Origin of the sequence: Nocardioides sp. zg-1230, assembly GCF_013155335.1 — a bacterium.
Lineage (GTDB): Bacteria > Actinomycetota > Actinomycetes > Propionibacteriales > Nocardioidaceae > Nocardioides.
On sequence record NZ_JABJQZ010000002.1, the window covers coordinates 395816 to 508455 of the forward strand.

Consider the following 112640-nt stretch of genomic DNA (forward strand, 5'->3'; position numbering starts at 1 on the left):
TGGCCGCGCCCGTCGAGCAGGCGTGGGACGCGCTGCTCGACCCGGCCGTGCTGGTCCGGACGATCCCGGGCTGCGAGCGCCTCGAGGCGACCGGTGAGAACGCCTACGCCATGACGGTCACCGCGGGCGTCGCCTCGATCAAGGGCACGTACGCCGGCTCCTGCGTGCTCACCGACCTCGTCGAGCACGAGTCGCTGGTGATGAAGCTCGACGGCGCCGGCGCCCCCGGCACGATCGGGGCCACCGTCAACGTGCGGTTCCTCGACGAGGGCTCCTCCACCAAGGTGTCGTACGACGCCGACGCGGTGGTGGGCGGGATGATCGGCGGCGTCGGACAGCGGATGCTCACGAGCGTGTCGCGTCGCATGGCCGGTGAGTTCTTCGGCAACGTCGACGCGGCCATCGCCGGTGGCCCGGCGGCGGCCCCTGCCGAGGCTGCGGCGGCGGGTGCGCCGGCCGTGGCACCCGCCGGTGGCCCGGTCACCGCCGGGCAGGTCTTCACCGCCCCGGCTCCCGCGCCGGCGGCCGCATCGCGCCAGGACTTCCTCACCGGCGTCGCCGTCGGCGCCGGGCTCGTGGTCCTCGGCGTCGTCGTGGGCGGGATCTTCGGGCGCCGCCGATGACGGTCGTCACGGTCGACTCCACGGCCCGCGCCCAGGCCGCCGCCGTACGGTCCGGGGAGATCTCTGCGAGCGAGCTCCTCGAGCTGCACCTCGACCGGATCGAGGAGCGCAACCCCGAGCTCAACGCGATCGTCTCCCTCGACGCCGAGCGCGCCCGGGCCTGGGCGGCCGTCGCCGACCAGGCGCAGGCCTCGGGCGAGGAGGTCGGCCCGCTGCACGGGCTGCCCTTCGCGGTGAAGGACACCCACGCGCTCAAGGGCTGGCGCACGACCTACGGCTCGCCGATCTTCGCCGACGCCGTCGCCGACCACGACGACCTGCTCGTCGAGCGCGTCCGCGCGGCCAGCGCGGTCTTCATCGGCAAGACCAACGTCCCGGAGTTCGCGGCCGGCTCCCACACGTTCAACACCGTCTTCGGCGTCACCCGCAACCCGGTCGACCCGACGCGCTCGGCGGGCGGGTCCAGCGGGGGAGCGGCGTGCGCGCTGGCGTCGGGCATGGTGCCGCTCGCCGACGGCTCCGACATGGGCGGGTCCCTGCGCAACCCGGCGTCGTTCTGCGGCGTCGTCGGCATGCGGCCCTCGCTCGGCCGGGTGCCGGAGTGGCCGCTCTACAACCAGTGGGAGAGCACGTCGGTCGGCGGGCCGATGGCCCGCAACGTCGGCGACCTCGCGCTCCTGCTGTCGGTGATCGCCGGTCCCGACCCGCGCGCCCCGCAGGCCCTCGGCGACCCCGGTTCCTCCTTCGCGCCGCCGCTGACGCCCGCCCCGCCGGCCGGTCTCCGGGTCGCCTGCTCGGTCGACCTCGGCGGCGCGCTGGTGGTCGACCACGAGGTCGCGGACGTCGTACGCGCGACAGCGGCGCGGCTCTCCGACGCGGGTGCGTCGGTGGCCGAGACCCACCCCGACCTCTCGCTGGCCGACGACACCTTCCGGACGCTCCGCGCGTGGCACTTCCAGGCCAAGCTCGGTCGGCTCCTCGCGGAGCACCCGTCGTCGTTCAAGGCCTCGCTCGAGGCCAACATCCGGGCCGGTGAGCCGCTGACCGGTGCCGACGTGGCCCGCGCCTACACGCAGCGCACCTCACTGTCGGAGACCATGCGGCTGTTCTTCGGCGACCACGACGTGCTGCTGCTCCCGACCTCGCAGGTGCCGCCCTTCCCGGTGGAGCAGGAGTTCCCCGAGACGATCAACGGGCAGGAGATGCCCGACTACCTCGCCTGGATGCGCTCGGCGTACTTCATCACCGTCACCGGGTGTCCCGCGATCTCCGTCCCCGCGGGCCGCACCGCCGACGGGCTGCCTGTGGGCGTCCAGCTGGTCGCCCGTCACGGCGCCGACCGTCGGCTGCTCGAGGTCGCGGCCGCCGTCGAGGACCTGCTCGCCTCGTGACGAGGTGTGCACAGACTGTGGACAAGGGTGTGCACGACGTCCGCTGAGCTGGGGATGAACGACCCCCGCCTGTGCACGACGCGCCGGAACCCGAAGTATGTCCAGATCGGGGCCGAAAGACCCTTGTGACCTGGGACTCCGCGGGCGTAGAACTGGTCCTACGCAGCCCCGCAAGGGGAGGCGGGATGGCTCCGACGACGAGTCCGTACGACGCGAACCGGTACGCCGGGGAACGTCGCAGGCACCAGGTGATGGGTGGCTGGGACGCAGCAGGAGGAGCGATCGACCGGAAGCATCACAGGACCGGTCACCTCCGAGGACCTGGACGCTTCGGCGACCTGATCCTCACCAGAAGGGCCCTTGACGCTCATACCGTCGAGGGCCCTTCGCCTGTTCCGACTCCCGGCAGGTGTTGCCGAGCAATCGACGATCCGTCGGCAGACCTTGCCGTGGTCACCGCGGTGGCGGGATCGGTTGAATCGTCCCCATGAGCGCGCGGCGGATCAGGATCGGCATCGACACCGGAGGCACGTTCACCGACGTGGTCGCCCTCGACGAGGACACGGGGGAGCTGGTCACCACCAAGACCCCCAGCACGCCGGGCAACCCGGCCGACGGCTTCATCGCCGGCATCGAGAAGATCCTCGGGATCGTCGGCGGCGACGGTGGCGACATCACCGCCGTCTCGCACGGCACGACCGTGGCGACCAACAAGCTCCTCGAGGGCAAGGTCGAGGCGCTCGGCTTCATCACGACCGAGGGCTACGAGTTCATGCTCGAGATCGCCCGCCAGTCGGTGCCCGACGGCTACGGCAACTCCTACTTCTGGGTCAAGCCCGACCGCATCGTGCCGGCCGACCGGGTCCGCACCGTCGGCGGTCGTCTCGATTTCACCGGCTCCGAGATCCGGCCCTTCGACGAGGACCAGGCCGTCGCCGCGGCCCGGTGGTTCAAGGACCAGGGGATCACCACGATCGGCGTCTGCCTGCTCCACGCCTACGCCAACGACGAGCACGAGCTGCGGATGCGCGAGATCCTGCGCCGCGAGCACCCCGACGCCGTCGTGTCCATCTCGAGCGAGGTGCTGCGCGAGTACCGCGAGTACGAGCGCTCCATGACCACGCTGGTCGACGCGGCCGTGAAGCCCAACGTCAGCCGCTACGTCACCAGCATCTCCGACCGCCTGGTCAACTTCACCGGCAACGAGATCCCGTTCTACGTGATGAAGTCCAACGGCGGCGTGCTGTCGGCCGACGAGGTCGTGCACCAGCCCATCACCACCGTGCTCTCCGGTCCGGCCGCTGGCGCGCTCGGTGCGGCGCTGATCGCCAAGGTCGCCGGCTTCCCGAAGATCCTCACCTGCGACGGCGGCGGCACCTCGACCGACGTGTCCGTCGTCCTCGACGGCGAGCCGACCCTCACCACCGAGGGCACGGTCGGCGCCTACCCGAGCAAGATCCCGATGATCGACGTGGTCACTGTCGGCGCGGGCGGCGGCTCGATCGCCTGGCTCTCGCCCGAGGGCACGCTCAAGGTCGGCCCGCACTCGGCGGGCGCCGACCCGGGCCCACTCTGCTACGCCAAGGGCGGCACCCAGCCGACCATCACCGACGCCCACGTCACCCTCGGCCGGATCCCTCCTCACCTCCTCGGCGGTGAGATCCCGCTCGACGTGGAGGCCGCCCGGGCGGGCATCGCCGACCTCGCCGACCAGCTCGGCCTCGACTTCGAGCGCTGCGCCACCGGCATCCTCGAGATCTCGGCGTGGAACCAGGCCAACGCGCTCCGCCAGGTCAGCGTCAAGCGCGGCCTCGACGTCCGCGACTTCATGCTGACGACCTTCGGCGGCTCCGGCTCGCTGCTGGCCTGCCGGCTCGTCGACATCCTCGACCTCGCGGGCGTCGTCGTACCCCCCAACCCGGGCAACGTGAGTGCCTTCGGGCTGCTGACCGTCGACGTGAAGAACGACTACGTGCAGACGCACGTCGCCAAGGAGTCGGCGCTCGACCACGCGGCCGTGCAGGCCGTCCTCGACGACCTCACCGACCGGGCCCGCGCTGCCCTGGCCAAGGAGGGCTTCGCGCCCGAGGACCACCGCTTCCAGCGCACCATCGACGTCCGCTACGTCGGCCAGGCCTTCGAGGTGCGGGTCGCAGCGCCCGAAGGCACCGTCGACGACGCGTACGTCGCCCAGGTCGCCGAGACGTTCCACGCCGAGCACCGCCAGCTCTACGGCTACGACTTCCGCGGCGACGCCACCCAGCAGGTCGAGTGGGTCAACCTCCGTGTGACCGGCATCGGCCCGATCACCCGGCCGGAGATCCCGACCCTCGACAAGGCCGAGGGCGACGCCCTCGAGCGCGCCGTCCGCAGCCGCCGCGAGGTCTGCTTCGACGCCGAGCACGGCTACGTCGACACGCCCGTCATCTGGCGCAGCGACCTCGGCGCCGGCGACGCCTTCAGCGGCCCGGCCATCGTCGAGGAGTTCGGCTCGACCATCCCCGTCCACCCCGGCTTCGAGGTCGTGGTCGACGACTGGGCCAACCTCGTGATCCGGAAGGAGTCGGCCCGATGAGCACCTCGACGACCGACGTCAGCACCCGCGCCGTGGACCCGGCGTACGTCACCGCGAAGCCGGTCAACCCGGCCGGCCTGCCGACCGCCTACGAGCACGGCGGCCGCCTCACGGCTGAGGGCACGACGGTCGACCCGATCCTGGTCGAGATCGTCCAGGGCACGCTGGCCAGCGTCGAGATGGAGGTTGAGACCGCGATCGGTCGCACCAGCCGCTCGCCGATGATCCGCGACGCCCACGACTTCCGCGCCGGCATCCACGACCGGCAGCTGCGCAAGCTGACCGGCCGTTCCTACAGCGCGCTCGTGCACCCGATCGTGCGCGACTACCCGATCGAGGAGATGCGCGAGGGCGACGTCTTCTTCCACAACGACGTCTACGAGTCGGAGGGCGGCATCGGTCACCTGCCCGACCTGTGCGTCACCGTGCCGGTCTTCCACGACGGCGAGGTCGTTGCGTTCGTGCAGGCCTTCGGCCACCACGACGACATCGGCGGCGCGGTCCCCGGCTCGATGCCGAGCAACGCGACCACCGTGTACGAGGAGGGGCTGGCGGTCCCGCCGATCAAGCTCTGGGACGCGGGCGTGCCGAACAGGTCGGCGCTGCGGATCATGACCCGCAACTCGCGGATGCCCGACAGCCTCGCCGCCGACCTCGACGCCGAGTGCTCGGCCTGCCTGATGGGGGCGCGGCGCCTGGGCGAGCTGTTCGAGCGCTACGGCCGCGACGCCATCGAGGCGTCGTTCGACGCGATCCTCGACGCGACCACCGAGACCTACCGGCGCGAGATCCTGTCGAAGATCCCCGACGGCACCTACGTCTGGGAGGACTACGCCGAGCACGACGGCGTCGACGAGCCGCAGCTGCACACCCAGCGGATCACGCTCACCAAGGTGAGCGACGCCCCGGCCGACCCCGAGAACGGCCGTCCGGCCGGGCCGCGGCTGATCATCGACTTCACCGGCACGAGCGCCCAGGCCAAGGGGCCGATCAACCACTGCGGCGACTACGTCGGCGGCAACTTCCTCAAGAAGTGGCTCGCGCCCATCCTGCGCAACCTCGCCGACACCCCCGAGCGGATGGCGGAGCTCGACGTCAACGAGGGCATCGTGCCGCTCATCGAGATGCGCTTCCCCGAGAAGGGCACGCTGCTCACGCCGATCCACCCGGGCCCGACCAACGCCCGCACGTTCGTCATCCTGCGACTGCTCGGCGTGCTCGCCGGCGTCGTGGCCAAGGCGGTCGACGGCAAGATGCCGGCCGACCAGGAGACCATCCGCTACACCGGCGTCTACGGGAAGGACCTCGACGGGAACGACTACCTCATGCGCGAGGTGCTCGGCGGCGGCTCGGGCGGGCGCTACTACGCCGACGGCGAGGACACCATCCACGTCGTCCCCGACTCCCGCAACCTGCCGACCGAGTTCACCGAGTCGCGTTTCCCCTTCATCGTGGAGCGCCTCGGGCTGGCCCAGGACTCCGGCGGCGCGGGCGAGTACCGCGGCGGCCTCGGCTACGAGAAGCACATCCGGATGCTCAAGGACGCGCACTTCATGTCCATCGCCGACCGCTCGATCCTCGCCTGCTGGGGCGTGCGCGGCGGCAAGGCCGGCTCGCCGTTCCAGGTCGTCATCGACCCGGGCGGCCCCGACGAGCGCGAGGTCGACGCCCTCGCCGACGCCGAGGTCATCAAGGCCGGCCAGGTCGTCCGGATCCGTACGACAGGTGGTGGCGGCTGGGGCGACCCGCTGGCCCGCGACCCCGAGCTCGTCGTGCGCGACGTCGTGTGGCGCAAGGTCTCGGCCGAGGCCGCGCTGCGTGACTACGGCGTCGTGCTGACCGGCTCTGCCGACTCGGGCGACCTGGGCTTCGACGCGACGTCGACCGAGGCCGAGCGTGCCGGGCGCGCGGCGTGGAGCAAGGACGACGACGCCTTCTTCGACCGCGGTCCTGGCTACGCCTCGCTCGCCGACGGCGCAGCGTCCGCCGAGGTCGACCGGATCTGAGGCGTGTCGGTGCGGCGCGTCGCAGTGATCGGTGGCCACGGCAAGACCGGGCGCGCCGTCTGCGACGCGCTCGCCGCACGCGGGATCGAGGCCCGGCCGCTGGGACGCAACGACTGGCAGGACCTCGCGTCGGCCGTGGCCGGGTGCGAGGCGGCGTACGTCATCGCACCCAACCTGCACCCTGACGAGCCGTCCTACGTCACGTCGGCGCTGGCCGCACTGACCGAGGCCGGCGCCGGCCGGGTCGTCTACCACTCGGTGGCCTCGCCCTACGTGCCCGCCATGCCGCACCACGTCGGCAAGGCCGTGAGCGAGGACCTGGTCCGGCGCAGCGGGCTGGACTGGACGATCCTCCAGCCCGGCGCCTACCTGCAGAACTTCGACCTCACCGGTCCGCTCGACCTGCCCTACTCCCCGGACGTGCCGTTCGGCTTCCTCGACCTCGCCGACCTGGGCCGGGCCGCGGCCGCCGTCCTCACCGAGGACGGGCACAGCGGAGCGACGTACGAGCTCGCGACGAGGGTCGCGACCGGCCGCGAGCTGGCGGCGGAGGCGGGGGTGCCGGTGCAGCAGGTCGGCGACCCTGGCACCCATCCCTGGCTCAGCGCGATGTTCGCCTACTACGACGAGCACGGACTGCCCGTGGGCACGCGCGTGCTGGAGGCGCTGCTCGGGCGACGCGGTGTCATCATCGGCAGGTGACCGATCAGCAGACGTACGCCGACCTGGGTGCCGCGGCCTGGCGCTGGGTGCTCGACCAGGTCCGGTGGGACGACGGGCCGTGGATCCCCGTGTCCGTGCCCCACGAGGGTGGGCCGCCCGAGGAGCGCGACGGGATGCACAGCGGCATCGGCGGGCTGGCCCACGTGCTCGCGGAGATACGCCAGTCCCGCGACTGGACCGACGAGGAGGCCGTGCTCGCCGACGGGATCGCGGTGCGGATCCGGGAGGGGCTCCTCACGCAGCCGCTCGCCACCTACTTCGACGGTGCGGCGAGCGACCTCGGCGTGCTCAGCGCCCTGGGTGCCGACGGGAGTGACGTCGCGATCGCACGGCTGGCCGAGCTGGCTGCCGACGACGGGTGGGAGCAGCCCTACCTCGTCGCGCCGACCTACCCGCCGCACACCCGCATCAACGACGTCACGCTCGGGACGGCCGGAGCTCTGCTCGCCGCGACCTGGGCGCACCGGCACGGCATCGCCGGCGCCGAGGCACTGGCCCACCACGCCGCAGACATCCTCCTCGCCGAGGGGGAGCCGACCCCGGCCGGCACCGACTGGCCGTACGTACCTGAGCGCTTCCGGGGCGACGTACCGTTCGACCGTCGCCGCGACATGCCCAACTGGTCGCACGGCCTCGCCGGGATCGCAGGCGCCCTCGCGGTGGCCGGCAGCGAGATCGGACGGCCCGACCTCGTCGAGGCCGCGCGCAGCGGTGCCGAGCACCTCGTCACGCTGGGCGACCTCAGTGGCGACGGCTTCGTGGTGCCGGTCGCCTTCCCTCCCGCGCCGGGCCTCGAGGAGCGGACCTACACCTGGTGCCACGGCCCGACGGGCACCTCGTTCCTTTTCACCGCCCTCGAGCACGCCGGCGTCGAGGAGGTCGCCGGCGAGACCCCCGCCCAGTGGCACCGCCGCTGCCTGCACGCCGTCCGCACCTCGGGAGTCCCCGAGCGTCGCCACCCGGGCTTCTGGGACAACGACGGTCGCTGTTGCGGCACCGCCGGCGTCGGCGACGTGTTCCTCGACGCCTGGCAGCGGCTGGGCATCGAGGACGACCTCGCCTTCGCGCAGGTCCTGGGCGACGCGCTCGTCGATCGCGCGATCGTGGAGGGTGACCGCGCGTGCTGGCGCTTCACCGAGCACCGCAACGACGACCCGCTCCTTCCGCCGGGCGTCGGCTGGATGCAGGGCGCCGCCGGCATCGCGGCCTACCTCCTGCGGCTCTCGCGCGTGCTGCGCGAGGGGCGTACGACGCCCGCCGTGGCGCGGCTCGACACTTGGTGGAACCTCCCCTGAACCTCACGATCCTGCAACGACCGTTGCCCAGGACAGGTGGCGCCCGGATGCTTCGGGGATGAACCGGGGGATCGGGCTCGTCCTGCTGCTCGCAGCCGTGCTGTCGGGCTGCGGAGACCGCGAGAGCGGCGACAGGGAAAGGGGCGCCGAGCCGCCACCGCCCGCCGCCTCGCCGACGGCGATGCTGCCGGCCGACGGCCCGGTGCGCGCAATCGCCACGGTGCTGGACGAGGGCGCCGGCCCGGTCCTCTGCCTCGGCGGGGTCATGACGTCGCTGCCGCCCACGAGGTGGCCGCGAGGCTGCCCGACTACGCCCTCTCGTGGGGCGACCAGACGATCAACCCGAGGTGGGACGAGGCGCAGGGCCTCGACGGCGGCGGCGAGTCGGCGCTCGAGGTCGAGCGTGCGATGAACGACCCCCGCCACACCGTCCTCAACGTCGCTGTGACCGACGACCTGGTCCGGGCCGAGCAGGCCATACGGGAGGTCTGGGGCGGCGCCCTGTGCGTGACGCGCTTCGCGAACACCGAGGACCGGCTTCGCGAGGTCGCCGACGCGCTCGGCGACCTGCCGGGCGGCCTCGGTCGCGGCTACGGCACCATCAGCAACACCGTCGAGATCTCCGTCGTTCACGACGACGGGTCCATCCAGGCGTGGGCCGACGAGGAGTTCGGTGCCGGCGTGGTCACAGTCACCTCGGCGCTGCGGCGGGTCGAGAAGTGAGCCGCGCCCTCGGCTTCGGATCGGTGGCAACGGCCTACGAGCGCTATCGGCCCGGATACCCGCCGGAGCTCGTCGACGCCGTGCTCGAGTACGCCGGGCGTCCCGTCGCCACGGCGCTCGAGATCGGCGCCGGCACCGGCAAGGCGACACGCGCCTTCGCGGCGCACGCCATCGAGATCACCGCGACGGATCCCGACGAGGCGATGCTCGCCGTGCTGCGTAGGCATGTCCCGGGGGTGACGACGGTTCGCGGCGCCTTCGGTGACCTGCCGCTCACCACGACGTACGACCTCGTCTACGCCGCGGCGGCCATGCACTGGACGCGCCCGGAGGGCCGGTGGGAGCGGGTCGCCGCCCTCCTCGTGCCAGGTGGCGTCTTCGCATCGCTCGGCGGGCCGCTCGACCTCGCCGATCCCGACCTGGCCGCCAAGGTCGCGGGGGCCCGGGCGCCGTACCTCGCCAGCGACGACATCCCGTCGCCCGACGGCACGCCGGAGGACAGTCCGATGCGGTGGCCCGGCACCGAGCTGACTGCGTCTCCGCTGTTCACGGACGTGCGCCAGGTCGAGCTGCCGAGCCCGACCGTCTTGTCGAGGAACGACTACGTAGGCCTGCTGTCGACCATCTCCGCCTGGCTCGAGCTCCCGCCGACCGTGCGGGAGGCCGCGCTGGAGGCGGTCCGCGACGTGCTGCCTGAGCAGGTCGATCTGCGCCGTGACCTCACGCTTCACCTCGCCCGGGTCGTCGGCGATCCCTGACAGCTGCACTGCGGCAGTCGCGCGCCGGACCGCGGGCGTCATCCGAACCGCTGGGCATGGGTGTGGGTTGGTATGACGCTGCGCCCGCCGGCCGACGGGTGGAACCTGCCCCGAGCCTGACAGTGGTCAGGCGCGAGCCCGCCGGTCGCGCTCGAGGTAGAGCTCCTGGTCCAGCGGCGCACGCCCCGACTCCCGGGGCGCCCGGCGAGCCCCTGCCCGAGCCTTGAGCCCGTGCAGCATCCCGCGGGACATGACGACGTCGGAGGGCACGATGGTGGCGACGTAGAGCGCGGTGAGCCACCCGGGACTCGTGCGCCCGCGGACCCGGAGGTGCACGCGGGTGGCGCGACCCGGCAGCGCGGTCAGGTGGATCGTCCAGGTCCACGTGATGTGCGCCCCGCGGCGCACCGCCCACCCTGGCGGCACGTGGGTCACCGACCCCAGCACGAGCAGCTCAGGCGGCTCCACCTGGGCCACGCGGAAGTGCGCGGTCCCGGGCCGGCCGTCCGGTACGACGTCGCCGACCTGCAGGTCGCGGACCAGGCGCGGGTCGAGCCGGTCGAGGCTCGCCCAGCTGTCCGGGAACAGCAGCCGGTCGACCCAGGTGGGCGTGTACCACCCCCCGAGGTGCCAGCCCATCTGGGTCAGCCAGGGCCAGACCTCCTCCCGGTCGGCCGCCACGGTGATCGCATGGTCCATCACCATCTGGGGGTGGACGACGAGGTCGTCGCCCGGGAGCCGGGCGGCGCGCTCCTCCGCCGTGGACCCGGCCCGTCGGCCGAGGACCTGGAGCGCCGCTCCGGCAGCCAGGAGTGCCGCGCCCGCACCCACGAGGCGGTCGAGCACCGTGATCACGCTCCCTCCGGGTCGGTCCCCTCGGACCGAGCCTCGACCGCACCCGGCCCACCGCGACAGGGCCGCACGGCTCGACGGCGTGGGACCAATTGCCCCGGCCCCGCCAGTGCGTCAGGGCTCGATCAGGCCCGCCCGGATGGCATAGCGCGTCAGCTCCACCCGGTCGCGCATCCCGAGCTTGCCGAGGATGTTGGCCCGGTGGCCCTCGACGGTCTTGAGCGCGATGTGCAGCTCCTTGGCGATCTCGCGCGAGGACCGGCCCTCGGCGATCAGCTTGATCACCTGGTCCTCGCGGGCGGTCAGCACCGACGTAGGTACCCGTTCGCCGCGGCGCAGCCGGTCGAGGTAGTCGCGCACGAGGGTGCCCTCCGCGCCGGGGTAGAGGAACGTCTCCCCGCGCATCGCCGCACGGCAGGCGCCGACGAGGTCCTCGTCGGCGACGGACTTGAGGACGTAGCCGCTCGCGCCGGCCTTGAGGGCGCCGAAGAAGTACTGCTCGTTGTCGTGCATCGAGAGCATCAGGATCTTCGGCGGGTTGCGCCGCCGGCCGATCTCGGACGCCGCCTGCAGGCCGGTCATCCGCGGCATCGCGATGTCGAGGACGACGAGGTCGACCACGGTGTCACGCACCCGCTCGACGGCCTCGGCCCCGTCGGCCGCCTCGGCAACGACCGACAGGTCGGGCTCCTGCTCGAGGATGAGACGTACGCCGCGGCGCACCAGGGTGTGGTCGTCGGCGAGGAGGATCCGGATCACGCGACGACCTCCCCGGTGGTGGCGACGGGCACCTTGAGCCGCACCGTGGTGCCGTGCCGCGGCTGGCTGATCACCGACAGCTCGGCCTGCACGAGGGCCGCACGCTCGCGCATGCCCATCAGCCCCGACCCCTCGGCCAGGCCGGTGAAGCCGCGGCCGTCGTCGCGCACCTCCAGCACGACGTGGGACCCGAGCCGCTGCAGGGACAGCTCGACCGCGCGCGCGTCGGCGTGCCGGGCCGCGTTGGTGAGCGCCTCCTGCGCCACCCGGTAGACGACCACCTCGGCCTCCGGGCTCAGCGCCGGCAGCCCGGGTGCGAACGAGCGCCGCACCGACGCGGAGCTGCGGTCCGAGAACTCGGTCGCCAGCGCGGCCAGGGCGCTCGCCAGGCCCAGGTCCTCCAGGACGCCGGGACGCAGGCGCCGCGCCACCCGCCGTACGTCGTCGAGGCCGGTGCGGGCACTCTCCCGCACGGCCGCCAGCTCGGGCACCATCGCGGCAGGGGCCTGCGACTCCAGCTGCTTGAGGCCCAGCAGGACGACCGTCAGGCTCTGCCCCACCTCGTCGTGCAGCTCCTGCGCGATGCGGTGCCGCTCGGCCTCCTGCGCGGCCAGCGCGCGGGCGTCGCCGGTGCGCCGCTCCTCGGCGAGGCGGTCGAGGAGGCCGTTGACGCTGCGGGCGATGCCGAGCACCGGGCCGGCCCCCTCCTCGGGGAGCTCGGTCGGCTCGAGGTGCTCGATGTCCTCGAGCCGCGCGATCAGCCGGTGCAGCGGCGCCAGCGCCCAGCGGATGAGGAGGGCGTTGGTCAGGATCATCACCACCAGCCCGACACCGATGACGAGGAACTCCGAGGACACCGCGTCGGCGGAGACCCGGGCGGGGGAGAGGAGCAGCAGCAGCGCCGCGACCACGAGCACGACGCCGTTGATCAGGCAGATCGTCCAGAACAGCGGGAGGTGGCTGGGCAGACGCATGCCGACCACCTTCCCATCCCGAGCCCCACCGGAGCCCACCAGATGGGGTCGGGCACCCATGGTCGCGACCGCCCGCTCCGCGAAGACTCGGGGCATGCCACCGCCCGACGAGAACACCGCCGTCGACCCGACCGGGGCCGCCTGGGTGGTGTGGCTGGTGATCGTCGGTCCGGCGCTGCTGTTCGCGACGTTCACGTGCGTACGCCGCGTGGCGCCCGGGGAGCTCGTCCTCGTGCTGCGACGCGGCGAGGTGGTGCGCGTGCGCCGCAACGGGTTCGTCGCCCGCTGGCCCGGGCTGGAGCGGTTCGAGGCGGTGTCGACGGATCCGCGCGTCCTGCCGCTCGTGGTGCGCTCCCGCACGAGCGACGGCGTCCGTGTGGTGGCCCTCGCCGACCTGACGGTGCAGGTGCGCGACGTCCAGCCGGGCTCGGCGTACACCCCGGCGACGCAGGCCGCGCGGCTGGCCGAGGACACCGTCGCCCGGGCCGTCGAGCAGCTCGAGGTGGAGTCCCTCGTCGACGACCTCGAGGCGCTCGAGACCCGTTGGCCGGCCGAGCTCACCCGCCTGCTCCCGCTCGGCACCGAGGCCACCGCGCTGTCGGTCCTCGAGGTCGAGGCCCAGTTGACGGGTGGTGCTGCATGAACGACACCCCCCACCTGCTCGAGGTCGCGGTGTCGGTGGCCCTGATCGCCACCGCGATCGGCTTCGCCGTCGGGCTGGCGATCGGGCGCGGACGCCAGCCCCGCTGGCAGGAGAAGGGCAGCTTCGTCCACAAGGTCTCGATCGGCTTCGCGACCCTCGACCGGCTCGACGCGGTGCTGCTGCGCTTCAAGGTCGAGCCCGCGTCACGGCTCTCGGGCGTCGAGGTCGGCGAGCTGCGGCTGCCGTCCGGGTCGGGGGTCGCCATCCTCGCGCGCGGGAAGGAGGTGCTCGTCCCCGACGCCCGCACCGTGCTGCGCTGCGGCGACCAGGTGCTGGTCGTCGCCGCCCTCGGCCAGGTCGCGCAGGTGGAGGACCGGCTGCGGTCGGTCAGCCGCTACGGCCGGCTCGCCAGCTGGGCCGAGGAGATGGACGACCCCGCGGGCTCGGCGCGGGCGTTCGGCGTCCGCAGGCGGGGCAAGGTCGGCGTCGCGTGATCCTCACCTCGGCGGCCCTGGCGATCTTCATCGTCGCCTACGCGCTGATCGCGACCGAGCGCGTCCATCGCGTCGCTGCGGCGCTCGGCGGCGTGGCCGGCATGGTCGTCATCGGCCTCGTCGACGCGCGTACGGCGTTCTTCGACGAGCACACCGGCGTCGACTGGAACGTGATCTTCCTGCTCTTCGGGATGATGATCATCGTCGGCGTGCTCAAGCAGACCGGGCTCTTCGAGTTCCTCGCGCTGTGGGCGGCCAAGAAGTCGGGCGGCCACCCCTACAAGCTGCTCGTGCTGCTGGTGCTGGTCGGCGCCGCCGTGGCGCCGATCCTCGACAACGTCACCTGCGTGCTGCTCGTCGCCCCGGTCACCCTGTCGGTCTGCCGGCGGCTCCAGCTGCCGTCGGCGCCGTACCTGATCTCGCTCATCCTGGCCTCCAACATCGGCGGGATGTCGACGCTGATCGGCGACCCGCCCAACATCATCATCGCGAGCCGGGCCGGGCTGACGTTCACGGACTTCCTCGTCCACTCGCTCCCGCTGACGATCATCCTGCTCGTCCTCTTCGTGGTCATGGCGCGCTGGCTGTTCCGCAAGGACATGACGGTGATGGGCAACGTCCACGGCCTCGACGACCTCCGCCCCGTCGACGCGATCACCAACGTCCGGATGCTGCGCCGCTCGCTCCTCGTGCTGCTGCTCGTCATGGTCGCCTTCAGCCTCCACTCCGTCATGCACCTCGACCCGTCGGTGGTGGCGATGATGGGAGCCGGCGCGATGGTGCTGGTCTCGCGCACCGAGCCCGAGGAGTTCCTCGAGGAGGTCGAGTGGGCCACCCTCGCCTTCTTCATGGCGCTCTTCGTGCTCGTCGGTGCGCTCGTCCAGGTGGGCGTCATCGGTGCGGTGAGCGAGTGGGCCGCCGAGGCGATGGGGGAGCGCCAGCTGCTCGGTGCGACAGCGCTGCTGTTCGGCTCCGCGATCGTGGGCGCCTTCGTCGACAACATCCCCTACACGACCGCCACGGTCCCCGTCGTCGAGGAGATGGTCGCCGGGACCGGGGCGTCCGGTGCCGACAGCCCGCTGTGGTGGGCCTTCGTGTTCGGGGCCGACCTCGGCGGCAACACCACCGCCGTCGCAGCCGGCGCCAACGTGGTCGTGCTCGGCATCGCGGCCAAGGCGGGGGAGCCGATCAGCTTCTGGGGGTTCACCAGGTACGGCGTCGTGGTCACCGTGATGACGCTCCTGGTCGCCTGGGCCTACGTCTACCTGCGCTACTTCGCCTGGGTCTGAGGGGCGCCGTGCCGCACGTGCGGCGGACCTGGCCCTCGATCCGCTACCTGGCGGGCCACATCCGCCGCACGTGCGCCACAGAGGACGCCACTACGGCACGAGCCCGGCGAGCCGCTCGATCTCGTCGACGACGCTCGTCTTTCCGGAGCACGAGACACCCTCGACGAGGTTGTTGCGCACGCCCACGCACCCAGTATCAACTGTTGCCAGCGAATCGCTGAGTCGTTGGTCGAATCTGCCGTGGGGAGCGTGTGAGCGGCGACACTAGGTTTGCGCCATGAGGGTCCTGCTCGCACTCGGTGGCAACGCCATGACGAACGCCGACGGCCGGGCGCGCCCGGAGGACCAGATCGAGGCGGCGCAGGTCGCGATGGCGGCCGTCGCCGGACTCCTCGAGCACGACCACGACGTCGTCATCACCCACGGCAACGGCCCCCAGGTCGGCAACCTGCTGGTGAAGAACGAGCTCGCCGCGGGCGTCGTACCCCCTGTCCCGCTCGACTGGTGCGGCGCCCAGACGCAGGCCACCCTCGGCTTCGTCCTGATGGACGCCCTCGACCGCGAGCTCGCCGCCCGGGGGATCGAGCGGCGCAGCGCCGCGCTCGTCACCCGCACGCTCGTCGACGCCGACGACGACGGGTTCACCCATCCCACCAAGCCGATCGGTCGCCACCTTCCCGAGGCCGAGGCCAGGGTGCTCGTCGACCACGGCGAGACGTGGGAGGACCGCGGCGAGAAGGGCTGGCGCCGCGTCGTCGCCTCGCCCGAGCCGCGGGAGATCCTCGACGCCCCCGCTGTCCTGGCGCTCATCGAGGCCGGCTTCGTCGTGGTGGCCAACGGCGGTGGCGGCATCCCGCACGTACGCCGTCCCGACGGGTCGCTCGCCGGCGTCGAGGCCGTCATCGACAAGGACCTCGGCGCCGCCCTGCTCGCCCGCACCACCGGGGCGGAGGTGCTCGTCATCGCCACCGACGTGCCCAACGCCGTGATCCGCTGGGGCGAGCCCGACGCCGAGCCGCTCGGCCGGGTCAGCGTCGCGGACCTGCGCGCCCACGCCGCCGACGGCCACTTCGCGTCCGGCTCGATGGGGCCCAAGGTCGACGCGGTCTGCCGCTTCGTCGAGGCCACTGGCGGCACGGGCGTCATCACCAGCCTCGACCAGATCACCGCGGCCGTCGCCGGCGAGGCCGGCACCGTCGTCGTACCCACCTGACCGCAACGAAAGGAAGCACCGCATGCCCTCCGCCATCGAGGTCCGCAAGGTCCCCATCCACTCCGTGGCCGACGCCTCCGAGCTGACGAAGCTCGTCGACGAGGGCGTCATCGCCGCCGACCGCGTCTTCGCGATCATCGGCAAGACCGAGGGCAACGGCGGTGTCAACGACTACACCCGCATCATCGCCGACCGAGCCTTCCGCGAGGCGCTGGTCGCCAAGGGCGCCGACCCGGAGCAGGTCAAGGGCATCCCGATCGTGTGGTCCGGCGGCACCGACGGCGTCATCAGCCCCCACGCCACGATCTTCGCGACCACCGACGTCCCCGAGGACGACCCGTCGCGCGAGGAGCTGCGGCTGACGGCCGGCTTCGCGATGAGCGAGGCCATCCTGCCCGAGGAGATCGGCTACACCGCGATGATCGAGAAGGTCGCCGCGGGCGTGAAGGTCGCCATGGAGCGCGCCGGCATCACCGACCCCGCCGACGTGCACTACGTGCAGACCAAGACGCCGCTGCTGACCATCCACACCATCCGCGACGCCAAGTCGCGCGGCAAGAAGGTGTGGACCGAGCACACCCACGAGTCGATGGACCTCTCCAACGGCGTCACCGGGCTCGGCATCGCCGTCGCGCTCGGTGAGATCGACATGCCCACCGACGCCGACGTGATGCACAACCGCGAGCTCTACTCCTCGGTGGCGTCGTGCTCCTCGGGCGTCGAGCTCGACCAGGCCCAGATCGTCGTGGTCGGCAACGCGAAGGGTGTGGGCGGTCGCTACCGCATCGGTCACTCGGTGATGAAGGACGCCCTCGACGCCGACGGCATCTGGGAGGCCATCCGCTCCGCCGGTCTCGACCTGCCCGAGCGGCCGCGCACCAGCGACCTCGACGGCAAGCTCGTCAACGTCTTCCTCAAGTGCGAGGCCAGCCAGGACGGCATGGTGCGGGGCAGGCGCAACGCGATGCTCGACGACTCCGACGTGCACTGGCACCGCCAGATCAAGTCGTGCGTCGGTGGCGTCACCGCTGCCGTCACCGGCGACCCGGCCGTCTTCGTCTCGGTCTCCGCGGCCCACCAGGGCCCCGAGGGTGGCGGCCCGGTCGCCGCGATCGTCGACCTCGGCTGAGGTTTCTCCACATCCTCGCGCGGGGCCGGCAGGCGACTGTCGGTCCCGCGTGATGGGGTGTCTTCTGTGAGTACGACGCCTCGCTACCGGCTGGTGGCCCCCGACCGCTCGGTCGTGGTGCCCGAGCTCGACGAGCACCAGCAGCGGGTGGTCGACCACGAGGGCGGCCCGCTCCTCGTGCTCGCCGGACCGGGCACGGGCAAGACGACGACGCTGGTCGAGGCGATCGTCGACCGCATCGAACAGCGCGGGGCCTCACCCGACGCCGTCCTCGCGCTGACCTTCTCCCGCAAGGCCGCCGAGCAGCTGCGCGACCGGGTCACCGCCCGCGTCGCGCGCACGACCGCGGCGGCGTCGTGCTCGACCTTCCACTCCTTCGCCTACGCCCTGGTCAGGAAGTACGCACCGGCCGAGCTCTACGAGGGCGCCATCCGCCTGCTGTCCGCGCCCGAGGCCGACGTCGTCCTGCGCGAGCTGCTGCGCGACAACCCCGAGTCGGTCGTGTGGCCCGAGCCGCTGCGCCGGGCCGCCGGCACCCGGGGCTTCGTGCGCGAGGTCCAGGCCGTCCTGGCCCGCGCCCGGGAGAAGGGCCTCGACCCGTCCGGGCTGCGCGCCCTCGGGATCGAGCACGACCTCCCGGAGCTGGTGGCCGCCGGCCTCTTCCTCGAGCAGTACCTCACCGTCCTCGACAACCTCGGCGCCACCGACTACTCCGACCTGATCCGCCGGGCCGTGATCGAGGCCGAGACCCACCGCGACGAGCTGCGGGCGCGCTGGCAGCACGTGTTCGTCGATGAATACCAGGACACCGACCCCGGCCAGGTGGCCCTGCTCCGCGCGCTGGCCGGTGACGGACGCGACCTGACCGTGGTGGGTGACCCGCACCAGTCCATCTACGGCTTCCGCGGTGCGGACGTGCGCGGCATCCTCGACTTCCCGGCGAGCTTCCCGACCGTCACCGGTGCCCCGGCCCCGGTCGTGGTGCTGCAGCGCACCCGCCGGTTCGGCCCGCGGATCCTGCTGGCCGCCGGGCGCGTGGCCCACCGGCTGACCCTCACCGGCAGCATCGACGCCGCGGCGCGGGACGCGTTCCTCTCGCCCGAGGCCGTCGCCGGCCCGCAGGGCGACGGCCGCGTCGAGGTCGTCACCTACGACACCGAGCGCGCCGAGGCCGAGCGGCTCGCCGACCTGCTGCGGCGCGCCCACCTCGAGGACGGCATCGCATGGGACCGGATGGCGGTCCTGGTCCGCTCCGGCCGCACGAGCATCCCGCCGCTGCGCCGCGCCCTGGCCGCCGCTGGTGTCCCCGTCGAGGTCGCGTCCGACGACCTGCCCCTGGTCCGTGACCCGGCGGTGGTGCCCCTGCTCGACGGACTGCGCGCCGTGGTCAACCTCGACAACGACGACCCCGACTCGCCCGACTTCCTCGACCCGGGCCGCGTCGAGTCGCTGCTGCTGTCGCCGCTCGGCGGGCTCGACGCGTCCGACCTGCGCGCCCTGGTGCGCCGCCTCCGCACCCGCGAGAAGGACGTCGCCGACCCGTCTGTGCGGCGCACGTCGCGCGAGCTGCTGCGCCTCGCGGTCGTCGAGCCCGACTTCCTCGACGGGCTCGAGGGCCCCGACGTCCAACGCGCCGGCGCCCTCGCCGAGCTGCTGCGCGGGGGAGCCCGGATGCTCGCGGAGCGGGCGGGCGTCGAGGACGTGCTCTGGCACCTGTGGTCCGGCACCGCCTGGCCCCAGCGGCTGCGCCGCCAGGTCGACATGGGAGGCGCGAGCACCCGCCGGGCCCACCGCGACCTCGACGCGATCGTGGCGCTCTTCGACCTCGCCTCGCGCGCGGTCGACCAGCGCGACCACGTCGGGGTCGCCGCGTTCTTCGCCAGCGTCGTCGCCCAGCAGCTGCCTGCCGACACGCTCGCCGAGCAGGGCGTGCGCGGTGCGGCGGTGCGGCTCCTCACGGCCCACCGCTCCAAGGGCCTGGAGTGGGACCTCGTCGTGGTCGCACACGTGCAGCAGGAGGGCTGGCCCGACCTGCGCCGTCGTACGACCCTCCTCGGCGCCGACCGCATCGGCGTCGACGCCGCCGGGCACCCCGACCTCGTCCCGCCCGTGACCACGCGGGCGCTGCTCATGGAGGAGCGGCGCCTCTTCTACGTCGCCTGCACCCGCGCCCGCCGTCGCCTCGTCGTGAGCGCCGTCCGATCGCCGGACGACGACGGGGAGCAGCCGTCGCGGTTCCTCGAGGAGCTCGGCGTCACCGTCGACCACCAGGACGGCCGGCCGCCGCGACCGCTGTCGCTGGGCGGGCTCGTGGCCGAGCTGCGCCGCACGGCCGCCGACCCGGGCGCCACACCGGCGCTGCGCGAGGCGGCCGCTCGCCGCCTCGCCGCGCTGGCCGCCGAGGAGGTCAGCGGACGCCAGCTCGTGCCGGCCGCCGACCCGTCGACGTGGTGGGGCACCCGCAGCGCCAGCCGGTCCGTCCAGCCGATCCGCGACCCCGACCGGCCCGTGCCGATCTCGGCCAGCATGCTCGAGTCGATCCTCGTCTGCCCCGCCCAGTGGTTCTTCGAGCGGGAGGCAGGCGGGGTCTCCGCGGTCCACCAGTCGGCCAACCTCGGGCAGGTCCTCCACGCCCTCGCCGAGCGGGTCGCCGTCGGCGACCTGCCCGCCGAGGTGGAGGCGCTCATGGCCGAGGTCGAGGCCGTGTGGGACCGGCTCGCCTTCCGCACGCCGTGGTCGCGGCAGCGCGAGCTCGCCCGCATCCGCAAGGCCGTCGCCCGCTTCGTCCGCTGGCACCTCGACAACCCGCGCGAGTTCCTCGGCGCCGAGCAGCGCTTCCAGAGCGTGGTCGACGTCGACGGTCGGCCGGTCCTGCTCACCGGCTTCGCCGACCGCCTCGAGATCGACGACGACGGCCGGGTGGTCGTCGTCGACTTCAAGAGCGCCCGCAGCGCGCCCACAGGGCCGTCGGTCGCGGGCAACCTGCAGCTCGCGCTCTACCAGTACGCCGTCGACACCGGGGCCGTCGACGAGTCGGCCGGGCGGTCCGTCGCCTCCGGTGGTGCCGAGCTGGTGCAGCTCGGCATCGACGACGACTCCGCCGTCGCCAAGGTGCAGCCCCAGCCGCCGCACACCGAGGCCGGGCCCGAGCGCGTCACCCTCCGCGCCGGCCTCGCCCGGGCAGCCGACCTCGTCCGCGACGAGACCTTTCCCGCCACGACCGGCCCCCACTGCCGCGACTGCCCCTTCACGGCCATCTGCCCGGCCCGGGGCGCAGGGAGCGTGACCGTCCAGTGAGCCAGCTCCCCGCACCGGTTCGCCTCGACTCGCCCGAGGACCTCCGCGTCCTCATGGGCGCCAAGCACCCCGCCAGCGACGAGCAGTGGGCCGCGATCACCTCGCCCCTGCGGCCCACGGTCGTCGTCGCGGGCGCCGGCAGCGGCAAGACCACGCTGATGGCGCAGCGCGTCGTCTGGCTCGTGGCGACCGGCAAGGTCCGCCCCGAGGAGGTCCTCGGCCTCACCTTCACCACCAAGGCGGCGGCCGAGCTGCGCCAGCGGGTCACCGCCGCCCTCGGTGCTGCGGGCCTGCTCGACCGGTCCGTGGTCGCCGAGGGGGAGGACGTGCTCGAGCCGACGGTCGCGACCTACCACGCCTACGCCGCCAACCTGCTGACCGACCACGGGCTCCGCATCGGCCACGAGCCCGACACCCGCGTCGTCTCCGACGCGTCGCGCTACCAGCTCGGAGCCCGGGTGATCGAACGGTTCACCGGCCACATCGAGCTGCTCACCGACCACCCCGCGACCGCCATCCAGAACCTCCTGGCCCTCGACGGCGCGATGAGCGAGCACCTCGTCGACCCCGACGACCTGCGCCGCGTCGACGAGGAGGCCAGGCGCGGGTTCGAGCGCGCCCTGGCGGAGGAACAGGCCGGCAAGGCCCGCAAGACCTACCTCGAGCCGCCCGCCAAGGCCATCAACGCCATCGACCGGCGTGCCGAGCTGCTGCAGCTCGTCACCGGCTACCGCCGGCTCAAGGCCGACCTCGGGCTGATGGACTTCGGCGACCAGATCGCCCTCGCCGCCCGCCTGGTCGAGGAGCAGCCCGAGGTGGGCGAGCTCGAGCGGGCGCGCTTCAAGGTCGTCCTGCTGGACGAGTACCAGGACACCTCGGTCGCCCAGGCCACGATGCTCGCCCGGCTGTTCTCCGGGCCCGACCCCGACCACGGGCTCGGCCACCCGGTCATGGCGGTGGGCGACCCCAACCAGGCGATCTACGGCTGGCGCGGCGCGTCGGTGTCCAACATCCTCAACTTCGCCGACACCTTCCCCGCAGCCGACGGCGAGCCGGCGCGACTGCCGCTGACGGTCAACCGGCGCTCCGACCGCCGCATCCTCGACGTCGCCAACCGGCTCGCCGAGCCGCTGCTCGCCGCCTACGGCGACAAGGTCGCGCGGCTGCGGGCGGCCGACGGAGCCGCGGAGGGGCACGTCGAGGCCCACGTGTTCGAGCGCGCGGCCGACGAGCTCGCGTGGCTCGCGACCGAGGTGCAGCGGGTCCACGACGCCGGCACCACCTGGGCCGAGATCGGCGTCCTCAGCCGCGACAACGCGCAGGGCGAGGAGGTCTACGACGCCCTCACCGCCGCCGGGATCCCGGTCGAGATCGTGGGACTGTCCGGCCTGATCCGGCTGCCCGAGGTCGCGGAAGTGGTCGCGACGCTGACGCTCATGCACGACGTCACGGCCAACTCCTCGATGCTCACCCTGCTGACCGGGCCACGGTGGGCGATCGGCCCGCGCGACCTGCGCCTGCTGGCCGAGCGCGCTGCGGAGATCGCCGGCGTGCGCGGGCGCAAGGAGGCCGCGTCGATCGCCGACCAGCTGCTGCAGATCGCCGACGGCATCGACTCCTCCGAGCTCCCGGCCCTCAGCGACGCCGTGGAGTCCCCGGGGGAGGCCGCCTACTCGGCGGAGGCGCTCGACCGCTTCGGGCTGCTGGCGGCCGAGCTGCGTCGCCTGCGCGCCCACGTCGGCGACCCGCTCCTCGACGTCGTACGCCGCATCATCGACACGACCGGCGTCGACGTCGAGCTCGCCTCCGCGACGTCACAGGCCGCCGCCGCCCGCCGCGACAACCTCGACCTGTTCGTCAAGGCGGTCGCGGAGTTCCAGTCCGTCGACGGTGACGTGACCCTGCCGGCGCTGCTGGCCTACCTGACCGCGGAGGACGACCAGGGCAACGGCCTCGACGTCGCCACCCCGACCGCCGCCGACTCGGTCAAGCTCCTGACGGTCCACCGGGCGAAGGGCCTCGAGTGGTCGTCGGTGTTCTGCGTCGGCGTGGGGGAGACCCGCTTCCCGAGCAACCGCTCGCGCACGCTGTGGACCTCGTCGCCGGCTGTGCTCCCGGCCCCGCTGCGCGGTGACCGGGCCGACCAGCCCCAGCTCGCGGGCCACGACAAGCTCGCGCTCGACGCCTACCGCGCGGCGACCAAGGCCCACGACGCGGAGGAGGAGCTCCGGCTCGGCTACGTCGCCTACACCCGCGCCGCCCACCACCTGTCGGTGACGTCCTACGTCTGGGGGCAGCGCGCGACGCCGTTCGGGCCGTCGGACTACCAGCGGGTGGTGCGCGACCAGCTCGAGGAGTGGGGCCAGCCCGTCGAGCGGTGGCTCGAGAAGCCGCCGCCGAAGTCGCCCAACCCCAACGACGACGTCGACACCTCGCGCCCGTGGCCGGTGCCCGGCACCGGCGAGGAGACCCGGCGGCGGCTGGCCGCTGCCGAGCTCGTACGCTCCGTCGACCCCACCGCCCCTGACGAGGGCCTCGACATGGTCGAGGCCGCCCGGGTCGCCGAGTGGGACGACGACCTGGCCCAGCTGCTCGTGGAGGCTCGCGCCGAGCGGGCCACGACCGTCGACCTCGCGCTTCCCGACAGCCTGTCCGTCACCGCGCTGGCCCGGCTGCGCGAGGACCCCGAGGCGTTCGCCCGCGACCTCGCCCGACCCATGCCGCGCCCGCCGGCGCCTGCGGCCCGCTTCGGCACCGCGTTCCACGCCTGGATCGAGCACCGGTTCGGCCAGCAGGCGCTCATCGAGCCCGACGAGCTGCCCGGCCGCGCCGACGCGGGCATCGACGACGAGGCCGACCTCGGCGAGATCGTGAAGCGCTTCGAGGACGGACCCTTCGGCGACCGGGCGCCCCACGCCGTCGAGGCCCCCTTCGCCCTCGTCCTCGGTGGCCAGGTGGTCCGCGGCCGGATCGACGCCGTCTACGCCGAGTCGTCCGAGTCCGGCGACGGCTACCTCGTCATCGACTGGAAGACCAGCCGCCACGAGACCGCCGACCCGCTCCAGCTCGCGCTCTACCGCCTCGCCTGGTCCGAGCTCACCGGCACGCCCCTCGAGCGGGTCCGCGCGGCGTTCCACTACGTCCGCTCCGGGCGCACCGTCGAGCCGGCAGACCTTCCCGGCCGCGCCGAGCTGGAGGGGCTGCTCGACCTCTGACCGCTCCGAGCGGTGGCCCACCCACCTTCCGGGCGCGCGAAGTGTGGGTGGACCACCGCCCACCGGGCGGTGGGTGAGACACCTTTTCGACGCCCGGAACCTGCGTCACTCCACCGCCCAGCGAGGCGGCGGACTGCCACCGCGCGGGCGTACGTCGGCTCAGCGGAGGGCAGCGGTGAGCGCGATCTCGACCATCTCGCCGAAGGTCTGCTCGCGCTCCTGGGACGTGGTCTCCTCGCCGGTGACGATGTGGTCGGAGACGGTGCAGATCGCGAGCGCCTTGCGGCGGTGCTTCGCGGCGAGGGTGTAGAGCGCGCTGGCCTCCATCTCGACACCGAGCACGCCGTACTTCACCATCTCGCCCAGCAGCTCGGGGCGGGAGGGGTAGAAGGAGTCGCTGGAGAAGAGGAGGCCGACGTGGAAGGGCGACCCGCCGTCGCGAGCCTCGGCAGCCTCGACCGCACCGCGCAGCAGCCCGAAGTCGGCCACCGGGGCGTAGTCGATGCCGTGGAAGGTGATCCGGTTCATCGAGGAGTCGGTGCAGGCACCCGAGGCGATGATCACGTCGCGGATCCCGACGTCGTCGGTGACCGCGCCGCAGGAGCCGACGCGGATGATCGACTCGACGTCGTAGTGGGTGAACAGCTCGTTGACGTAGATCGCCATCGACGGCTGGCCCATCCCGGACCCCTGGACGGACACCGGGTGGCCGTTCCAGGTGCCGGTGAAGCCGTACATCCCGCGCACGTCGCTGTAGCAGCGCGCGTCGTCGAGGAACGTCTCGGCGATCCACCGCGCCCGCAGCGGGTCGCCGGGCAGCAGGACGGTGGGGGCGATGTCGCCGGGCTGGGCGCCGATGTGGGTGCTCACGGCGCCCAGCCTAGGGACACGGAGCGGTCAGCCTGCGTTGGCCACGACCTCGTTGGGCGTGTGCGGCAGGTCGAGCGCCTTCGTCACGCGCGCGCGGTCGAGGTCCACGACGTGCACGCGGTCGCGACGCGGGTCGGTGACGTACGCCGTGGAGCCGACGACGTGGAGCGCCGGACGGGGCTGCTGCCAGTCGAGCGGCTCGCGCCACCGGTCGACGACCTCGATCGTGTCGACGCGCTCACCGGTGCCGGGGTCGAGGACGTGGATCGCGCCGTCGGTCCCGAGGACGAGCGCCTCGCCCTCCGGGCCGCGCCCGAGCGAGCGGAAGCTGTAGCTGGTGCCGAGGTCGACCAGGCGCAGCGAGGCGTTGCGGGTGTCGATGAGGGAGACCCGGGTCGGCCGCTCGAGCTCGGCGTCGGGGTCGGTCTTGTAGTCGCCGAGCAGCACGGGCGAGACCTCGGAGCCCGCCTGGTTGCCGATCCGTCCGTAGGCGTCGGGGCTGCTGACCTTCGTGATGTCGCGCCCGTCGACGACGACCGCACCGTCCTCGCAGCCGAAGACTGCGGCGTCCTCGGCGAAGGCCTCGCCGTGCACGCCGGGGCACTCGTCGGTCTCGGCGAGCACCGCTCCGGAGGGGCTCATGAGGCGTACGCCGGAGCGCGACTCCTCGTCACCGACCGTCATCAACAGGTTGCGGTCGACGAGCCGCACGGCCACGCCGTGATGCGCCTCGTCGGTCGCCTGCGTGGTGACCTCCGGCGAGCCGACGGCCAGGTCATCGGGGTCCAGCACGGTGATGGTGCCGGTGCCGTCGTCGAAGAGCGTGGTGATGCCGTTGTGCGCCACGACGTGCCCGGCCTCCGCGGCCTCGAGGAGCACGCCGCCGGCGGGGGAGACGCGGACGAAGCCCTCCATCGGCTCGTCGGCGACCACCTCCCCGCTGGTCACGTCGACGACCATCACGCCCCCGTCGTGGGTGACGGCGAGGCGCGGGGTGGCGGAGGCGACCTCGGTCCCCGCCGACTCGGCGGTGTCGGCGGTGTCGGCGGTGCCGCCGGAGCCGGCGGCATCTGGTTCGTCGGACGAGGAACGGGTGTCGGTGGCGGTGCCGCAGGACGAGGCCCCCAGCACGACGAGGGTGGCGAGCAGGACGCGGAGACGTGGAGTTTTCATGAGAATCATTCTCATCGCACTTGAGAATGATTGTCAAAGAGGTACGGCGCTAGCCTGACGCGGTGAGCCCCGAACGCCTCCTGCCGCACGTCGCCCTGTCCCTGCACGCGCACAACCGGATGGGCCTGCGGCGCACCGACGAGGTCTGGCTCGCCGAGCAGATGTCCGACCCGGCGACGCGCGTCCTGGTCGTGGCGGGGAACCGGCTGCGCCCGGTCGACGGCGCCGTGCAGTGGGTCGGCCCCGGCGAGGCTCCGGACGGAACCCTCGTGCTGCTGGGGGACAGCGACGGCGTGGTCCACGTGGCCGTCCTCGTCCCTCCGGGCGATGCCCCGGGCGAGCCGGACGAGTGGGTGCCGCTGCGCTCGGTCCTGACGCTCCTCGCCGACGGCACGCCCCAGCAGGCGCCGCTCGTGATGCACGCCATCGGCCTGGCCGAGTGGCACCACGCCACCAGGTTCTGCCCCCGGTGCGGCGGCACGCTGGCCAGTCGCGCCGCCGGTCACGAGCTGCGCTGCACGCAGTGCGACCGCGCCCAGTTCCCGCGCACCGACCCGGCCGTGATCATGGCGATCACGCACGGCGAGGGTGACGACGAGGCGATCCTGCTCGGTCGCAACAGCGCGTGGCCCGCCGGCCGCTGGTCCACCCTCGCCGGCTTCTGCGAGCCGGGCGAGACCCTCGAGGACGCCGTACGCCGTGAGGTGCACGAGGAGGTCGCCGTCCGGGTCGGCGAGGTCACCTACTTCGGCAGCCAGCCCTGGCCGCTCCCGGCCAGCCTGATGCTGGGGTTCACCGGGCGGGCGTTGACGACCGACATCGACGTCGACGGGGCGGAGATCGAGGAGGCGCGTTGGTGGACGCGCACGGACTTCGACGCCGCCGGCCGTTCCGGAGAGCTCGTCGTGCCCCGCGGCATCTCGATCTCGTCCTCGCTCATCGAGAGCTGGTTCGGGCGCCCGCTCGACGGCCCCGGCTGGGGCTGAGGTCGACGCCGGTCAGGCGCAGTTGTCGCAGATGCCCGTGGCGGGCAGCGCGAGGAAGCAGGTCGGGCACAGCTTGTCGACCCGGTCGCTGGCGGCGACACGCGGGCGTGAGGTCGTCGCACGGGTGGTGGTCGTCCGCGGCGTACGAGGCGCGGTCGAGCGCGTGCCCGGCACCCGCTGGGGAGCCGGCGGCGAGTCGTCGCGGATGTCGAAGCCCAGCCGGACGAGGTGCTTGCTCGCGCCGGCCGAGCCGCCCGGGATGTCGGCGGGGGTGAGGGTGCGCCCGGTGGCCAGGCCGTGGGCGATGCCGGCGATGGCCGCGGCGTCGTACTCCTTGCCGTGGTGCAGGAGCACGTGCGTCGAGACGCCGCCGCGCACGAGCATGTAGTTCGCCCCACCCGCCGCGTCCCAGGTCTCCATCGCGGTCAGGACGTGGTCGCGGTCGATCGAGTTCAGCAGTGACACGACGTCAGGCTAACCCCGACGCGGACCGGGCTCCACGCCAGCATCACGAGAGCGCGGCCAGCTTCTCCTTGACCTGCCCCACCGACGGGTTCGTCAGCGTGCTGCCGTCGGAGAAGAGGAGGGTCGGCACGGTCTGGTTGCCACCGTTGGCCTGCTCGACGGTGAACGCGGCGTCTGGCTCCTGCTCGATGTCGACGATCGAGAACTCGATGCCCTCGCGGTCGAGCTGGCTCTTGAGACGGTGGCAGTAGCCGCACCACGGGGTGCTGAACATCGTGAAGGTCATGGGTGGGAGTGTCCCCTCCGGCGTCTAGGGTTCAACGGCGAGGGTGGTCGACACCCTCCACCGATCCCAACCACGACGTCGCAGGAGTTGTTCCGTTGCTCGAAGCGCTCGACCCCGAGCAGCGACAGGTCGCCGAGGCGCTGCGCGGACCGGTGCGCGTCCTCGCCGGCGCCGGGACCGGCAAGACCCGCGCGGTCACGCACCGCATCGCGCACGGCGTGGCCCAAGGGGTCTACGCGCCGACCGAGGTCTTGGCCCTGTCCTTCACCACCCGTGCGGCCGGTGAGATGCGCGAGCGCCTGCGTGCGCTCGGGGCGCCCGGCGTGCAGGCGCGGACCTTCCACTCCGCGGCGCTGCGCCAGCTGCGCTTCTTCTGGCCGCGTGTCCACCAGCGCGAGCTCCCCGAGCTCGTGGAGTCCAAGCTCGGCATGCTCGCGCTCGCAGCGCGGCGCCAGCGGCTCGGCGTCGACCAGGCCACGCTGCGCGACCTCGCCAGCGAGATCGAGTGGGCCAAGGTCTCCAACGCCGGCCCCGACACCTACGCCGCGATAGCCCGGGCCCGCGGCCGCACGGTGTCGGGCCTCGACCCCGAGGTGGTGGCCCGCGCGTTCGACGCCTACGAGGAGGTCAAGCGCGGCCAGGGCCGGATGGACATGGAGGACGTGCTCCTCCTCGGTGCCGGTCTCCTCGCCGACAACGAGGCGGTGGCCGCCCAGGTCCGCCGCCAGTACAAGTGGTTCGTCGTCGACGAGTTCCAGGACGTCTCCCCGCTCCAGCACGCCCTGCTCGACCTGTGGCTGGGCGGGCGCGACGAGCTGTGCGTCGTCGGCGACCCGGCCCAGACGATCTACTCGTTCGCCGGCGCCGACGCCCGCTACCTCCGCCAGTTCACCCAGCGCTTTCCGTCGGCCACGAGCGTCGAGCTGGTCCGCAACTACCGCTCGACCCCGGAGGTCGTCTCCGCGGCCAACCGGCTGCTCGACGGCACCCCCAGCAAGGGCGTCGACCTGGTCGCCCAGCGGCCGTCCGGCGCCCGCATCACGTGGCGCGAGGCCACCGACGAGGTCGCCGAGGCCGACGCGGTCGCCGACCGGGTGGCCGCGCTGCGGGCCTCCGGGACGCCCGCCAGCCGGATGGCCGTCCTGCTGCGCATCAATGCGCAGTCCGAGCGCTTCGAAGAGGCCCTGGCGGCGCGCGGGCTCCCCTACGTCGTACGCGGTGCCGCGCGGTTCTTCGACCGCCCCGAGGTGCGGCAGGCGATCACTCTCGTCCGCGGTGCCGCGCGCTCGGGCGAGGCGTCGGGCCCGGTGTCGGAGGCCGTGGTGGCCGTGCTGTCGCAGATGGGCCACTCCACCGATCCGCCCGAGGGCAGGGGAGAGGTCCGCAACCGGTGGGAGTCCCTGCAGGCGCTGGTCGACCTCGCCGCCGACTTCGGCCGCGAGCGTCCCGACGCGGGTGTCGGGGACTTCGTCGACGACCTCGACCGCCGGGCCAGCGAGCAGCACGCGCCCGTGGCCGACGCCGTCACCCTGGCCACCATCCACTCGGCCAAGGGCCTGGAGTGGGACGCCGTCTTCGTGGCCGGCATGCACGACAAGATGATGCCCATCTCCCAGGCGCAGACGCCCGCCGAGGTCGAGGAGGAGCGCCGCCTCCTCTACGTCGCGATGACCCGCGCGCGTGACGAGCTCAGCGTGTCGTGGGCGACCGCGCGGGAGCCGGGCGGTCGGTCGACCCGGGGCAGCTCGCCCTTCCTCGTGCCGTTGCTCGACGGCGTGCCCGGTGTGTCCGGGCAGCGCCGCGAGCGCACCCGGCGCAACCGAGCCGCCATGCACTGCCGTGAGTGCGGCAAGGCCCTGTCGACGTCGGTGGAGAAGAAGACCGGTCGCTGCGCCGACTGCCCGGCCTCCTACGACGAGGCACTCTTCGAGCGGCTGCGTGAGTGGCGGCTGGCCCGCTCCGCGGAGGACAGCGTGCCGGCGTTCGTCGTCTTCACCGACGCGACGCTCCAGCTCATCGCCGAGCACGTCCCCACCGACGAGAAGGGGTTGCGGGCGATCAGCGGCGTCGGCCCGAGCAAGATCGCCAAGTACGGCGACGAGGTCCTCGCGCTGGTCGCCGAGGCGGGCGCCTGAACGGGTGCCGCACGAGCTCGGGAAGGGCTCCGGAAAAGAAATCTCGGTAATACCCATTAAATGGTTTGCCCCTGACGATGTGAGGGGTCTAACGTTCCCTCCAACAACCCACGCGCATGGGATCCCTGACAAGGATCCGCGCCCGACGCCCCGAAGGAGGTGGCCCCCATGGAGAACTACACGAAGACCACGACGGCTTGGACGCCGTCCTTCGGCATGCCCGCTGCCGGCCACCGCTGCGCCACTGATGTGCGCGTCCTCGGTGTCGATGTCGCAGCTGCGCTCCAGGGGACCGCTGTGTCCATCGAGCGCGTCAAGGGCGTCTTCCCGGGTCTCCCAGCCTGGAGTCCACCGACGAGTTGAGAAGACTCGCATCGGCAGCCTCCAGGCCGCGGAACCCGAAACCCGGGATCCGCGGCCTTTCTGTTTGTCCCAAGCGTCATCAACCCGCGATCAGGTCAACGAGTAGGAGGTGAACACATGACCATCAGCGTTCTCGACCGCAACCGAGCTGCCGACCAGACCGAGATGGAGCCCCAGGCCCCGCTCGGAGCCCTGCACGACGCAGCTGCCGGAGTGAATGAGGAGCTGCTGCCCTGCCGCGTCAACGACGCAGAGCTGTGGTTTGCCGAGTCCCCCGCGGACGTGGAGCACGCCAAGGCCCTCTGCATCGACTGCCCGGTGCGGGCGCTGTGCCTCGACGGAGCCCTCGAACGGCGTGAGCCGTGGGGCGTCTGGGGAGGCGAGCTCTTCCTCCAGGGCGTGGTGATCCCGCGCAAGCGGCCGCGAGGCCGGCCCCGCAAGTCCGAACAGGTCGCCGCTCAGGCCGGCCAGAACCAGAAGGACGGGGCAGCCGCGTAAGGCGTCACCGCTCAGTCACCTCCGAGGAAACACAAGGAACACCACCACTCATGAAGACCTACCGAAACGGACGACACGACATGAATCTCATGCATGAAGAACTCGCACGCGCGCAAATGACCGCGCGCCTGGGAGAGGCGCACGAACTGCGACGCGGCCGCCAGCTGGTCCTGGCCCGTCGTATGAGCCGCAAGGCCGAGCAGGCCGCGCAGCAGGCGCGTCTCGCCCTCGCTCGCGTGATCTGACAGGTTCCGAGGCCGACCCGGCCGAGGGACGCAATCTCGCCCTGATCGCGGGTGAGCACACCAGGTGAGCCGGTACGTCGTCACGGTGACGACGTACCGGCTCACTGCCATTTCCCTGCCGTGCGCGCGGCGCCCGCGGACGGGCTGCGGAGGGTAGCCTCGAGACGTGACCGACCTCGTGACGTGCGACTTCTGCGGCACCCAGGCCCCGGAGGGGGAGACCCTCACGTGGACGACCGCGGTCGAGAACGGCCGGCGGCGCGCCTTCTGCGACACCTGCTCCCGCACCCACCTGCGCGCGATGGAGAGCAAGCTCGACAGCGAGTGGTGGTGAGCTCCCCGTCGGAACGAGCCGCGCTCACCCCGCGTCGGTCGCGGTCTCGAACCAGGTGCACCCGCAGTAGGGGTGACGCTTCCAGCGTCGTGCGACGGGCAGCGGCTCGTGGTCGACGCGCCACGACGTGAGCCACGTGTGCGGCACCTCGCCCCGCGACCACGCACCGAGGTCCCGGGCGACCGTGCCCGCGCCCACCGCCAGGAGCGGGCGGGGTACCGCGCCCGCCGGCGCCGGGCCGCCCTCGTCGAGCACGCCGGCAGCCACGCACCGCGCGCACGGACCGACCCCGGGCGCGACCCACGGGCCGACCTCGACGGCGTAGGGCTGGACGCTCACCAGGACATGGGGCAGCGAGTCGACGCACCAGGCGTCGACGGCCGCCGAGACCAGGCGGCCGGGAGCCACCGCGACGCCGACGGGGGCCGTCGGGTCGACGACGACACCGGCGACGGCCAGCGTCGCGACGACGGCGTCGGCCCACGCGTCAGGGCAGTCGAGCTGCGCTCGGACGCGAGCGGCGTACGGCGACGGGGTGGGACGGACGGTGGGACGGACGGGCACCCCGCGACGGTGCCACGGCGGCGCCCCGTGTGGGCCGTCGTCCACAGACCCCACGCGCTGGGAAATGCAGCAGCGGCGTCACCCGAGGGTGACGCCGCCGCTATGAGCTCAAGTGGTGAGGCTCAGGCCTTGCCGAGGATGCGGTTCAGGTTGGTGCCGCAGACCGGGCAGACGCCCTTGGCCATCTTGGTGCCCTTGTCGTTGACCTTGATCTCGCCCTCCGCCTCGCGCTTCTCCTTGCACTTGACGCAGTAGAACTCACCGCTCCAGGTCTCCGCCATGACGGCCTCCTTGCTTGTTTTCCTTGGTCGTCGCGACGGGGAGTCTCTCGGGGAAGCCCGCCGGGGTGAGCTGGCGGTTGCCAGCGCTCCGTCGACGACCCTACGCCACGCGTGGCCCACGCTCACGCACCACACGCGCTGAGCGTGAATCCGGGTCCTTCTACGCTCAGCCGGATCAGTACCCTCGGGCCATGCCAGAGACCTCCGCCGACCGTCCCCACCTGCGCCTCGAGTGCCCCTCCGAGGGGGTCGTCCTGCTGACCCTCGACAACCCCGCGATGCGCAACGCGATGAGCGACGAGATGACCTCGTCGTGGGTCGCGGCCATCGACGAGCTCGCCGCCGACCGGTCCGTGCGTGCGGTCGTGGTCACGGGGGAGGGGAGCGCCTTCTGCTCGGGCGGCAACACCTCGTGGATCGCCAGCGAGCCCGACGCGACCGTCGACCACCTGCGCTCGCGGATGCTGCCGTTCTACCGCGCCTGGTTGTCGATCCGGCGCCTCGAGGTGCCGACCATCGCGGCCGTCAACGGCGCCGCCATCGGGGCCGGCCTGTGCCTCGCGCTCGCCTGCGACATCCGCTACGCCGCGGACGGCGCCAAGCTGGGCGTGCCCTTCAACAAGCTCGGCATGCACGCCGGGATGGCCGGCACCTGGCTGCTGCCCCAGGTGGTGGGCGCCGCCCACGCGCGCGACCTGCTGCTCACCGGTCGCGTCGTGGAGGCCGAGGAGGCGCTGCGGCTCGGTCTCGTCTCGCGCGTCATGGACCCCGGGGTGTTCCTCGACGAGGTGCTCGAGACGGCGGCCGGCATCGCGGCCACCGCTCCCATCGCGGCGCGCCTGACCAAGGTCGCGCTCGCCGACGGCGGCCACGCCGACTTCGAGTCCGCGCTGCAGTGGGAGGCGCTCGCCCAGCCGATGACGCTCGCGACCGCAGACCTGCAGGAGGGCATCGCGGCGGCCAAGGACAAGAGGGCGCCGCAGTTCCGCGGCCGCTGAGCCCGGCTGAGCCCGGGACTGGACGAAGAAGGGGCCCCGCAGCCTCCGACGCCTGCCTTCCCCAGCCGGCGTCGAGGAGCCGTGGGGCCCTTCTGGTCGCAACGCTAGGGCCGGCCACGTGCGCGGTCAACGGATCGGTGTCCACCCCTGTGGACAGGCCTGTGGAGACGGTGTGCACCGCGCCCCCGCGGCCGTGGAGGGGGCCACCGGGGATGGGGACGACCCTGTGCGCGACACGCCCGGCGCGGGCGCCGTACTGTGCGGGTGACCAGCGGTTTCACCGGTGACCGGGCTGTGGAGGAGAAACAGTGGGCGAGGAGTCGACGGCGGGCACCCCTCGCGGTCCCGTGGCGACGCTGAGGCGCATCGCGTTCCTGATGGAGCGCCAGCGGGAGGAGACCCGCCGGATCGAGGCCTTCCGCAAGGCGGCGCGCACGATCCTGCCGTTGCCCGAGGAGGAGGTACGCCGTCGGGCCGCCGACGGCACGCTCACCGAGCTACCCGGCATCGGCCCCAGCACCGCGGCCGTCATCACCGACGCGTGCAACGGCGTGGTGCCCGAGCGCCTGGTCAGGCTGGAGGGCACCGCCGGGCCCCTGGCCCGGGGTGGGGAGGAGCTGCGCGCCCGGCTGCGCGGCGACCTGCACTCGCACTCCGACTGGTCCGACGGCGGCTCCCCGCTCGAGGAGATGGCGATGACGGCGATGGAGCTGGGGCACGACTACCTCGTGCTCACCGACCACAGCCCGCGCCTGAGGGTGGCCAACGGGCTCAGCGCCGAGCGCCTGGCGCGCCAGCTCGGCGTCGTGGACGCCGTCAACGAGCACCTCGAGGGGTCGTTCACCCTGCTGAAGGGGATCGAGGTGGACATCCTCGACGACGGGTCGCTCGACCAGACCCCGGAGATGCTCGACCGGCTGGACGTCCGCGTCGCGTCGGTCCACTCCAAGCTCAAGATGGAGGCCGCCTCGATGACGAGGCGGATGGTCGCGGCGGTCCGCAACCCGCACACCAACGTCCTCGGCCACTGCACCGGTCGCCTGGTGACCGGCAACCGGGGCGTGCGACCGCAGAGCCAGTTCGACGCGAGGGCGGTCTTCACCGCGTGCGCGGAGGAGGGGGTGGCGGTCGAGATCAACTCGCGACCCGAGCGGCGCGACCCGCCCACGAAGCTGCTCGAGCTCGCCCGCGACCTCGGTTGCCTGTTCGCGATCGACTCCGACGCCCATGCGCCCGGCCAGCTCGACATGCTCGACCACGGCGCCGCCCGGGCCACCGAGGTCGGGATCGACCCCGACCGGATCGTCACCACCTGGGAGCGCGACCGGCTGCTGGAATGGGCCTCGGCGCGGCTCTGAGGGCGGCCCTGAGTGCGGCTCCGCCAGCGCGCCCACCCCTCGGTGTGGGTGGTGGGCGTTAGGTTCGGCACATGAGCACCCCGGCCATCCCGCCCGACGTGGAGGTGCGCCGCTCGCGCCGCCGACGTCGTACGGTCTCGGCCTACCGTGACGGCGACCGCATCGTCGTGCTGATCCCGGCCACCATGAGCAAGCGCGACGAGGCGACGTGGGTCGCCGACATGGTGGCCCGCATCGAGCGGCAGGAGAGGCGCCGGCTGCGCTCCGACGACGACCTCGTCGCCCGCGCGGCCAAGCTCAACGACCTCTACTTCGGTGGCCTCGCGGTCCCGGCCTCGGTGCGCTGGGTGACCAACCAGAACGCCCGCTGGGGGTCGTGCACCCCGGGCGAGGGCACCATCCGGCTCAGCAACCGCCTCCAGAAGGTGCCCGGCTGGGTCGTCGACTACGTCCTCGTCCACGAGCTGGCCCACCTGCTCGAGGCGGGCCACACGCCGGCCTTCTGGGCGTGGGTCGACCGCTACCCCCGGGCGGAGAAGGCCAAGGGCTACCTCGAGGGCTACTCCGCGGCCGCGCGGCTGGAGCCGCCGCCCGGCGTCGAGGACGACTGAGCCGACCGCACCCGCGCGACGGCGGCGTCGATGAGGACGTACATGTCGTCGAAGGTCGCCGGCAGGTCGTCGACCGGCCACCACCGCACGTCGAGCGACTCCTCGCTGGTCGCGTGGTAGGCGTCGGGGTCGGCCGTGGCGAGGAACCGTACGTCGAGGTGGTGCACCGTGCCGCGCTCGGAGCAGAACTCGACGGCGTGCGCGTCGAGGGAGAGCGGCTCGTCGTCGAAGTCGAACGACGACAGGCCCGACTCCTCGACCAGCTCGCGTCGCGCGCCATCCGCGAGCGACGCGTCATCCGGCTCGAGGTGTCCGCCGAAGGCCAGCCACGCGTCGGCCTTGCGGTGGTGGTTCAGCAGCACGGCACCGCCGTCGGGCGACACGACGATCGCGCCTGCGGTGAGGTGGTCGGGGAAGCACGCCTTGGCCAGCCCGTCGGCGTGCTGGGCGAGGTGCGCCAGGTAGCGCTCGCGCAGCTCCGCCTGGGCGCGGGTCGGCGCGACCCAGTCCGACAGCGCCGCGACGGCGTTCGCGTGGAGGGTCACTCGCTGGGGCGGGTGCCGCTGTCGCCGCCGTCGAGCAGGTCGCGCAGCCCGGCGTCGAACTCCTCCTCGGAGAGCTCGCCGGGCGTCACCGAGTCCTCCCGGAAGCCGAGCGGGTCGTCAAGGTCGCTGGCCGTGGGGAGCAGGTGCGGGGACATCCAGACGCCGTCGCGGGCCTCGGTGCCCTGACGGGTGCGTAGTGAGCCCCACAGGGTGGAGGCGTCGCGCAGCCGACGGGGCCGCAGCTCGAGCCCGACGAGGGTGGCGAAGGTCTGCTCGGCCGGGCCACCCGCGGCGCGCCGGCGTCGTACGGTCTCCTGCAGCTTGGCGGCGGCCGGCATCCGCTCGGCCGTGGCCTGGCTGACGACCTCGTCGACCCAGCCCTCCACGAGCGCCAGGGTGACCTCGAGCTTCTCGAGCGCCGCCTTCTGGGCCGCCGACGGCTCGGGGTCGAACAGCCCGCCTGCCAAGGCGTCCTGCATCGCCTCGGGGTTGGTCATGTCGACCTCGCGCAGCTTGGTCTCCATGCCGGAGGTGTCGAAGTCCATGCCGGCGCCGTACTCCGAGACCGCCCCGATGAGGTGGTCGCGCAGCCACGGCACGCCGGCGAACAGGCGCTGGTGGGCGGCCTCGCGGAGCGCAAGGTAGAGCAGCACGTCGTCGGCGGAGACGTCGGGCAGCTCCTCGGCGAAGGCCGCGACGTTGGTGGGGAGCAGGGCGGCTTTGCCGATGGGCCCGAGGGGCAGGCCGATGTCGGAGGCGCTGAGCACGTCACCGGCGAGCGCGCCGAGGCCGCTGCCGACCTGCGAGGCGACCATGGCGCCGCTGGCCTTGCCGAGCATCGCCATGAGGGGGCCGGCGAGCTGCTTCATCTCCTCGGGCATCGCCTGGCCCAGGGCCTGCGTGGCGGAGCCGGCGATCGGCTCGACCAGCACCTTCCACACCGGGATCGTCTCCACGATCCACTCCGCCCGCGACCACGCGGCCGTGGTCGTCACGCCCGACGGGAACCCGGTCGTCGTGTCGAGCCAGTGGTCGGCCAGGCGTACGGCGTCGGCGACCGCGCCCGACTGGGCTGGGCTGATCGTGGGGTCGGGCTCCTGGGCGGCGGCGCGGCGGGCCAGGTCGGTGACCGTCTCCCAGTTCACCGGGCCGTCGTGCGGCGCGAACAGCGACTGCATCTGGGCCATCAGCGCGTTGAGGTCGGGCATACCGCCACCGGCGCCGAAGCCGCCCATCTGGGAGAAGATCTGCTCGAACGGGGTGCCCTTGAACGGGTTGTTGTCGTCGGGGCCCTGACCCGACGATCCGGGACCTCCGGGGGTGTCACTCATGGCGTCCACGGTACTCACCGCGCCCAGCAGTGGCACGCCTAGACTCGGCGCGTGAGCGACCCCACGTCCGATCCCGTGCGCCTCGTCGACATCCGCGACACCCCGCTCGACGTCAGCGAGGTCCTCGACGCGCTCGGTGACGCCGGCGCCGGCGGCCTCACCCTCTTCGTGGGACAGGTGCGTGACCACGACTCCGGAAAGGGCGTCACGGCGCTCGACTACTCCGCGCACCCGACCGCGCTGGCCCGGCTCGAGGACGTCTGCCGCCGGGTGGCGCAGGACCACGACGTCAGGGGGGTGGCGGCGGTGCACCGGGTCGGTGAGCTGCGCATCGGCGACCTCGCGGTCGTCGTGGCGACGACCGCGGCGCACCGCGGCGACGCCTTCGCCGCCTCGCGGGACCTGATCGACACGCTCAAGGCCGAGGTGCCGATCTGGAAGCACCAGGTCTTCGACGACCGGACCGAGGAGTGGGTCGGCACGCCGTAGGGCCTCCCCGCCGAGGACTGCCGCGGCCCCTACTCTCGTCGCGTGGAGATCCTGCTGTGGCTCGTGCCCTCGGGCGTCGTCGCGCTCGTCGCGATGGCGTGGGTGTCGTGGGCCGGTCGTGACGGTCGTGGCGAGGTCGACCGCGACGTCGCCGTCGAGCGCCTCGGCAAGGCGATCGCCAAGGAGCTGCCGGCCGGCACGCGACGTACGTCGGCACCGGTGCGCGACCGCAGCACCGGCATCGCCGTCCGGCCCAGCCACGGGGCGGGCCCGGGCGCCGGCACCACCCGCCGCGCCTCCTGATCGACGGCTCGTTGCCGCGCAGTTGCTGCCGTTTGAGAGAGTTGCGCGCATGAGTCAGCGGACCAGGGCGGGACTGCTCGCACTGTGCCTCCTGGCCGTGCTGTGGGCGACGGCCGCGTTCGTGCCGTTGCCCTACGTCACCTACTACCCCGGTCCGACCGTCGACATACTCGCCGAGGACGACGGCCAGGAGATCGTCCGGGTCAGCGGACACGACGCCTTCTACGACGACGGCGAGCTGCGGATGACGACCGTCTACGTCAGCACCCCGCAGGAGGACGTGAGCCTCCCCGAGCTCCTGCGCGCCTATCTCGACCCCGACGCCGCCGTCTGGCCGCGGTCCTCGATCTACGCACCCGAGGAGACCGACGAGTCGAGCGACCGCCAGTCCGAGGCCGCCATGGTCTCCTCCCAGGACACCGCGGTCGCCGCCGCGCTCACCCAGCTCGGCGAGGAGGTCGAGCCGCTCGTGGAGGTCCTCGACGTGACCCCCGGGCTGCCCGCCGACGGCAAGCTGGAGGTGCGCGACGTGCTCCTCCGCGTCGGCGGCACGCCGGTCACCGACGCCCAGGACGTCGTCGACGCCGTCGATGCCGCGTCCCCCGGCGAGCCGATCGCGTTCGTCGTACGCCGTGGGGACGAGGAGGTCGAGGTCGACGTGACCCCCGAGGACGTCGACGGCGACCTGCGCATCGGCATCACCCCCGGAATGGGCTTCGACTTCCCCTTCGAGGTCAGCGTCGACATCGCCGACAACATCGGCGGTCCCAGCGCCGGACTGATGATGTCGCTCGCCATCTACGACACCCTCACCCCGGGTTCCCTGACCGGAGGCGCCGACATCGCCGGCACTGGCACGATCACGCCGGCCGGGAAGGTCGGCCCGATCGGAGGCATCCAGCAGAAGATCGCCGCCGCCCGCGACGCCGGGGCCGAGCTGTTCCTCGTCCCTGCCGACAACTGCGACGGCATCGGGGGAGTGGACCCCGGCGACATGCGGCTGGCGAAGGCCACGACGATGGACGGTGCCGTGAAGACCCTGGACGACTGGGTCGCCGACCCCGACGCCGACCTCCCCAGCTGCGAGGAGACCGCCTCATGACGAGCCCCACCGACCCGACCCCCGACGGCGTGCCTGACCCGAGCGCGCCCGACGCGCTCCCGGAGGACCCGGCCCTCGCCGCCGCCGTCCTCGAGATCGAGGCGCACGTCGCCCAGGACGGGTGGGACCAGCCGGCCCGGCTCTACGCCCTCGTCGACACCGCGACGCTCGTCGCCCAGGAGCCCGCGCTGGCGGCCGCCATGGCGATCGACGGTCCCGGCGACGACGGGTCGTTCACGCCCATCGAGCAGGACGGCCTGCCGCCCGGGCAGGTGCTCGAGGACGCGCTGACGACCATCGCGTGGCCCGACAGCGTCGCCGGGTGCGCGGCCGTCATCGAGCGGCTCGTGCTCCCGCCCGACGTCGACGACGAGATCCCCGACGACCCCACGGCGGCCGAGCTGTTCGCGCGCGAGCACCCCGAGCGCCAGGAGGTGCGAATGGTCGCCGGCGTGACGCGCGCCGGGGCGTCGTACTGCGCCCTCCGGCTGCGAGCCCACGACGACGAGCAGTCGGTGGTCAACGGCACCGAGCTCGTCCCCGGGCTCCTCGACCTCCTCCACGCGACGCTGCACGACCACCTGCACGACCTCGCGCACGACACCCAGCCCCACCCCGACGAGAACCACTGAGGCCATGAGCAATCCCTTCGACCGACCCAGCGGACCCACCGGACCCGACGGCCCCCAGCGGCCGGGTGGTCCCGGTGGCACGGGCGGCGCCCGCCCCGCGAGCACCTCCCGCCGACCTGGTGCCCTCGTCATCACCGCGATCGTCCTGGTCCTGGCCTTCATGCTGCTGAGCGCGTTCGCGTCGTTCTGGACCGAGCGGCTGTGGTTCGGCTCGGTGGGCTACCAGGAGGTCTTCACCACCCTCCTCCTCACCCGCATCGGCCTGTTCTTCGTCTTCGCCGGGCTGATGGCCGCCGTCGTCGCGGTGACGATGGCGATGGCCTACCGCTACCGGCCGGTCCTGTGGCCCGGGATGCCGGGGATGCCCGACGACGGGATGGACCGCTACCGACAGCTGCTCGCACCTCGCATGGGCTGGGTCATCGGCGGTGCGGCCGCGGTGATGGGTCTCTTCGCCGGCGCGTCGGCCTCGGGGCAATGGCGCAGCTACTCCCTGTGGCGGCACAGCCAGGACTTCGGCACCACCGACCCCTACTTCGGCAAGGACGTGGGCTTCTACGTCTTCGACCTGCCGTTCTGGCACTACATCGTCGACTTCGTGATGGCCCTGGCGGTCGTCGGCCTCATCGCCTCGCTGGTGATGAACTACCTCTTCGGCGGCATCCGGCTCTCGGCCCGTCCCGGGGAGCGGCTCACCAGCGCCGCGCAGATCCAGGTGTCCGCGCTGCTGGCGCTCTTCGTGCTGGCCAAGGCGGTGGACTACTGGCTCGACCGCTTCGACCTGGTGACCAACTCCGGCTCGATCTTCACCGGCATGGGCTACACCGACGACAAGGCGGTCCTGCCCGCCAAGGAGATCCTCGCCGGCATCGCGATCGTCTGCGCGCTGCTCTTCCTCGCCAACATCTGGCGCCGGACCTGGCTGCTCCCGTCGGTCGGCGTCGCCCTCTTCGCGCTCTCCGCGATCATCCTCGGACTGATCGTGCCGACGCTCGTCCAGGCGATCCGGGTCAACCCCAACGTGCCGGACCGCGAGGGCCCCTACATCAAGGCCAACATCGACGCGACGCGCGCGGCCTACCAGCTCGACCAGATCGACGTGCGCAACGTCGGCGCGGCCGTCGACGGTGCGGGTGAGCTCGACACGCTGGACGGCATGACCGACGGCATCCCGCTGGTGGACCCGCAGATCGTCAGCGAGATCTTCGAGCAGCAGCAGCAGGTCCGTGCCTACTACTCCGTGCCCAACGTGCTCGACGTCGACCGCTACGAGATCGACGGCACCGACCGGGCCGTGGTGCTCGGCGTCCGCGAGCTCGACCAGAGCGGCCTCGCCGAGAACGACCAGAACTGGTCCAACCTCCACACCGCCTACACGCACGGCAACGGCGTCATCGCGGCCTTCGCCAACCAGCGGCCCGAGGACGACTCCACCCAGCAGACCGGCATCCAGTGGGCCGAGGGAGCGGAGGCCGACGAGGACACCCTGAGCCGCGTCGCCGGCGAGGACGGTTACGAGACGCGGGTCTACTTCGGTGAGCAGAGCCCGACCTACAGCATCGTCGGCCAGCGCCCCGGCGGCGCGCCGGTCGAGTTCGACCTGCCTCAGGGAGACCGCAGCGAGGAGGACGTCGCGACGACGTACGACGGTGAGGCGGGCGTGCCGATCGGCAACGTCTTCAGCCAGCTGCTCTACGCCGTGCGCTTCAGCGAGCCCAACCTGATCCTGTCGAGCCGCGTGCACGAGAACTCGAAGATCCTCTACGACCGCAACCCCCGCACGATGGTGGAGAAGGTCGCCCCGTGGCTGACCGTGGACTCCGACCCCTACCCGGCCGTCGTCGACGGGCGGATCCAGTGGATCCTCGACGGCTACACCGTCACCGACAAGTACCCCCTGTCACAGCGCGAGTCGCTCGAGGAGATGACCGACGACTCCCTGCAGGAGAACACCGGTTTCCAGACCCTGCCGACCGACGAGATCAACTACCTCCGCAACTCGGTCAAGGCCACGGTCGACGCCTACGACGGCACGGTGACCCTCTACGAGTGGGACGAGGAGGACCCGATCCTCCAGGCCTGGACGGAGGTCTTCCCCGACACCGTCCAGCCCAAGGACCAGATCCCCGACGCGCTCATCGAGCACCTGCGTTACCCCGAGGACCTGTTCAAGGCCCAGCGCTTCCAGTTCCAGCGCTACCACGAGACGTCGGCGTCGGCGTGGTTCGAGGGCTCGAGCCGCTGGGAGGTGCCCAGCGACCCGCAACGCACCACGCGCCTGCAGCCGCCCTACCGCCTGTTCACCGACACCGGGGAGGGCGAGACGTGGTCGTTGACCTCGGTCTACGTGCCGCGCGACAAGGAGAACAACCTGGCGGCCTACATGGCGGTCAACAGCGACGCCACCACTGACGACTACGGCAAGGTCTCGGTGCTGCAGCTGCCCAACGAGCCCACGGGCGGACCCCTGCAGATCGCCAACACGTTCGCGACCAACGAGGACGTCAGCGCAGCCCTGCTGCCCTACACGACCGGTGACGCCAACCGGGTGCCCGGCAACCTGCTGACCGTGCCGATCGGCAACGAGTTCATGTACGTCCAGCCGGTCTACACCCGCCGCGACGGCGAGTCGAACTTCCCGATCCTGCGCTTCGTGCTGGTCTCCTACCAGAACAGGGTGGGCATCGGCACGACCCTCGTGGGCGCGATCGAGGACGCCCTGACCTCCGACGCCTCGACGGACGGGTCGTCCGAGGAGCCGACGGAGGAGCCGACCGAGTCGCCGACCGAGGAACCGACCGAGTCGCCCGGCTCGCAGCCGACCCAGGAGCCCGGTGGGGAGACCGACGTCGCCGAGCTGCTGCGCCAGGCCGACGCGAAGTTCGCCGAGGCCGACGAGGCCCAGCAGGCCGGCGACACCGTGCGCTGGGCTCGCCTGATGGAGGAGGGGCGCGAACTCATCCGGCAGGCCGTGCGCCAGATCGGCTGACCCCCGATTTGGGCTCGGCCCACCACCCCTGTAATGTTCTGTTCACCGACGCGGGGTGGAGCAGCTCGGTAGCTCGCTGGGCTCATAACCCAGAGGTCGCAGGTTCAAATCCTGCCCCCGCTACTCAAGAATCAAAAGATTCGCACCTTGGCCCCCACATCTTGTGGGGGCCAAGCGCATTTCAGCCCACATCTAGTGGCCCGATGCGCCTATCCGGGGTCGATTGTCGGCTTGATTGTTTCTCGAATGACCTAGGTGACCCTGGTCGCACCAGGTGCATCCCCCGTTCGATCCACGCGTGTACTGCACCGCCTTGCGTCCCCGATCGAGGGCGATCGGGGGCATCCGGGGGCGTCGAGGGACGACTCCTGAAGAAAGTTGAGCCCGGCTGGTGGCGGGGATTGCCGGACCCTGATCGCCTCGGACGGTCCTGCGACATGACCCCCATGACGCCCGGCGACACGCCGGCCACCTACAGCCCCGACACCACCCTCACCCTCAGCGAGATCGCCGACCTCACCGGCCGCGACCTCAAGACCATCAAGACCTGGAACGACTCCGGCAAGGGCCGCTGGCCCAACGCCACCCAGGACGAAACCGGCCGCAAGACCTGGCGCGTCCCGGTCCGCGACCTCGTCGCCACCGACGTCCTCGACGCCTCCCAGATCGAGCAGGTCGCGAACGAGCTCGCCGCCCGGCGCGAGTCCAAGGAGACCAAGGCCCTCCGCGAGCAGGTCATCCGCCTCGAGGAGAAGCTCACCGCCGCGGCGGCCCTCGCCGATGAGCGCGCCAACACCATCGCCCTCCTCAAGAGCCTGGTCCGCAAGGGCGGTGCAGCATGAGCCGCAAGCTGACCGGTTCCAAGAAGCAGACCGACGGCGGCTGGACCGCCAGCCTCCCGATTCGCCGCGGCGCCACCAAGCGCCGGACCTACACCTTCACCACCGAAGAGGCCGTCGACCGCTGGATCGCCGCCGGCATCGCCGCCATCGAGAGCGACACCGACCTCCCCACCCCCGGGGCCGAGGGACGCGTCGCGAACAAGCGCACCCAGAAGACCGGGACCGACTTCCGCGCCATGGCCGACCGGTGGCACGCCGAGCGCTACGAGGAGCTGCGGCGCGGCAAGCACGACCGCGCCACCTCGACCCTCGGCCACATCAAGCGCATCGCCGCCTTCATGAACGAGCGCGGCCTCGTGCTCGAGACCATGGTGCGTGACGAGGTGAAGGCGTTGCAGGCGACCCTCACCCGGTCGAACACCGACATCACGGTCCGCGTCCCGGACGGCGTCGACCCGACCCAGCTGGTCACCATGGCCGAGGCCCTCGAGCTCCCCAAGATGGCATCCAAGTCGACGCTGAAGCGCCGCAAGGCCGAAGGCAAGCTCGTTCCCGTCGACCCGTCTTCCGCGGTGCACCGCTTCCTCGTCTCCGATCTCTACAACGAGGACATCCTCGGCCCCGGCGGCGAGCTCCGCCGAGGACCGCGCACCAACGGCAGCCTCTCCCAGGACGTCGCCAAGGACGTCATGTGGGCCTTCGAGGAAATCTGCAAGTACGCCCTGGACCACGGCGTCGACGTCCCGCAGGACCGCAGCAGCCTCGCCATGCACATCACCGACAAGGCGCCCAGCGCTGAGCGCCAGCCCGTCAGTCTCACGCGCTGCGCCGACATCGCCTCGCGGTTGCACGTCGTGCACCAGCTCGCCCTGTGGGTCATGCGCATCCTCGGGCTGCGCATCAGCGAGGCCTACGGCATCCGCGTCTACGACGTGCTCGACCAGGGGCCGGGCCAGTACGGCGCCGTCGCGGTCAAGACGCAGGGCGGCAAGAAGTTCACCCAGATCGCCCCGGACGGCACCAAGGTCACCAGCGACGACAAGGACGAGCTCAAGACCAAGAACTCCAAGCGCGCGCTCGTCGTCCCGCCCGCCCTCATGGACTTCATCCGCCTCGTCGTCGCTGTCTTCCACACCGACGCCGACGGCGTGATCCGCCAGGACGCTCGCCTCATCCCCGGCCTCAACCGCCGAGACGCCGGCGGCCAGGCTGCCTTCCGCACCGCCCTGGCGGATGCTGCCGAGGCCGCCCGCGTCGACTGCACGCCTGAGGAGGAGGTGATCGACGAGGTCTTCTCCTGCACGCCCCACGACATGCGACGGACCATCCTGTCCGACCTCGATCGCCTCAAGGTGAAGGGCACCCACACGCGGCGATTCGCCGGCCACCTCGCCGGCACCGCCGTCCTCCACCGCAGCTACCTCCTCGACGACCCGAAGCTCCGCCCCGCGCGGAAGATCGCCGTCCTCATCCAGAAGGAGCTCACCACCAACCTCCCGGTCGGACTCGTCATCCCCACCACCGTCCGCTGCACCACCGGCAACCAGAAGTTCCTCGCGTTGGACGGTCCGCGCATCGACGCCGAGCTCGCCGAGCGTGGCTCCCTCGTCCTCACGACGGACGAGGGCGGGGAGCCGCTCCTCGGGACCGTCGAGGCTGCCGATCTCTGGGACGTCACGCCCAAGACGGCGCGTCTCTGGATGGCCGAGGGTCGAGTGCCGTCAGTCCCGTGCGGCGGTCGTGGCAAGGGGCAGGAGCGGCGGGTGCGTCTCTGCGACGCCATGGCACTGCGCCAGCGGCTCAGCACCCAGATCACGCTCGTCCGGCTCGCCGATGAGGTCCAGACGACCTACCACACCGTGTACCAGTTCGTCCGCGCGAAGGGGCTCGAGCTCGAGGCCTGGGGCGAGCGCGACTTCATCGTCCCGCCCGCAACTGCCGCCCTCCTGCGCGAGCACTACGCACACCAGGCAGAACTGCACCGCCGCGCCGTGCCCTACTCCAAGGCAGCGAAGGAGCTCGGTACGACGGTGGCTGCGGTCGAGCACCTCGTGGAGGACGGGACGTTGGACAAGGACGAGCGCGCCTACGACGGTCGTCGCATGGTCACCCGCGAGAGCCTCGCCGGGGCCACCCAGCAGCCGGTTCGCCGTCCCACTCCGACGGTCCGCGACGACCTGATGACGTGGGCCGAGGTGTCGGCCGCAACCGGACTGGCGAGCGCGGACATCGACGCACTCGTTGCTGACGGAATGCTGGTGCGCGTGCAGCACCAGCGGCGACGCCACGTGACTCGGGTCAGCGTGCTGAGGTATCTCGCCGAGCACGACCCGTCACGCCTCGCGCTGGCCGTCTGACGGGTCCAAGCTCGATACCCCTCCCTCCACGCGACCGATGAGGCGGTCCGGCTCGCGTGGAGGTCGTGGGTGCCGCCGTCAGCGTGACTCTTTGCTGCGCAGGGCGTGGCCAACGGCACCCGGAACAAGGTGCCTACGACCCTTGACTACATACCCCCTAGGGGTATGGTTGAGGACATGAACGCGCACGTGCACGAACCGGACACCGCTACGACGCACCAGATCACGGACCCGGTGTGCGGAATGAGCGTCGACCCGACCGCGACAGAGCACACGCTCACGCACGACGGACGGGAGTTCTACTTCTGCTCGGCGAGCTGCAAGGACAAGTTCCAGGCCACGCCCGACCGGTACGCAAGCCACGACCAGCACGACCAGCACGACCACGCCGGGAACGCTCACGATCGCGGCGGACACGCTGCGACGGCCAGCGGCACTGCCCCACCCACGCCCGGCGACGGGGAGGCTGTGGAGTACACGTGCCCGATGCACCCCGAGATCCGTCGACCCGGCCCCGGGGCGTGCCCCATCTGCGGCATGGCGCTCGAGCCGGTCGTGGTCACGGTCGACTCCGGCCCGTCGCCGGAGCTGCGCGACATGACCCGCCGCTTCTGGTTCGGCGTCGCGCTCTCCATCCCCGTCGTCATCCTCGGCATGGGCCGCGACCTCGTCGAACCGCTGCACGACGCCGTGTCCGCCACGACGTCCGCGTGGATCCAACTCGTCCTGGCCACACCGGTGGTCCTGTGGGCCGGGTGGCCGTTCTTCACCCGCGGCTGGGCGTCGGTACGCACCATGAGGCTGAACATGTTCACGCTCATCGCGATGGGCACCGGCGTCGCCTGGCTGTTCTCCGTCGTCGCAACGTTGGCCCCGGGCATCTTCCCCGCGGCGTTCCGCGAAGACGGCGCAGTCGACGTGTACTTCGAGGCGGCCGCCGTCATCACCACCCTCGTCCTCCTGGGTCAGGTGCTGGAGCTTCGCGCCCGTGAGGCGACCTCTGGTGCCATCAAGGCGCTTCTCGACCTGTCCCCGAAGACCGCCAGGCGGGTGCGTGACGACGGCACAGAGGAGGAGGTCACTCTCGACCAGGTTCAGCTCGGCGACCTGCTCCGCGTCCGCCCCGGCGAGAAAGTTCCCGTCGACGGCGTCGTCGAGGAAGGGAAGTCCGCGGTCGACGAGTCGCTGGTCACTGGCGAGTCCATGCCCGTGACGAAGGAGCCGGGCGACAACGCGATCGGCGGCACCCTCAACTCCACCGGGGCGCTCCTCGTGCGCGCCAGCGCGGTCGGTCGAGACACCATGCTCGCCCGCATCGTGCAGATGGTCGCTGAAGCGCAGCGCTCCCGTGCGCCCATCCAGCGCACCGTCGACAAGGTGTCCGCGGTGTTCGTGCCGGCCGTCATCGGCATCGCCGTGCTCGCGTTCATCATCTGGGCCCTCGTGGGCCCCGACCCGAAGCTCGCCCACGCGCTGGTCGTCGCGGTCAGCGTCCTCATCATCGCCTGCCCGTGTGCGCTCGGCCTGGCCACGCCCATGTCCATCATGGTCGGGGTCGGCCGGGGCGCCCAGATGGGTGTCCTCATCAAGAACGCCGAGGCGCTCGAGCGGATGGAGAAGGTCGACACAGTCGTCGTCGACAAGACCGGGACGCTTACCGAGGGCAAGCCGGCGGTCGTCGCGGTCGAACTCGCAGACGGGTTCAGCAACCTGAGCGCCGCGGAGCTGCTGCGGCTCGCAGCCGCGGTGGAGAACGCCTCTGAGCACCCGCTCGCGCGTGCCATCGTCGACAAGGCCCAGGCCGACAGTGCCGGCGGCTCGAGGGCGAGCGGGGCGCGGCTGCCCGAGGTGGCTGACTTCGACGCCCCGGCCGGCAAGGGCGTCCTCGGGACCGTCGAGGGCCGCAAGGTACTCATCGGCACCGCGGGGTTCCTCACCAGTCAGGGCATCGACCCCGCAGGACTGGCCGAGACGGCGGACCGGCTGCGCCGTACGGGGGCGACCGCGGTTCTCGTCGCCGTCGACGGCACCCCCGCGGGTGTCATCGGCATCGCCGACCAGGTCAAGGAGACGACCCCGGCTGCTCTGGCGGCGCTGCGCAAGGAGGGCATCGAGGTCATCATGCTCACCGGCGACAACCAGGTCACCGCTCAGGCTGTCGCCGCCGAGCTCGGCATCGACCGAGTCGAAGCCGAGGTGCTGCCCGACCACAAGGCCGACGTCGTCAACAAGCTCCGTGCTGAGGGCCGCGTGGTCGCGTTCGCCGGCGATGGCGTCAACGACGCTCCGGCGTTGGCCGCTGCGGATGTGGGCCTGGCGATGGGCACCGGCACGGACGTCGCGATGGAGTCTGCCGGCGTCACGCTGCTGCGCGGCGACCTCAACGGCATCGCCCACGCCCGCCAGCTCTCCCACGCCGTCATGGGGAACGTTCGTATCGGAATTCTCGCCGCCTTCGGCTACAACACCGTCGGCATCCCCATCGCCGCCGGTGTGCTCTACCCGGTGTTCGGGTGGCTGCTGTCGCCGGTCATCGCCGCGGCCGCGATGGCGTTGTCGTCGGTCAGCGTCATCATCAACGCGCTCCGGCTGCGGACCCAGAAACTGGCGTGAGACCAGCGGCTCCGTACCATCGAGAACGATGAAGCCAGTGCCTTCCACCGCCGTCAGCACCCGTAGGCGAGTCCTACGGGCGCTGACTGCTGGGCGCGGCGCCCGCCGCCCCTGGCTGCCCGCCCTCGTGGCGGCCCTGGTCGTCGGCATCCTCGGCATGCACGCCCTGGCCAGCCACGGCGCCCCGTCCGCCGCCGCGGCTCCTGCAAGCACGATGGCCGCGATGAGCACGCCGGCAGGCCACGACGCGGCGATGGCAGCAGGGACATCCGACGCCAGTCACCACCACGCCGCCGCTGCCGCACACACCGCGATGGCGGCCGCCGGCACCAGTGTGAACGGTGACTTCGGCTCGGGACACGGCTCAGGACACGGGATGGCCGGCATGGTCATGCTGTGCGTCGTCATGCTCGCCGCGGCGGCGCTCACGCTGCTGGTGGTGCTCGCCGCGCGACTCTTCCGACCGCTGCTGCCGGCCGCGTTCATGCCCGCCGCTGTGCGTGAGCGGGCGTTGCAGTGGGTGCGTGGCACCGGCCCGCCCTACGAGTGGCAGTTCTCCGTCATCAGGTGCTGACAGGTCCTGCGACCGCCCGCCACCGCTGAGCTCGACCGCGACTGCCTCGCGCGTTCGACAGCAGCGTTCCGGCCGGGTGACGCCTCCGCCTGCCTCCAACACCCCACTGACTACCTGAGACCAGGAGAACTTCCCATGCACAAGACCAAGACCCGCACGCGTGCGCTCACCGCGCTCGCGCTCACCCTTGTCCTCGGCGCCGGCCTCACCGCCTGCGGCGACGACACCTCGGACGCGGCCGGCCAGGCCGAGGTCAGCACGACCGAGCACAACGACGCCGACGTCACTTTCGCCAGCGACATGATGACCCACCACGCGCAAGCGCTCTCGATGGTCGACCTGACCCTCAACCGCCCCCTCGACCCGGAGGTTCAGGGGCTGGCCGAGGACATCCGAGAAGCGCAGGGCCCCGAGATCGAGACGATGGCCGACTGGCTCACCGAGTGGGGCGAGGACGTGCCGGAGACGATGCGCGACCACGTCAACGGTGGCCACGACATGGACGACATGTCCGACAACATGGACGACATGGGCCACGACGACATGCCCGGGATGATGACCGCGGACGACATCGACGACCTGGAGAACTCCGCCGACGGCGAGTTCCAGGACATGTGGCTCGAGATGATGATCGAGCACCACGAGGGCGCGGTCGAGATGGCGCAGACCGAGCAGGCCGAGGGCAAGTTCAAGGACGCCGTCGACCTCGCCGGTCAGGTCATCGAGACGCAGACGGCCCAGATCGACACCATGAAGGAGCTCCTCAGCTCCTGAGCTCGAGCGCAGGCGGACGCCATCGGCTCCTCGGTGACGTCCGCCCGCGCGCCTCCCCCGTCCCGCATACCGGCCGAGACCGGACGCGTCCCCCTCTCTTGGAAAGTAGAGCGTCGTGAAGACCCCCACCCCCATCGTGCTTGCGGCCGTCGTCACGACGGCCCTCACGTTGACCCTCGCCGGATGCAACAACGAGCCAGCCACCACCAGCGACACCAGTCCGACCGGCGCGAGCGGTTCGACCTCGTCCAGTACCGCCGCGGCGGCGCCCGACGACGCCTCTCTCCCGCCGTGGCCCGCCCCGGCCGACGTGCCCGCCCGCGTCGCCGCCGCCGGCCTCGACCTCGGCCCGATGGGGACCGCCGAGCACTACCACCCCCACCTGGCCGTCACCATTGACGGCCAGCCGGTACCCGTGCCGCCCAACATCGGCGTCGACCCGAACACCGGCGCCATGTCCGCGGTCCACACTCACGAGGGTGACGGCACCATCCACATCGAGGCCCACACGGTCGGTGAGAAGTTCACCCTCGGCCAGCTGTTCACCCAGTGGGGCGTGACCCTCACACCCACCCAGGTCGGCGGCGTGAAGGCAAAGGGTGACGCGAAGGTGACCGTCACCAGCAACGGCACCCCGGTCGCCGGAGACCCGGCCGACCTGCGGCTCGAGCCCGACCAGCAGATCGAGCTCACTCTCGGGTGAGTTCGCCGGCACGATGAAGCGTCTGGGGTAGCGGCCCACCGGTTCGACCTCTGGCCGGCGTGTTGTGGACCAGCCGGTCCTGCTGTCGGGCGCGCTGACAGGATGCGCCTGCTGGCGAGGGGAGACGATGTGGACTGGCAGCGGGACCTGGTGGGGCTGGTGGCCGGCTTCGTGCTCGCCACGGTGACCACGCCAGTGGGTGTGTCCGGCGCAGTGTTCCTGCTCCCGGTGCAGCTCTCGGTGCTTCACGTGCCGAACCCGCGGGTGACCCCGACGAACCTGCTCTTCAACGTCATCTCCGGACCCGGCGGATTGGCGCGCTACCGCCGGCGCGGGCAGTTCGACCGCGCGCTCACGCGCCAACTGCTGGCCGGCTCGGTGCCCGGGGTGGTGCTCGGGGCGCTCATCCGCGTGTACGTGGTCGCGGACCCGGACGTGTTCCGGGCGCTGGCGGCGGCGGTGCTCGCCCCGGTCGGGCTGTTCATCTTGCGCAAGCCCGCACCAGGCTCGATCGAGCGGCGGCTGTCCCCGAGGACGGTACGTGTGCTGGCGTTCGTCATCGGGGTCGTGGGCGGCATCTACGGCATCGGCGGCGGCTCCGTCCTCGGCCCCATCCTGGTCGGCACCGGCATGGCGGTGGCCACCGTGGCACCGGTGGCGTTGCTCTCAACCTGGGTGACGTCCTTGGTCGGGGTGGTGACGTACGCGGTCATCGCTTTGGATGCGACCGGCCCGGTGGCGCCGGACTGGTCGTTGGGCGTGGCGACGGGTCTCGGTGGGCTGGCCGGCGGGTGGGTCGGAGCCTCGCTCCAGCCCCACATCCCCGAACGGGCGTTGAGAACGCTGCTCGGGGTGATGGCGCTGGCGCTGGCGGTGCTCTACCTGGTGCAGGTCGTACTCGGCTGACCCAGGCGGCGTGGGCCAGTTGTCGTCGTCCACGGTCGGCAGCACCCGCGAGAAGCTGAACCGGCGTCAAGGCGGGACGAAAGACCCTACCCCCGGGGGGTATGCGGGGCGACCATGGGAGCAAGAGCTGAACCCGTGAGGAGCCCGCCATGGCCGCAACAGAAAGCACCCGAGACGCGACCCGCCCGACTAGCGCGGCAGCGCACGAGTGCCACCTGCCATCCGACGCGTCCGCCGGTACGCCCCTACCTGCTACCCGCGGCTACGCCGGCAGGCGTGAGGACTACCTGGTGCGGCTGCGTCGCATCGAGGGCCAGGTCCGCGGCGTGCAGAAGATGGTCGCCGACGACCGCTGGTGCCCGGACGTGGTCAACCAGCTCGCCGCCGTGACCCGAGCGACCGAAGAGGTCGCCGCCGGGCTGCTCGACGACCACGTGCGCCACTGCGTCCTCGAAGCCGCCCGCCAGTCCGGTGACGCCGGACAGGCCCGCATGGACGAGGTCGCCGCCGCCATCCGCCAGGTCATCCGCCTCTGAACCCACCCCACGCGCTCACCCACGAGCCACCCGTTCACCCACCCACGAGAAGGAGCAGAACGATGAACACCAACATGACCCGGACCCCGAACCTCGGGCTGTTCGCGGTCGCAGCCGCCATCGCCGTCGTCGGCGCACTGTGGGTCGGCGTCCCCGCCGGCACCCTCGCCGTCGTCGGCATCGCCCTCATCTGCCCGCTGATGATGATGGTGATGATGGGCGGAATGATGGGGATGCACCACGGCGGCAGCAACGACAGCAGCACGCCGTCCCACGACCGCTCCGACGACCAGCACCCTCAGGACCGCTGAGGTCGTCATGACCGCCCACGCCACACCTCACCCCGCCGGCCACACCGCATCTGCGGCGGCTGGCCGGCCGCTGATGACCGCGTCCGGTGTCGAGAAGTCGTACCGGCGCGGCATCTGGCCGGCCCGTCACGCCCAGGCGGTCCTCAAAGGCGCGAACCTCGAGCTGCTGCCAGGTGAGGTGGTCGGCCTGGTTGGGGAGAACGGGTCGGGGAAGTCCACACTGATGAAGGTCCTCTTCGGCGAGCTCGCCCCGGACGCCGGCACCGTGGAGCACGTCGGACGGCTCGGCTACTGCCCCCAGGAGCCGGTCGTGTACGAGCGCCTGACGTGCGATGAGCACTTCGAGCTGTTCGGGCACGCCTACCGGATGAACCCGGCCGACGAGCACACGTCGCGTCGCCGGCTCTACGAGACCCTCGGGTTCACCCGCTACGCTGGCACGCGCGCGGACCAGCTCTCCGGCGGCACCTTGTCGAAGCTCAACCTGGGGCTGGCGCTGCTCGCCGACCCCGAAGTGCTGCTCCTCGACGAGCCGTACGCCGGGTTCGACTTCGACACCTACCTGCGGTTCTGGGACCTGGTTGCCGAACGCCGGGCCGCAGGCCGAAGCGTGCTCATCATCAGCCACTTCGTCGTCGACGAGCACCGCTTCGACCGCATCGTCCAGCTGCACGACGGCACCACCCACGACCGACCACCGCACGACCGTCCGTCTGAGTGAGCACCCGATGAGCACCGTCGACACCTCCGTTCGCGTCCCCATCGGCGGCGGACTGCTGGTGCGCCGCTTCCTCGTCGAGGCAGCCCGCAACCGGGTGACCCTCGGCCTGCTCGTCGTCGTCCCGGTCGTGTTCGTCGCCATCGTGGGGGGTGTCATCACCGATGCCGGCGAGCTCCTGGGCGGCCAGGGTGGACCTCAGGCCGAGACGACCACGGCCGGCTGGACGGCCGGGTTCGTTGCCGCGGTCGCGATGTACTTCCAGGTCCGCTCCGCCCGCGCCGCCGACCAGCGCCTCGTCCTGGCGGGACTACCCGCGGCACGCCTGGTCCTGGCACGCATGACGACCGGAGCCGCGCTCGCGGTGGTGGCCGCCACCGCGTCCTACCTGACGCTCGTGGTCCGCGTCGGTGGCCTCGACCACCCCGCCCGAGTCGCCGCGGCCACCGTGATGTTCGCGGTCATCTACCTGGCCCTCGGCGCCCTCATCGGCGCCCTGGTGGCCAACCCGGTCAACGGCACGGTGCTCGTCTTGTTCGTCTGGCTCGTCGACGTCGTCTTCGGGCCTGCGTTCCGGCCCGCCGACACCCTCGTGTCCAAGGTCTTCCCGACCCACTACCTGAGCCTGTGGATGATGGACGAGCCGTCCGGTCACGCGGGCCGGCCCGGCGATCTGGGCTGGGCGCTCATCTGGACCCTCGTCGCCGTCGCACTCAGCTGGATGGTCGTCGCGGCCACCAGCCGCACCGCGCGGACCCACGCCCGCACCAGCTCGAGCTCGGCCCGCGGCCAGCTCGCCGTGGGCACCCAGATGGGCCTGCGTGAAATCAGCCGAAACCGGGTGCTGTGGGCGCTCATGGTCGCTGTCCCGGGCCTCTTCGTCGCCCTGTCCGCCTTCACCACGCCCGAGGGCTACGAAACGATGATGGTCCGCGAAGCCGGCCGGACCGTGGCCGCGACGTTCTGGTTCCCTGACACCCACCCCGGCCTGATGGCGCCCATCTCGGTCGGAGCGCTGGCTGCCGTCGTGGGGCTGTTCACCGCGCTCGGTGCACGCGCCGCCGACCGACGGCTCGCCCTGGCGGGGTTCCATCCGGTCAGCCTGCTCACGTCGCGACTCCTTGTCGTGGCCGTGCTGGCCCTCGTCGTCACCGCCGCCTCACTAACGGTCACCGCGCTGTTCTTCGAACCCGGCCAGTGGGGCCCGTACGTGCTGGCCAACCTGCTCATCGCGTCCACCTACGCCCTCGTCGGCGTCCTGGTCGGCTGGCTCTTCGGCCGCGTCGGCGGCGTGCTGGTCGCGTTCCTCCTCCCGTTCCTCGACCTCGCGATCGAGCAGAGTCCCATGTTGAACCCCGACCTCTCCACCCTCGCGCACCTGCTACCGGGGTACGGAGCCAGCAGGGTCCTTTACGACGCCGCACTGACCAGCAGCTTCGACGAGACCGCCTCGCTCCTCATCGCGCTGGGCTGGCTCGCGATGCTTGCTGCTCTCGTCGCTGGCCTACTCGGCCGGGTCGTTCGTCCTGCTCGCCGCCGACCTCGACGGGGCCGTCGCCCTCGAGCAGCGGTCGCGATTCTGCGGACTTCCCGGGCTCGCCCGTGACGTGCATCCAGGCAGGTGAGCTAGCCCGGGGCTCCAAGCAACGCGCATTGGGCTAACATCACGTTTTGTGATGACTGAGACGATGAGCTCGCCTCGCACGTACGCGGGCTTCACCGCGGCCGCGTGCCTGTTCCACGGGTTCTCCGACCCTGCACGGCTGGCCATCTTGCAGCGACTCAGCGAAGGCGAACAACGCGTCGTCGACCTCGTCAACCACCTGGGCCTCCCGCAGAGTTCGTGCTCCAAGCACCTGGCCTGCCTCAAGGACTGCGGACTCGTCACCTCCCGCGCGCAGGGCCGGGCGTCGGTGTACTCGCTGACCCACCCCGACCTGCTGCTGCGACTGTTCGCCGGCGCCGACGAGCTGCTCGACGCCACGGGTGAGGCCGTCGCGCTGTGCGAGAACTACGGCGCCACGACGCTCCACCCATCCGATCCTGCGAGTGAGGAGACCGCATGACGTCCCACGACCACACGGTCACGACGCACGAGCACGCGCCGTTGACGGCCTCCGAGCGAGCCAGGCTCGGCCGCCGGGCCCAGCTGCTCGCCGCGGCGTCGGTGACGTACAACGTCATCGAGGCGGTCATCGCCATCACCGCCGGCATCGTCGCGGGCTCCGTCGCGCTCGTCGGGTTCGGCCTCGACTCCATCGTTGAAGTCTCCAGCGGCCTCATCATCCTGTGGCAGTTCCGCCACAAGATGCCCGAGAGCCGCGAGCGGCAGGCGCTGCGGCTGATGGCATTCTCGTTCTTCGCGCTCGCCGCGTACGTGTCGTTCGAGTCGGTCCGCGCCCTGCTGGGCGACCACGACCCCGACGCCTCCCCGGTCGGCATCGGTCTCGCCATCGCGTCGCTGGCCATCATGCCGTTCCTGTCATGGGCGCAACGCCGCACCGGGAAGGCGCTCGGCTCGAACGCCGTCGTCGCCGATTCCACCCAGACCCTGCTGTGCACCTACCTCTCGGCCGTGCTCCTCGTCGGCCTGGTGCTGAACGCCACCCTCGGCTGGTCGTGGGCCGACCCCATTGCCGGCCTCATCATCGCCGCGGTCGCGGTCAAGGAAGGCCGGGAGGCGTGGCGCGGTGAAGGCTGCTGCGGCGCCGTTGGCTCCAGCCACCACGACACGGACCATGAAGGCGACGCATGCGGTTGCAGCTCTGACGGTGGATGCAGCGACGGATGCTGCGCCCCTGCCGCTGACGCGGGCAGCGAGTCCGCACGGAACCTCGAGGTGTTCCAGATCAGCCCGCCTGGTGAGGACCAGTGAGCGTCACCGCGCTGGGCCTGTTCGGCGTGTACCTGCTGCTCGGTTTCGTGGCACGCACCTTGGCCGCAGTGGTGCCGCACCGGTAACGGCGGGTTCACGTCACCCTCCAATCTCACCACGGGGCCCTCGGTGCACGGGCGAACAACAGCGCCATCACGCGGGCGCTGGCCGCAACCACGCCGTCATCCTCACCGCGGCCTACCTAGCCGTGGTCGCGCTCATCCTCGAACGGTTCTGGAACACAACTGAGCACCCTCGTCCGCTGAGACGATCACGAGTCGGACAAGGCGGATAGGCGACGCCGGAACTCGTCCTCGTCAATTTCTCCGGCTGCGAACCGTCGCCGCAGGATGAGGGCCGCCTCAGATGAGCCCATGTTCGGCCCGGTGGTCGAGCCGGTCGCTGAGCCAGACCCGCCGCGTCCAGGACTGCGCAACATCACCACGAGCAGCGCAACTGCAAGACCGACGAGCACCAAGAGCAACACGATCAGCGCAAACCACCCAAAGCCGTACCCCTCGTGCATCCTGTCGTAGTCGCCCCACATCACACTCACCTCACTCATGGCCCGTCCGCTTCACCACCACTTCATCAGGCGTGGGGACTCTGGCGCATGTGTCGGACGGGTCCCGTTCATGGGGTCGAAAGGCCCCAGTTCGGCAGCGAACCGGCACACGCTGAGCGACCCTCAGCCAAGGCCTTGCATCTTGTACCCGGGTACAGGCTTACCGTGGGCTCATGGACCAAAGCGCCAGCGGCGACGCCCCCGGCACCGGGCTGGCATGGGCCGACGTCGAGGCATGCACCCTCCCAACCGCCGATCGACCCCTACGCGTCGCGGAGTTCGACGACCTGTTCACCACGTCGCTGCGCTCGATCGACCAGCCCAGCGACACGTACGCGCACTTGGTGTTGACCGGCGACATCGAGCTCGCGCACCGCGCCCGCCGGCTCGTCGAAGCCGAGATGGCCTGCTGCTCGTTCTTCACCTTCACCATCAGCGAGCCCCAACCCGGCAACGTGAGCCTCGACATCGACGTCCTGCCCGCACACGCCGGCGTCCTCACGGGACTCCTCGACCACGCCCGCGCCGTGCTGGCGGCAGCATCATGAGCGCCCTCAACGCCGCCCAGCAGGCCGGGGGAGCGGTCGCCGACACGGTAGGGATGCGTCGCGGCCGGGTCGCAGCCGCCGCCGGCCTCAACATCGAGACTCTGCGCTACTACGAACGCCGCGGCCTCCTCGCCGCCCCCGACCGCAGCCCCGGGGGACACCGGCTCTACCCACCCGAGACCGTCACCGTGCTCCGGGTCATCAAGGCTGCCCAACGCCTCGGGTTCACGCTCGACGAAGTCTCCGACCTGCTCGAGCTCGGCCGCCACCGCCACGGCAAGCGCATCGACGCCGGACTCCAACAACGCGCGCACACCAAGCTCGTCGAGGTGGAGGTACGCATCTCCGACCTGACCGCCATCCGCGACAACCTCACCGCCGCACTCGATGCCGGCTGCGACGACCTCCTGGCGTGCGCGTCGTCGCCGTGCTGCCCCATCCCGTTCGAGGCCATCACCCTCCACCCCGACAGCCAGCCCGCACCGGCAGCGAACATCCGGGCGCAACGATGACGGACATGCCCGGACCTGACACCGCGGCCGACCGGCCCGGCAACCGACACCTGATCGGCGGCGCGGCAGCCGCGTGTGCCGTGTGCTGCGCAGCTCCCGTCGTCGGGTTCCTCGGTGTGGCCGGCCTCGCCGCCACAGCGGTCACGCTCGTGTTCGCCGGTGTCGTGTTCGCCCTCGTCGTCGGCCTGCTCGCGGTCGCGGCCCTGCTCACCCGTCGGGCACGTTCACGACAGACGTCGTGCACACCGCGCGCCGACGCCACCGTCGGCGGAACCATGCCGGTGGCGCTCCTACCCACGCGCACCGCCGACGACAGCTGAGCGCACGCTTCGCGCCGTCAGTTGAGCACCCCCGCCACACCGGTGCCTGGCCGTCGTCGTGAGGGCCGCACGCCTTGGGAGACTGCGCTCATGACCGTCGCGAAGTCCCTGCTCCTGTTCGCCCTTGCGGCCGTCGCCGAAATCGGTGGCGCCTGGCTCGTGTGGCAGGGGGTACGCGAACACCGCGGTTGGCTGTGGGTTGGCGCGGGCGTCATCGCACTCGGTCTCTACGGGTTCGTCGCAACGCTCCAGCCCGACGCGAACTTCGGCCGCATCCTCGCCGCCTACGGCGGGGTGTTCGTCGCCGGCTCCCTCGCGTGGGGCATGGCCGTGGACGGCTTCCGGCCCGACCGTTACGACGTCGTCGGAGCGCTCGTGTGCCTGGTCGGGGTCGCGGTCATCATGTATGCACCCCGACCCGCCTGACCCGCTCGCCGAACGCCCGCCAGCACGTCGAAGCAGTCGGCGGTCCTCGGGCCGGTCGCGTCGAGTCCGCTGCAGCACCAGCAAGGACATGGCGGCCCGGTACCGGCGGCCTGTGGACGTTGCAGTCGGCCGTCTTCCCCGAGAACCGTGCCTCCATCGCCCTGCGGACACACGGCCGGCTATGGCACTCCCGCGGTTCGCTCCCGCATCGCTCGGCTCGACGGCGTGTGGCGCGACATCGTGCTCCTCGAGCGGCGCAAGGCCGACCGAGGACTCGTCCTGGGCCCAGGCGCGCTATGCGGCGTCGGACTCGTCCGGCTCCGGGTCCGCGGGCTGTGCGAGCTTGTGACGCCACGGGAACACCCACCGGAACAGGCTCGCGCCGGGGCGACGGCACCAGCAGCCGTCCGGGCAGCCGCAGCACCTCGCACCAAGGGCTTCCGCAACGCGGGTGCCAGCGGCCACCGCGACGTATGCCCCAGCCACGACAAGAAGGCCCTTCTTCACCGCAACGCCTCCACCAGCTGCTCTACCTCCGGTGAGCCCCTCAGGCCAGCTGGCGTGGGGTACATGCGGCATGCCAGTCCGACCTGTTCGCCACCAGTGACGAACGGGTCCCGTCCGTCGATGCGGATGCTCGGCGAGCCGATGAACTCCAGGTCGTCGGCCTGCTCGGGAGTCTCGACGCGCCGCCGGTGCACGGTTGCGTCACCCCGGCCCGTCAGGGCGAGCGCATCGTGCAGGCGCTGGTCGGCGACCTGCCAGCTCGGGCATCCGTCGAAGTACAGCAGCTCGACCTGCACGTAGCGCTCCTCGCATGACTCGGTGGAGACGACTCGTGGGGTGCGTCTCTGGAGCTCCCATTGTCCCACTTCGTGGTCGAGGTGGCACTCTCCGCAGGCGTGCGTAGTCCTGTTCTCAACGAACCCTTCACGCGAGACACTGCCTCATGGCGTTGGAGGAGCAGCCGGCTGACCGGGCGAGCATCCATGCCGAGCTGGAGCGGGTGCGCACCGACCTGCATCAGCTCGTCTCGCGCGCGACCGCAGACGACCTTCGCCGACGCACGAACGGGACGCGATGGACCAACGGCCAGATGCTGTGGCACATGGCGTTCGGCTACCTGCTCGTCCGCCGCTTGCTTCTGCTGGTGCGCCTCTTCGGCCGGTTGCCCGAGCCGTTCAGCCGCGCCTTCGCCGCCGTCTTGAACGCGGGCACGCGGCCCTTCCACCACGTCAACTACGCGGGTGCTGTCGGCGGTGCGCTCGTCTTCCACGGGCCCCATCTGACCCGGCAGTTCGACCGCACCATCGGCCTGCTTCATCGACGTCTGGATGCGGAGTCCGATGCGGCGCTGGCCCGTCGGATGCACTTCCCCGTCGACTGGGACCCGTTCTTCCAGGAGACGATGACGCTTGAGCAGGTCTACCGGTACGCGACCCAGCACTACGACTTCCACCGGGCTCAGCTCACGCTCGAGTAGACGTCCAGGTGGAGTCCAGGACCACTTGCGTGCTAGAGGTATCGGCAGATCTGGTCGGGACTGCAGGTGGCGGGCTCCGGCTCTGCGGCGTGGTCGCGTAGCTCGCTGATGTTGTCACGTAGCGCGGTCAGGTGGGCGATCTGGCGCTCGATGGCGACCAGCCGAGCATCCAGCAGGTCACGGACATGGTCACAAGGAGCTCGGCCGCGGTCGCGGATGTCGAGGACCTGTCGGATCTGGGCGAGCGTGAGCCCGGCGGCCTGGCCGCGGTGGATGAAGTCGATCCGGGCGACGGTGTCCGGGTTGTAGTCGCGGTAGCCGGCCGGGGTGCGTTCGGCGGGCGGCAAGAGCCCTTGTGACTCGTAGAAGCGCAGCGTCTTCGTCGTCGTGGCGGCCGTCTCGGCCAGTTCCCCGATCCGCATGTCGACCTCCACTGTTCTCCGGCCCGGGCTTGACCTTCCCCTGCACTGGAAGGTCCAGTATGGCGCGGTCGGATGAGTCCTCAACCATCAGGAGGTACCCCTCATGGGGACGACGTACGACCTTGCCGTCGTCGGGTCGGGTGGCGCGGCGTTCGCCGCGGCGATCAAGGCGACCGGGCTGGGCAAGTCGGTGGTGATGGTCGAGCGTGGTGCTTTCGGAGGCACCTGCCTGAACACTGGCTGCGTGCCATCCAAGGCGCTCATCGCGGCCGCCGAGGCCCGCCACGTCGCAGCGGACGCATCCACCCGGTTCCCCGGAATCTCAACCTCCGCGGCCGGCGTGGACATGCCGGCGCTCGTTGCCGGCAAGCAGGACCTGGTCGAGGACCTCCGGGGCGAGAAGTACATCGACGTCGCCGAGGCCTACGGCTGGCGTGTCGCCAAGGGCCAGGCAGCCTTCGCCGGCACCGCGGACTCCCCAGTCCTGGAGGTCACCGCGGCCGACGGGACCGTTGAGGTGATCGAGGCTGACCAGTACCTGGCCGCCACCGGCTCCCACGCCTGGGCACCGCCTATCGAGGGCCTGGATACCGTGGACCACCTGACCTCCACCACCGCGATGGAACTCACCGACGTGCCCGACTCGCTGCTGGTCCTCGGCGGCGGCTACGTGGCCCTCGAGCAGGCCCAGCTGTTCGCCCGGCTCGGCTCGAGGGTGACCGTGTTGGTGCGTTCGCGGCTGGCATCGAAAGAGGAACCCGAGGTCTCCCGGACGCTGCAGGAGGTCTTCGCCGACGAAGGCATCCGAGTGGTCCGGCGTGCGACCGTGTCCCGGTTGGCCCGCGACGAGGCGACCGGGCAGGTAGTCGCCACTGCCGACGTGTCCGGAGGCGAGCAGGAGTTCCGCGCCGACCACGTCCTGATCGCCCTCGGCCGGCGACCGGTCACCGACGGCCTCAACCTGGGCGCGGTAGGAGTGACGGTCGGCGAGCTCGGCGAAATCGTCGTGACCGATCGGCTGCAGACCTCCAACCCCAGGATCTGGTCCGCCGGCGATGTGACCGGCCACCCCGAGTTCGTGTACGTCGCGGCCTACCACGGCACGACGGTCGCCGAGAACGCCTTCGCCGACGCAGACCGGGCAGTCGACTACACCCGGCTGCCACGCGTGACGTTCACCAGCCCCGCCATCGGCGCGGTCGGGATGACCGAGAAGGAAATCGTTGCCGCCGGGATCCGCTGCGACTGCCGGGTGCTGCCGCTGACCTACCTGACCCGGGCTCGGGTCAACCGCGACACCCGCGGCTTCATCAAAATGGCCATCAACGCCGACACCGGCGAGATCCTCGGCCTGACCGCGGTCACCAAGGACGCCGGCGAACTGGCCGCCGCCGGTGTGCACGTCCTCGGCAAGACCATCACCGAGGTCGCCGACGCGTGGGCGCCCTACCTGACCATGGCCGAAGGCATCCGACTAGCCGCCAAGTCCTTCACCACCGACGTCTCGAAGCTGTCCTGCTGCGCCTGACCGCAGCAGGCACTACCACGCCCAGCACCACCCCCAGATCTCACCGCGACGGAGGCACCCCCATGTCGAACCACATGTCGAACCTCAGCACCGACCTAACCAGCCGGCTCGCCAACACCGAGGAAACCGGCCTCGACGCCGCCCTCCACATTCCGTTGCTTCGGCTGCTGCTCGACGGTGACCCCGTGACCCTCGAGCAGCTCGCCGAGGCCTCCGGCGGCACCGTCGACGACGTTCGCCGTGGCCTCGCCGCCGCCCCGGACACCGAGTACGACGACCAAGGTCGCATCATCGGCCAGGGCCTGACCCTGCGCCCCACCCCGCATCGGTTCACCGTGGCCGGCGAGGAGCTCTACACCTGGTGTGCGCTCGACACCCTCATCTACCCGGCGCTCCTCGAACACGCCGCGGAGGTGGAGTCGGTCTCACCGGTCAGCGGCGAGACGATCCGCGCTACCGTCGACCCCGCCGCCGGTGTTCTCACGGTGGAGCCAGCCACCGCCGTGGTCTCCCTAGTCAACGTCGGTCAGGACCCCTCGATCCGCACCTCGTTCTGCAACCAGGTGCACTACTTCGCCTCGCTCGAGGACGCCCAACCCTGGCTCGAGCAGCACCCCGACGGCGAGGTCATCCCCGTCGCCGACGCGTACCAGATCGGCGCCGCCATCAGCGCCGGACGGCTCAGCCGACTCCAGGTCGACCCGTCCAGCGCGGGCGACAACCACGGCTGCTGCTGACACCGCCACTCAGCACCAGCACGAGACGAGCATCGAGATGACATCCGGCCGCGACAACCAGACTGGAAGCGGTGGCCTGATCCTGGCCGCCGGCGCCTCGCTTCTCATGGCCTTCGGCTGCGCCCTGCCACTCCTCATCTCCGGTGGCGCGCTTGCTGGCCTCGGCGGGTTCCTCGGCAACCCCTGGGCTCTCGGAGCGGGACTCACACTGTTGGTTCTCGCAGCCGGGGCGACCACTAGGTGTGATGTCCTACGTCGGCCAGAACGGACTGTCCCACGTTCCCGTCGCGGACACGACCGCGCGAGCCGACAAGGTCAGCGCCTCTGTGGAGACGAAGAGCCGGCCGCCAGGGTCGTCGTCGGCGCGACGTACTGACCCGACCCGATGCGGCCGCAACACCTGCAGGTCGTACTTGTCCTCGTAGCGCCTCAGGTACTCCACCACGTGGTCCCGAGGCGGAAAGCCTCGGGTCGCGTCATCCCAGGGCGGCATCATCCAGCCCGGCAGGAGGAGAAGGTGGCCGTGGGGAGAACAGCCGCAATCCGTCCCACGTGGGGGGCCACGCCCCGCCCGGTCGGTCTGCCGCATTCACGATGACGAGCTTGCGGCCCGGCGCGAGTCCAGCCCGCTTCAAGTAGAAGCCGGTGGCTAGCCCCGCCTGTCCGCCGCCGATGTCCACGACATCGACCTCACGCGTCCTCAGGGCCCTCTGGTCCTCGATGATCGACCGCTCCTTCGGGCGAACCGCCGCAGTGTCCCGACCGGGAGCACCTGGTCAACAGAGTGACACCCACGGACACACGCCCGGGACTCGCCAGTTCAAGGGTGGAGTTGATTGCGCGGCCTCTGAGGATGCTCACGTTCAGTGCCATGACCGAGAACAAGGCCCTCACCCTGACCCTCTCCATCCCTGCGCCGCTCACGACGCACCTGTGGTCTAACGCCGCTCCCAACTTCATCTCCGACCAGCCCGACCGCTTCTGGACCTACGACTCCCTGGAGCTGCCGGATCCGCACCTGCCCGTCTTCCGCGACGGCATGATGATGTGGACGGAGAGCATGTCGGACGCCCTGATTCTCCGAGCCTGCGAAGGGCAGCTCGGCCATGCCACCACGCTCCTCTTCGACGAGGCGGGCTTCTCGGCCGGTCCGGTCATCCTCAGCAGCCGTCCCTATCCCGCTTGGGAGAAGGGCGAGATGCGCTGAACGCCAGCTACTGCGCATCACTGCTCCAGCCCTCTTCTCGGCTCACTGTTCATCGGGGGCTTCGGATGGTGCGAGGACCCTCCCGGAGGCTTCCGCCAGCGCCGGCGCTGGTCCAGCGTCCGAGGTAGGTGGTGGGGTACTGCGTCACCGGCCAGGCTCCATCCTGCGCCGGTGCGCGACGGCAGTGCGAGCAGATGACGCCGTAGCCGCTCGCGGCGACCTCAGGCAGTAGGACGACGTGGTCGGCGTGGCGACGGCGGCGGCACTTGCCATGCGGGCAGGGGATCGCCTTCACGTGCGTCTTGGACTGGTTGGCGTAGGCGAGGTAGACGGGCCGTGTGAAGCCCCCGGATCGCCTCTGTGGCTTCACCAGCTCGCGGATCTCGTCTTCGGTCTTGCCCAGGGCGAGCGCGACGTCGAGGATCGGGAGTCCGTGCCGGCGCGTGGCCGTGTCGACGGTGAGCAGGGCGAGGGCGGCGGTGATCCAGGCGGTGTCGTCCGGGACCGCGGCGTCCCCCCACGAGAGGCTCAGATCGGTGTAGGTCGAACGCAGTCGCTCTGTGTAGGCGCTGGTGGGGGAGTTGGGGGTGCCTGGCTGTCGCGTCACCCATCGGTGGAGCTCCTGACGAACCTCGGAGATTGGGTGGTCGACGAGCGCGCACTTGGCGCCCCGAGCCGTGACGCCGTTAGCCACCAGCCACGGCATGACTCGCTTCTTGAGGAGCGTCTCGCGGGTGACCTGGAGCAGGTCCGCGGTGGCCGTCAGGTCCCGGCCCTCCTCGAAGAGGTAGCGCACGACGGTGTCGGTGTTGGCGAGGTTCTTGCCGGTCCGGGTGCGGACGTTGCGGATCCGGCTGGTCAGCGGGAGCTGGGCGTGTCCGCGCGTGGCGAGAGGGAGCAACGCGGTGCACGCCCAGACGACGTCCTCGCCATCGACGTCGAAGCGCCAGTCGATGAACGTCTCGTCGCACAGCGTGCCGAACCTGGACGGACTTTCTCCGTTGTTTCGTGCTGCGGCCTCGAGTCCGGCGACGAGGTGGGCGGCTACCGAGATGTTGGCATGGTCGGGTCGCGTGGTGGCGGATCCGGCGTGGTGCTTGCGGGTCTTCGCCTCGAGCCGTGCGATCTCTGCGTCGAGCGCGGCGACCTTCGTCTTCACGCCGGGGATGTTTGCTGCGTAGGCCTTTGCTTCATCCTCGTCGCCGGCCGCCGCACTGAGTGCTGCCATCGTGCGGTGACCCTTGATCTCTTCCTCCAGCGACGTCCTGGCGGCTGTCTTCAATGCGATCTGGTGGCGCCAGGTCGTGGTCGGGTCGGCATCGTCGCTGCGTCGCTGCGTCTCTGTGAGCTGGGCGATCGTGGTGGGGTCCAGAAGGCTTCTCACGCCGTGGTCGAGGCGGGCGGCGACGGATGCCGCGAGCTCGGTCAAGGAGAAGGTGGCGGCGGTGTGGTCGGGCTTGGTCTCGCCGGGGCCGAAGTAGCTCCACCCGCGCCCGCCGCGAGTTCCCGCGCCGGCGGACTCACGTCGGAAGAGCAGGATCGCGTTGGCCCGACCGCTGTTGTTGACGCGGGCCTGGACGCCCCACTGGGTGGGTTCGTCGTCGTACTTCGACCCGAGGTGGCCCGGCGCGACGACCCAGTTCGGGAAGCACTGGAGCGCCCGGCGGGTCGGGGTGTGGTGGGCCTGTCCGCCGGAGGGCGCCTTGGGGGCTCGGAGCTCGCGCAGGAGTCGCGCGGCCACTTGGCGGCAGACGCGGTCGGGGACTCCGAAGCGGGCGATCTCGTTGCCCTGGTCGTCGGTGGGCCACCCCCACGGTGCGGAGAGGACGTCGAAGTACCCGTACTCGTCGAGGTCGTCGCGGTAGGTGGCCGGGATGCCGTCGAGGACGATGTTGCGGCCTCGGATGTCGTTGCTGAGGCGCCGGAAGTACCTACCCGTCCTGATGAGCTCGACCTTGGCGATGTAGAACCGCACGTCGGCGTCGAAGACGTCGGCGGGGTCCTCGCCGTCCAGGTAGCGAGCGACGTCGAGGTCGCTGGGGAGCGCGCGCGGGTTGGAGTCGCTGCGGCAGAAGAAGCTCTTCGCGGCTCCGTAGGACGCGTTGTCGTCACCGAGTGCTCGAGCGAACGTGTTGTCGAGGTCTGTGTGGTCGCGGCGTGTGATCATGCCCTCCGCCTCGAAGGCCGCGAGCCGGGCAGTGAGGTCCTGGTAGGTCTCGCCGGCGGCATGGGCACGGTAGATCGCCTCGATCACGGGTGCCATCTCGGGTTGGGCCTCCGGGACCAGCCCGCGGTTGCCCTCTTCGACGGAACGGCCGTGCTTGTCCTTCTTGTGGCACCAGCCGTACGGCATCTGCCGTTCGGCAAGAGCCGCACCTCCGGCCTTGTACTTCATCAGTCGCTTGCCCGTCATGCGTCGGCGACGGTTGGGGTCGTCGCTTCCGCCGACGAGGCCGAGGGCGCCGAGGGCGAGCTCATCGCCGGGGATGGACTGGTCGTAGCGCTGGCCGCCGAAGACCATCGTGACGTCGCGGATCTTGCACTTGTTCGTGATCGTGGACCAGTCAGCGCGATCGCGTCCGGCGCGGGTGACGTCGTCGGCCCAGCAGACCTCCCGGAGGGTGGGGAAGTGGTTGAGCAGCGACATGACCAGCACCGTGACGCCGTTCAGGTCCTCGCCGTCGAGGCGGACGATGTGCTTGATCGTCGAGGACAGCGTGATGTTGAGGAACACCACGTCGCCGACAGAGACGACTGCTGCGACCGGCTCGTGACCGGTCGCGTCGTGATGGAGGTCAGCCATGGTGATCCACGTGATGCCGTGCTTCGCTCCGACGTCGGGTTGTGCCGGGTCCCAGGCCTCCTCGGGGAACTGACTGATCTTGGCGATGTCCGGGTCGTTGCAGTAGATGCTGAAGTGGGAATCGCGCTGACCGGCGCTGCCGCCCGCGTCGCGAACGAGGGAGAAGCGGATCAGGTGACCGCTAGTCGGTCGGCCGGCGCCAAGCTTGGTGGCGAGCGGGTTGTAGACCTTGCGGTCGGTGTACTGGGTCAAGGGGTCCTCCTCGGGTAGGTGCGGTGCACCGTGCCGGCGAGGTCGCCCGACGCAATGGATCGATGGAGAAGTTCCGACCCACCGAGATGGGCGAGCACTTCTCCACCTTGGGGAAGAACTTGAAGTTGGCGGCCTCGGGGGCTCACCGTCCGTTCCCGGCCGGTCTGATCGATGCGGCGTCCGGGTCGGTTGCAACGGCAAGGCCTCGGGCCCGCAACCGGTCGCTGATGTCAGGGACGAGGTGTACGGCCGCGTACGCGAGCTGGACGAGGAGCGCGGCGTAGCTGCCGGGGGTCCTGCCGGTCATTGCCGAGACCAACGCGGACCGAACGGCCAGGGCATCGTCGGCTCGTAGTGAGAAGAGCGCCGGGCCGAGGACGGGGTGGTCACTCAAGGCGGTTCGCGGCGCCCATGACCAGCAGGCCTCCACGAGGCAGAACGCGATGAGCACCCGGTCATCGGCTGGGGTGAACGCGAGTCGGGTGGCGAGCCGAGGGCATTCGTCATCTGCTGTGCTTGCAGCGGTCATCAGCGCCACGGCAGCCGCCTCGGCTTCATGGGTCCGCACGCTGCCCTCCTGTCTGTACGGCAGGGTCGGTCGACCCCGTCAGCAAGGCAGGGTGCGCACTGCATTGGACGTGGCAGTGGCAGCGGCACGGCGAGGGGGCAGTCAGGGTTGTGGCGTCGAACCGAACGGCCAGGCCGTTGAGGTGCTCACCGTCACCGGTGCCCACAGCGGCGAGGTCTCCTCGAGCTCGCTGGCAAGCAGGGGAGGAGACAGGGCACGAAGGCGGCTCAGCTCGGCGGTGTACGCCTGGAGCACAAGGTCACGAGTGTTGGCCATGCCTTCAACCCGTGAGCGCGCACGTCCTGGGGACAAGATCGCGCGCCCTCTCACTGAACATCCCCACCGAAGACTCTCGTCGTCTACTGTGCAGCGCATTGGGGTCGGCGCGGGGGCGTGGACGGCTTGAGCATCTGCAGGTAGGGGGATCTGGTGATGCGCGAACGCGCTCGAGTCCTGGTGACGGTGAAGGCGCAGCCGGCGCTGAGCCAGAAGCACGGCGAGGTTGTCTGCGTCGCCGGCATTCGGCTCGACGGGGACCGCCCCGAGTGGATACGGCTGTTCCCGGTGCCGTTCCGCGACCTCGAGAAGGTCGTGAAGTTCAAGAAGTACCAGGTCATGGAAGTCGACATCGTTCGGCCTCGCAGCGACGCCCGGCCGGAGAGCCACACTCCCAACATGGACTCCGCCACGCTGGGCGAAGTCGTCGACACCCGACCGGGCGGTTCGTGGCGGCGGCGCTGGGACATCCTGAGCGGCCTGGCCGACCTGCACACGATGTGCGAGCTCAACCGAGGGCAGCGGGAAGGCCGGCCGATGCCGTCCCTCGCGATGGTGCGGCCGGCGAAGGTGCTCGACGTCGAGGTCGACGACACTCCGGACTTCTCCGAAGCCCAGAAGGCGATGGCGCTCATGGCTGCCGAAGCTGACCTGTTCGGGGAGGCGCGCGAGCCGCTCGAGGCGCCGCCGTTCACGGTCCGATACCGGTGGCAGTGCCTTGACGACGACTGCGCAGGCAACCACAGGCAGACGTGCGTCGACTGGGAGGTGGGTGGTGCCGCCCGCAGGTGGCTACGCGAGCACGACCACGAGACTGTGCGGCGCATGCTGAGGGACAAGTGGCTGGGGGAGTTGTGCGGCCCCCAGCGCGACACCTACTTCTTCGTGGGCAACCAGCACCTGCATCAGCAGAGCTACCTCATCCTCGGTGTCTTCTGGCCTCCGCACGATCCCGGCAGGCTCGAACCTCAGCTCACTCTGCTCGACTAGGGCTACCAGAGCCGCGGCGCTGGTGCGACGTCACGCGTAGACCACGCTGCGTCCGGCGGGAATGCGGTCCGCGACACGTTCCGTGACGACCTGTCGGTGGCACCGGTCGTGATCGCGCTCGAAGCACAAGATGGCGACCGTAGAAGTGGCCGTCAGGTCTGCGATGGCTTGCAAGGCTGCCTGCGGCTCGTCGGAGTCGAGCAGGTCGTTGAAGGCCTCGCAGCCGTCCTTGACCCGGCCGTCCCAGAACGGCTGACGGTTCTCCTTCGGGTTCCCCAGCGCCTTCAGGTGCAGGTAGTCGATGCCAGCTGCAGCGAGACGTTCTGCAAGACGGCGCTTCGACAACCCCGGCTTGCGTGACAGCGGTGTCAGGCGTACATCGACGAGGACGCGGACGCCCTGCTCGGTCAGCTCATCAACCAGGTCTTCGGCCGTGCGACCCTCGTATCCGATGGAGACCAGCCGCGGGGAAGACATGCTGCGTACTGTGCCAGACCGTGGCCCCGTGGCCGGCGTTTCGTCGACGCGACATCGGCAGGTCCCAGATGACGAAACAGACGAAAGAACGAAGGAGCCTCGAGAGACTTCTTCGTTCTTTCGTCTGTTTCGTCAGCGCACGGCCGTCAGGATGGAACTGGGCCTCCCTCCGGACGCTCGGGCCGACACCGTCGCCATGCCCAGGTCGACCAGCTTCAGGACGAGCGCGTCGAGCTCGTACCTGGCCTTGTTCTTGGAGAAGACCTCGCTGACCTGGGTTCGGTTGAGGCCCTCGGGGCCGGCCGCGGAGACCGCGGAGTAGAGGCGATCCAGGTCGGGGTCACCGAGGGTGGCTCCCCAGATGTGGGCGACCGACGCCTCGGAGTACTCCCAGAGCGCCGCCGCGGCGCTGAGGTGGACCGGCTCCATCGTCGCCGACTGGTCGAGCAGCGCGTAGATCGTGGCGAGGCGCAGCATCTGGGGGCTCGCTCGGACGGTGAGCGAGTCGTAGACGTCGCCGCCGGACGGCTGTGACTCGACGATGTTGTACAGCGAGTCCCACCGCTGGCGGAACGCTTCGCTGCGGGCGACCTCGCCGGCACTGCGAGCGAAGGTGACCGCAGCGCGCAGCTCCGTCCCGAACGCATCGACCTCGGCCGGGGCCAGACGCCCGGGCTCAGGAAGGAGCGCACCACGGTGGCTCAGGACGTGGATGAACCGGTTCGCGTACCCGTTGGCGATGTCTACCGGCTTCAGGACCGCCTTGAGCTCGTTGATCGTCACATGGCCAAGCACGGACAGGTGGGGCTGCTCCGCCACGAGCGTCGCCGCCCTCGTCCGGGCGCTGAGCGCGTCGCCGTCCCAAGCCGACCGCAGGATGGGGGAGATGATCGAGCCTTGACGTCCTGCGACGGTGAGCAGACGCCCGTACTCCTCCTCGGTCAGAAGGAGGCGCTGATCCCCGTCGTTCTCTGGACCCTCGGCCAGTGACGCGAGTGCCTGGATGAGGGCTTCTCCGGACTGGATGCCACCTCGCATGTGTCGCGTGGCCATGAAGTCCCCGTCGGCGGCGTCCAGGACAGGCCGGACCGCGGCGGCTGACGTGCCCTTCCGCGCCCGGGCTGATGATCCGACCACCACGCCGAAGAGGATCGGGTAGTGCTTCTGGTGACCGACGCTCACGTAGGCGCTGCGCCCCACCATGGCGGCGAAGGAGACGAGCAGGGTCAGGAGCATCGCCGGGGGCGACGCCTCGGTGAGGGGGGCGAGGGCCTGGACGATCCGTCCGGAGATCCCGTGCAGTGCGTCCGGGCCGAGCTCAGGAGGCGTGCTTCGGCTGTCGAGTCGGCTCGCCAGGCGCAGGCGGCCCAAGAGCTCGTACGACGCGTCGGGGGTCGCAGTGCCGTCGGTGACCGCCGGCTGCAGCGTCTGGGCGGTCACAGGGTCACCTCGCTCTCGACGTACTGCCGTGCCGCCAGGCGCATGACCGAGGCCATGGACCTGTCCTCGGCTGCGGCGCGTGCCTTGAGGGCCTCACGGAGGTCCTGAGGGAGGCGGACGACGATCGCGACGTCGTTGGCGGGCGCGGGGGAGACGGTGATGGGGGACTGCGTGGAGGTGGGCATGTGGATCCTCGGTGTGATCAGGCAGATGGGTTGCCGCTGTCGCGACGACTACTGAAAGTCGCCGTCGTCGATCACTCCGCAATCAGGCTCACCCCCCTTCTCGTGTGATCTGGCCCACTTTCTTGTGTCGGGCGCCTCCGCGCAGACCTGTGGCAGTGGGCCACACAACAGAGCCCCCGCAGACGGCGGGGGCATCCGGCCCCTACTGCTGCGGTCGACACCCGCTGGAGGGTCCACGTGACACCGATGAACCAGCCGCAGCCCGCGCTCGCGCTGACTGCCAGCCCCGCTCCGCCCCGTGATCGGGAGACGCAGCGTCTCCTCGACCTCTGGGTGCAGCTCACCTACCGCACCGCCTCCGCGGCGGCGCACCACAGCCCCGACGAGGCGTCGCTGCGCGACCTGCAGCTGCAGGTTGAGGACGCCCTCAGCGACCGGCTGGACGACCCGTACCCGGTGCTCGACGAGCTCTGGGGCTGGGAAGCGGCCCTGCTGCACACGGCGGAGACCCCGCCGGAGGACTGCCTGATCTGCCGCAAGGCACGGCTCGGCCTTCCGGCTGACCTGCCGTTGCCGGCCGGTCTGGGAGGCGCCCGATGACCGTCGCCCACATCCCTCAGGGAGCAGCTCCGGTCGCCGTGAACACCGACACGGTCGTCATCCACGACCTCTCGGTCACCCACAGTGAGGCGGCGGCGCTCGTCCGGTCCCACATGTCCGAGCACGGTCCCGAAGCCGCTGCCGACCTGGTCCGGCGGGCAATCCCCGTCGGGCTGGTCGCGCTCTCGCTCGGGACGGCCGGCATCGACACCGGCAGCCTCACCCGCACCCTCGACGCGTTCGCCGAGCGGGTGGACGAGAAGTCCGGAGCGGCACTGGCCAGTCTCGACCAGACGCTCACCCGGCTGCGCGGCGGTGAGGAGGCCGTGGCCCGAGCGGCCGGCGCCGTCCTCGACAAGCTCCCCGCCCAGGTCGAGGCCGCTCTGGCCGGCCAGGCGGGGAGCGTCCGGGCCAGCGTCATGGAGGCGGCGCGAGCCGTCCAGGACGCCGGAGTCCAGGAGATCACCACGGCGCTCGCGCGCCACTCCGAGTCCGTGCGTGATGCGCTCTCGCTCGACCGAGAAGGACCTGTCCGCATGCTGCGGCAGGACCTCCTCGATGAGCTGGGCGGCACGCGACGTGAGCTCGGCGAGCAGCTGGCTCTGGTGAGAGGCCTGGTCGAGGCCGCTCAGGTGGCCAAGACCGCCGGCGCCAAGAGCAGCCGCGCGATCGGAGCCGCCAACGAGGACGACGCCATGGCGCTCTGCCACGACGTCGTGACCGCCGCCGGCGACCTCTTCGAGCGCACCGGCAGCCAGCCGGGCGCCGGAGGAACTACCCGGCGCACGGGTGACGGCGTGGCGACCTTGTCGCAGGCCATCACCGGTCACGGCCGTCAGGTCAGGATCGTCATCGAGGCGAAGTCCCGCACCCGTCCGTTGACGGCCAAGCAGCACCGCGAGGAGCTCGCCGACGCGTGCCGAGTCCGCGACGCGGCCGGGGGTCTCGTGCTCGTCCCCACAGACGCTGAGGTGCCTGGTGGCGGATCGTTCGCCCGCGTCGACACCTGTGCGTACGTCGTCAGCTGCTCGCAGCCCGCGAGCGTGGAGCTCATCTACCTCCTCCTTCGCGAGCACGTGGCGATGTTGAAGGTCAGGCACGACGACGGGTCCGAGATCGACCTCGACCAGGTCGAGGCGCGTCTCAACGTCGCCCTCGCGGGCATCAGCCAGCTCGACGAGGTCGGCCGGCTGGCCAACCAGGCCAAGAACTCGCTCGAGAAGCTCATCGTCCTCGGACGAGACACCCAGCAGAAGGTCAGGGAGACCCTGACCGAGGGCATTGCCCTCATGCACCCGTAGAACCAGTGAGGAGGAGCGCATCCATGCGCTCCTCCTCACTCCGCGTTGTCCTTGGCGCGGCCTACCCCGGCGCGGGGTCCTGCCGCGCAGGCTCCTCGCCGTCGTAGTACGTCAACCAGACTGGCCACTCATCCGGGTCCATCGGCACTCCGAGGGCGCCGTAGTCGATCACCCCGAACGCCACCTGCTGGTAGAGCAGTCGTGCGTAACGTCTCGCCTCGTCGACGTCGTGGACCAGTGCGCGCAGGGCCTCGAGACCATGGGCGAGTGTCGCCGGCCGGTTCTCCAACACCCCCTCCGCGAGGTCCGTCAGGCTGCCCTCGAGACAGGCCTCCGGGACGTCCCAAGCGTTGTGGGTGTGCGCAGGCGTCAGCGGAGGGACAGCGTCGCCGTCCAACTGTCGCAGGACTGCGTCGTACCCGCGTTGAAGGAGGGCGATGGCCAGCTCGGCCGTGTGGGCGTTGTCCGGCGTCGGCTCAGCGACGTAGTCGAGGAAGGCAGCTTCGGCGCGGTGGTCGTGGTCGTGGTCGGTCATGGGGAGTCACCGTGCCCTGAGGCGCAGGCTACGCAGTGCCCTCATGGGCGGTACGGATGTCGGCACCGCGGTCATCGCTTCTCGGTGTCAGTCACGAGCCACGGCCACTCGGATACATCGCCGAGGAGGATGCGGACGCCGGGGGAGAGGTGGTCGTAGAGCCAGACGCCGATGCGGCGCGACTCGCGCAGTTCGTCCTCGAGGCGGTCGATCTCATCCAGGAGGTCGAGCGCGGCATGGCCGACCTCCTCGACGATCTCTGCGCGGTGCGGGCTCGTCGGGGGCCAAGCCCAGCTGTGTCAGCCAGGTCGCACGTCGGCGCCACTGGGCGCGCTGTTCAGGAGTGCTCATGCCGTCAGGGTCCTGGGTGATCACGACATCCGTGCGCACCCGGCCGCCGGCTGTGGACGCGGTCGGGCCGCCGCTACCCGGAGCGCGGGCCGATGTGTAGACGGTACTTGTGCCCCAAGCGGACTTCTTCGAGCGCGACGACCTCGGCATCCCAGAGAGCCAGCCCCTCGTCGCGAAGGACCAACCGGTCGCCCACTGCGGGTTCCTGGCCGGCGACGAGGTCGACGTCGTGCAGGTACGCGATCTCGAGCTGACGCGCGGCCGGGGAGAGCTCGATGTCGTAGGTCGCGGCCGGCCCGCTCATGCACCCGTCTCCACCTTCTCTGGCTCATTGCTCGATTCAGTGACGGTCTGTCAGGCGCTCGAGTTCCGCCGGCATTGGGGCAGCGCGTGGTCATCCCAGAGCAGCAGGCGTGCGTCAACGGCGCCTGGTCACCAGTCCGCTGCGGCGGTGCATCCGAGGCGCATGGCCTCCTCGATGAGCTCGGTGAGCAGGGTTGAAGGTGCCACCGGCCGCAGAACGCCGACGATCTCGCGCAGGTAGTGGTCGAGCCCCCAGGGCGGCTCCGTGGTGCCCCGCAGAAGGTGAACCAGGTAGCGCGCCCAAGTCTCAGGGTCGCCGGTCAGATCTTCGTGCTCGCGGCGAGAGCCGGTGAGGTGCATCAGGACGCGGTCATCCTTCACCAGGCCGGCGTCGGTGCGCTCCACGAGTTCGACCGCCGCCAGCCGGTCATCAGGTAGTCCCAGAACCCACAGGGCCATGGCCGACGCTTCGTCAGCGGTCAACGGTCGAGGTAGGGAGTCGATCCGTGCGGTCCAGTACTCCCTGATCCAGCGGGTCCACTGCGCGGAGGCGTCCTTCGGGTCCATCTCGCGCAGTTGCCGGCCGACTGACCTGATCCAAGCCAACTGCAGGACGCTGGGCGCGTCAGTCGTGAGTGCGGGCAACCAACCCTTCGGGTCCAGCGAGGACTTCATGGCGACGGTCGCGAGCTGGCGGCCAAGCTGAGCGACGGCTTCGTCGTCGTCGAGATCGTTCGCGCGTCGCATCGTCGCCAACATCGCGTCAAGGAGCCCGTCGGCGAGGATCTGGTCGTCGTACTGGCCGAACTGCACGAACGACCGCCAGATCCCACGCACCTCGAAGGCATCAGCCTCGTCCCGGTCCCACGAGAACAAGGGCATGAGTCGGGACTTCGCCCACGCGGGATCCGCCCCCATGATGAAGCGGAGTCTCGTCGACAGCAGAACACGGGCCAAGAGCCCGTTACGGGACTGGTCCTGGACCATCCGGTCGAGCTCTGCCCGGACCTCGTCAGGCAAGCCGGACCATGTGTCGGTGTGAGCCCGCCACTCGTCGGCGACCACGTTCATCCAGAACTGGGCGAGGTCGCCGGCCGGATGGTTGATGGCCTCGAGGTAGAGGTCCTCGCTGTCCACGACGTTGCCGGTGACCTGCGTGGGGGGCCAGAGGTCAGTGGCCAGGCGGCGGGCGGGTATCAGCGTGTGCCATGCGGTCGGGTGGTCGGCGGTGCCGCCGCGCGCGAACATGTTGGCGACCGCGGACCTCACGGCATCCACTGGCCAGGACGCGATCACTGTGAGTACGTCATGGGGCGTGACGTCATTGCGGTGCGGCCGGGTCTGATCAAGGGTCTCCACTCCGCTGGCCTGCTCGGGTGTGCTTGACAAGTTCGCCGCGCTCCAAGCGCGAACGAGGGCGTCGCGAACGTCGGTGTCGTCCGGCGCCAGCGCTTCTGCCAGTCGGATCCCGTCGCCGGGGTAGTGGGTCACGCACCCGCGCAGCGCGTTCAGCGCTCCGGTCCAGGTCGGGCCCTTGAGCCGGAACTCGTCGGCGGTCGCATACGACCGGATGGCTGCGTACGCCTCGTCCGGGTTCGACGCGATGAGTCCGTGGAGCTCGTCTCGGGTGAACGGTTCCGCGTTCTCCACGAACCCCGACGTCATCGTCATGTTCAGATCCGGGTGCTCGCGAGGCTCGAACTCAGGATTCTGTTCCTGCAGCGTGGTGAACTCCTCGGCGATGGTGGCGTTCTCCGGTGCGGCGCTGTGGAGCCAGGCGAGCAGGTTGTAGGAGACGTACGGCGAGTGTTCCGCTCCGTCCTGCGGCCCGTCCTTCGCGCGATCCAACACGGCGCCGACGGCGTCGTCTGATGCAAGCGCGACAGTGTCCTCCAGGAGCATGTAGACCTCGTGCTGGAGGTCGAGGTCGAAGAGCAGGTTCTCGTCGAGGATCCAGCGCAGCTTCTCGTCGGGAGACCGGTCCTCGCGCAGGCGCCATGCGTGCACGGCGAGGCGCCGAAGGATGGGCACGTGCGCGCGAGCGAGCCGATCGACCGCCGCAGCCCCCTCCTGGGGCGACGCGTGGAGGAGGTGTTCGAGGCTGTCGCGAGCTGCATCGATCAGCACGTCGGCTACCTCTCGGAACTCGTCCTGTGGATGAGGTTCGATCGCTGAGCGGCCAAAGGACAGAGCGTCGAACCCCGGCTGGAGCGCTCCAGCGAGCCGATTGGCGTCGCGCAGCTGGCGGACCGCGAGGTCCAGCAGCTCCGGTGCGTGCTGAGGCAGCAGCGGGATAAAGACCTTCTTCCATGCCTCGTCGAGCCAGTGGTCGTCGCCCATGAATGCGACCTCGAACCGAGGCGCGTCACTCGAGGGCCCGAAGTCCAGACCGGACCGGGGCAGTGACCGCGTGCGGTGCTCCAGCAACATGAGCGCGAGGTCGGGGCGCTCCTTCCATGACTCTTTGCACAGGAGCATGTCGAGCAGATCGCCGTCGTCGGCTGGAGAGCGATGCAGAACGAGTACGAGCCACGGCACCTGCCAGTCCGGCACGCGTCGCTCCTGGGCGAACAGCCGGTGCGCCACGGTGTCCCACATGCCGGGGCTCCACGGCCGACTGCGAAGGAGGCGAAGAGCGGTGGGTGACTCCTGCTCGTCCATGACGTACTGGTCGGCCACCCAGGTTGTGAGTGCCTGCGCGACCGTCCGGTCTGCGCCGGAGGGAGCCGTCGGACTGAACAGCCAGTTGAACTCGGGACGGTTCGCAGCCCACAACAACCAGTCGGATCCACGAGCCTGCTCGGTGAAGTAGCGAACCCGTTCCGGGTCACCAAGGGCCTGCTCGAGGTACGAGACCTCCTCGGGGATGGTGGGCGGGCCGTTGCCGACCAGTTCGGCGATACGGCGACGATGAGCGAGTCGTCCCCACGAGGTGAGTTCGGCCCAGCGCTCGAGCCCGTCGACCAACGCCACGTGGGACGAGCCGTCAACCGGGTAGTGCACGGGACGGAGCCCGAGCCTCCGCCACTCGCGGCTGTCGGCATCATCCGTGAAGACGAAACGTCGCCCCTCGCGGCCAAGGGAGCGCGCCAGGTACTGCATGACGATGTCGCCGTGGCTGTAGCCGATGAAGGCGACAGAGAAGGCTGAGAACATGCGGTCGAGAAACCGGGCGGCCCATGCCTCACGCAGGTAGGCGTGGCCGAAGTCTTCGTCGGTCACCACCAGTTTGCGAGGGGGTTGGTCCAAGGCCCCGTGCAGGTGGACGATGCCGGTGAAGTCGTCGCCGACCGGCAGCGCGGGCGCGCGGTAGACGTCGAGATCCAACCCCTTGCTGCGGCTGGCTTGTTCAAGATGTAGGTCGTAGTTGGTAGTGACCACCCGGGGGTTGGGGTGCACCTGTGCCAGGTCGATGATCGCCTCGTGGAGGCGGTTCGGCCGGCTGCCGGGCTTGTTGATCGCGTTCGCGACCAGCGTGTGAACGTCAATCTCAAGGTCTGCAAGGTCACCCAGGAACACATCGGGACGCTCCAGGTCACGCTCCGTTGGCACGCTGTTGGCACGCGCTCCGACGTCGCGCACCAGATTCGCGAAGTCAGGAAGGCCTGACGGCTCGTCGAGGGACGCCCCCGCCCCAACGAAGAGGACGAGCTTGCCTTCCGTTGCTGCCTCGACCAGTTCGTCCGGCACCTCGACCTTGCGGAACCACATGCGGGCAACGTAGCGACTCGCGGCGACAACGACGTCGCCGACCCAGCCGTGGCATCACGGCCCCTACCCTTGAGGCACTGCACAGGATCAGGTCAGCGGCACCATGTTTGTCGAACCGATTGTGTGAACATCATGGGACGTGAGCCTCCGATACAGGGTGCAATGTGGGGCACGACCAGGGAAGTGAGCGTGGATGAGCAGACCACAGAAGCCAAGGTGCGCGGGGCCAAACAATGCCCCCGCTACAAATCCGGAAGGCCCTCACAGTCTGACTGTGAGGGCCTTCCGCATGTGCGCCGATGATTGGTCCTCGAACTCGGGACGTCACTCCCCGGTGCGGGCCGCCGGCTCGTGCAGGTCCGTCGGAGGGTAGATGCGAGGGATGTCGGTGGGCGGGTAGATGCGTGTCAGCTCATCGAACGGCTCGGTGACGCTGGTGCGCTCCTCCTGGTCGGCCGTGGCGGTGGCCGTGCCGAACGCCGTTGCTGCGAGCGCAGTCAGAACTGCGGCGGAGATGGCAGTGCGCCGATTGTTGAACGTGGCCATGATGATTCCTCTTTCGGTTTCGGGGTGGTGGTGGGCGGCGTCAGCGGCGGGTTGCCGTGACGACGAGGTACTCGCGGTCCACGGCGATGCGGGGCTGTGGCCGCGGGCAAACGCTTCGGTGAGTGGTCACGAGGTCTGGCTGGCGGTGGAGACGACCGACTCGACGTCCGAGACGCCGTCACCGATCCGCTCAGCGAGGACCGCCGAGGCGCATCACCGCGTACGGGCTGGGCGAGCGAGGAGTGATCGGACCGGCGATGAGCGAGACCGGACGCCCTAGGGCTCCGCGGTTGTCCTGTTGTCGAGGTGGTCGTGGATGACGCCAGTCAGTAGCTCGGCCGGGGGAGCGGCGTACATGGCCCCGTCCCATTCGTAGGTCCCGCAGTGCGTTGCGGCCTCGTCTCCGCAGATGTGCGTGCCATCGGACTCGATCGCGACCCCGTTCACGCGGAGCTCGAGGAGGGTCCAGGCGTCAGGTGCGCCGACGATGGCTGGATCCGTGCGGGCCGTGACCCGAACCCGTAGTGAGGTGCCCCTGGCCGCCAGCTCCGGCGCCAGGAGGGCGGCGGCCTCATCGATCTCCTCGATCGCGTCCAGACAGGGCGCACAGCTCATCGGCCCAGATAGCAGCAGATCGACGACGAGATCGCCAGACGGCCGCCTCTGTCGGTGAGCCGACCTGACCTGGTGGTCGAGTGACGTGTCGATGGCTGTCATGGAGCGTCTCCTGGGCATTGTGGTCTGGGTCAACCACTCAGACGAAGCCGGAGACCAAAGGACGCAACGTCGCCAGAGCGCCTTCGGCGACGTGGCGCCCTTGTCAGGCCGCGCAGCCGCAGTCGGTCTGCCGGCGGGGCTCGAACTCCTGAACCTCGCCGCGCACGTCGAGCTGCAGGTGGCAGCACGCCGTGAGGGAATCTCGGAGTGCTCTCCGCCCGCGCTGGACGCGGGACTTCATCCCGGAGACCGAGAGCCCAGCGGTTCGGGCCGCCTCGACCTGGCTGACACCGCTGAGGTCGACGAGCTCGACAGCGGCCGCTTGGTCCGCAGGAAGCAGTCGGAGCAACGGTCGGATGCAGGCGGCGAGACTGGTCAACGCCCGCTGGGTGTCCTCGTCAGCGGAGACGTCGGCAACAGGACGTTCCGGCACCATGTCGGTCATCACTTCGCGCCGGTGGACGGCCGCTCGGTAGTAGTCCGTGATCGCGTTGCGGGTGACCGCGAAGAGCCAACCGAGCACCGTCCGACGGTCGCGGAGCTCATCCGAGCTCTGCACCATGCGTAGAGCCACCAGCTGCAGGATGTCATCGGCATCTTGGGGCCGGGACACGCGGCGACCGATGAACTGACGCAACTCGCCGGAAAATTCTTTCCACACTGACTCGAGCGTCTCGGGCGTGGGGGTCTCGCCTGCGTACCTCTCGTCTGCCGCCATGACTGGCTCCTCGTCGTGAAGCCGAGATCGGCCGGGTCGGCCTCGACAGCCATGGTCGCCACGATATCGATGTCTGTCAATATCTAGTGGTGGTCCTGACGTGCGTCTTCTGGGGCGCGTCGACGTCTGAGTCCTGCACAGGCACAATCCGATCGAAGGGAAAGACGATGACCACACATCCCACCGACTCCCGATCCGACGCATCGATGCCGGAGCCCGCGACGACCGCGGGCATGACATCGTCCTGCTGCTCACGGGCGAAGCAGTCGACGTGCTGCGATGCCAGCGAGAAGTCCGACTGCTGCGGTGCCGCGGCCGGCGATGGCTGTGGCTGCCAGTGACGCGCCCCTGCTCGACCGGCGTTGTCCTCGAGTCAGCGGGCGGTGCGACAGCTACCCTCCGGCCTGTCCGATCCGAGGAACACTCTGTGCTTGATGCTGTGTTCGACGCACTGTCCCCCGCCTCCCGGTACCACCGCTACCTGACGGGCTTGTCGCAGCTGACCGGCTCCATGCGCACGGCTCTGACGGCCGTCGACGGTCACTCGCACATTGCCTGGGTCGGCGAGATCGACGGGCACCCCGTGGCAATCGGGCGACTGATCCGAGTGGCTCCCGGCACAGCCGAGATCGCATTCGAGGTGGTTGACGCCCATCAGGGTCGCGGGCTCGGAACCGCTCTTCTCGACACTCTGATGACTGTGGCCTCGGTATCAGGGATAGACAGGATCCAGGCAACCGTCCTGCCCTCCAACGACCGTTCGCTGCGCCTGCTCAGAGCGATCGGGATGGCGTTCCGGGTCGAAGACGGGTTGCTTGAAGGCACCGCGCCGGTGAGGCTTCGCGAGACTTCGGTCGTCGACCGCGCGGCTGTGGTTCGGCTCGCACTGAGCACTCACGCCGAGAGCGGATGCATGGCCGACTCAGCGTGAGACCTGAGCAGGACTCCGTACGGCGCCGTCGCCCGATGTCGCCACGGGCTCTCTCGCACGTGCGCGACGATGGGCGCGACCGAACGCGCACACGGGCGAGGCGGACCCGCCTCGCCCACTGAGGAGAGAGAGTGCCTGGGAGCACGCAGATGCCCGCACCGGCCCTCGAGGCCCGGCGGGAGGTCGAGGCCGACGTGGTGGTGATCGGTGGCGGCCAGGCCGGTCTGGCCACCGGGTTCTACCTGCGGCGCGCCGGCCTCGCGCCGGGGCGCGACTTCGTGATCGTGGATGCGGCGGACCGACCCGGCGGGGCGTGGCCGCGCACCTGGGACGGGCTGCGGCTGTTCTCGCCGGCGGGCTTCTCGTCGCTCCCGGGGTGGATGATGCCGCCGTGGAACGACGCCACCCGCGGCTTCCCACCGCGCGACCACGTGGTGGCGTACCTCACCGGGTACGAGGAGCGGTACGACCTGCAGGTGCTGCGCCCGCACCGAGTGGGGTCCGTGCGCCGAGCCGAGGACGGGTCGGACGGTCGCCTGCTCGTCGACACGGCTGGACTCACCATCTCTGCCCGCGCGGTCGCGTCCGCGACCGGGACGTGGGACCGACCGTTCTGGCCGTCGTACCCGGGAATGCGGGACTTCGCCGGCCGGCAGCTGCACGCCGCGGGCTATCGGTCCCCGGGGGACTTCGCCGGTCAGCGGGTCGTCGTCGTGGGTGGCGGGAACTCGGCGGCGCAGATCCTGGCGGAGGTCTCGACCGTCGCCGAGACGACGTGGGTCGCGACCCGGCCGCCGCGGTTCCTGCCCGACGACGTGGACGGCCGGGTGCTGTTCGCGACCGCCCGCGCGCGGATCGAGGCGCTCGAGCAGGGGCGCGCGCATGCCGGCGTGGCCGGGCTGGGCGACATCGTGATGGTCGCCAGCGTCAAGGACGCCCGGGCCCGCGGCGTCCTGCACGCTCAGCCGATGTTCACCCGGCTCACCGCCGGCGGTGTCGCCTGGGCGGACGGCACGACCCAGGGGTGCGACACGGTCATCTGGTGCACCGGGTTCCGTCCCGCGCTGCGTCACCTGCGTCCCCTCGGTCTGGCCCGGGGTGGGCGCATCGCCGTGGGTGGCCCCTCGGGGACGCAGGCGTTGGCCGAGCCCCGGCTGCACCTCGTCGGGTACGGCGACTGGACTGGGCCCGCGTCCGCGACGCTGGCCGGCGTCGGACCATCGGCCAAGGCGACAGCGGCGGCACTCATCGACCGCTAGCGCAAGACGGCTTCGGCGCGCGAGTTGCGCCCCGGTCGTTTGATCAGCCACTATTGACTCAACAACGGTTGAGCGAACGGACGAGTCATGGACTTCGACGCACGGGTGGCGGCGCTGGCGGCGCTGGCTGATCCTGCGCGTCTGCGGATCGTCGACGTGCTGGATGCCGGTGACGCCTCGCCCGGGGAGCTGCGCACCCAGCTCGGACTGCCCTCGAACCTGCTGGCCCATCACCTCAAGGTGCTGGAGCAGGTCGCCATCGTGTCGCGGCACCGCTCCCATGCCGACAGGCGCCGCACCTACCTGCGCCTGCACCGTGAGCGCCTGGTCGGGCTGCTGCCTGCCGCGAGCGCGCAGGGCACGGAGGTCGCCTCGGTGGAGCGGGTGGTGTTCGTGTGCACCGCGAACTCCGCACGCTCGCAGCTCGCGGCCGCGCTGTGGCAGCAGGTCAGCCCCATCCCCGTGGCCTCGGGCGGCACGCACCCCGGCCCCGCGATCGCACCGGGCGCGGTCTCCGCGGCGCGCCGGCACGGACTGCGCCTCGTCCAGGAGCGGCCGCAGTCCCTGGACGGGCTGCTGCGCGACGGGGACTACGTGGTCACCGTGTGCGATGCCGCTCACGAGGACACGTACGCCACTGACGACAAGACGCCGATTCGCCTGGCGGGAGTGAGCCACTGGTCGGTGCCCGACCCGGTCGCGGTCGGCACCGATGCGGCCTTCGATGCGGCGTACGACGACATCGCCGGCCGGGTCGCCGACCTGGCCCCTCGCCTCTCATCCCAGCCCGCCGCGGACGCGTCCTAGGAGCCCGTCATGACCACCGAACAGCACCAGGACCGGCAGCCGGCATGGATGTCGCTCGACCAGCAGCTCGCGCTCAAGACGGCCGCTGCCCGGCTGGCCGAGGAGTTCACGGGCCTCTACGGACCCCAGACCATCGGCCGGTTCCTCGAGTCCTCGTTCGACCAGTTCGCCGACCGCGCCACCGTGATCCGGTTCCTGCCGCTCCTGGCTGAACGGTGGGCGCGTCAGCGACTGCACGCCCTGGCCAAGGTCGAGGGTCTGGCGCACACCGGCACGCCGACGGTGCTGTTCCTGTGCACCCACAACGCCGGCCGCTCGCAGATGGCGCTGGGGTTCTTCAACCACCACGCCGGCGCCAACGCCATCGCCTGGTCCGGCGGGTCCGAGCCCGGCATCGAGGTCAATCCGGCAGCCGTCGAGGCCATGGCCGAGCGCGGCATCGACATCGCGGCCGAGTTCCCGAAGCCGTGGACCGACGAGGTGGTCCGTGCCGCCGACGTCGTGGTGTCCATGGGCTGCGGCGACGCGTGCCCGGTGTTCCCCGGCAAGCGGTACGAGGACTGGGACGTCACCGACCCCGCCGGCCAGTCGCTGGTCGACGTACGGCCCATCCGTGACGAGGTCGAGCGGCGAGTGCTGGACCTCCTGGCCGACCTCGGTGTTCCCGCCGCCACATCCACCATCGCATCCGGGAAGCAGGCATGACCCACACCACCCCCGAGACACCCCGCGCCTCCCACGGCGAGGCAGACGGCGACGTCCTGCACCGCCTGTCGACCCTCGACCGGTTCCTGCCGGTCTGGATCGGCGTCGCCATGGTCGGCGGCCTGCTCCTGGGACGGTTCGTCCCGGGCCTGGACGACGCCCTCGCCGCCGTCGAGGTGGGCTCGGTGTCGCTGCCCATCGCCATCGGTCTGCTCGTCATGATGTACCCGGTGCTGGCCAAGGTCCGCTACAACGAGCTCGGTCACGTCACGGGTGATCGACGCATGCTGGGCACGTCCATCCTGCTCAACTGGGTCCTCGGACCCGCGCTGATGTTCGCGCTCGCGTGGCTGATGCTGCCCGACCTGCCCGAGTACCGCACCGGCCTCATCATCGTCGGACTCGCGCGGTGCATCGCGATGGTCCTCATCTGGAACGACCTGGCCTGCGGTGACCGCGAAGCGGCCGCCATCCTGGTTGCCCTCAACGCGGTCTTCCAGATCCTCGCGTTCGCGGTCCTGGGCTACTTCTACCTCCAGGTCCTGCCGGGATGGCTCGGCCTCGACCAGACCGACCTCGACGTCTCCATGTGGTCCATCGCGAAGTCCGTGCTGGTGTTCCTCGGCATCCCGCTCCTCGCAGGCTTCCTGACCCGGACGTTCGGGGAGCGAGCCAAGGGCCGCGAGTGGTACGAGGGGACCTTCCTGCCCCGCATCGGCCCGGCCGCGCTCTACGGCCTGCTGTTCACCATCGTCCTGCTCTTCGCGCTCCAGGGCGACACCATCACCAACCAGCCCCTGGACGTCGCGCGCATCGCGCTGCCGCTCCTTGCCTACTTCTTCCTCATGTGGGGAGGCTCGATGCTGCTGACCAAGGCGCTCGGGTTCGACTACCAGCGAGCCACCGCGGTGTCGTTCACCGCGGCCGGCAACAACTTCGAGCTCGCCATCGCCGTTGCCATCGGTGTCTTCGGCGTCACCTCGGGCCAGGCGCTCGCGGGCGTCGTGGGCCCCCTCATCGAGGTGCCCGTCCTCGTGGGCCTCGTCTACGTCAGCCTCTGGGCACGCCGCTTCTTCCCCCGGCCCACTCGCGCCACCGAAACCTCACCCGCAGGAGCATGACCATGACCGACACCACCACCGACACCGCCACCGACTCCGCCACCGACTCCGCAAGCACGCGCGAGACGCCGCACGCCCCGACCGTGGTCTTCGCCTGCATCCGCAACGGCGGCCGCTCGGTCATCTCCCGCGTCCTCACCGAGCACTACGCCGGCGGCCGCGTGGTCGCGTTGTCGGCCGGCACGCAGCCCGGTGAGCACATCCACCCCGAGGTCGCCGACGCGCTGGCGAAGCTCGGCCTGGACACCTCGGCGGAGACCCCGACGAAGCTGACCCGGGAGACCATCGAGGCGTCCGTCATGGCCATCACCCTCGGATGCGGCGAGGAGTGCCCCTACGTCCCGGGCGTGACGTACGTCGACTGGCCGGTGGCAGACCCGGGCGGCCAGGACGAGGAGACGGTGCGCGCCGTCATCGCCGACATCGATGGCCGGGTTCGTCGCCTGCTGGTCGAGCTCGTCCCCGACATCGACCTCCCGCCCTCCGTCCTCGCCTGACCCTGCACGACGGGCAGCGCCGGTCCGCTCAGTCGGCCCTGCGGCGCTCGAGGAGCACGGTGTCGCGCCAGACGCCATCGAGCTGGGCGATGCGCGAGCGGACCGCGAGGGTGGCGTACCCGGCCGCGTGGTGCAGGGCGATGGAGGCCCGGTTCTCCGGGAAGATCGACGTCTGCAGCGTCCACAGGCCGCCGGCGTCGGCCTCCGTGACCTGGCGCCACAGCAGCGACTTCCCGACCCCCCGGCCGCGGGCGGCCTCGGTGACGTACACCGAGGACTCGCCGACGCCGGCGTAGCAGGCGCGCTCGGAGACCGGGTTGACGGCGGTCCAGCCGACGACCCGGGTGCGGCCGTCGACCTCGGCCTCGGCGATCCAGCGGTGCCCGGGCAGCCACTTCGCCGCCAGCGCGGCCAGGTCGGGCACCTCGGTCTCGAAGGTGGCGTTGCGGGTGGCAATGCCCTCGGCGTAGATGTCGCGCACGACGGGCAGGTCGTCGTCGGCCATCGCGCGTGTGGTCACGTCGGCGGGGAGGTCCTCGGGACAGCAGGGCCGGGCAGCCAGGGTGCCCATGACGACGTCTGCGGCGTGGGGCAGGCCGGTGCAGCAGGCGGGGTTGACCGAGACGTGCTTGCTGGTGCCGACGCGGTCCACGGAGAGGAAGCCGACGTCGGCGAGCTTCTGCACGTGGTGGGTGACGGTCGGCTGGCTGATGCCCAGCTCGATGGCCAGGTCGCCGATGCGGATGTGCCCGGCCGCTGCGGTCGAGACAGCGTGCAGCAGTCGCACCCGGGTCGGGTCGGACAGCGTCGAGAACCAGCTCGCGAACCTCTCTGCCTCCGCGCGGTCGAGCACCCGGTCGTCGGCGTCCGTGTCCACGACGGGACCGCACGCCGGGTCGAGGCACGGGGTCTGGTCGAGGGAGTCGACGGCCGCATCAGGGTTGGTGGTGGTCACGGCGCAACCTTACATCGAAGAATGTCGATGAAAGCCTTGTCTCCATCGACGCAGGTCGATACTGTCTCACGCATCGACCATCGTCAATGTCCCAGGAGCACGCCAATGACCGCCGTTCCCCAGTCCTCAGCGCAGGCCTCCCCGCTGGCCTCGTTGCCCGTCGTCATCATCGGCGCCGGCCCCATCGGCCTCGCGGCCGCCGCGAACGCCCAGGCCCGCGGGATGAGCGCCGTCGTCCTCGAGGCCGGCCCGGCAGCGGGAGCCTCCGTCAGCGCGTGGGCCCACGTGCGACTCTTCTCGCCCTGGAGCGAGCTCGTCGACCCGACAGCGGAGAAGCTCCTCGCCCCGACCGGTTGGGTCGCCCCCGACCAGGGCGCGTACCCGACCGGCGGCGACTGGGTCGCCGACTACCTCACCCCGCTGGCGTCCGCACTGGACGCGACCGACGAGGTGCAGGTGCGCTTCGACGCCCGCGTGGTGGGCGTCGGTCGTGCCTCGCGTGACCGGATGGTCGACTCCGGTCGCGCCGACGACGCCTTCGCCGTCCACGTCGACGGCCCGTCCGGCCGCGAGCGGCTGCTCGCTCGCGCGGTCATCGACGCCTCGGGCACGTGGACGAAGCCGAACCCGCTGGGCGCGGACGGCTACCCCGCCCTGGGCGAGCCCGAGGTCGCCGGACGCATCACCTACGGCATCCCCGACTTCACCGACCCGCAGGTCGTTGCCCGGTTCGCCGGCAAGCACGTCGCGCTCGCCGGCAAGGGCGCGTCGGCGCAGAACGTCCTCGTCGGGCTCGGTGAGCTCGCCGCGCAGCACCCGTCGACCAAGGTGTCGTGGCTGTTGCGCCGCCCAGCGGTCGGTGACGCGTTCGGCGGCGGCGACAACGACCAGCTCGAGCAGCGCGGCAAGCTCGGCCAGGACGCCAGGACAGCCGCGGCCAGCGGCCTGGTGACGACCCTCACCCAGTTCCGCACCGGTTCGGTGGACACCCAGGTTGATGGACGCCTCGTCCTCACCTCGGTCGACGGGCAGCAGGTCGTCGACGTCGACGAGGTCATCGTCGTCACCGGCTTCCGACCCGACTTCACGTTCCTGTCCGAGGTCCGCCTCGACCTCGACCCGGCCCTGGGTGCGGTGCGGGTGCTGGCCGACCAGATCCGTCCCGACCTGCACTCGTGCGGCGACGTCGCCCCGCACGGCCACCGCGAGCTCACCCAGCCCGAGCCCCACCTCTACCTGGTCGGGATGAAGTCCTACGGCCGGGCCCCGTCGTTCCTCGCCATGACCGGCTTCGAGCAGGTCCGGTCCGTGGTCGCCGCCATCGACGGCGACCTCGAGGCAGCCGACCGCGTCGAGCTCGTCCTGCCCGAGACGGGCGTGTGCGGCGGCTCCGGACTTTTCGACGGCGCCCCGGCGGCGTCGGAGGCGGGCGGCTGCTGCGGCACCGCGCCCGCCCTGTCGATCGTCTCTGCGCCGGAGGCCATCACCATCGGCGCCTCTCCCGCCAGCGCCTCGACCAGCTGCGGCTGATCCGACACCGGCATCGGGAGCACCAGACGGTGGAGCCAGCAACGGCAGGCGTGGAGCCCGCGGTCGTCGATGACCGCGGGCTCCCGCACGCCGCCCTGCGCCGGGTCACGGTCGTGCTGTGCGTGACCGAGATCGTGTCCTGGGGCGTGATGTTCTACGCCTTCCCCGTCCTGGCCACCAGCATCAGCACTGCTGAGGGGTGGCCGATGGTGTGGCTGGTCGCGGCGTTCACGCTCGCGCTCGTCACCTCAGGCGTGTGCGGGGTGTGGGTGGGGCGCCACATCGACCACGCCGGCCCCCGCAACGTGATGACGGCAGGCTCTGCCGTGGCCGTTGTCGCGGTGCTCGCGCTGGCGGTCGCGCCGAGCTTGCCGTGGTTCTTCGCAGCCTGGATCGTGGTCGGCGCCGCGATGTCCGCGACGCTCTACGCGCCGGCGTTCGCGGCGGTGACCGGATGGGCCGGCCGCGACGCACGCCGCAGGATCCGGTCGCTCACGGCCATCACGCTGGTCGCCGGTCTGGCCTCGACGGTCTTCGCGCCGCTGACCGCGCTCCTGCTCGTCCATCTGGGGTGGCGCAGCAGCTACCTCGTGCTGGCCGTCGTCCTTCTGGCGACGGTGCCGCTGCATGCGTGGGGACTACGCCCGAGGTGGGTGTCGACGCGCAGTCGGGCCGAGCCGGACACCGACCCGACGACGGTCGCCAGCTCGACCGCGGACGCCGAGTGCGTGCCCTTCGATGTGCGGGCCTTCACGCTGCTGGTCGTGGCGATGGCGTTGGCAGGGTTCGCCGTGTACGCCGTCGTCATCAACCTGGTGCCGCTGCTGACCGGCAACGGCCTCACGACGTCCCAGGCTGCCGTCGCGCTCGGCGTCGGCGGGGTGGGGCAGGTGGTGGGCCGGGTCTTCTACGGGCCGGTGCTCAGCCGCCTCGGGCCGACCACCCGCGCGGTGACGACCATCGCCGGGGTGGTGGCCACCACGGGCGCGCTGGCGCTCTGGCAGTCGCCGTACGCGTTCGTGTGCGTGCTCTCGTTCCTCTCCGGCACGGTGCGTGGCATCTTCACCCTGATCCAGGCCACCGCCGTGGTGGACCGGTGGGGCGTGGGCGACATCGGTCACCGCAACGGCATCCTGACCGGCGCCGTCACCGTCGTCGCGGCGTTCGCGCCGTGGGTGGGTGCGGTGCTCGCGACCGTGCTCGGCTCCTACGACGCGACGTTCGCGCTGCTCGCCGGCCTGGCTGTGGTGTCGGTGCTCGTCCTGCTCGCCGGGGCGCGGCCGCTGCGCCGTGAGGCTCGGGGGCGAACCGTCGTGGGTTCCTGAGCCGTCAGGCGGCGCCGGACGTGGGCGTCGCCGACGCGACCAGGTGTCCTGCCGCGAGCTTCGCGGCGCGCGGCGCTCCGGGGTCGGCAGCGAGGGCGCCGTCGGAGAGGCCCCCGTCCAGCAGCAGCGCGAGGGTGCGCGCGAGGGCGTCGGGGTCCTCGGCGCCGGCGCGTGCCGCGAGGTCGCGCATCCAGGCGAGGACGGACCGCTTGTGGGCGACCGTGCGCGTGTGGATGGCGGTGCCGGGCGCCGCTTCGGCGGCTGCGTTGATGAACGCGCAGCCCCGGTAGCCCTCCCGCCGGCAGGCCGTACCAAGCGCGTCGAAGAGCCCGACGAGCTGGTCGGCCGGCTCGGGTCCGGCTGCCTCGGCGGCGGCGTGGAGCTGGGCCGTCCAGATCGCGTCCACCCGGTCCAGGTAGGCGAGCACGAGCTCGTCCTTGGCAGGGAAGTGCTTGTAGAACGTCGCCTTCGCCACGCCGGACTCGCTGATGATCAGGTCCACGCCGACCGCGCGGATGCCACGCGCGTAGAAGAGCCGGAACGCGGTGTCGAGGATGCGGTCGCGGGCGGGGGAGGAGGTCACCCCTTGATGGTAGACAGATCTGTCTGATAGCGTCCATCGAGGTGGCAGACAGATCTGTCTACTCATCCCTCTTCGAAGGACGTTCCCCCATGAACATCGCAGTTCTCGGCACCGGCATGGTCGGCCAGGCGATCGCCGGACGCCTGGACGAGCTCGGTCACTCCGTGGTGATCGGCACGCGCGACCCCGGGGCGACGCTGGCCCGCACCGAACCCGACCAGATGGGCAACGCGCCCTTCTCCGCATGGCACGCGGCGCACGCGGGCGTCGAGGTGGCCACGTTCGCCGACGCGGCCGCCCGCGCCGACCTGGTCGTGAACGCCTCGTCGGGTGCGGCCACCCTCGACGTGCTCGAGATGGCCGGCGCGGACAACCTGGCCGGCAAGGTGGTCGTCGACATCGCCAACCCGCTGGACTTCTCCGCCGGCTTCCCTCCCACCCTGTCCGTCAAGGACACCGACTCCCTGGGCGAACAGGTGCAGCGTGCCTTCCCGGAGGCGCGGGTCGTCAAGAGCCTCAACACCCTGACGGCTTCGCTGATGGTCGACCCGAAGGCGCTGGGGGAGTCGAGCACCGTCTTCGTCTCCGGCGAGGACGCCGCCGCCAAGGCCACGGTGGTGGAGCTGCTCGAGTCCTTCGGTCACGACGACGTGATCGACCTCGGCGGCATCGAGACCGCCCGCGGGACCGAGATGCTGCTGCCCGTCTGGCTGCGACTCATGGGCACGCTCGGCACCGGCCACTTCAATTTCAAGATCGTCCGCTGAGCCGCGACGTCTGAGACTGAGGAGCAGCCATGAAGCTCGGCGTGCACCTGGTGAACTTCACCCTCGCCGGTGGCCCGGAGGCGATCGGCCCCACGCTCGCCGCGACCGGGAGGGCCGCCGAGGAGGCCGGACTGGACAACCTCTCGTTCATGGACCACTACCTCCAGCTGGCCTTCCTGTCCGCCGCGGACGACCCGATGCTGGAGGGCTACACCGCGCTGGGCTTCCTGGCGGCCCACACCACGTCGGTGCGGCTCCAGCTCCTGATGACAGGGGTGACCTACCGCCACCCGGGCCTTCTCGCCAAGATCGTGTCAACCCTCGACGTGCTCTCCGCTGGGCGTGCCGCACTCGGACTCGGTGCGGCCTGGTACGAGCGGGAGCACCGCGCCCTCGGTGTCCCGTTCCCTCCGCTCGCCGAGCGCTTCGAACGGCTCGAGGAGACCCTCCTCATCGTGCGCCAGATGTGGAGCGACGACGACGGTCCCTTCGAGGGCACCCACTACCAGCTCGCCGAGACGATCAACTCGCCACAGCCCCTGCAGCGACCGCGCCCGCTGATCATGGTCGGCGGCGGCGGGGAGAGGAAGACGCTGCGGCTCGTCGCGAAGTACGCCGATGCCTGCAACGTGTTCGCCGCGGCCGGGGCCGGCCCCGACGAGGTCGTCCACAAGCTCGACGTCCTGCGCGACTGGTGCGAGCGGGAGGGCCGGCAGTACGACGAGATCCGCAGGACCGTGCTCTACAACGGATCTGTCGGCCAGCACGCCGCCGGCGCCGCCTCCTTCGTCGAGGAGATGCGAGCCCTCGCGGACGTCGGCGTCGACGAGGTGCACGTGATGCCGCTCCACGGCGACCCAGTGGCATTCGTCAGGGCCCTCGGCGAGCACGTCGTACGCCCCCTGTCCCGGCTCTGACCCAGGCCGGCTCGGGCCGGGTTCACGTGGTCCCAGCACGGGGAGCCGGGAGCAGGGTGGTGACCAGGAACGCAGCGACCACGGCCACCACGACCTGCGGCGTGACCGAGACGCCGTCCGCGCCGAGCAGCAGCGTGGCCAGGAGCGTCGAGGTGAGGGGGAGTCGGAGCATGGCGGCGCACATCGCGCCGATCCCCATGCCGATCGCGGGCGCCAGGTCCATGCCGGGCAGCCCGGAGACCGCGATGCCGAGGACGGCGCCGATGAACATCGCCGGGAAGACCGGTCCTCCGCGGAAGGCGCTCAGGGCCAGGCCGTAGGCCAGGGTCTTGCAGGCGGCGAGGAGGAGGAGGACCCCGGTCGAGTACGACGTCGCGTCCGCGACCAGCTCGGGCAGGGCGTCCTGGCCGGAGAACAGCACCTGCGTGAAGCTGCGGTCCGACACGAGCTGGTAGACCATCGCGGTCGAGCCGATGGCCAGACCGAGCGCCGTCGTCACCAGCACCCGGTTGACGTGCACGAGGGGCCGCAACGACAGCCCGATCCAGCGGATCAGCCAGCTGAGGGCTGCGCAGCCGACTCCGATCGGCAGGGCCCACAGCATCGTGGCGATGGTCGGGTCGGTGGCCGGCGGCACGGAGGTCAGGGACAGGGAGAAGCTCCCGAGCCCGGTCCAGCTGTTCATCCCGATGAACACGAGTGCCCCCACGCCGGACGCCAGCAGTCCGGGAAGCGCCACCAGCGTCAGTGTCGCGCCACCGATGCCGGCCGCCTCCATGATCAGGAACGCGGCGAGCACGGGGGAGCCGAGCAGGGTGCTGATCGCCGCGAAGCTGCCTGCCGACGCCATGACTGTCAGCGCCATCGGGGGCGCGTCCTTCCTCGCCAGGTGGACGGTCAACGCCGCGAGGCCGCCGCCGATGGCGATCAGCGGTGCTTCTGGTCCGAGGACGGCGCCCAGGCTCAACGTGGTCAGGGCGGCCAGGGCGACGCCGGGGAGCTCCTTGGGGGTCGGCGGACCTCCACCTGTCTGGAAGCCGAAGGCGGGCGAGTGCCCGCCCGTGCCGGGCAGGTAGCGGATGGTGAGCCCGGTCAGCAGCCCGCACACGGCCAGCCAGGGCACTGGCCACCAGGCGGGCGCACCCCCCTCGAACATCGCGTCGGGCAGGTCGACGAAGACGAGCTGCTGGACCTCGGTGACGAGCGCCAGGAAGCCGTAGGCGACGGCCGAGATGGGCACGCCGAGCACGGCGGCGAGCAGCAGGGCCGCGAGGTACGGTCGCGAACGGACGACTGCCGCCGCGTCGACGACCGGTGGGTCGCCCGCCGACTGCGGATCGTGCTGCTCGTACGCCGGAGTCGTCAGTAGCCCGTCCCCTTCTTGGTCTTCTCCCGCTCGACGTGCGCCGTCCCGCCCTTCGTGTCGAGCGTGGTGCACGCGTCCTCGATGTCCCGGGTCAGCCGCTCCACCTGCTCGCGGCTCATCGTCTCCTTCACCAGCGCCCGCATGATCTTCACGTCCTCCGCTTTCGGGGGGAGGGTGTAGGCCGGCACCATCCAGCCCCGCTCCGCCGACAGCTGCCAGGCGATGTCCGACTCGTCGTACGACGTGTGCTCGCCGGCGAGCCGGAACGCCACGAGCGGCAGCTGCTCGGCACCGGCGCCGATCACCTCGAACCGGCCGCTCTCGCGCAGGTTGGTCGCGAGCGCGTCGGCGTTCTGCTGCATCTGCTCCATCACGTACGTGTAGCCGTCGCGTCCCAGGCGGACGAAGTTGTAGTACTGCGCGAGGACCATCGCCGCACCCGTCGAGAAGTTCAGGGTGAAGGTGGCGTCCAGCGTGCCCAGGTAGTTCTCGTAGAAGACCAGGTCCTCGGCCAGGTCGGCCTGCTCGCGGAAGACCAGCCAGCCGATGCCCGGATAGACGAGCCCGTACTTGTGCCCCGACACGTTGATGGAGCGAACCTGCTCGAGTCGGAAGTCCCACGGTGAGTCGGGGTAGAGGAAGGGCCAGACGAAGCCCCCGCTGGCGCCGTCGACGTGGAGGGGGATGTCCAGGTCGCGCCTGGTCCTGATGTCGAGCAGGAGGTCGTTGATGCCGACGATGTCGTCCATGTGCCCGGTGAAGGTGGTGCCCAGGACGGCCGCAACGCCGATCGTGTTGTCGTCCAGGTGGGGTTCGACGTCCTCGGGGCCGATCGTGTACTTGCCCTCCGCCAGCGGGATGATCCGGGGTTCGACGTCGAAGTAGCGGCAGAACTTCTCCCACACCACGTGGACATCGCCCCCGAAGACCAGGTTCGGCCGGTCCGTCGGCAGGTGGGCGGCCTGTCGGCGCTCCTTCCACTTCCACTTCAGTGACAGCGCGCCGAGCATGATCGCCTCGGACGAGCCCTGGGTCCGGCACCCCGTCGTCGGGCCGGGGGCGTGGAAGAGGTCGGCCAGCATCCGCACGCAGCGCTGCTCGATCTCGGCCGAGATCGGGTACTCCGCGTGGTCGATGAAGTTGCGGTGCAGGTTCTCGGCGATGATCCGCTGGGCCTCCGGCTCCATCCAGGTGGTCACGAACGTGGCCAGGTTGCGCTGCGGATCGCCTTCGAGGGCCAGGTCCTCGGCCACGAGTCGCATCGCCTCCGTGGGGCTCATGCCGCCCTCGGGGAAGGACGTCGCCGGCGCCTTCTCGGTCAGGAACCGGTTGCCGAAGAGCGCTTCGGCCTCACGCTTGCCCAGTGTGCTCATGGGATTGCTGCTCCTCCACAGGTGTCGGGTCGGACGGTCGGGCGGGTGGACGAGGCCCCCGATGGCGAAGCAGACGGCGCCGGTGAAGGCCCCCGTTGACGAGCTCGCTGATTCACCGCCACGACCCACCACGTGAGGTCGTGGACGCGTACGGCGACCCGGCCGCCGCCGACCTCGAGCATCGCGAGGTAGGTGGTGTCGACGGCGACAAGCGCCTCGCCTCGCTGGGCCAGGAGCGCCCCCGTGGCGAAGAGCCGCCGACCACGAAGGCACAAGCGGCCACCCGGTTGATCCTGACGAGTCGTCGTCCCACAGCGGTTCCCTCACCCCTTGCCCTCACCCTCCGGGTGGCCCGGTCGTCCGACCAGTACCGCACGACCCCGAGCGGGACGGCCTCATCCGCGTCGGGTGAACGAGCGCGGAGGAAAGAGCGTGGGTCGCCCCTCGTCGAGTGGGTACGGAGGGCGGTCACGAACGAGGAGATGGTGTGGACGTCGCGTTGCTGCTGGTCTGCTTCGCTGCCCTGCTGGTGGTCGGCGTGCTGCTGTCCGAGCTGGCCAACCGGACGGTGCTGTCGACGGCGGTGCTGTTCCTGGTCGGTGGTTTCGTGCTCGGCCCGGGGGTGCTCGGCGTCCTGGACGTGCAGTCCGGGGACCCGGCCGTCTCGGTGCTGGCGGAGCTCGCCCTGTTCTCGGTGCTCTTCAGTGACGGCATGCGCGTCGGCGTAGACGAGCTCCGGGCGGCGTGGCGACTCCCGGGACGCGCCCTGGTGCTCGGTCTTCCGCTCACGCTGCTGGTCACGGCGGCGCTGGGCCACTGGGTCGCGGGCCTCCCGTGGCTCGAGTCCCTCTTGCTGGGGGCCGTGCTGTCACCGACCGACCCCGTGTTCGCCGCTGCCATCGTCGGACGTCGCGAGGTGCCGGGGCGGTTGCGTCACCTGCTCAACGTCGAGTCCGGCGTCAACGACGGACTGGCGCTGCCCGTGGTGCTGGTGCTCCTCGCGGCCGCGGGAGGGACCGACACGAGCGGCTGGGCCTTGGCCGAAGAGCTGGCCCTCGGGATCGTCATCGGGGTCGGGGTGCCCTGGGTGGTGCTGCGGCTGGAGCGCCTGCCGTTCCTCGCCAGTGTCACGCACCTGCAGCCGTTGCTGCCGGCGGCACTGGGCCTGCTGGTGCTCGGGCTCTGCTTGAGCACGCACGCCAACCTGTTCCTCGGCGCGTTCGCCGCCGGGGCGACGGTGGCGACCATGTCGGACGAGCTGCGCCATGAGTTCGAGCAGCTCGGTGAGCTGGTCGCCGAGCAGCTCAAGCTGGCTGCCGTGCTCCTCTTCGCCGCCTTGATGACACCGACCTTCCTGCTCGAGGAGATCTCCTGGACGGGCTGGGCCTTCGCCGTCCTGGCCCTCGTGGTGGCGCGACCGCTGGCTCTGTGGGTGGCCTTCCTGGGCTCCGGGCTGGGGCGGCGGGAGCAGGCCGCCGCGATGTGGTTCGGCCCCAAGGGCTTCGCCTCCGTGGTCTACGGACTCATCGTGCTCGAGTCCGGCATCGGGCTCGCCGACGAGCTGTTCCACCTCACGGCGCTCACCGTCAGCCTGTCCATCCTCGCGCACTCCTCGACGGACGTGGTGGTCGCGCGGCAGTTCGTCACCGACGACGTCGACAGCCGTTGACGTCCGTCAGGGTCGCAGCTCCTCCTGCAAACCACCGGGGTGTGCACGTGCGGGGCGCCGGTCGCGATCAGCTCCCGCCCGGGGCCGTCGCGACCTCGTCGTGGCCGTGGCCGTGGTCGCGGGCGAAGGCGGCCAGGACCTGCGCCGTGCCCCCGCCCGCGTGCAGGTAGCTGGAATAGAGGAGCCGCGTCCTCGCCCTCCAGCTCAGGGCCAGGACGGTCCGGGCGAGGGTGCCGAAGCCACTGGGTGCCACAGCGTGTGGTAGATGTCGCGCAGCGTCGCAGCGACCACCACGAGGCCCAGGCTGCTGACGACCCAGCTGTCGAGGTCGCTCAAGGCAGCCCGAGGGGTCGTGCGGGGACCGCGCCGAGCGCATCCCACAGCACGCGGACGCCCGTCGCCGAGGCCTCGGCAGAGCCGCTGAAGTCGGGCACCGGGCGGGCATCGGCCTCCTCCCGGGTGGTCGCCGGTCCGTTCTCCTCGATGTCCTGGACGAGCCAGTCCATCTCCTTGATCTCCTTGCGCTGGGTGGCGGCGATGCCGTCGGCGAGCTCGCGGACCCGGAGGTCCTCGATGCCGGCGCGCTCGCTGGTGAGGATGGCGATGGAGTGGTGCGGGATCATCGCGTTCATGTAGCTCTGGTCCTCGACCAGGGCCTGCGAGCGGGACAGGTAGAACGCTGCGCCCCCCAGCACCAGGGCCGTTGCGACGACGATCGCGTTGAGCCGCCGGTCCCGGTACATCATCCCCGCCATGAAGGCGAGCATCACCAGTGCCATCATCGAGCCCATCAGCACGGCCATGTAGACGCGCTCCTCGCTGAAGCGGACGTGGTCGACGCTGAAGACGTTGGTGTACGTCAGGGCGAACATGAGCGCGGTCGAGGTCAGGATCATCAGCCCGAGTCGCGCGTACATGCGTCCGTTGCTGTGGTCCGATCCGTCGTGCGGCTTCTGCTCCTCGGAACGGGAACCCTTCGTGTCGCGGTGTCCCGCGGAGTCCTCGGCCATGTCGCCATCTCCTCGATCTGGTCGTCGTCCCCGTGCACTGCGTCCGTGCCCGTTCGAGATGCGATCCATGCGCTCGCGCAACCATCTGCGGGACGGCAGCAGGGCGGTCAGCGCAGGTGGTCGTCCGTGGGCAGCGGGGTGGGTCCGTCTCGGGCCACGGGTGCAGTCTGGCCCAGCGAGCGCAGCGCTCGAGCGACGGCGTCGCGGTGCTCCGGCAGTGCCGCCTCCTGGACGTCGACCAACATCGTGCGCAGGCGCCGCTGCACGCGCTCGGAGTCGGCGCCCCAGTGCGCGATCTCGTCGACGGCCAGGCGGAGGTGGTCCTCGAACGTCGCCCGCGGCACGTGGACTGCGAGGCGGCCGTCCTCGTCGAACGTCTGGCGCTGGGGCAGGGGGCGGGCAGCCAGGCGCCGCAGCAGGTCGTGGAGCTGGTCGATCACCTGGACGGCGGTGGTCGGGTCGTTGATCCCGGGGGAGAGGGCTCGCTCGGCGATGTCCACCAGCTGGCGGAAACCGAAGCCCGGGTCGTCGTCGAGAACCCGTTCCTTTCCGAGGTGCACCCGCGCGCGCAGGGATTCCTCGTCGGGCAGGTCTTCGCCGTGCACGTCGAGGAGCGCCGAACCCTCGGGCACGAACTCGCCGATCGCCCGCAGCACCCGGATGGTCGCCCCGTGCTCTGCGGCCAGCGCGAGCAGGCCCTGGTCGTCGACCTGCTGGACGACGCCCGGTGCCTCCGCCGCGACGCGGTGCCCTGCCGTCGCAGGCGGGGCGACTCGGGGCCGAGCCTCGGTGTCCGCCGGGTACGAGCGTTCGATCGCCTCGCGGGTGTCCTTCGCGATCTGGGTGATGATCGTCGCGGCCCGGATCGACTGTGCGATGTGGTCGATGTAGAGGAGGAAGACCACCACGCTGGCCAGCACGAAGCCGAACGCAACGGTCACCGAGATCTGCGGGACGAAGGTGTCCGTCTCGGCCGTCCCCCGCACGGCGCGGAGCACCACCAGCGAGTAGACGAAGGTCGCGACGAAGACCCCGAGTGCGACCTGGTTGACCCAGTCGCGCAGGAAGGTGCGGAGGACACGTGGGGAGAACTGGCTGCTGGTGAGCTGGAGCACCACGACGGTGATCGAGAACACCAGGCCGGTGAACGAGATCATCGAGGTGATGATGGCCGACAGCAGGGATCGGGCTCCCTCGGGACCGCCGGCGAACAGCAGGGGGAGCGTGAGTGAGGTGTCGAGCCAGTCGTCGAGCGCGGTTAGCCCGAGGCCGAGGAGCGCGGCGAGCAGGGCGAAGACGAGGGGCAGCACCCAGAACTTGTCGCGCAGGCGCGTCAGGAACCTCCTCACCGGACGTCGTCCGGCGAGGGCTGCTGGGTGAGGAGGCTCAACGTCCCGTCGGTCTCCAGCACGACCGCGGCGACCGAGCCCAGGTCGGCGTGACCTTGTCCGCGTGCCGCTTGGGCGACCTCGCCCCTCGTGACCCGCTCGCGCCGCATGGCGTCGTCGAGGAACCCGTTGCGGTAGATCAACGCGGGCCGGGACTTCACCAGACGCTCGACCCTCCGGCTTCGCGTCGACGCCCACGCCACGACGTACTGCAGGGCGGCCAGGAGCGCGAGCGCGAGGACGCCCTCAGCGAGAGCCACGGTCGACGACAGCAGCACGGTCGCCAGCGTCGAGCCGAGGGCGACGGTGACGACGAAGTCGAAGGCGTTGAGCTTGGCCAGCGTACGTTTGCCGGAGCTGCGCAGCAGCACGACCAGCGCGGCGTAGGCGCACGTCCCGACCACGGCGACGCGGACCAGTCCCGACCAGCTGTCGAAGAACATCGGCCTCCCTCTCGAGCCTCAGGCAGTGGAGGCGATGGTCAGAGCGCGGCGAGGAGGTTGTTGCAAGCCTCCTCGCACCGGCGGCAGGCCTCGGCGCAGATCCGGCAGTGCTCGTGCATCTCGGCGTGCTGGGCGCACTCGTCGCCACAGGACTTGCACGCCCGGGCGCACGCCTCGAGGACGGCGCGGAGGATGGCGACGTCGGGGGCGGTGTGTCGCGACAGCACGCGTCCGGTGGTCTCGCAGATGTCGGCGCAGTCGAGATCGGTGCGGATGCAGTGGCGCAGGTCGGCCACCGACTCCTCGCTCAGGCACGCGTCGGCGCAGGCGGTGCACGTCTGCGCGCACTCCAGACAGGCTTGGATGCACTCGGCCAGCAACTGCCGGTCGACGGCGACCTCGGCCGGCGAGCTGTCCATCATCGCGGTGATCGTGTGCGTCATCTCAGGCTTCCTCTCGAACGGGGTGTTGTCCGTCTCCGTGCCCAGTGCGGCATGGTCCATGCGTCGGCGCAAGCAATTCATTGCGGTGGCGCATCGAACCGAGGAGGTCGGGTACGGCGAACTGGTCAGGGACGCGCAGCGACACAGGCGCGCGCCGGTGTCGAGCGGACGAGGACGTGGGTCGGGTGCGACGAGTCGACAGGATCGCGGAGCCGTGGGGCCGGCGGACGCCCTACGGCAGTGGCGGGGACTGGCCGGTACGGGTGGACACCCACCTGGCCGACGACCTCGAGCCGGAGGACGTGGATCGCTGGGTGCAGTCGGCCTCGATCCTCCACTCCAACGGCGACGGCATCGACATCGCGGTGAAGGACGACCGGATCGTCGGGGTGCGGGGTCGAGCCCGAGACCGCGTGAACCACGGTCGCCTCGGCCCCAAGGACCTGTACGGCTGGCAGGCCAACAACTCGCCCGACCGGCTCACCGCGCCGCTCGTCCGACGCGACGGGGAGCTCGTCGAGACCGACTGGGACACCGCGATGGACGCGGTGGCGGGCCGGACGCGCGAGCTGCTCGAGGAGCGCGGTCCGAGCTCGGTCGCGTTCTACACGAGCGGCCAGCTCTTCCTGGAGGAGTACTACACCCTCGGCCTGATCGCACACGGCGGCATCGGCACCAACCACGTCGACGGCAACACCCGGCTGTGCACCGCCACGGCGGCCGCGGCACTCAAGGAGTCGTTCGCCAGCGACGGCCAGCCCGGGTCGTACACCGACATCGACCATGCCGACACCATCTGCCTCTACGGCCACAACATGGCCGAGACCCAGACCGTGCTCTGGACGCGCGTCCTCGACCGCCTCGCCGGACCGAACCCGCCCCGCATCATCTGCGTGGACCCGCGGGAGACGCCGGTCGCCCGTCACGCGGACGTGCACCTCGCGCCCCGTCCCGGCACCAACGTCATGCTGATGAACGCGCTGCTGCACGAGCTGCTGGAGCACGACTGGGTCGACCACGCGTACGTCGACGCGCACGCGGTCGGCTTTCCCGAGCTGCAGAAGATGCTCGACGGCTACACCGTCGAGCGCGCCGCCGAGGTCTGCGGCGTCCCGGTCGAGGACTTGCGTAAGGCCGCGCGCCTCATCGGCACCTCGGAGCGGCTCTTCTCCACGGTGCTGCAGGGCTTCTACCAGTCCCACCAGGCCACCGCGGCCGCTGTCCAGGTCAACAACGTCCACATCGTCCGCGGCATGCTCGGGAAGCCCGGTTGCGGGCTGCTGCAGATGAACGGCCAGCCGACCGCGCAGAACACCCGGGAGGCTGGGGCCGACGGCGACCTCCCGGCGTTCCGGAACTGGTCGAACGACGCTCACATCGAGGACCTCGCCGGGGTCTGGAACATCGATCCGATGCAGATCCCGCACTACTCGCCGCCCACCCACGCGATGCAGATGATGCGGTACATCGAGGACGGCTCCATCCGCTTCCTCTACGTCACCGCGACCAACCCGGCCGTGTCGATGCCCGAGCTACAACGGATGCGCTCGATCCTGTCGCAGGACCGGCTCTTCCTGGTCGTGCAGGACATCTTCCTGTCCGAGACGGCCCAGCTCGCCGACGTGGTCCTCCCGGCCGCGACCTGGGGAGAGAAGACGGGCACGTTCACCAACGTGGACCGCACCGTCCACCTGTCGGAGAAGGCGGTCGACCCGCCGGGACAGGCGCGGCCCGACCTGGACATCCTCCTCGACTACGCCCGGCGGCTGGACCTGCGCGACAAGGACGGCGATCCGCTCGTGAAGTGGCGCACCCCCGAGGAGGCGTTCAAGGCCTGGAAGGAGTGCACCCGCGGGCGGCCGTGCGACTACACGGGCATGACCTACGACAACCTCCGCGGTGGAAGCGGCATCCAGTGGCCGTGCAACGACGAGCACCCGGACGGCACGGAGCGTATCTACGTCGACGGCGAGTTCTGGTCGCGGCCGGACTACTGCGAGAGCTACGGCCGCGATCTGGTCACCGGCGCTGCGGTGTCCCCGACCGAGTACAAGGCCCTCAACCCCGACGGGAAGGCGGTCATCAAGGCCGGCGAGTACCTCCCGCCCCACGAGCTGCCGTCGGAGGACTTCCCCTTCCAGCTGATCACCGGGCGCACGCTCTACCACTTCCACACCCGCACCAAGACCGGTCGCGCCCCGGAGCTGCAGGCCGCTGCGCCCGACGTCTGGGTCGAGACCTCGGGCGCGGACGCGGCGGAGCAGCAATGGGCCGAGGGCGACCTGCTCCGGGTCACCACCCCCCGCGGGGAGGTGACCGCCCGGCTGCGGATCAGCGGGATCCGTGAGGGCGTGCTGTTCCTGCCCTTCCACTACGGTTACTGGGACACCGAATCCGGTCACGAGCCGGGCGGTGACGAGCACGGCCGCGCCGCGAACGAGCTGACGCTCACCGACTGGGACCCGGCCTCGAAGCAGCCGATCTTCAAGACGGCCGCCGCCGCGGCGGAGCGCGTCCAGGAGTCCGGCGGCGTCCCCGCGCCTGCGCCGACGACGACTGCTTCGCGGCCGGTCGACGGCGACGTACCAGCCACCAGAGGCATCGCAACCGCCCTCGCCCGCGAGGACAGCACGACCACGGAGGTCGACAGATGAACATCGTCACCACGCTCCGCAGCCTGCACGGCAACAAGGTCGGTGCGGCCATCGAGGAGCTGCACCGCTCCGAGAACGACCTCGCCGGCGCCCTGCTCAACCTCAGTGACCAGCAGAGGACCGACCACGAGATCTTCTACGTGGCGCGCGACATCGCACGGTGGTCCCAGGAGCACGTGCGCGAGCTGGCCCGGGTGGGCGGCGACTACGGCCTCGACCTCGACCCGGAACCGGAGGACGAGTCGACGCTCGTGGCGAGGATGAAGCAGAAGGGCGCCGAGCTGGTGGGACGCCACCACGAACCGTCGCTGCTGCTGCTCGCCGACCTCCGTCACATCCACCGGGTCTCCTCCGGCGTGTCCCTCGACTGGGAGGTGCTCGCCCAGACCGCCCAGGCGATGCGGGACACCGAGCTTCTCGCCGTCACGCAGGACTGCCACCCCGAGACGCTGCGACAGATGCGCTGGGCCAACGCCAAGGTCAAGGAGACCGCGGCCCAGGTCATGGTCACCGGCTGAGAGGGCCTCGATGTCCGACACCACCCACCCCCCAGGCCACCCCGCAGGCCACCCCGCAGGCCACCCCGCAGGCCACCCCGCAAGCCACGCCGCAGGCCACCCCGCAAGCCACGCCGCAGGCCAACCCGCGACCCAGCCCGTCGGCCCGACCACCCGGGTGATGCTGCGGCCCATCGCCACGGCCCTGCCGCTCGGGTTCCTCGCCCTCGGCGTGGCCACGCTCTCGTTCGCAGCCGTACAGCTGAGGTGGATCCCCCCGACAGAAGGCCACACGGTCGCGCTCGGCGTGCTGGTGCTCACGGTGCCGCTGCAGCTGCTGGCCGCCGTCATGAGCTTCCTCGCGCGCGACCCCGTCGCCGCGACCGGCATGGGGATCCTCTCCGGGACGTGGGCGGCCGCCTGCCTGGCCACGCTCACGTCTGCGCCGGGGGCGGCGAGCGACGGGCTGGGCGTCATCCTGCTCTGCTCGGCAGCCTGTCTGCTGGTCCCCGCGACCGCTGCGCGGGCCAAGGTCGTCCCCATGGCGGTGATCCTGCTCAGCGCCACCAGGTTCGCCGTCACGGGTGTGGCGGAGCTCGAGGGAGGACGCGGCTGGATGGAGGCCGCCGGCTGGGTCGGCGTCGTGCTGGCCGTCCACAGCCTCTGCGCGGCGCTGGCGCTGGAGCTCGAGGGGAGCGAGTCACGCACTGTCCTGCCCCTCGGAAGGCGAGGGGCAGCCGCCCGTGCGGTGGCCGGCGACTGGGCGAGCCAGGTGGCCGGGGTCGAGCACGAGCCCGGCGTACGCCAACAGCTGTGACGCACGACCCCCTTCCGACGACCGACCAGGAGGTCGATGTGGACCCCGACCGCGAGCGGGCGACCGAGGCGATGATGCCGGTGTCCCGCACACTGACGGCGATCGTGGCTCGCACGCTCACCGAGGTGGGCCAGGAGATCACGGTGCCCCAGCTGCGGGTGCTGGTGCTGCTGAACTCGCGTGGCCCGATGCGGCTCTCGACCATCGCCGAGCACCTCGACGTGAACCCGTCCAACGCGAGCCGGACGTGCGACCAGCTGGCGAGCGCCGGCAGGGTGACGCGCCAGGAGGACGAGAACGACCGGCGCAGCGTGGTTCTGGCGCTGTCCGACGACGGTGCTCGCCTCGTCAACGGCCTGATGGCCCGCCGGCAGCAGCTCGTCGACGGCGTCGTGGCCCGCATGAAGCCGTCGGACCGCCGGGCCCTGGCGACCGGGCTCGAGGCGTTCACCGCCGCCGTCGCCTCGGCGCCGCCGGACGAGACCATCGGCCTGCCGGACGGGCGACTGATCCCCTGGCTGTTGTGAGCCGTGGGTGCGCGGCCTGGGCCGCGGCGGTCGAACCGGAGCGGAGGCATACCCCATCGTGGGGATGCCCTCGGCGCCGAGCGGCGCCCTAGTGTCGGGATCCCCCCATTCACTGTGCGAAGGAGATCCCTGATGCCCAGACGGTTCCACCTGGCCGTGACGGCGGCCGCGACAGCGGCCCTGCTCGGCGCCATGACCAGCCCGCCGGCGTACGCCGACCCGAACAACAACACCGTCCGCAAGCTCACGAAGGCGGTGACCGTCGACGGCGTCGTCGAGCACCTCGAGGCCTTCCAGGAGATCGCCGACGAGAACGGGGACAGGGCCGCCGGCCGGCCCGGCTACGACGCGTCCGTCGACTACGTCGTCGAGCAGCTCGAGACTGCCGGCTACGACCCCACGGTCCAGGAGTTCGAGTTCCCCTACTTCGAGGAGAACTCCGAGCTGATCAGGGTCTCCCCGAACCCGACGACCTGGGAGGAGGGCAGTGACTTCATCCGCAACCGGTTCGACTCCGGTGTCCCCGAGGGCACCGCGACCGGCACGCTCTTCGTGATCCCCGCTGCTGACGCGACCGATGGCTGCGAGGCGGGCGACTTCGCCGGCATGGCGGCCGGGCAGATCGCGCTGATCGAGCGAGGCGGGTGTGGATTCGCCATCAAGGCTCTCGCAGCCCAGAACGCGGGTGCGGCCGGGGTGGTCATCTACAACAACACCGCTGGTCTCGTCGGCATGATCGGTGACGCCACCGGCCTGACGATCCCTGCGGTCTTCGCGCTCACCGAGGTCGGGGCCGACCTGGCCAGCACCCCGGGGGCCACCGTCACCGTGACCGTCGACTACGCCGCCGAGATCCGCACCGCGTCGAACGTCCTCGCCGAGACCAAGGCCGGCAACGACGACAACACCGTCATGGCCGGTGCCCACCTCGACAGCGTCCAGGACGGTGCGGGCATCAACGACAACGGGTCCGGCAGCGCCGCCCTGCTCGAGACCGCCATCCAGATGGCGAAGGTCAAGCCCACCAACACCGTGCGCTTCGCCTGGTGGGGCGCGGAGGAGGAGGGCCTGCTCGGGTCGGAGTACTACGTCGACCAGCTGAGCGAGGAGGAGGCCGAGGACATCGCGCTCTACCTCAACTTCGACATGGTGGCCTCGCCCAACTACATGTTCGGCGTCTACGACGGCGACAACTCCGGCGGGACGGCTGCTCCCGGTTTCATCCCGGAGGGCTCGGCGGAGATCGAGGACGTCTTCGAGAAGTACTACTCCGACCGCGGCGAGCCGTTCCAGGACAGCGAGTTCTCCGGTCGCTCCGACTACGGGCCGTTCATCGCGGTGGGCATCCCGGCCGGTGGTCTCTTCACCGGCGCCGAGGTGCCGAAGACCGCTGCCGAGGCGGAGCTCTACGGCGGCGTGGCCGGGGCGTCGTACGACCCGTGCTACCACGAGCCGTGCGACAACCTGACCGGCGAGGGCCAGGACGAGGCGCTCTACGACCAGCTGCGCGACGACTACACCCTCATCGGCAACGTCAACGTGCACGCGCTGGACGTCAACTCCGACGCCATCGCCACGGCGGTCCTCACGTTCGCCTACGACACCTCGACCGTCAACGACGCCCCGGGCCACCCGGGACGTGGTCTGGTGAAGCCCGGTGAGTTCGAGCGGGCCATGGCGAAGATGACCGACCGACTCGCCCGCTGAGGAAGCTCAGAGGAACGGTGAGGGCGGGCCGCCCCCAGGCCCGCCCTCACGTCCTCGGGCGACCTCAGCCGGCGCGTCGTACGACGAAGCGCACCCGTCCGCTGTCCTCGGTCACGGCGTCGAGGAGCCGACCCCGGACCCGGGGCACCGCCGCCTCGTCGAGGAACACCCGCGCACCCTCACGCTCGACGACCTCGTCGCCCTCCTTCGGGCCGGACGTCATCCCCACTCCGAGGGCGTCCGTCCCCCCGTCCTGCGACGCGATGCGCAGACCGGACCCCTCGCCGAGACGAGGGTGCGCCGTCACCCGGCTGACAACGGCTCGTGCCTTGTGGGTCATCGTGAACATGTCGGGCTCCTCTCGTTGGCTCCGTCTCCATGGAGACAGCCGCGGAGGGCGTGGACAAGGACCTCGACCGGCCTGCTCGCTGATCGTCGGGACGACGACACGTCGCCGTCACACAGCTGTCATGTGGGGCAGCCGACGTCGTCCGCCAGCGTGCGCGCGGCGCCCGCGCCCGCGACGAGTCCCGGGGGCAGCAGCTCGACGTAGTCGGCCGCCGTCACCGGGCGGTCCGCGAGCGCGCCGTCCGGCAGGGGCACGTCGACCGACTCGCCCGAGGTGACCAGCCGGAGTCCGTCGACGCCGGGCGCCGACGACACGGAGAGCACCAGCTGCCCCACGGCGAGCGGCAGGCGTTCGGCGTCCCCGAGCGCCACGGGGTCGAGGTCCACGACGGCCACGCCGTCCTCGAGCGCCACGAGCTCCAGGCGCGCCGAGGGAGGCACCGCGGACGTCCGTCCGGCAGCGCCGTCCGCCGACGTGGGGGACGCCGACAGCGCGGCGAGCACGTCCTCCACGACCTGCGCCACCGGGTCGTCGCACGTCGCACCTACTGGTGCGGTCGTCAGCCTGCCGTCCCGGCGCAGCCAGAACACCACGGGCTCCCCTCGGGGGTGCGCCGGTCCGGTGTCCGTGTCCTCCGGCTCCTGCTCGGCGGTCGTCAGCAGGTTGTACGGCACCACGTCGGCGTCGACGGTCCGGCTGCGTTCCTCGTCGGGAAGCCCGCACGCGGTCGTGGCGAGCAGCAGCGGGAGGGCAAGGAGCCATCTCATGACGCACCCTCCGTGCGGTCGGCGAGGGGGAGCGCGACGACGAACTCGGCCCCGCTGCCGGCGGACCCGCACCGGACGTCCCCGCCGTGCCGGTGCACGGTCTCCGCGACCAGGCTGAGGCCGAGACCGCTGCCGGTCCCGGGCTTGGACGCGCCCGCTCGCGCGAACCGTTCGAAGATGCGCCGGCGGTCCGGCTCGGGCACGCCTGGACCTCGGTCGCGGACGCGGATCTCGGCGCGTCCGGCCTGCGTCGCCACCTGGACCGACACCAGTCCGTCCCCGTGGAGGTCGGCGTTGTCGTAGAGGTTGACCAGCGCCCGCACCATCTGCGGGCGGTCCACCAGCACGAGGGGGCCCGGCGCGGCGTCGGCCCCGTCGAGGTCCTCCAGCAGCGCAGTGCGTCGTCCGCTGGCCACGAGCGCCTGCCGGGCCAGCTCGTGCGCCGCGGTGGTCGTGACCCTCGCCTCGTCGATCCCGGCCTCGAGACGGCCGAGGGCGAGCAGGTCCTCCAGGGCGCGCCGGAAGCGCGACAGCTCGTCCGACATGAGCCGCACCGCCTGCTGCGCCCGAGGGCTGAGGTCGTCCGCCCGCTGCAGCAGGGCGAGGCTCGTCGTCAGGGTCGTGACCGGGGTCCGCAGCTCGTGGCTGACGTCGGCTGCGAATCGCGCGTCCCTCTGGATGCGGCTGTGGAGGGCGTCGACCATGTCGTTGAAGGAGCTGACGAGGGCCGTGAGGTCGGGGTCGCCGGTGTCACGCAACCGCCTCTCGAGGTCGCCGGCCGAGATGTCGACCGCCGCCCGCGTGACGTCGGTCAGCGGCGCCAGCACCCGCCTGCTCGCGGCCCGGCCGAGACCGGCGCCCGCCACGGTGGTGAGCGCCGCGCCGACCGCGAGCGCCACGGCGAGCGTGTGCAGCGTGGCGTCCAGCTCCCGGGCGACCGACACCTCGTAGTACTCCGCCCCGACGGCCGGGAGGGGGATGCCGACCACCACCGCGTGCGGGTCGGTCTGCGAGGTCCACCCCACCCCGACCTCGCCGTCGGCCACGAGGGGTCGCACCACCTCGGTGAGGTCCTCCCCGGACTGGTCGAGGCTCGAGGAGTACCAGCTGCCGTCGCGTCGGACGTACATCGAGGCGCCCGCGGGTGGCGCGACGCCGCCGAGCACCTCGCTGACGGGGGTGCCGGAGGTGCCGAGGCCGCTCCGGACCAGCGCCGCGTCGGCATAGGCCTGGCGCAGGGCGGTGCGCTCGCGCTGCTCGAGCAGCAGGTGCCGGGCGGAGACGTAGGTGCCCACGGACAGTGCGACCGAGAGCAGGAGTGCACCGAGGGCGAAGGCCGCCGTCACCGAGGCGCGCAGACCCGGTCGGGGCAGCCGGCGGTTCAGCGCGGGGGTCACCGTGCGTCGAGCCGGTAACCGAGTCCTCGGACCGTCACGAGAGTGCGGGGCTCGCCCGGGTCGAGCTCGAGCTTCTTGCGCAGCCGTCGGACGTGCACGTCCACGATGCGCTCGTCGCCGAAGAAGCCGCGCTCCCACACGTGCTCGAGGAGGGCGGTGCGGCTCAGGACGCGTCCGATGTTCTCGGTCAGCACCGACAGCAGGCGGTATTCCGTCATCGTGAGGTGGATGTCGCGGTCGCCGCGGACCAGCTGGGCGCCGGCGCGGTGGAAGACCAGGGGCCCGTCGACCGCGTCGAGGACCACCACGTCGCTGGGCCGCCCGTCGTCGGCGAGCCCGAGCTCGTCGCCACTGCCTGCCGAGGAGCCGACCAGGGCCGGACGCCGCAGCAGCGCGCGCAGCCGGGCCTGCACCTCCTCCACCTCGAACGGCTTCGTCACGTAGTCGTCCGCCCCGGCCTCGAGCGCCGACACGATGTCCTGCACGCCGTCACGTGCGCTGATCACGACGATCGGGGCCTGCGTCCGGGGGCGCGCGCGGCGGATGAAGGTGAACCCGTCGACCCCGCCGAGCATCAGGTCGACCAGCATGATGTCGACGCCCTGCTCGACCAGCTCGAGGGCGGCCTCGGCCTCGTCGGCCTCGACGACGGCGTAGCCGCTGTCCTCCAGCACCAGCCGAAGCGACGTGCGGAGCCCGGCGTCGTCCTCGAGGACCAGAACTCGCGTGGGCATGTCGTCCATCGTGCCATCGTGTCTCAGCGGCGCGGCAGCGAGCGAGTTGGCGCGGCAATGTCACGCAACTGCAATGCGCTGCCTCGACCACCCGTCACACCGGGGTGCGAGGCTCGACGGCCACACTCACGGGAGGACGCGCCGATGACCACGACGCTGGAGCTGTTGCCGCTCGCCGACGATCGGACGAGCCTGGCCGAGGAGCAGGACGACGTGCGCGGGATGACCGTGCTGGACGTGCGCGAGCACCGCGTCGGCGAGGTGGAGGAGATCCTGGTCGACTCGGTCGACCACCGCGCGCGGCTGCTCGTGGTCGCGTCCGGCGGCATCCTCGGGATCGGCGAGCACAAGCGGCTGGTCCCGGTCGACGCCGTGTCGCGCGTCCGAGCCCACGTGCGGCTCGAGCGCAGTGACCTCCACGTCGCCTCGGGGTTCGACTACGACCCCGAGCTGCCGGGACCGGTCGACTACGGGCCCGTCTACAGCTACTTCGGCTACACGCCCTTCTGGGAGGACGGCTACCAGTCGCCGTACTTCCTCGACCGCCGCTGGTGAGGACCGCTCGCCGCGGGCTCATGCAGTGACCGGGTCGCGCGGCGACCGCGGGGGAGCGACTGCGCGAGCACCAGTGCGCTCGGCCCCGATGCCCGCGGCCACGACGAGGAGGATGCCCACGACGGCGATCCCGTTGGGCACCTGGCTGAGGGCGAGGAAGCCGATGACCAGGGCGAAGGCCGGCTCCAGGGCCATGAGGGTCCCGAAGGCCCCGGTGGTCAGCCGGCGCAGCGCGAGCAGCTCGAGGGCGAAGGGCACGACCGGGAGCAGGATCGCCAGGCCCAACCCGTACAGCAGGAGCTGCGGCGTGAGGTGCCCGATGACACCGGGTCCGGCGACGAGGGTCGCCACGAGCGCGGCCACGGGCATCGAGACGGCCAGTCCGCCGAGCCCGCTGACGGCGTCGCCGACGCGCTGGGTGAGCAGGATGTACGCCGCCCAGCACACGGCGGCGCCCAGCGCGCAGGCCACGCCGACGGGGTCGGCCGCCCCGGTCCAGGGCTGGGTGAGGAAGAGGACGCCGACGGCGGCCACGGCGGCCCACGACCGACCGACGCCGCGGCTGCGCCACACGGCGATCGTCAGGGGACCGAGGAACTCGAGCGCGCTGGCCGTGCCGAGGGGGAGACGGGCCACGGCGGCCATGAAGAGCAGGGTGACCCCGGCGGTGACGACGCCCAGCGCCGCGCCGGACCACAGTGCCTCGCGCGAGTAGAACGCGAGGCGCGGTCGCACCACGACCAGCAGCAGGACCCCGGCCCAGAAGAGCCGGATCCAGGCTGCGCCGGACGCACCGATGTCGTCGATGAGGCCGACGGAGGCGGCCAGGCCGAGCTGCACGCAGAGCATCGAGGCGACAGCCATCGACGCACCCGTGCGAGCCGCGGAGCGCGAGGTGGTGGAGTGCATGGCACCAGTAGACGGTGCCAGGACCGTTCGCGTCCACGTGACTCTGCTGGACAGTTCGTTCAGCAGATCGACACAATGGGGAGATGGACGTACGCCGGCTCCGCATGCTGCTCGAGCTGTCCCGCCTTGGCTCCATGCACGAGGTCGCCGACGCGCTCGGCACGACAACGTCGAGCGTCTCGCAGGGCATCGCCGCACTCGCGCGCGACGTCGGCAGCCCGCTGCTGGAGCCCGACGGCCGGCGGGTGCGGCTGACGCCCGCAGGACGACGCCTGGCCGACCACGCCGTGACCATCCTGGCTGCCGTCGAGTCCGCGCGCCTGGACCTCGACCCGACGGCGGAGCCGGCTGGCGTGGTGCGCGTGGCCGGGTTCGCCTCGGCGATCAGGAGGTCGCTGCTGCCCGCCATCGACGACCTGCGCACGACCCACCCGGGCATCGAGGTGCGCATCCACGAGTACGAGCCCCTCGAGTCCTTCGACCTCCTCGCCCGCGACGACGTCGACCTGGCACTCGTCTACGACTACGACCTCGCGCCCGCGGAGTGGCGCGACGACCACGTCGTCGCCCCGCTGTGGGAGCTCGAGTGGGGGATCGGCGTGCCGACCCGGGACCGACGTCTCGCCCTCGCCGACCTCGCCGACCGGGACTGGATCGTGAACTCACGCCACACCGCCGACGAGGACGCACTGCGCACCCTCGCCTCACGCGCGGGGTTCGTGCCGCACGTGGTGCACCGCATCGACTCCCTCGAGCTGGTCGACGACCTCGTCGTGGCCGGTCGAGGGGTCGCCCTGCTCCCGCGGGGACGGGCGTCGCGGCGCGGCGTCAGCGTCGTACGCCTGCGCGACCCGGAGGTCCGGCTGCGCGCCTTCGCGGTGACCCGGCGCGGGCGAGGCGGCTGGCCGCCCCTGCGTGCGGTGACCGATCGGCTGGTCACCGGCTGAGCGGACCGTCGGGCAGCAGGCTCGTCAGAAGGCGTAGCGAACCCGGCACCCGGGCAGCTTCTCCTCGACGAGGTCGGTCAGCTGTCGGACCCAGCGGCCCTTCCAGCCGGTGCGGTAGCGGACGTTGACCTGCCCGCTCTCGCTGCGCTTGGCCTCCTGCAGGTCCGGACGCCACAGCAGCCCCTCGCCCTTCGGGTGCCAGCCCAGGTTGACCTCGTGGAGGTCCTCGTTGTGGGTGAGGAAGACGATCTCCGCCGCGAGCTGGGCGCGGGTGCGGGCGCTGGTGCCGTCAGCGACCTGCTCGAGCAGCTCGGCCCACTCGGCAAGCCAGGTCTCGTGCACGATCACGGGACTGAGGTTCACGTGCACCTCGTAGCCCGCCTCGACGAAGTCGTCCATCGCGGCGATGCGGTCGCGGATCGGGGACGTGCGGATGTCGACGGCGCGCGACGGCCCCTCGGGCATGAGGCTGAAGCGCACGCGGGTGCCGCCGCGCGGACCCCAGGTCAGCAGGTCGCGGTTGACGAGCTTGGTCGCGAAGCTGGCCTTGGCGTGGGGGAGCCGGGCAAAGAGCTCGACAAGGTCGCGCACGTTGTCGGAGACGAGCGCGTCGGCCGAGCAGTCGCTGTTCTCCCCGATGTCGTAGACCCAGTCGACGGGGTCGCACTGGTTGGGCTCGGGCTTGCGCCCCTGCCGCCCGGCGTGGCGCTCGAGGTAGCCGAGGACCGCCTCGATGTTGGCGAACACGGTGATCGGGTTGGCGTAGCCCTTGCGGCGGGGGACGTAGCAGTAGGCGCAGGCCATGGCGCACCCGTTGGCGGTGGAGGGGGCGATCCAGTCGGCCGACCGTCCGTTGCGGCGCGCGGTCAGCGACTTCTTCTCGCCCAGCACGATGACCTCCCGCTTGTTGCGCACCCAGTCCTCGACCGCACCGGCGTTGCCGTGCAGGCCGGGGATGGCCTGGTGCGACAGCACCTCGATGCGCTCGGCGTCGGGGAAGCGGGCGAGCACCTCGCGGGCGCGTGGGAAGCGGTCGACGCCGCGCTCGTGGTAGATCCTGCGGACGTCGAGCAGGCGGTCGGTGAGCTCGGCCGGCACCCGCGTCACCGGGCGCCCTCCGTCGGTCGTCCCCCGGCGGTGGTGACGTGGTCGAGGATCTCGGCCGCGATCACGTCGGGGTCCGTCCGCGGCGCCCAGTGCCCCAGCGGCAGGTGGCGGCGTCGGAGGTCGTCGCACCAGGGATCGCTGGCCTCGAGCGCCGCCCCGCGGACCGCCGGGTCGCGGGTCAGGGCCAGCTGCAGGACCGGCACGCTCGTACGACGCTCGCGAGGGCGGCGGTGCGGAGCGACGTTGCCGCGGTAGTAGCGCAGTCCCGAGACCATGTCGTGCCCGCCCAGCATCCCCAGGACCGGGGGTGCCAGCGGTGAGACGAGGAAGGGGACGTAGGACGACGCGAGTCCCTGGCCCGCGAGGCGGGCGACGGCGGCCGGCGTCGGGCGGCGGAGCGTACGCCGGACCCATGCCGCGACGTGGTCGAGGTTGGGCCCGCTGATCGAGGTGAACGAGGCGATCCGCGCGGCCGCACCGGGCTCGCACACCGCCTCCCATGCCTGCACCGACCCCCAGTCGTGACCCACGACGTGGGCGGGACGGTCGGGGCTCGCGTCGTCGACCACGGCCATCAGGTCGGCGGCGAGGTGGGGGAGCGCGAAGGCCGCGTCAGGCGCGTCTGTGGGGGACAGGCCCTGGCCGCGCGTGTCGTAGAGCACGACCCGCAGCCGGGAAGCCAGGCGCTCCGCCACGGGGAGCCACATCCGATGCGTGTCGGGGTAGCCGTGCACGAGGACGACCGCGGGGGCGTCGGGGTCGCCGGTCTCGTGCACCGCCAGGTCGACGCCGTCGCCGTGGACGACGCGTCGACGCCAGGCCACGTGCGGGTGGGGGCGGGATTCCATGCTGCTCCGTACCCAGCACACCGGGCTCCAGCCGCTCAGGTCCGCAGCACCTTCTCCATCGGGCGGCCCTTGGCGAGCTCGTCGACCAGCTTGTCGAGGTAGCGGATCTGTCGCATGAGCGGGTCCTCCACCTCCTGCACCTTGACCCCGCAGACCGAGCCGGTGATCTGGTCGACCCGCGGGTTGAGCCGCGCCGCGGCGAAGAACTCCTCGAAGGTCGTGCCGTCGTCGAGGTGGGCCTGCAGCTGCGCGCGGTCGAAGCCCGTCAGCCACTCGATGACCTCGTCCACCTCTGCCCGGGTGCGGCCCTTGCGCTCCGCCTTGGCGACGTAGTGCGGGTAGACCGAGGCCACGCTCGTCGTGAAGATCCGGTGCACGCTGTCGAGGATAGGACGACGCGCCGACACCCGCCCCGACGAGCGCCGGGCTCAGCCCTTGTCCGGGTCGGCCGCCCGGCGCATCATCTCGGACTCGCTGACGGCTGCCTTG

113 protein-coding genes and 1 tRNA gene (2 of these 114 running past the window's edge) are annotated in these 112640 nt (G+C 71.1%); 71 read left to right on the forward strand and 43 right to left on the reverse strand.

The features are described from left to right. From HOO61_RS09880 to HOO61_RS09915, 8 genes are all read left to right on the forward strand, one after another. Positions 1–623 carry the 3' portion of a carbon monoxide dehydrogenase subunit G gene (locus HOO61_RS09880; protein ID WP_172258540.1) on the forward strand. It extends 25 nt beyond the left edge of the window, so the window shows 623 of its 648 coding nt (coding positions 26–648); the start codon falls outside the window, past its left edge; the stop codon is at positions 621–623. After that, on the forward strand, positions 620–2014 hold the full coding sequence (locus HOO61_RS09885; protein ID WP_172258541.1) for an amidase: 1395 nt from the start codon (positions 620–622) through the stop codon (positions 2012–2014). The genes HOO61_RS09880 and HOO61_RS09885 overlap by 4 nt, the downstream gene beginning before the upstream one ends. Positions 2015–2501: 487 nt before the next feature. Continuing rightward, positions 2502–4589 carry a hydantoinase/oxoprolinase family protein gene (locus HOO61_RS09890; protein WP_172258542.1) on the forward strand — a complete coding sequence of 696 codons (2088 nt, stop codon included), beginning with the start codon at positions 2502–2504 and terminating at the stop codon, positions 4587–4589. Then, a complete protein-coding gene (locus HOO61_RS09895; protein WP_172258543.1) occupies positions 4586–6595 on the forward strand; it encodes a hydantoinase B/oxoprolinase family protein in 2010 nt (669 codons plus the stop codon). Before HOO61_RS09890 ends, HOO61_RS09895 begins: the two co-directional genes overlap by 4 nt. A 9-nt stretch (positions 6596–6604) precedes the next feature. Further along, on the forward strand, positions 6605–7297 hold the full coding sequence (locus HOO61_RS09900; RefSeq protein WP_216658768.1) for an NAD(P)H-binding protein: 693 nt from the start codon (positions 6605–6607) through the stop codon (positions 7295–7297). Next, entirely contained in the window at positions 7294–8613 is a 1320-nt protein-coding gene (locus HOO61_RS09905; protein WP_216658769.1) for a lanthionine synthetase LanC family protein, read from the forward strand. Before HOO61_RS09900 ends, HOO61_RS09905 begins: the two co-directional genes overlap by 4 nt. Before the next feature lie 288 nt (positions 8614–8901). Beyond that, positions 8902–9336 carry a hypothetical protein gene (locus HOO61_RS24845; RefSeq protein WP_172258545.1) on the forward strand — a complete coding sequence of 145 codons (435 nt, stop codon included), beginning with the start codon at positions 8902–8904 and terminating at the stop codon, positions 9334–9336. Next, a complete protein-coding gene (locus tag HOO61_RS09915; RefSeq protein ID WP_172258546.1) occupies positions 9333–10094 on the forward strand; it encodes a class I SAM-dependent methyltransferase in 762 nt (253 codons plus the stop codon). Before HOO61_RS24845 ends, HOO61_RS09915 begins: the two co-directional genes overlap by 4 nt. Positions 10095–10220: 126 nt before the next feature. Here HOO61_RS09915 and HOO61_RS09920 read toward each other — a convergent pair whose 3' ends face one another. From HOO61_RS09920 to HOO61_RS09930, 3 genes are all read right to left on the reverse strand, one after another. Next, the gene (locus HOO61_RS09920) at positions 10221–10949 is read right to left on the reverse strand and encodes an SRPBCC domain-containing protein (protein WP_172258547.1); all 729 of its coding nucleotides are present in this window, start codon (positions 10947–10949) and stop codon (positions 10221–10223) included. A gap of 111 nt (positions 10950–11060) precedes the next feature. After that, entirely contained in the window at positions 11061–11705 is a 645-nt protein-coding gene (locus tag HOO61_RS24850; protein WP_367650109.1) for a response regulator, read from the reverse strand. After that, positions 11702–12679, reverse strand: coding sequence for a sensor histidine kinase (locus HOO61_RS09930; RefSeq protein ID WP_172258548.1), 978 nt, complete (start codon positions 12677–12679; stop codon positions 11702–11704). Before HOO61_RS09930 ends, HOO61_RS24850 begins: the two co-directional genes overlap by 4 nt. A gap of 94 nt (positions 12680–12773) precedes the next feature. Between HOO61_RS09930 and HOO61_RS09935 the strand changes: the two genes are divergently transcribed. From HOO61_RS09935 to HOO61_RS09965, 7 genes are all read left to right on the forward strand, one after another. Then, positions 12774–13322, forward strand: a complete 549-nt coding sequence (locus HOO61_RS09935; protein ID WP_172258549.1) for an SPFH domain-containing protein — start codon at positions 12774–12776, stop codon at positions 13320–13322. After that, positions 13319–13816, forward strand: coding sequence for a TrkA C-terminal domain-containing protein (locus HOO61_RS09940; protein WP_172258550.1), 498 nt, complete (start codon positions 13319–13321; stop codon positions 13814–13816). The genes HOO61_RS09935 and HOO61_RS09940 overlap by 4 nt, the downstream gene beginning before the upstream one ends. After that, on the forward strand, positions 13813–15105 hold the full coding sequence (locus HOO61_RS09945) for an SLC13 family permease (protein WP_367650110.1): 1293 nt from the start codon (positions 13813–13815) through the stop codon (positions 15103–15105). Before HOO61_RS09940 ends, HOO61_RS09945 begins: the two co-directional genes overlap by 4 nt. Positions 15106–15382: 277 nt before the next feature. Then, positions 15383–16318, forward strand: coding sequence for a carbamate kinase (locus tag HOO61_RS09950; RefSeq protein WP_172258551.1), 936 nt, complete (start codon positions 15383–15385; stop codon positions 16316–16318). Positions 16319–16340: 22 nt separating this feature from the next. Then, positions 16341–17447, forward strand: coding sequence for a ring-opening amidohydrolase (locus tag HOO61_RS09955; RefSeq protein ID WP_172258552.1), 1107 nt, complete (start codon positions 16341–16343; stop codon positions 17445–17447). A gap of 66 nt (positions 17448–17513) precedes the next feature. Next, positions 17514–20744 (forward strand): ATP-dependent DNA helicase, encoded by a 3231-nt coding sequence (locus HOO61_RS09960; RefSeq protein ID WP_172258553.1) that lies wholly within the window; start codon positions 17514–17516, stop codon positions 20742–20744. Next, positions 20741–23959 (forward strand): UvrD-helicase domain-containing protein, encoded by a 3219-nt coding sequence (locus HOO61_RS09965; protein WP_367650111.1) that lies wholly within the window; start codon positions 20741–20743, stop codon positions 23957–23959. The genes HOO61_RS09960 and HOO61_RS09965 overlap by 4 nt, the downstream gene beginning before the upstream one ends. Positions 23960–24118: 159 nt before the next feature. On the opposite strand, the gene deoD is transcribed toward HOO61_RS09965, so the two are convergent. Continuing rightward, entirely contained in the window at positions 24119–24829 is a 711-nt protein-coding gene (deoD, locus tag HOO61_RS09970) for a purine-nucleoside phosphorylase (protein WP_172258554.1), read from the reverse strand. Positions 24830–24856: 27 nt separating this feature from the next. Further along, positions 24857–26002 carry a hypothetical protein gene (locus HOO61_RS09975; protein WP_216658770.1) on the reverse strand — a complete coding sequence of 382 codons (1146 nt, stop codon included), beginning with the start codon at positions 26000–26002 and terminating at the stop codon, positions 24857–24859. A 62-nt stretch (positions 26003–26064) separates the two neighbouring features. Between HOO61_RS09975 and nudC the strand changes: the two genes are divergently transcribed. Continuing rightward, positions 26065–26988, forward strand: coding sequence for an NAD(+) diphosphatase (gene nudC / locus HOO61_RS09980; protein ID WP_367650112.1), 924 nt, complete (start codon positions 26065–26067; stop codon positions 26986–26988). 12 nt (positions 26989–27000) lie between these two features. Here nudC and HOO61_RS09985 read toward each other — a convergent pair whose 3' ends face one another. Together HOO61_RS09985 and HOO61_RS09990 are read right to left on the reverse strand one after the other, a co-directional pair. Beyond that, complete coding sequence (locus HOO61_RS09985; RefSeq protein ID WP_172258555.1) at positions 27001–27453, reverse strand: hypothetical protein; 453 nt, start codon at positions 27451–27453, stop codon at positions 27001–27003. 43 nt (positions 27454–27496) lie between these two features. Next, positions 27497–27739 carry a mycoredoxin gene (locus HOO61_RS09990; protein WP_172258556.1) on the reverse strand — a complete coding sequence of 81 codons (243 nt, stop codon included), beginning with the start codon at positions 27737–27739 and terminating at the stop codon, positions 27497–27499. Between the two features lie 95 nt (positions 27740–27834). On the opposite strand from HOO61_RS09990, the gene HOO61_RS09995 reads away from it, so the two are divergent. The 4 genes from HOO61_RS09995 (at position 27835) to HOO61_RS10010 (ending at position 31314) form a co-directional block, all read left to right on the forward strand. After that, entirely contained in the window at positions 27835–29874 is a 2040-nt protein-coding gene (locus HOO61_RS09995) for an ATP-dependent DNA helicase UvrD2 (protein ID WP_216658771.1), read from the forward strand. Positions 29875–30402: 528 nt separating this feature from the next. Then, a complete protein-coding gene (locus tag HOO61_RS10000; protein WP_172258843.1) occupies positions 30403–30735 on the forward strand; it encodes a WhiB family transcriptional regulator in 333 nt (110 codons plus the stop codon). A gap of 50 nt (positions 30736–30785) precedes the next feature. Continuing rightward, positions 30786–30980, forward strand: coding sequence for a hypothetical protein (locus HOO61_RS10005; RefSeq protein ID WP_172258558.1), 195 nt, complete (start codon positions 30786–30788; stop codon positions 30978–30980). A gap of 166 nt (positions 30981–31146) precedes the next feature. Then, positions 31147–31314: a hypothetical protein gene (locus HOO61_RS10010; RefSeq protein WP_172258559.1), complete on the forward strand. Its 168-nt coding sequence runs from the start codon at positions 31147–31149 to the stop codon at positions 31312–31314. Between the two features lie 24 nt (positions 31315–31338). Here the strand turns inward: HOO61_RS10010 and HOO61_RS10015 are convergent, their stop codons facing one another. Both HOO61_RS10015 and HOO61_RS10020 read right to left on the reverse strand, forming a co-directional pair. Continuing rightward, on the reverse strand, positions 31339–31878 hold the full coding sequence (locus HOO61_RS10015; protein ID WP_172258560.1) for a hypothetical protein: 540 nt from the start codon (positions 31876–31878) through the stop codon (positions 31339–31341). Positions 31879–32000: 122 nt separating this feature from the next. Then, positions 32001–32159: a DUF5679 domain-containing protein gene (locus HOO61_RS10020; protein ID WP_090969683.1), complete on the reverse strand. Its 159-nt coding sequence runs from the start codon at positions 32157–32159 to the stop codon at positions 32001–32003. A gap of 191 nt (positions 32160–32350) precedes the next feature. On the opposite strand from HOO61_RS10020, the gene HOO61_RS10025 reads away from it, so the two are divergent. The 3 genes from HOO61_RS10025 to HOO61_RS10035 all read left to right on the forward strand — a co-directional run bounded on the left by HOO61_RS10025 (position 32351) and on the right by HOO61_RS10035 (position 35126). Beyond that, the gene (locus tag HOO61_RS10025) at positions 32351–33157 is read left to right on the forward strand and encodes an enoyl-CoA hydratase/isomerase family protein (protein ID WP_172258561.1); all 807 of its coding nucleotides are present in this window, start codon (positions 32351–32353) and stop codon (positions 33155–33157) included. Positions 33158–33465: 308 nt separating this feature from the next. Further along, complete coding sequence (locus HOO61_RS10030; RefSeq protein WP_367650113.1) at positions 33466–34515, forward strand: PHP domain-containing protein; 1050 nt, start codon at positions 33466–33468, stop codon at positions 34513–34515. Between the two features lie 71 nt (positions 34516–34586). Beyond that, positions 34587–35126 carry a M48 family metallopeptidase gene (locus HOO61_RS10035; RefSeq protein ID WP_172258562.1) on the forward strand — a complete coding sequence of 180 codons (540 nt, stop codon included), beginning with the start codon at positions 34587–34589 and terminating at the stop codon, positions 35124–35126. On the opposite strand, the gene HOO61_RS10040 is transcribed toward HOO61_RS10035, so the two are convergent. Further along, the gene (locus HOO61_RS10040; RefSeq protein WP_172258563.1) at positions 35075–35671 is read right to left on the reverse strand and encodes an NUDIX domain-containing protein; all 597 of its coding nucleotides are present in this window, start codon (positions 35669–35671) and stop codon (positions 35075–35077) included. The two genes, HOO61_RS10035 and HOO61_RS10040, sit on opposite strands and share 52 nt — an antisense overlap. Continuing rightward, positions 35668–37002 carry a zinc-dependent metalloprotease gene (locus HOO61_RS10045; RefSeq protein ID WP_172258564.1) on the reverse strand — a complete coding sequence of 445 codons (1335 nt, stop codon included), beginning with the start codon at positions 37000–37002 and terminating at the stop codon, positions 35668–35670. Before HOO61_RS10045 ends, HOO61_RS10040 begins: the two co-directional genes overlap by 4 nt. Before the next feature lie 51 nt (positions 37003–37053). On the opposite strand from HOO61_RS10045, the gene HOO61_RS10050 reads away from it, so the two are divergent. The 19 genes from HOO61_RS10050 (at position 37054) to HOO61_RS10140 (ending at position 55726) form a co-directional block, all read left to right on the forward strand. After that, positions 37054–37491, forward strand: coding sequence for a molybdenum cofactor biosynthesis protein MoaE (locus HOO61_RS10050; RefSeq protein ID WP_172258565.1), 438 nt, complete (start codon positions 37054–37056; stop codon positions 37489–37491). Between the two features lie 42 nt (positions 37492–37533). Further along, positions 37534–37794, forward strand: coding sequence for a hypothetical protein (locus HOO61_RS10055; protein ID WP_367650114.1), 261 nt, complete (start codon positions 37534–37536; stop codon positions 37792–37794). Between the two features lie 49 nt (positions 37795–37843). Continuing rightward, complete coding sequence (locus HOO61_RS10060; RefSeq protein ID WP_172258566.1) at positions 37844–38896, forward strand: PDZ domain-containing protein; 1053 nt, start codon at positions 37844–37846, stop codon at positions 38894–38896. Then, positions 38893–39528, forward strand: a complete 636-nt coding sequence (locus tag HOO61_RS10065) for a PPA1309 family protein (protein ID WP_216658772.1) — start codon at positions 38893–38895, stop codon at positions 39526–39528. Before HOO61_RS10060 ends, HOO61_RS10065 begins: the two co-directional genes overlap by 4 nt. Positions 39529–39532: 4 nt before the next feature. Next, complete coding sequence (locus HOO61_RS10070; RefSeq protein WP_172258567.1) at positions 39533–42517, forward strand: UPF0182 family protein; 2985 nt, start codon at positions 39533–39535, stop codon at positions 42515–42517. 49 nt (positions 42518–42566) lie between these two features. Further along, a tRNA-Met gene (locus tag HOO61_RS10075) sits at positions 42567–42640 on the forward strand. A 314-nt stretch (positions 42641–42954) separates the two neighbouring features. Next, the gene (locus HOO61_RS10080) at positions 42955–43359 is read left to right on the forward strand and encodes a hypothetical protein (protein WP_129456439.1); all 405 of its coding nucleotides are present in this window, start codon (positions 42955–42957) and stop codon (positions 43357–43359) included. Next, positions 43356–45716: a hypothetical protein gene (locus tag HOO61_RS10085; protein WP_129456440.1), complete on the forward strand. Its 2361-nt coding sequence runs from the start codon at positions 43356–43358 to the stop codon at positions 45714–45716. Before HOO61_RS10080 ends, HOO61_RS10085 begins: the two co-directional genes overlap by 4 nt. 177 nt (positions 45717–45893) lie before the next feature. After that, a complete protein-coding gene (locus tag HOO61_RS10090) occupies positions 45894–48329 on the forward strand; it encodes a heavy metal translocating P-type ATPase (RefSeq protein ID WP_253942242.1) in 2436 nt (811 codons plus the stop codon). A 28-nt stretch (positions 48330–48357) separates the two neighbouring features. Continuing rightward, the gene (locus HOO61_RS10095; protein ID WP_129456442.1) at positions 48358–48903 is read left to right on the forward strand and encodes a hypothetical protein; all 546 of its coding nucleotides are present in this window, start codon (positions 48358–48360) and stop codon (positions 48901–48903) included. A gap of 135 nt (positions 48904–49038) precedes the next feature. After that, on the forward strand, positions 49039–49677 hold the full coding sequence (locus HOO61_RS10100) for a DUF305 domain-containing protein (protein ID WP_129456443.1): 639 nt from the start codon (positions 49039–49041) through the stop codon (positions 49675–49677). 115 nt (positions 49678–49792) lie between these two features. Then, on the forward strand, positions 49793–50380 hold the full coding sequence (locus tag HOO61_RS10105; protein ID WP_172258569.1) for a hypothetical protein: 588 nt from the start codon (positions 49793–49795) through the stop codon (positions 50378–50380). Positions 50381–50482: 102 nt separating this feature from the next. Continuing rightward, positions 50483–51286, forward strand: coding sequence for a sulfite exporter TauE/SafE family protein (locus HOO61_RS10110; protein WP_172258570.1), 804 nt, complete (start codon positions 50483–50485; stop codon positions 51284–51286). Positions 51287–51435: 149 nt separating this feature from the next. Next, positions 51436–51822, forward strand: coding sequence for a metal-sensitive transcriptional regulator (locus tag HOO61_RS10115; RefSeq protein WP_129456445.1), 387 nt, complete (start codon positions 51436–51438; stop codon positions 51820–51822). A gap of 62 nt (positions 51823–51884) precedes the next feature. Beyond that, positions 51885–52133: a DUF2933 domain-containing protein gene (locus tag HOO61_RS10120; RefSeq protein WP_216658773.1), complete on the forward strand. Its 249-nt coding sequence runs from the start codon at positions 51885–51887 to the stop codon at positions 52131–52133. A gap of 73 nt (positions 52134–52206) precedes the next feature. Beyond that, the gene (locus HOO61_RS10125; protein WP_224745077.1) at positions 52207–52854 is read left to right on the forward strand and encodes an ATP-binding cassette domain-containing protein; all 648 of its coding nucleotides are present in this window, start codon (positions 52207–52209) and stop codon (positions 52852–52854) included. 7 nt (positions 52855–52861) lie between these two features. Then, positions 52862–54457 (forward strand): ABC transporter permease, encoded by a 1596-nt coding sequence (locus tag HOO61_RS10130; RefSeq protein ID WP_129456447.1) that lies wholly within the window; start codon positions 52862–52864, stop codon positions 54455–54457. An 82-nt stretch (positions 54458–54539) separates the two neighbouring features. Continuing rightward, entirely contained in the window at positions 54540–54917 is a 378-nt protein-coding gene (locus tag HOO61_RS10135) for a helix-turn-helix transcriptional regulator (RefSeq protein WP_129456448.1), read from the forward strand. Next, positions 54914–55726, forward strand: coding sequence for a cation diffusion facilitator family transporter (locus HOO61_RS10140; RefSeq protein ID WP_129456449.1), 813 nt, complete (start codon positions 54914–54916; stop codon positions 55724–55726). The genes HOO61_RS10135 and HOO61_RS10140 overlap by 4 nt, the downstream gene beginning before the upstream one ends. A gap of 271 nt (positions 55727–55997) precedes the next feature. On the opposite strand, the gene HOO61_RS10145 is transcribed toward HOO61_RS10140, so the two are convergent. Next, complete coding sequence (locus HOO61_RS10145) at positions 55998–56291, reverse strand: SHOCT domain-containing protein (RefSeq protein ID WP_207206903.1); 294 nt, start codon at positions 56289–56291, stop codon at positions 55998–56000. 173 nt (positions 56292–56464) lie between these two features. Between HOO61_RS10145 and HOO61_RS10150 the strand changes: the two genes are divergently transcribed. From HOO61_RS10150 to HOO61_RS10165, 4 genes are all read left to right on the forward strand, one after another. Beyond that, positions 56465–56839, forward strand: coding sequence for a hypothetical protein (locus HOO61_RS10150; protein WP_129457149.1), 375 nt, complete (start codon positions 56465–56467; stop codon positions 56837–56839). After that, positions 56836–57351: a MerR family transcriptional regulator gene (locus HOO61_RS10155; protein WP_224745681.1), complete on the forward strand. Its 516-nt coding sequence runs from the start codon at positions 56836–56838 to the stop codon at positions 57349–57351. The genes HOO61_RS10150 and HOO61_RS10155 overlap by 4 nt, the downstream gene beginning before the upstream one ends. 5 nt (positions 57352–57356) lie before the next feature. Then, complete coding sequence (locus tag HOO61_RS10160) at positions 57357–57671, forward strand: hypothetical protein (protein ID WP_172258219.1); 315 nt, start codon at positions 57357–57359, stop codon at positions 57669–57671. Between the two features lie 90 nt (positions 57672–57761). Continuing rightward, positions 57762–58097, forward strand: coding sequence for a YnfA family protein (locus tag HOO61_RS10165; RefSeq protein WP_129457151.1), 336 nt, complete (start codon positions 57762–57764; stop codon positions 58095–58097). A gap of 503 nt (positions 58098–58600) precedes the next feature. Here HOO61_RS10165 and HOO61_RS10170 read toward each other — a convergent pair. Continuing rightward, entirely contained in the window at positions 58601–58900 is a 300-nt protein-coding gene (locus tag HOO61_RS10170; protein WP_129457152.1) for a thioredoxin family protein, read from the reverse strand. 146 nt (positions 58901–59046) lie between these two features. On the opposite strand from HOO61_RS10170, the gene HOO61_RS10175 reads away from it, so the two are divergent. Further along, entirely contained in the window at positions 59047–59580 is a 534-nt protein-coding gene (locus HOO61_RS10175) for a DinB family protein (protein WP_129457153.1), read from the forward strand. A gap of 32 nt (positions 59581–59612) precedes the next feature. Here HOO61_RS10175 and HOO61_RS10180 read toward each other — a convergent pair whose 3' ends face one another. Beyond that, complete coding sequence (locus HOO61_RS10180; RefSeq protein WP_129457156.1) at positions 59613–60002, reverse strand: heavy metal-responsive transcriptional regulator; 390 nt, start codon at positions 60000–60002, stop codon at positions 59613–59615. A gap of 103 nt (positions 60003–60105) precedes the next feature. Here HOO61_RS10180 and merA point away from each other — a divergent pair, with 103 nt between their 5' ends. The 3 genes from merA to HOO61_RS10195 all read left to right on the forward strand — a co-directional run bounded on the left by merA (position 60106) and on the right by HOO61_RS10195 (position 63474). Beyond that, positions 60106–61530, forward strand: coding sequence for a mercury(II) reductase (merA, locus tag HOO61_RS10185; RefSeq protein ID WP_129457154.1), 1425 nt, complete (start codon positions 60106–60108; stop codon positions 61528–61530). Between the two features lie 62 nt (positions 61531–61592). Continuing rightward, positions 61593–62267, forward strand: a complete 675-nt coding sequence (gene merB / locus HOO61_RS10190; RefSeq protein WP_224745682.1) for an organomercurial lyase MerB — start codon at positions 61593–61595, stop codon at positions 62265–62267. An 871-nt stretch (positions 62268–63138) separates the two neighbouring features. Next, the gene (locus HOO61_RS10195) at positions 63139–63474 is read left to right on the forward strand and encodes a hypothetical protein (protein ID WP_172258571.1); all 336 of its coding nucleotides are present in this window, start codon (positions 63139–63141) and stop codon (positions 63472–63474) included. Between the two features lie 49 nt (positions 63475–63523). Here HOO61_RS10195 and HOO61_RS10200 read toward each other — a convergent pair whose 3' ends face one another. Then, positions 63524–66529 (reverse strand): hypothetical protein, encoded by a 3006-nt coding sequence (locus HOO61_RS10200; protein ID WP_172258572.1) that lies wholly within the window; start codon positions 66527–66529, stop codon positions 63524–63526. Between the two features lie 142 nt (positions 66530–66671). Next, positions 66672–67067, reverse strand: coding sequence for a hypothetical protein (locus tag HOO61_RS10205; RefSeq protein WP_172258573.1), 396 nt, complete (start codon positions 67065–67067; stop codon positions 66672–66674). A 486-nt stretch (positions 67068–67553) separates the two neighbouring features. Here HOO61_RS10205 and HOO61_RS10210 point away from each other — a divergent pair, with 486 nt between their 5' ends. Continuing rightward, a complete protein-coding gene (locus tag HOO61_RS10210; RefSeq protein WP_172258574.1) occupies positions 67554–68363 on the forward strand; it encodes a hypothetical protein in 810 nt (269 codons plus the stop codon). A 30-nt stretch (positions 68364–68393) separates the two neighbouring features. Here HOO61_RS10210 and HOO61_RS10215 read toward each other — a convergent pair whose 3' ends face one another. The 3 genes from HOO61_RS10215 to HOO61_RS10225 all read right to left on the reverse strand — a co-directional run bounded on the left by HOO61_RS10215 (position 68394) and on the right by HOO61_RS10225 (position 70465). Continuing rightward, positions 68394–68840, reverse strand: a complete 447-nt coding sequence (locus HOO61_RS10215) for a DUF488 family protein (RefSeq protein WP_172258575.1) — start codon at positions 68838–68840, stop codon at positions 68394–68396. Between the two features lie 132 nt (positions 68841–68972). Further along, a complete protein-coding gene (locus HOO61_RS10220; RefSeq protein ID WP_172258576.1) occupies positions 68973–70280 on the reverse strand; it encodes a DUF3987 domain-containing protein in 1308 nt (435 codons plus the stop codon). Then, entirely contained in the window at positions 70277–70465 is a 189-nt protein-coding gene (locus HOO61_RS10225) for a ribbon-helix-helix protein, CopG family (protein WP_172258577.1), read from the reverse strand. Before HOO61_RS10225 ends, HOO61_RS10220 begins: the two co-directional genes overlap by 4 nt. A gap of 246 nt (positions 70466–70711) precedes the next feature. Between HOO61_RS10225 and HOO61_RS10230 the strand changes: the two genes are divergently transcribed. After that, a complete protein-coding gene (locus HOO61_RS10230; protein WP_172258578.1) occupies positions 70712–71065 on the forward strand; it encodes a hypothetical protein in 354 nt (117 codons plus the stop codon). Beyond that, positions 71062–72366 carry a hypothetical protein gene (locus tag HOO61_RS10235; protein ID WP_172258579.1) on the forward strand — a complete coding sequence of 435 codons (1305 nt, stop codon included), beginning with the start codon at positions 71062–71064 and terminating at the stop codon, positions 72364–72366. The genes HOO61_RS10230 and HOO61_RS10235 overlap by 4 nt, the downstream gene beginning before the upstream one ends. 61 nt (positions 72367–72427) lie before the next feature. Here the strand turns inward: HOO61_RS10235 and HOO61_RS10240 are convergent, their stop codons facing one another. The 6 genes from HOO61_RS10240 to HOO61_RS10265 form a co-directional block, all read right to left on the reverse strand. Continuing rightward, a complete protein-coding gene (locus HOO61_RS10240; RefSeq protein ID WP_172258580.1) occupies positions 72428–72901 on the reverse strand; it encodes a hypothetical protein in 474 nt (157 codons plus the stop codon). Between the two features lie 424 nt (positions 72902–73325). Continuing rightward, the gene (locus HOO61_RS10245; RefSeq protein WP_172258581.1) at positions 73326–73556 is read right to left on the reverse strand and encodes a hypothetical protein; all 231 of its coding nucleotides are present in this window, start codon (positions 73554–73556) and stop codon (positions 73326–73328) included. Positions 73557–73684: 128 nt separating this feature from the next. Continuing rightward, positions 73685–77266 carry an SIR2 family protein gene (locus HOO61_RS10250; RefSeq protein WP_172258582.1) on the reverse strand — a complete coding sequence of 1194 codons (3582 nt, stop codon included), beginning with the start codon at positions 77264–77266 and terminating at the stop codon, positions 73685–73687. A gap of 324 nt (positions 77267–77590) precedes the next feature. Then, positions 77591–77812: a hypothetical protein gene (locus tag HOO61_RS10255; RefSeq protein WP_172258583.1), complete on the reverse strand. Its 222-nt coding sequence runs from the start codon at positions 77810–77812 to the stop codon at positions 77591–77593. A gap of 276 nt (positions 77813–78088) precedes the next feature. Beyond that, on the reverse strand, positions 78089–78529 hold the full coding sequence (locus HOO61_RS10260; protein WP_172258584.1) for a DUF2703 domain-containing protein: 441 nt from the start codon (positions 78527–78529) through the stop codon (positions 78089–78091). A gap of 103 nt (positions 78530–78632) precedes the next feature. Then, a complete protein-coding gene (locus HOO61_RS10265; RefSeq protein ID WP_172258585.1) occupies positions 78633–79247 on the reverse strand; it encodes a sigma-70 family RNA polymerase sigma factor in 615 nt (204 codons plus the stop codon). A 337-nt stretch (positions 79248–79584) separates the two neighbouring features. Between HOO61_RS10265 and HOO61_RS10270 the strand changes: the two genes are divergently transcribed. From HOO61_RS10270 to HOO61_RS10295, 6 genes are all read left to right on the forward strand, one after another. Continuing rightward, positions 79585–80178 (forward strand): N-acetyltransferase family protein, encoded by a 594-nt coding sequence (locus tag HOO61_RS10270; RefSeq protein ID WP_367650115.1) that lies wholly within the window; start codon positions 79585–79587, stop codon positions 80176–80178. Between the two features lie 149 nt (positions 80179–80327). Then, on the forward strand, positions 80328–81437 hold the full coding sequence (locus tag HOO61_RS10275; RefSeq protein ID WP_172258587.1) for an ArsO family NAD(P)H-dependent flavin-containing monooxygenase: 1110 nt from the start codon (positions 80328–80330) through the stop codon (positions 81435–81437). A gap of 87 nt (positions 81438–81524) precedes the next feature. Continuing rightward, positions 81525–82244 (forward strand): helix-turn-helix domain-containing protein, encoded by a 720-nt coding sequence (locus HOO61_RS10280; RefSeq protein WP_172258588.1) that lies wholly within the window; start codon positions 81525–81527, stop codon positions 82242–82244. A 9-nt stretch (positions 82245–82253) separates the two neighbouring features. Beyond that, the gene (locus HOO61_RS10285) at positions 82254–82949 is read left to right on the forward strand and encodes an arsenate reductase ArsC (protein ID WP_172258589.1); all 696 of its coding nucleotides are present in this window, start codon (positions 82254–82256) and stop codon (positions 82947–82949) included. Further along, a complete protein-coding gene (gene arsB / locus HOO61_RS10290; protein ID WP_301539012.1) occupies positions 82946–84070 on the forward strand; it encodes an ACR3 family arsenite efflux transporter in 1125 nt (374 codons plus the stop codon). The genes HOO61_RS10285 and arsB overlap by 4 nt, the downstream gene beginning before the upstream one ends. Before the next feature lie 2 nt (positions 84071–84072). Continuing rightward, positions 84073–84567: a low molecular weight phosphatase family protein gene (locus HOO61_RS10295; protein ID WP_172258590.1), complete on the forward strand. Its 495-nt coding sequence runs from the start codon at positions 84073–84075 to the stop codon at positions 84565–84567. A gap of 28 nt (positions 84568–84595) precedes the next feature. Here the strand turns inward: HOO61_RS10295 and HOO61_RS10300 are convergent, their stop codons facing one another. Continuing rightward, entirely contained in the window at positions 84596–85522 is a 927-nt protein-coding gene (locus HOO61_RS10300) for a helix-turn-helix domain-containing GNAT family N-acetyltransferase (protein WP_367650116.1), read from the reverse strand. Between the two features lie 105 nt (positions 85523–85627). Here HOO61_RS10300 and HOO61_RS10305 point away from each other — a divergent pair, with 105 nt between their 5' ends. Then, positions 85628–87052, forward strand: coding sequence for an NAD(P)-binding domain-containing protein (locus HOO61_RS10305; RefSeq protein ID WP_172258591.1), 1425 nt, complete (start codon positions 85628–85630; stop codon positions 87050–87052). 29 nt (positions 87053–87081) lie between these two features. Next, on the forward strand, positions 87082–88377 hold the full coding sequence (locus HOO61_RS10310; RefSeq protein ID WP_216658774.1) for an MFS transporter: 1296 nt from the start codon (positions 87082–87084) through the stop codon (positions 88375–88377). 4 nt (positions 88378–88381) lie between these two features. Here the strand turns inward: HOO61_RS10310 and HOO61_RS10315 are convergent, their stop codons facing one another. Further along, the gene (locus HOO61_RS10315; RefSeq protein ID WP_216658775.1) at positions 88382–88960 is read right to left on the reverse strand and encodes a TetR/AcrR family transcriptional regulator; all 579 of its coding nucleotides are present in this window, start codon (positions 88958–88960) and stop codon (positions 88382–88384) included. A gap of 89 nt (positions 88961–89049) precedes the next feature. Here HOO61_RS10315 and HOO61_RS10320 point away from each other — a divergent pair, with 89 nt between their 5' ends. Both HOO61_RS10320 and HOO61_RS10325 read left to right on the forward strand, forming a co-directional pair. After that, positions 89050–89727 (forward strand): NADPH-dependent F420 reductase, encoded by a 678-nt coding sequence (locus HOO61_RS10320; RefSeq protein WP_172258593.1) that lies wholly within the window; start codon positions 89050–89052, stop codon positions 89725–89727. Between the two features lie 29 nt (positions 89728–89756). Then, positions 89757–90644: an LLM class F420-dependent oxidoreductase gene (locus HOO61_RS10325; protein ID WP_172258594.1), complete on the forward strand. Its 888-nt coding sequence runs from the start codon at positions 89757–89759 to the stop codon at positions 90642–90644. Positions 90645–90666: 22 nt separating this feature from the next. Here the strand turns inward: HOO61_RS10325 and HOO61_RS10330 are convergent, their stop codons facing one another. Beyond that, the gene (locus HOO61_RS10330) at positions 90667–91884 is read right to left on the reverse strand and encodes a chloride channel protein (protein ID WP_216658776.1); all 1218 of its coding nucleotides are present in this window, start codon (positions 91882–91884) and stop codon (positions 90667–90669) included. Positions 91885–92006: 122 nt separating this feature from the next. Beyond that, on the reverse strand, positions 92007–93383 hold the full coding sequence (locus tag HOO61_RS10335) for a glutamate decarboxylase (protein ID WP_172258595.1): 1377 nt from the start codon (positions 93381–93383) through the stop codon (positions 92007–92009). Positions 93384–93870: 487 nt separating this feature from the next. Between HOO61_RS10335 and HOO61_RS10340 the strand changes: the two genes are divergently transcribed. Next, complete coding sequence (locus HOO61_RS10340; RefSeq protein ID WP_216658777.1) at positions 93871–95052, forward strand: cation:proton antiporter; 1182 nt, start codon at positions 93871–93873, stop codon at positions 95050–95052. A gap of 67 nt (positions 95053–95119) precedes the next feature. On the opposite strand, the gene HOO61_RS10345 is transcribed toward HOO61_RS10340, so the two are convergent. The 5 genes from HOO61_RS10345 to HOO61_RS10365 form a co-directional block, all read right to left on the reverse strand. Beyond that, the gene (locus tag HOO61_RS10345) at positions 95120–95305 is read right to left on the reverse strand and encodes a hypothetical protein (RefSeq protein ID WP_172258596.1); all 186 of its coding nucleotides are present in this window, start codon (positions 95303–95305) and stop codon (positions 95120–95122) included. Positions 95306–95384: 79 nt separating this feature from the next. Further along, positions 95385–96062 carry a DUF305 domain-containing protein gene (locus HOO61_RS10350; protein WP_253942243.1) on the reverse strand — a complete coding sequence of 226 codons (678 nt, stop codon included), beginning with the start codon at positions 96060–96062 and terminating at the stop codon, positions 95385–95387. A gap of 107 nt (positions 96063–96169) precedes the next feature. Beyond that, positions 96170–97411: a DUF2254 domain-containing protein gene (locus HOO61_RS10355; RefSeq protein ID WP_172258597.1), complete on the reverse strand. Its 1242-nt coding sequence runs from the start codon at positions 97409–97411 to the stop codon at positions 96170–96172. Beyond that, complete coding sequence (locus HOO61_RS10360; RefSeq protein WP_172258598.1) at positions 97408–97893, reverse strand: DUF421 domain-containing protein; 486 nt, start codon at positions 97891–97893, stop codon at positions 97408–97410. The genes HOO61_RS10355 and HOO61_RS10360 overlap by 4 nt, the downstream gene beginning before the upstream one ends. A 38-nt stretch (positions 97894–97931) precedes the next feature. Continuing rightward, entirely contained in the window at positions 97932–98336 is a 405-nt protein-coding gene (locus tag HOO61_RS10365) for a four-helix bundle copper-binding protein (protein ID WP_172258599.1), read from the reverse strand. A 263-nt stretch (positions 98337–98599) separates the two neighbouring features. On the opposite strand from HOO61_RS10365, the gene HOO61_RS10370 reads away from it, so the two are divergent. From HOO61_RS10370 to HOO61_RS10390, 5 genes are all read left to right on the forward strand, one after another. After that, positions 98600–100990, forward strand: coding sequence for a molybdopterin oxidoreductase family protein (locus HOO61_RS10370; protein ID WP_367650117.1), 2391 nt, complete (start codon positions 98600–98602; stop codon positions 100988–100990). Continuing rightward, positions 100987–101508, forward strand: coding sequence for a hypothetical protein (locus HOO61_RS10375; RefSeq protein WP_172258601.1), 522 nt, complete (start codon positions 100987–100989; stop codon positions 101506–101508). Before HOO61_RS10370 ends, HOO61_RS10375 begins: the two co-directional genes overlap by 4 nt. Positions 101509–101668: 160 nt before the next feature. Further along, positions 101669–102304, forward strand: coding sequence for a hypothetical protein (locus HOO61_RS10380; protein WP_172258602.1), 636 nt, complete (start codon positions 101669–101671; stop codon positions 102302–102304). Continuing rightward, a complete protein-coding gene (locus HOO61_RS24085) occupies positions 102301–102831 on the forward strand; it encodes a MarR family transcriptional regulator (RefSeq protein WP_172258603.1) in 531 nt (176 codons plus the stop codon). Before HOO61_RS10380 ends, HOO61_RS24085 begins: the two co-directional genes overlap by 4 nt. Before the next feature lie 132 nt (positions 102832–102963). Continuing rightward, the gene (locus HOO61_RS10390; protein WP_172258604.1) at positions 102964–104538 is read left to right on the forward strand and encodes a M28 family metallopeptidase; all 1575 of its coding nucleotides are present in this window, start codon (positions 102964–102966) and stop codon (positions 104536–104538) included. A 64-nt stretch (positions 104539–104602) separates the two neighbouring features. Here the strand turns inward: HOO61_RS10390 and HOO61_RS10395 are convergent, their stop codons facing one another. The 4 genes from HOO61_RS10395 to HOO61_RS10410 all read right to left on the reverse strand — a co-directional run bounded on the left by HOO61_RS10395 (position 104603) and on the right by HOO61_RS10410 (position 107785). Then, positions 104603–104887: a hypothetical protein gene (locus tag HOO61_RS10395; RefSeq protein WP_172258605.1), complete on the reverse strand. Its 285-nt coding sequence runs from the start codon at positions 104885–104887 to the stop codon at positions 104603–104605. 119 nt (positions 104888–105006) lie between these two features. Then, positions 105007–105654, reverse strand: a complete 648-nt coding sequence (locus HOO61_RS10400) for a GerMN domain-containing protein (protein ID WP_172258606.1) — start codon at positions 105652–105654, stop codon at positions 105007–105009. Then, positions 105651–107051: a HAMP domain-containing sensor histidine kinase gene (locus tag HOO61_RS10405; RefSeq protein WP_172258607.1), complete on the reverse strand. Its 1401-nt coding sequence runs from the start codon at positions 107049–107051 to the stop codon at positions 105651–105653. The genes HOO61_RS10400 and HOO61_RS10405 overlap by 4 nt, the downstream gene beginning before the upstream one ends. Beyond that, positions 107048–107785 carry a winged helix-turn-helix domain-containing protein gene (locus HOO61_RS10410; RefSeq protein ID WP_172258608.1) on the reverse strand — a complete coding sequence of 246 codons (738 nt, stop codon included), beginning with the start codon at positions 107783–107785 and terminating at the stop codon, positions 107048–107050. Before HOO61_RS10410 ends, HOO61_RS10405 begins: the two co-directional genes overlap by 4 nt. A 144-nt stretch (positions 107786–107929) precedes the next feature. Here HOO61_RS10410 and HOO61_RS10415 point away from each other — a divergent pair, with 144 nt between their 5' ends. Continuing rightward, complete coding sequence (locus HOO61_RS10415) at positions 107930–108340, forward strand: PRC-barrel domain-containing protein (RefSeq protein WP_172258609.1); 411 nt, start codon at positions 107930–107932, stop codon at positions 108338–108340. Positions 108341–108358: 18 nt separating this feature from the next. On the opposite strand, the gene HOO61_RS10420 is transcribed toward HOO61_RS10415, so the two are convergent. Beyond that, positions 108359–109249 carry a DMT family transporter gene (locus HOO61_RS10420; protein WP_216658779.1) on the reverse strand — a complete coding sequence of 297 codons (891 nt, stop codon included), beginning with the start codon at positions 109247–109249 and terminating at the stop codon, positions 108359–108361. A gap of 83 nt (positions 109250–109332) precedes the next feature. On the opposite strand from HOO61_RS10420, the gene HOO61_RS10425 reads away from it, so the two are divergent. Continuing rightward, entirely contained in the window at positions 109333–110196 is an 864-nt protein-coding gene (locus HOO61_RS10425; protein ID WP_172258610.1) for a LysR family transcriptional regulator, read from the forward strand. 24 nt (positions 110197–110220) lie between these two features. On the opposite strand, the gene HOO61_RS10430 is transcribed toward HOO61_RS10425, so the two are convergent. The 4 genes in view from HOO61_RS10430 to HOO61_RS10445 are tightly spaced (at most 51 nt apart) and all read right to left on the reverse strand, a layout consistent with a single transcriptional unit that may run on beyond the window. After that, positions 110221–111303: a spore photoproduct lyase family protein gene (locus tag HOO61_RS10430; protein ID WP_367650118.1), complete on the reverse strand. Its 1083-nt coding sequence runs from the start codon at positions 111301–111303 to the stop codon at positions 110221–110223. Beyond that, positions 111300–112151, reverse strand: a complete 852-nt coding sequence (locus HOO61_RS10435; RefSeq protein ID WP_172258611.1) for an alpha/beta fold hydrolase — start codon at positions 112149–112151, stop codon at positions 111300–111302. Before HOO61_RS10435 ends, HOO61_RS10430 begins: the two co-directional genes overlap by 4 nt. Positions 112152–112186: 35 nt before the next feature. Then, positions 112187–112528 (reverse strand): DUF2200 domain-containing protein, encoded by a 342-nt coding sequence (locus tag HOO61_RS10440; protein WP_172258612.1) that lies wholly within the window; start codon positions 112526–112528, stop codon positions 112187–112189. A 51-nt stretch (positions 112529–112579) separates the two neighbouring features. Further along, positions 112580–112640 carry the 3' portion of a hypothetical protein gene (locus HOO61_RS10445; protein WP_172258220.1) on the reverse strand. The gene runs 566 nt beyond the window's last position, so the window shows 61 of its 627 coding nt (coding positions 567–627); its start codon lies off the right edge, out of view; its stop codon occupies positions 112580–112582.

What these genes read in the sequence shown, in the direction of transcription:
- HOO61_RS09885 (WP_172258541.1), top strand. Translation starts at nt 620, where the DNA reads ATGACGGTCGTCACGGTCGACTCCACGGCCCGCGCCCAGGCCGCCGCC.
- HOO61_RS09890 (WP_172258542.1), top strand. Translation starts at nt 2,502, where the DNA reads ATGAGCGCGCGGCGGATCAGGATCGGCATCGACACCGGAGGCACGTTC.
- HOO61_RS09895 (WP_172258543.1), top strand. Translation starts at nt 4,586, where the DNA reads ATGAGCACCTCGACGACCGACGTCAGCACCCGCGCCGTGGACCCGGCG.
- HOO61_RS09930 (WP_172258548.1), bottom strand. Translation starts at nt 12,679, where the DNA reads ATGCGTCTGCCCAGCCACCTCCCGCTGTTCTGGACGATCTGCCTGATC.
- HOO61_RS09935 (WP_172258549.1), top strand. Translation starts at nt 12,774, where the DNA reads ATGCCACCGCCCGACGAGAACACCGCCGTCGACCCGACCGGGGCCGCC.
- HOO61_RS09940 (WP_172258550.1), top strand. Translation starts at nt 13,319, where the DNA reads ATGAACGACACCCCCCACCTGCTCGAGGTCGCGGTGTCGGTGGCCCTG.
- HOO61_RS09950 (WP_172258551.1), top strand. Translation starts at nt 15,383, where the DNA reads ATGAGGGTCCTGCTCGCACTCGGTGGCAACGCCATGACGAACGCCGAC.
- HOO61_RS09955 (WP_172258552.1), top strand. Translation starts at nt 16,341, where the DNA reads ATGCCCTCCGCCATCGAGGTCCGCAAGGTCCCCATCCACTCCGTGGCC.
- HOO61_RS09975 (WP_216658770.1), bottom strand. Translation starts at nt 26,002, where the DNA reads ATGAAAACTCCACGTCTCCGCGTCCTGCTCGCCACCCTCGTCGTGCTG.
- HOO61_RS09990 (WP_172258556.1), bottom strand. Translation starts at nt 27,739, where the DNA reads ATGACCTTCACGATGTTCAGCACCCCGTGGTGCGGCTACTGCCACCGT.
- HOO61_RS10000 (WP_172258843.1), top strand. Translation starts at nt 30,403, where the DNA reads ATGGAGCCCCAGGCCCCGCTCGGAGCCCTGCACGACGCAGCTGCCGGA.
- HOO61_RS10005 (WP_172258558.1), top strand. Translation starts at nt 30,786, where the DNA reads ATGAAGACCTACCGAAACGGACGACACGACATGAATCTCATGCATGAA.
- HOO61_RS10020 (WP_090969683.1), bottom strand. Translation starts at nt 32,159, where the DNA reads ATGGCGGAGACCTGGAGCGGTGAGTTCTACTGCGTCAAGTGCAAGGAG.
- HOO61_RS10025 (WP_172258561.1), top strand. Translation starts at nt 32,351, where the DNA reads ATGCCAGAGACCTCCGCCGACCGTCCCCACCTGCGCCTCGAGTGCCCC.
- HOO61_RS10035 (WP_172258562.1), top strand. Translation starts at nt 34,587, where the DNA reads ATGAGCACCCCGGCCATCCCGCCCGACGTGGAGGTGCGCCGCTCGCGC.
- HOO61_RS10045 (WP_172258564.1), bottom strand. Translation starts at nt 37,002, where the DNA reads ATGAGTGACACCCCCGGAGGTCCCGGATCGTCGGGTCAGGGCCCCGAC.
- HOO61_RS10060 (WP_172258566.1), top strand. Translation starts at nt 37,844, where the DNA reads ATGAGTCAGCGGACCAGGGCGGGACTGCTCGCACTGTGCCTCCTGGCC.
- HOO61_RS10065 (WP_216658772.1), top strand. Translation starts at nt 38,893, where the DNA reads ATGACGAGCCCCACCGACCCGACCCCCGACGGCGTGCCTGACCCGAGC.
- HOO61_RS10070 (WP_172258567.1), top strand. Translation starts at nt 39,533, where the DNA reads ATGAGCAATCCCTTCGACCGACCCAGCGGACCCACCGGACCCGACGGC.
- HOO61_RS10080 (WP_129456439.1), top strand. Translation starts at nt 42,955, where the DNA reads ATGACCCCCATGACGCCCGGCGACACGCCGGCCACCTACAGCCCCGAC.
- HOO61_RS10085 (WP_129456440.1), top strand. Translation starts at nt 43,356, where the DNA reads ATGAGCCGCAAGCTGACCGGTTCCAAGAAGCAGACCGACGGCGGCTGG.
- HOO61_RS10090 (WP_253942242.1), top strand. Translation starts at nt 45,894, where the DNA reads ATGAACGCGCACGTGCACGAACCGGACACCGCTACGACGCACCAGATC.
- HOO61_RS10095 (WP_129456442.1), top strand. Translation starts at nt 48,358, where the DNA reads ATGAAGCCAGTGCCTTCCACCGCCGTCAGCACCCGTAGGCGAGTCCTA.
- HOO61_RS10100 (WP_129456443.1), top strand. Translation starts at nt 49,039, where the DNA reads ATGCACAAGACCAAGACCCGCACGCGTGCGCTCACCGCGCTCGCGCTC.
- HOO61_RS10110 (WP_172258570.1), top strand. Translation starts at nt 50,483, where the DNA reads ATGCGCCTGCTGGCGAGGGGAGACGATGTGGACTGGCAGCGGGACCTG.
- HOO61_RS10115 (WP_129456445.1), top strand. Translation starts at nt 51,436, where the DNA reads ATGGCCGCAACAGAAAGCACCCGAGACGCGACCCGCCCGACTAGCGCG.
- HOO61_RS10120 (WP_216658773.1), top strand. Translation starts at nt 51,885, where the DNA reads ATGAACACCAACATGACCCGGACCCCGAACCTCGGGCTGTTCGCGGTC.
- HOO61_RS10125 (WP_224745077.1), top strand. Translation starts at nt 52,207, where the DNA reads ATGACCGCGTCCGGTGTCGAGAAGTCGTACCGGCGCGGCATCTGGCCG.
- HOO61_RS10130 (WP_129456447.1), top strand. Translation starts at nt 52,862, where the DNA reads ATGAGCACCGTCGACACCTCCGTTCGCGTCCCCATCGGCGGCGGACTG.
- HOO61_RS10135 (WP_129456448.1), top strand. Translation starts at nt 54,540, where the DNA reads ATGAGCTCGCCTCGCACGTACGCGGGCTTCACCGCGGCCGCGTGCCTG.
- HOO61_RS10140 (WP_129456449.1), top strand. Translation starts at nt 54,914, where the DNA reads ATGACGTCCCACGACCACACGGTCACGACGCACGAGCACGCGCCGTTG.
- HOO61_RS10145 (WP_207206903.1), bottom strand. Translation starts at nt 56,291, where the DNA reads ATGAGTGAGGTGAGTGTGATGTGGGGCGACTACGACAGGATGCACGAG.
- HOO61_RS10150 (WP_129457149.1), top strand. Translation starts at nt 56,465, where the DNA reads ATGGACCAAAGCGCCAGCGGCGACGCCCCCGGCACCGGGCTGGCATGG.
- HOO61_RS10155 (WP_224745681.1), top strand. Translation starts at nt 56,836, where the DNA reads ATGAGCGCCCTCAACGCCGCCCAGCAGGCCGGGGGAGCGGTCGCCGAC.
- HOO61_RS10160 (WP_172258219.1), top strand. Translation starts at nt 57,357, where the DNA reads ATGCCCGGACCTGACACCGCGGCCGACCGGCCCGGCAACCGACACCTG.
- HOO61_RS10165 (WP_129457151.1), top strand. Translation starts at nt 57,762, where the DNA reads ATGACCGTCGCGAAGTCCCTGCTCCTGTTCGCCCTTGCGGCCGTCGCC.
- HOO61_RS10175 (WP_129457153.1), top strand. Translation starts at nt 59,047, where the DNA reads ATGGCGTTGGAGGAGCAGCCGGCTGACCGGGCGAGCATCCATGCCGAG.
- HOO61_RS10180 (WP_129457156.1), bottom strand. Translation starts at nt 60,002, where the DNA reads ATGCGGATCGGGGAACTGGCCGAGACGGCCGCCACGACGACGAAGACG.
- merA (WP_129457154.1), top strand. Translation starts at nt 60,106, where the DNA reads ATGGGGACGACGTACGACCTTGCCGTCGTCGGGTCGGGTGGCGCGGCG.
- merB (WP_224745682.1), top strand. Translation starts at nt 61,593, where the DNA reads ATGTCGAACCACATGTCGAACCTCAGCACCGACCTAACCAGCCGGCTC.
- HOO61_RS10195 (WP_172258571.1), top strand. Translation starts at nt 63,139, where the DNA reads ATGACCGAGAACAAGGCCCTCACCCTGACCCTCTCCATCCCTGCGCCG.
- HOO61_RS10215 (WP_172258575.1), bottom strand. Translation starts at nt 68,840, where the DNA reads ATGTCTTCCCCGCGGCTGGTCTCCATCGGATACGAGGGTCGCACGGCC.
- HOO61_RS10225 (WP_172258577.1), bottom strand. Translation starts at nt 70,465, where the DNA reads ATGCCCACCTCCACGCAGTCCCCCATCACCGTCTCCCCCGCGCCCGCC.
- HOO61_RS10230 (WP_172258578.1), top strand. Translation starts at nt 70,712, where the DNA reads ATGAACCAGCCGCAGCCCGCGCTCGCGCTGACTGCCAGCCCCGCTCCG.
- HOO61_RS10235 (WP_172258579.1), top strand. Translation starts at nt 71,062, where the DNA reads ATGACCGTCGCCCACATCCCTCAGGGAGCAGCTCCGGTCGCCGTGAAC.
- HOO61_RS10240 (WP_172258580.1), bottom strand. Translation starts at nt 72,901, where the DNA reads ATGACCGACCACGACCACGACCACCGCGCCGAAGCTGCCTTCCTCGAC.
- HOO61_RS10245 (WP_172258581.1), bottom strand. Translation starts at nt 73,556, where the DNA reads ATGAGCGGGCCGGCCGCGACCTACGACATCGAGCTCTCCCCGGCCGCG.
- HOO61_RS10250 (WP_172258582.1), bottom strand. Translation starts at nt 77,266, where the DNA reads ATGTGGTTCCGCAAGGTCGAGGTGCCGGACGAACTGGTCGAGGCAGCA.
- HOO61_RS10255 (WP_172258583.1), bottom strand. Translation starts at nt 77,812, where the DNA reads ATGGCCACGTTCAACAATCGGCGCACTGCCATCTCCGCCGCAGTTCTG.
- HOO61_RS10260 (WP_172258584.1), bottom strand. Translation starts at nt 78,529, where the DNA reads ATGACAGCCATCGACACGTCACTCGACCACCAGGTCAGGTCGGCTCAC.
- HOO61_RS10265 (WP_172258585.1), bottom strand. Translation starts at nt 79,247, where the DNA reads ATGGCGGCAGACGAGAGGTACGCAGGCGAGACCCCCACGCCCGAGACG.
- HOO61_RS10275 (WP_172258587.1), top strand. Translation starts at nt 80,328, where the DNA reads ATGCCCGCACCGGCCCTCGAGGCCCGGCGGGAGGTCGAGGCCGACGTG.
- HOO61_RS10280 (WP_172258588.1), top strand. Translation starts at nt 81,525, where the DNA reads ATGGACTTCGACGCACGGGTGGCGGCGCTGGCGGCGCTGGCTGATCCT.
- HOO61_RS10285 (WP_172258589.1), top strand. Translation starts at nt 82,254, where the DNA reads ATGACCACCGAACAGCACCAGGACCGGCAGCCGGCATGGATGTCGCTC.
- arsB (WP_301539012.1), top strand. Translation starts at nt 82,946, where the DNA reads ATGACCCACACCACCCCCGAGACACCCCGCGCCTCCCACGGCGAGGCA.
- HOO61_RS10295 (WP_172258590.1), top strand. Translation starts at nt 84,073, where the DNA reads ATGACCGACACCACCACCGACACCGCCACCGACTCCGCCACCGACTCC.
- HOO61_RS10305 (WP_172258591.1), top strand. Translation starts at nt 85,628, where the DNA reads ATGACCGCCGTTCCCCAGTCCTCAGCGCAGGCCTCCCCGCTGGCCTCG.
- HOO61_RS10320 (WP_172258593.1), top strand. Translation starts at nt 89,050, where the DNA reads ATGAACATCGCAGTTCTCGGCACCGGCATGGTCGGCCAGGCGATCGCC.
- HOO61_RS10325 (WP_172258594.1), top strand. Translation starts at nt 89,757, where the DNA reads ATGAAGCTCGGCGTGCACCTGGTGAACTTCACCCTCGCCGGTGGCCCG.
- HOO61_RS10335 (WP_172258595.1), bottom strand. Translation starts at nt 93,383, where the DNA reads ATGAGCACACTGGGCAAGCGTGAGGCCGAAGCGCTCTTCGGCAACCGG.
- HOO61_RS10350 (WP_253942243.1), bottom strand. Translation starts at nt 96,062, where the DNA reads ATGGCCGAGGACTCCGCGGGACACCGCGACACGAAGGGTTCCCGTTCC.
- HOO61_RS10360 (WP_172258598.1), bottom strand. Translation starts at nt 97,893, where the DNA reads ATGTTCTTCGACAGCTGGTCGGGACTGGTCCGCGTCGCCGTGGTCGGG.
- HOO61_RS10365 (WP_172258599.1), bottom strand. Translation starts at nt 98,336, where the DNA reads ATGACGCACACGATCACCGCGATGATGGACAGCTCGCCGGCCGAGGTC.
- HOO61_RS10375 (WP_172258601.1), top strand. Translation starts at nt 100,987, where the DNA reads ATGAACATCGTCACCACGCTCCGCAGCCTGCACGGCAACAAGGTCGGT.
- HOO61_RS10380 (WP_172258602.1), top strand. Translation starts at nt 101,669, where the DNA reads ATGCTGCGGCCCATCGCCACGGCCCTGCCGCTCGGGTTCCTCGCCCTC.
- HOO61_RS10390 (WP_172258604.1), top strand. Translation starts at nt 102,964, where the DNA reads ATGCCCAGACGGTTCCACCTGGCCGTGACGGCGGCCGCGACAGCGGCC.
- HOO61_RS10395 (WP_172258605.1), bottom strand. Translation starts at nt 104,887, where the DNA reads ATGTTCACGATGACCCACAAGGCACGAGCCGTTGTCAGCCGGGTGACG.
- HOO61_RS10400 (WP_172258606.1), bottom strand. Translation starts at nt 105,654, where the DNA reads ATGAGATGGCTCCTTGCCCTCCCGCTGCTGCTCGCCACGACCGCGTGC.
- HOO61_RS10410 (WP_172258608.1), bottom strand. Translation starts at nt 107,785, where the DNA reads ATGCCCACGCGAGTTCTGGTCCTCGAGGACGACGCCGGGCTCCGCACG.
- HOO61_RS10415 (WP_172258609.1), top strand. Translation starts at nt 107,930, where the DNA reads ATGACCACGACGCTGGAGCTGTTGCCGCTCGCCGACGATCGGACGAGC.
- HOO61_RS10420 (WP_216658779.1), bottom strand. Translation starts at nt 109,249, where the DNA reads ATGCACTCCACCACCTCGCGCTCCGCGGCTCGCACGGGTGCGTCGATG.
- HOO61_RS10425 (WP_172258610.1), top strand. Translation starts at nt 109,333, where the DNA reads ATGGACGTACGCCGGCTCCGCATGCTGCTCGAGCTGTCCCGCCTTGGC.
- HOO61_RS10435 (WP_172258611.1), bottom strand. Translation starts at nt 112,151, where the DNA reads ATGGAATCCCGCCCCCACCCGCACGTGGCCTGGCGTCGACGCGTCGTC.